The organism is Pseudonocardia sp. EC080619-01 (assembly GCF_001420995.1).
Taxonomy (GTDB): Bacteria; Actinomycetota; Actinomycetes; order Mycobacteriales; family Pseudonocardiaceae; genus Pseudonocardia.
Genome location: NZ_CP012184.1, coordinates 2,864,701 through 2,978,590, shown reverse-complemented (window position 1 = coordinate 2,978,590; position 113,890 = coordinate 2,864,701). Strand labels below are relative to the sequence as shown.

Genomic DNA, 113,890 nt, shown 5'->3' with positions numbered 1-113,890 from the left:
GTCCGCACATCGAGGCTGCGTTCGAGCGCCCGCACGTGCGCATCGACTTCGCCGGGTTCTCCGGCGAGACCCTGGCCAACACCCTGTCCGAGGTCCTGGACAAGGTCCGCGCCGGACGCCTGAGCCCGGAGTCCATCGCCGTACGGATCATGCTGTCCGACCCCGGCGTGCCCCTCGCGCTCCCGTGTCGAGCCGACACCGCCGCCGACGACCCTGCTGTCCGCAAGCGCGCCGACCGGATCACCCGCCGCGCGGTGGACAGCATCACCGACGGCATCGGGGAGCTTGCCGACCTCGGGTTGGTGAAGTCCGCGACCGCGGAGGTCCGGGCGCACAGCGCCTCGCCGCTGTTCAAGCTCTACCTGATCAACGATGAGGAAGCGTTCTTCGGCTTCTACCCGGTCCTGGAACACACCGTCACCATCGACAAGGCGCCCGTGCCGATCTTCGACCCGATGGGCAAGGACGCCACCCTGTTTCACTTCTCCACCGGCGACGACGCCGAGACCAGCAACGGCCCCCAGTACGTCACCCAGGCTCGCACCTGGTTCGACTCCGTGTGGACGACCATCACCCGGGAGTACCCGCAGTGACCCTCCCGACCGGCACCCGCACCCAGCTCGCCGACCTGCTCCGCGGCGCCCGGGTCATGCTCCTGGACTTCGACGGGCCCGTCGCGCACCTGTTCGCCGGCCACCCTGCACCCGAGGTCGCGGCCGCCGTACGCCAGTTCGCCACCGTGCATGGCATCGACCTCAGCGAGGTTCGCACCGATGACCCGCTGGTTCTGCTCCGAGCCGCTTACCGGCATTCGCCCGAGTCCGGTCGTGACGTCGAGGCCCACGTGATCGAGCACGAGACCCGCGCCGCGACCGTCGCCGAACCGACCCCCGGAGCCCACGAGCTCATCCGCACCGCCGTCGCCACCGGCCACACCGTGCTGATCGTCAGCAACAACTCCGAACGAGCCATCCGGGTCTACCTGGCCCGCCACGACCTCACTGAACACGTCGCGCAGATCATCGGCCGGCCCTTCGGGCACCCCGAGCAGATGAAGCCCGACCCCCACCTACTGCGAGCAGCGCTTGAAATCAGTCGAGCGGCACCCAGCGATGCAGTGTTCGTCGGAGACTCGATCACCGACGTGCTCGCCGGGGCAGCAGCAGGAGTGCCGTGCATCGGCTACGCCAAGCAGCCCGAGCGCGCCGAGGGCCTGGCCGACGCGGACGCCCTGGTCGTCGTCGACGACATGCACACCCTCACCACCGCAGTACGCCCGTGACACCACTGCACCCCGACATCGCCCGCGCTGCACACTCACGATGGCCCGACCGCGCATCCGCCTGGATCAAGGCGCTCCCCGTCGAGCTGGCCGAGGTCTGCGCAGCACTCTCGGTCGCCCCAACCGGCCGGAGGTTCTCCGCGAGATCGGCCCACGTCGTCGAGGCCACGACCAGTACCGGCACTCGAATGATCCTGCGGTCGAGCCCAGACCCCGATGCCGTCCACCAGGCCGCCGTACTGGACCAGCTCGCGCGTGCTGGTCTGGCGCCTGCGGTCCATCTCCTTCGGAACACGCCCACAAGCACATGGACGGCAATGGACGCGGTCGAGCCCGGCGCATCGTTCGCCGAGCAGGAACCGCGGCCGCGGGACCTCGCGGATGTAGCCACGATGCTGCGCACCCTCGCCGATGAAGATGGTGCACCCCCGCTGCCGAGCATCGTTCCGTGGCTGCGAGCGCGGCTCACCAATCCGCCAGCCGACGACCAGCCACCCCACCGCGGCCCTGAATCCGCCGCAGTCCGCGAGGCCGCCAGCGTGGTTCTCGACGACCTTGCTGCCGACATGTTGGCCGGGCTGTGTCACGCCGACCTCTCGCCGCCCAACGTGCTCCACGGCCGCAGTCGGCTGTGGTTCATCGACCCCCGCGGGATGAACGGCGAAGCCGCCTACGACATCGCCGTGCTCGCGCTCAAGCTCAGCGACGACCACCTCGACACCGCCAGAGCCCTGGCCCGCAGCATTGCCCTCTCCAGCGGCACCGACCCCGACCGAGCGGACGCGTGGGTCACCGTCGCCGACGCTGCCACCGTCTAGCTACGGCAGCAGCCGCGAACGTCAAGCATCAGGTGAGACCGGAACGTCAAGCATCAGCCGGGACACGACAACGGCATCAGCGCTCTGTCGGGTCTCACCTGATGCTTGACGTTCCTGTCCCGGGTGATGGTTGACGTTCGGGCTAGGAAACTGTGCGGTCTGTCTGGGCCTTGAGATTACGGATCCCGCCGGTCGTGGTCCGGCTGACAGTGCGTTGAGCGCCGTCGGCGAGGTCGACGGTGATCGTGTGCTCGGCGACGTGGGCGGTGACCACGGTCCGGGCCTGATCACGGCCCAGGGCGATGAGCTGGCGGGCGATCATGATCGTGCCGGTGGCCGAGACCCGGCGGGTGACGGTGACCGGCTCGATGCTGGGTCGTGGTGGTGGTCCGGCGGGTCGGGCGCCACGCAGGTGGCGGGCCTGGTCGTAGGTCAACGGGTTCGGCCTGGTTCGCAGCAGCTCACGGGTTTCGGGGTCGAAGATCAGCAGGACGTGGTCCTCGATGCGGATGGTGACCCGGCGGCCGCCGAGGATCTCCGCGGCCAGTAACCAGGACCCGGCCAGGCAGATCGTGCCGACGCGGGAGACGGTGCGGTCGACCTCGATCGCGGTCCCGTCGGGCTCGACCGGGGGCAGTGGTGGCGGGCCGGCGGGCCGGCCTCCGGTCGCGGCGAGAGTGGCGAGCTGGCCGTCGGTGTAGGGGGAGCGGACGGTCTTGATCCGTGCCCCGCCGGCGGTGAGGTGGATGACCTGGGTGTCGGCCCAGAACGTGACGGTGACCCCGGCACGGAGCGGGCCCAACCAGAACTGCTTGCCCAGCACCGCCAGGTTCCCCGAGGCGGGGACGACCCGCTCGAACTCCACCGGCCCGCCCCGATAGACCTCGATCTCGGTGCTCGTCTCGTCATCCGGGGCCGGGCCGGGGTGCTCGGGGCCCTCGGCCGGGACGGGCGCGGCGGTGAGCCGGGCAGGCAGCCTCAGCGGGAGCAGGTCCTCGTCGCCGCGCTGGTCCTGGCTGGGAGCGAAGCGGTCGACCGGGCAGGCCATCTCGATGGCCTGGTGCGGGCGGACGCAGTTGTAGGTGGTGATCCACGAATCCAACGCCGCCTGCGCTGCGAGTGGGGTGTCGAACGGCTCGGCGTGGTCGAGCAGCTCCCGGCGCAGGGTTTGGTGGAACCGCTCGACCTTCCCGGTGGTGGTCGGGGTCGCGGGCTGGGTCAGCCGGTGGATGATGGCGTTGTCGCGGCAGATCCGGTCGAACAGGACCTCGCCGCCGCGGCCGAAGCGGGCGGTGAACTGCTTGCCGTTATCGGTCAGGACCTCATCGGGGACGCCGTAGCGGCGCAGCGCCTCGGCGAAGGCCAGACACACCGCCCGCCCGGTGGCCCGGATCATGACGGTGGCGATCACGGCGAAGCGGGAATGGTCATCGACCCCGGTCACGATCTTCGCCTCGGCCACGGTGCCGTCGGGCTGGCGGAGGCCGATGCCACCGACGATGTCGAGCTGCCAGAGCTGCATCGGGGCCGGGCGCTCCCACCGGCGGTAATCGCTTCGGAGCTTGCGTCGGCGGCGGGGTTCGACCAGGCCGTTGCGGTGCAGGATCCGCGCCACCGTGCTGCGCGAGGGCGCCTGGGCGCCGAAGCCGGGGCCGAGTTCGTGGGCGATGCGCCGGGGTCCCCAGCGGGGGTTGCCGCGGCGCATCTCGCAGACCGCCACCTCCACCGTCTCGGATGCCTGGTGGGGGCAGGAGTCCGGGCGATGTGAGCGCGACGCCAGCCCGGCCAGGCCCTCGGCGCGGTAGCGGGTGATCCAGCTGTGCAGCGTCTGGCGGGAGACGCCGAACTGGGCTGCGACCTGATAGCGCGGTTCGCCTTGCTCGACGGCCAGTACGGCGCGGTAGCGCTGCTCGACCACGGTCATGTCCACCAGGGCCAATCCCGGCCTCCCCACCACCCGCTGACCAGCACGGACAGCGGACAGGAAAGCCGATCAGGCCCGAACGTCAAGCATCAGGTGAGACCGGAACGTCAAGCATCAGCCGGGACACGACAACGGCATCAGCGCTCGCCGTGTCTAGACCTTCCATTCGGTATCAAGCGGCGCCTACGGCGCCGGCTGGGGGTGCGCTGCGGCCTCCGGCCGGTCGCACCCCCAGCCATGCGTGGGCCGCTTATCCCTTGAACGCTTCCAGCAATCGTTGGATGCCAGAGTCACTACCAAGTTTGTCAGGCGTGGCCGAGAACTCGCGGATCGCCTCGAGCAGGTCTCGAGATCGACGACTTGTCAACTTAGGCTCAAGTAGGTCCAGAAGCTCGTTCCACTGCGCTTCTCCAGTAGACGAACGAAGGGCACTCGAGACCTCAGGGGATCTGAACGCACGGAGTGAGATACTGGCCTGAGTTGAGGAGAATGTTTCGATCATCTCGCGGTAGTATCCGACTGCACCCCGCGAGACGCCGTAACCATTTCCTATAAAAGTTCTAGTGACCGCCTTGGCGTACTTCGCTGCAACGCCCTTTGGGACATCGCCGCCGTCACCAACCAGTTCACGTAATGTCCTTGCCGCACTTGGCTCAATATGGAAGTTATCGAACCCCTGATGTGCCACCATCAGACCGTCAACCGCTTTATCAATCTCAATCTGCCGTACTTGCTCCGGCAGGTAGGATTGACCGTCAACGAGGTCTATCAGTTCACGACTGTACCCCGCTTGCTCCTGGTCAGCGTTCGCAGCGAATCTTCCGTACCGATTCCCAAAGCCGTATCGGGTCTCATCGTCCAAGAGGGGCCAGATCTCAGGCCACAGAACACGAACATTGTCGGCGACAATAGGAGACCGGTCAGCATCAACATAGAGGCCGAAAAGGCCAGCCGCGAGAGACTGGGCCCGACGATCGTCGAGATCGTCAAAGAACGCAGTAATCTCGTCGACCCGGGCGTGATCGATCCGGTCACTGCGGACATTCGCCAGCAGTCGACCAGTCTCAGCAGTGATTTGGTCGTAAGATAGCGTCAGAACGTATCGAGCGCAGGTCTCCAGCCATGTAGCAAGCTGCAGTCCGGTAATCGATGCCTGGTTAGGATGGGCAGCCGACGCGTGATTACGCATAAATCGAATATGATTCAGCTCAGTGGCCGCGACCCGATCGAGCAAACCAATCTCATTACACGCGCGTATAAGATCGATGTCATTGACCTCGACCAGGTCCTCCACAGAGGACAAGCGCTTTCTTCTGTCAGGCGATGTGACTGCGATATCAAAGAAATACTTGAGATCAAACCCGGCGACACGTCGCCGGAGTTCCGAGACAGTTTCGTCCCAGAGATAGTTCAGGGCAGCATCAAAGAGCCCAACCGCAGCCGCTGCAATCATCTTACTGACATAGACCGCCCGCGCGCGGTCGTCAGCAGACAACTCAGATAACGCGTCATCGACATTCTTGAGAGCCCTCTGGCGTTCGATTGGGCTAACCAAGACGCCCTCCGCGGGCAATCCAAGATGCTGGATCTGCCCCAGGAGTAGATCTTGAAACTGGAGCAGACCGTCGCCAACCGCGGCCGGCGCCAAGGCTTGGGTCGGCTGCGAATGGATCCGTTCGAGGTCGCTCATCTCTTCTCGCAGACGCTAGTAGTGACGCCTTCTAAACGCGAACCTTCAACTGCTTCACTTGAGACTAGAGTCAGACTCCGACCGTCGCGGTTGCTTCGCGATCCGACTGCACCACTAGCCATCGACTCACCCGAAATCACAGTAGGAACTAGTCCAAAAATATGCCGACTAAACTCCGCCGGCGAAAGACACAAGTCGTCGATCAGGCGTCTCACGCCACCGCCTCCCGGAGACCGAAGATGGCTAAGCACCTTATCGAGGACTTGCGATGTTTCTGCAACGAGCTTACTGCCAGGCTCCGACGATCGGTATCCAGCTTTAGATAGCTCAACGCAACAAGATCGGTATCCCCATTCCGTAAGCAGTCCAATCTCGCGAAGCCGATGAGTTAGCGCCATCGCCGAGACTTTCCACCGCTTCCTCCCAGCTAGAATACGCTCTACCGAGGCGTTCCTCATATGTTGCCCTAGGACATCTTCGCGTGGCATGAGGAACGCCGCAGCGAACCGGTCCGCCTGCCTTTCGGCGTCGCGCCCGTGCACCCGCTCACTACCTTGATGCAATACGAGATGACCAAGCTCATGAGCAAGGTCGAAGCGCTGCCTTTCGGCAGTCTTTCCCGTATCGACAAGAATATAGGGAACGCCTCGCCTGAAGAACGAAAACGCATCGACGTCTCTCACCTCTTGCACTAGAGAGAAGATACGAACTCCACGGGACTCGAGCAAATGGAGAACGTTTGGCACTGGCTTTGAACCCAGCTCCCAATAGTTTCGAACCCTAAGAGCAACCTCCTCAACGGATGCCAAACCTGCGCCATCTGGCAGGGCGACTGAGAGAAGATCCGGATTAGGAGTCCTATAACGCGAAGAGATCCATTCGGCAATCTCAACGGCTATCTCCCCGCCCGCCAATGCCTGGTCACGACGAAACGCTGGTGTCTTCGACAGCGCCCTAAAGCTGACGGCCTCCAACGGAATTCCGTCAACTTCAGGAAGAGAAAAGAACTCCTCCCTAACGGACAAGGCGTCTGAAAGGCGAGACAAGCTGTCCGCTGAAGGTTCTTGCCGACCGTTCTCATACCGGCTGAGCGTTTGGGGATTCAGTTCCGCTATTCTACTCACGTCAGCGAGTGTCAGCCCGCGCAACTTCCGCGCCAGCAACAGGCGTGACGGTGAGACGGTCACCAAATCTTCCTTTCCTTCAAGCTATTCGAGCGGCTCGACGTCCACCACAGTATCCGTCTCGTTCTCGGGGGTCTCAACCGGCGGGATCTCGACATCCTCGCGAGAGTCGAACGGAATCGGCGGTAGCGGGATCCTATGCTTGTACTCAACCACTTCGTCGCCAGCGCGAGCAGAAGGACACGAAAGTTCGGAGTAAATCATCCCGTCGTGGTAGTCCGTCATGAACAGCCACGGTTCAGGCTCGTCGTACTCATCAACGTCTACCGGGTTCCCCCGGCGGTCCATCATTGGAATTGTTCGCGGGCAGCCGTCGATCATGCACCGAATGATGGATCCAAGACCGTTCTTAGGGGTGGGACAAGTACCGAATTGTCCCACCCCACCCCGCCCTGTCGTAACGATTACCTGGAACTCTCCCGAGGGGTGGAGAGTCTTCGGAAGCCCGTCAGCGTCGTCGACCTCCCACCCCGTCCTCTCGCGAAGCACAACGACTGTCTCGCTCCATCGATCCTGGCCTGGGGTCGACTTCGGCGCGAGGGGGCTCACAGCCAGCTGACGGCGCCGTCCAGCTTCGGCGGCAGCATGCAGGAGGTCCACAGTGAGACCTTTCGAGGCCAGCTCGTCGTTAGCCCAGGTCAACCACCGATCGCCGTCCTCCTGGGGGGACAGGAACTCTTGTGCTGCCAACGGTCCTCCTGGTCTCGGTCGCCTACAAATCCTACCTCATCTGAGGGCTAGAAAGTTGATAGACGCATAGGGCTGGTCGAACCCTCGACGCGGAGACGGCGTCGCATGCAGGACAGCTCCGCAGTCCAGACCGTCTCGCGGGATCGTCTTGCCAAGCCTGCGAGGTAGATCGGCTGCCTACTCATGCCCTCGCCGGGCGGGCTGATCTCCGGGATGGTGAGCGTGCCATCCCGCCGCCCTCCCTCCGGGCTACCACACGGACAACCGTGGGCGGAGCTTGACGACGTCGGCCGGCGGTTGAGTCGAGGGCCGCCCACGGCCGCCCGCGCGGTCGGCTTGCAGCAGGTCGACGGGATGGCACTGGCAGAGCAGCAGGGCTGCGGCTGCGTGCGACGAACGTGCGATACGGCAGAGTCCAGAGGGGGCAACAGCGGTCACTCGCGACCACCTCGACCCGCAGGTCAGGGCCCGGATCCGGCGACGTGCATCGGATTCCCAAGCTGAATACGCGAGTTCGATTCCCGTCATCCGCTCAGAACACGAAGGCCCAGGTCAGCGAGAAGTTCCTCGCCGATTCTGGGCCTTCGTCGTTCCTCGTCATGATCGCCGTGCGAACGTGCGTACCCCCAGGAGCACCACGATCCCGAGCAGCCCCTGAAGCGCGAGCGCGACGAGGGTGCCGGCGACGCCTGCCGCGGTCGTCGCCGCGGTGGAGAACGGCGCAGCGGCGCCGGGCGGTTCCGGAGCGGCGACCGGGACGACGACGAGCACCCACCAGGCGCAGGCGAGGAGCGTCGCCACGTCGAGCGCGCGACAGGCCCGGCGCGCGGAGCTCACAAGGGCCGCCGCAGCGCAGTACCCGCACCCGGCCAGCACCAGCACGGCGTTGCCGAGTGCGGGGGCGCCTGCCGTCGGCGAGCTCCCTGCCACGAGCCCCCGGACCCCGAGGCCGAAGGCCGCGGCCGCCAGGGCACCGCACAGCACGGCAGCCGCCGTCCGGCGTCCCCGGCTGCCCCCTCGCGGAGCGGCCCCGTCCGGTGCGTCCGCGTCGACCATGACGATCTCCTCTTCGTCCGGGGAGGACGACGATGCCGGTCGGTGCCCGGGAGCCCTCCCGGGGACGGTCGACCGGGACCGCGGGAGGGATCAGGGGCCGGTCTCCGGTCCGCCGGCGGCCGCTCCCGCCCGCACCAGCACGACCCGGCGCCCTCGCGCGTGGCCGGTGCGGCTGTCGACGTGCGCCGTGGCCACGTCGTCGAGCGCGTAGGACCGCTCGACGGGAATGCTCAGGACGCCCCGCTCGATGAGCCCGACGGCCTCGGCGAGCGCGTCCGGGACGCTCCCGCCCTCTCCGGAGAACCGGGCCCCGAACTCCGGCGCGCCGAGATCTGCGATGGAGACGACCCGCTGCGGATCACCCGTCAGCTCGACGAGCTCGCCGATCACGCCCGAGCCGGCCAGATCGAGGGCGGCGTCGACCGGCCCGAGCCCGCGCACCCGCCCGACCCAGCCGTCTCCGTACGTCGTCGCGACTGCCCCCAGGCTCCGGAGGTACTCCTGGTTGGCGGTGCCGGCGGTGCCGATCACCGTGATGCCGCGGTCCCGGGCGATCTGCAGCACCGCCGAGCCGACGCCGCCGGACGCGCCGCTGACCAGCAGCGTCTGTCCCGGCTGGACACCGACCTCGCGCAGGATGCGCAGCGCCGTCTCCACGACCGACGGGTAGCCCGCCGCCTCCGCGAAGGTCAGCCCCTCGGGGATGCGGGTCCAGGCCGTCAGCACCGCGAACTCGGCGTAGGTGTCCACACCCTCGCCGAACACGTGGTCGCCGATCTCCACCCCGTCGACGCCGTCGCCGATCTCGTCGACCACGCCGGAGGCGTCCAGCCCCAGCCCGGAGGGCAGCTCGACCGGTCGGAACGCCTGGAACTGTCCTTCGCGGACCCGCCAGTCGTGCGGGTTCACCCCTGCCGCGCGGACGGCGACGCGCACCTCGCCGGGACCCGCGTGGGGCTCCTCGACGTCGACGACCTGCAGGACCTCGGGACCGCCGAACTCGGCGAAGCTCACTCTCCTCATGCGGTCGAGACTAAGGCTAACGGTTAGTATTTTGCAACGGGTATGATTTCAGACCTGGTAGCCTCTCCTCGTGACCGCTCCGACCGGACGCCGTGAGCGCAAGAAGGCCGCGACCCGTCAGAAGATCGCCGACACTGCGATACGGCTCTTCCTGGAGCGCGGGTACGACACGGTGGGCATCCGCGACGTGGCCGCCGAGGCCGACGTCGCCGTCACCACGCTCTTCTCGCACTTCGCCTCCAAGGAGGCCCTGGTCTTCGAACAGGACGACGACGTCGAGCTCCGACTCGCGCACGCGGTCCGCGACCGGGCACCGGGCGAGCCACTCGTGCCCGCCCTGTGCCGGGAGATGCAGGCCATGGTCCGTCACTGCGCGTCGGGCGCCGCCGCCCCGATCTGGCGCATGATCGACGGGACGCCCGCACTGAAGGAGTACGAGAAGGCGATGCGCCTGCGACATGCCGCGTCGCTGACGACGGCGGTCGCCGCCGATGTCGGCGTGCCGCCGGACACGACGGCCTGCCGCACGCTCGCGACCTTCGTGATCGACTCCCACGCGCTGGCCCGCGAGGCACCCGATCCGGAGGCCGCGGTGGAGGAGATCTTCCGGATGATCGAGGGAGCCTGGGAGGTCGCCGGCCTCGCCCGGTGACGTGATTGCCGCCCGGCACGCGCGCGGGCACCATCGTCGCGATGGTGCGCCACGTGCTGTTCGACCCGACGGCGCCGGACCACACGGCGTCGTACTCGCGTTATGACCACCAGCTGCTGATGAACTCGTTCGTCCACCGGGTGGACGACCCCGAGGTCCTCGACGCGGCCGCCCGCCGGCTGTCCGAGCTCGGCTGGGTCGTACTGCGCCTGGACGCGGGGCGCTGGACCCGCGAGGCGGATCTCTACGACGGCTTCGCCGGGATCTTCGGCCTACCGGACGGCTACGGCCGCTCCGGGCTCGACGCCCTCGCGGACGCGCTCAGCGACGTCGCCGAGTTCACCTTCGGCGGCGCCGACCCGGCCTCCACGGGGACGGCCGTCCTGATCCGGCACCACGACGTACTGGACACGTTCCGGCCGGGGCTCGCCCACGCGGTGCTCGACGCGTTCGCCCGGGAGGCGCGGCTCGCCGCGCTGTACGGCCACCCGATGCTGTGCCTGGTCGAGTCGCCCGGACCGTTCGCGGACGTCGGTGCGGCCCCCGTCCTGGAGGCCCACACACCGCACTAGACGACGGGGCCTGCGTCACCCCGGACGACCCACCAACCGACGACGGCGAACGCGGTGACCAGCGGGATCACCACCAGGACGACCGGTCCGGCCAGCACCGCGAGCACCCCGAGCACGACGACCGCGATCCCGGAACCGAGGCCGGCGCTCAGCGCGAGCACGGTCGCGGCCTGGCCACCGGGCTCACCGGCCACCCAGGACAGTGTCCTGGCGACGAGACCGACGAACACCGCCAGAACCACACAGACGACGATCGCGGGACCCGGCAGCGCGGCCCCCGCCGCGAGCGCGATCGGGATCGCGAGTGCGGTGAGGACGGCGGACAGCAGGGCGCGCACGGATCGCCGGACCGGCGGGACGGGGGTGTTCACGTGGGCCCATTATTCACACCCTGACCAGCGGTTTCGATGTAATCTGCGTGACCCTCCGGGTACGGATCAGTAGAGCCGCTCCGCGTAGGACGGTCCGTAGTACTCCTCGATCTTCTCCAGCGGCTCGTCGGGCCGGGCCAGCTGCTGGGCGATCGCGGCGACCGACGGCAGCCGGTCCTTCTCCGGCCAGGTCGCCGCCTTCCACAGCTCGGAGCGCAGAAACGCCTTCGGGCAGTGCGTGAAGACCTGGTCCACGGCGACCTCGCAGGCCAGCAGGGGCCGGCGGCCCTTGACCGCGAGCTCGTCGAAGTAGGGCGCGTCCCGGACGAGCCGGGCCCGGCCGTTGATCCGCATGGTGTCGTTGCGGCCGGGCACCAGGAGGATCAGCCCGACGTGCGGGTTCTCCAAGACGTTGCGCCAGCCGTCCACCCGGCCGTTGCCGGGCCGCTCCGGGATCGCGACGGTGCGGTCGTCGACGACGTGCACGAAGCCCGCCGGATCGCCCTTCGGCGACACGTCGCACGTGCCGTCCGCACCGGAGGTCGCGAGCAGCAGGAACCGGGACACCGCGATCCACTCGCGGTGCACGTCGAGCAGATGGTCGCGCTCCTTGGCGATCGCCGGCGCAGTGGCCTCACCGGTGAGCTCCTGCAGTTCGGCGACGGTACGGATCTCCTGAGCAGCCGACATGCCCCGACAGTAGGCCGTCCCCCGGGACTGTTCACGGCGTTTCCGCGGTGATCACGGGTCGGGCAGGGGCGCGGCCACATCCGACCGGATCCCTGCCGGATCCGTGATCACCGGGTTCAGCCGAGGACCGGGGGCAGGCCCGGCTCGCGGCCCGTCGCAGCGAGGGCGAGGGCGCGGTCGTCCCAGCCGTCCAGCGCGACGGGATCGTCGACGAGCCGCGTCACCGTGTCCCGGACGACCTCGAGGCCGGACGCGGGCGGCTCCGGCGCGCCCGCCAGGTCGACGATCATGTCGAGATGGTGGACGACGACCTCCACCGCCCAGGTCCCGACGAAGTCGGACACCTCCAGGACGACGCCCTGGAACTCCAGGCGGTACTCCCGGTCCAGGTCAGCCACCAGCCGGCGCAGTCCGCGCACCGTGGTCCGGACGTGCGGGAGCTGTCCTGTCGGCCGGGCGTAGGCGGCGGCCAGCGCGCGGGCGAACCGGACGTGCGCCCACTCCGGCTGCCTCGCGCCCGGTGACGGCGCGGTCCAGTACGTGGCGAGATCGGCGTCGGCCGGCCGTTCGGTGCGGGCCGGGAAACCGGCGAGCATCTCGACCAGCCCGAGATGAAGGTGGGCGAGTACGTCCGTGACCAGCCAGCCGCGGCACCGGCTGCGGGCGGGCAACGCATCGTCGTCGAGCTGGTCGAGCAGCGCCGACAGCCCGTCGAGCGACGCGAGGAACGCGGCACGGGCCGTCGCGAGCGGGTACGTCATGCCAACACGGTGAGGAGGGTGGCACCACGCCGCGAGGCGGGGGCTTCGCCGGACGCGGCCATCTCCTCCGCCACGCGGAGCAGCTCGGCGTTCACCGGGGTCGGGACGCCGTGGGCCGCGCCGAGGGCGACGATCTCGCCGTTGAGGTACCGGGCCTCGATCGACCCGCTGCCCCGGCTCAGGCTCTGCCAGGACGACGAGCCCCGCCGGGACCGCCCGCCGACCGCCTGCTCGGTGAGGATGCCCTCGCGGCGGACGCGGTCGTCGTCGCCGGTGCGGGCGGTGATGCCGGCGGCCGCGAGGCACGCCTCGCCCTCGGCGGTGGCGGCCGCGGTCACCCGGGCCGCGTCCGGGTCGGCGGTCCCGCAGATCGCGTCGACCGCGTTGCCGAGGTTGGTCAGGAGCTTGCCGTACTTCGCGTCCATGACCGCCGGGTCGGGGCGGGAGGCGAACCCGGCGGCGCGCAGGTCGGCGGAGAGCGCGGCGCTCGCGTCGTCGGTGCCGGCCGGGTAGGTACCGACGTCGAGCACGCCGGGGACCGGCGACGACGACGCGATCACCACGCCCGGCTCGTAGTGCTCGACCGGGAGGATGACGAGCACCGCCTGGACCCGGTCGAAGCGCTCGGCGGCGGCGCGCTCGTTCGCGACGCCGTTCTGTGCGCAGGCGATCGTGACGTCCGGCGCGACCGCGGCCAGCGACGTCAGCACCGGGCCGGTGTCCTGCGACTTCACCGCGAGCACCGCGACGTCGCCGTCCGCCCAGTCCACCTCGGTGACCGACGCGACCGCGGGGATCCGGTGGGTCCGGGACCCGTCGGGGGAGTCGAGGCGCAGGCCGCGTTCCCGGATCGCGTCGAGGTGCGCCCCGCGTGCGACGAGGACGACGTCGCGCCCGGCGCCGTCGAGCCGCGCCCCGATCGTCCCGCCGACGGCCCCTGCCCCGATCACCACGTAGCGCACGGGGTGATCCTTGCTCAGCCGTCGTGGTGCCGCACCACGGTCGCCGGGGCCTTGCGCCGCCACGCCTCCTCGACCAGCTCGGCGAGCTGCTGCGGGTCCACCCGGTCGAGGTCGACGAGGATCGCGCCGTAGCCGTCATAGTGCGGGGTGGTGAAGAACGCCGGGTCGCCGGAGGCGAGCAACGCCTCCTTCTCCTCGAGCGAGCACATCAGGACCAGGCCGGTGTCCGGGGCGGAGTCCTCGGTGCGCAGCCGCGCGAAACCCTTGCCCCGGACCTTCAGCGACGGCGTCCGGTACCAGGTCGACTCCTCGACCTCCGGCAGCCCGGACCCGATCCGCACGACGTCGTCCCAGTTCGGCATGCGGTTCATCGTGCCGTGCCGGGGCGGCCCGGTCGTGGACGAATCAGAGCAGGTGCTTCGCGAGGAAGGTGTCGACGGCCGCCTTGCCGGCAGGGACGTGTTCCACGGCCTTCCAGCGTTCCACCAGCTCGGCGCCGGGAGCGAGCTCGACCAGCCGGCGGGAGACCTGCTCGGGGTGGAACGGGTCGCCGCCCATCAGGACCAGCCACGGCGTCGTGAACCGGGCGAGGGCCTCGTCCGGGACGGAGTAGAGCATCCCGCCGCCCGCGTACATGTTCGAGCGGAACGCGGCCCAGTCGTCGTCGGACGCCTCGGGGTGGTCGGCCTCGATCCCGGCCCGCCACTCGTCGAACTTCTCCTCGAACATCTGCTGGTTGTCGTCGCGGCCGATCGGCTGGAGCGTGACGGCGGCGCGCACACGCTCCGGTGCGGTGGCCAGCAGGCTCGCGATGTAGGAGCCGCCGATGCACATGCCGAGCACCGCGAACTCGTCGACGCCGAGGTGGTCGAGCAGCGCGAGCTGGTCGGCGGTGTAGGTGGACCAGCCGTCGGTGCCGTGCACCTCACCGGCCGAGCCACCGGCGTTTCGCTGGTCCATCGCGATCACGCGGTAGCGGTCGGAGAGGTGCTCGACCGGGTCCCAGGGGGCATTCCCCCAGGCGTCGATGGTCGAGCGCATCCCGCCCGGCGCGATCAGCAGGATCGGGAAGCCGGAGCCGCGCTCCTCGTGGTGCAGGGTCAGACCCGGACGCTCGAAGGTCGCCATGCCGGCCGACGTTAGGCCACCCGCGGGGGCGTCCGCTTCTCCGGACGGCGGCGCGCCAGGATCGAGGTCCCGTAGACGACCAGGACCAGCCCGAGCAGCAGCAGCCACATGAAACCGGGGCGCACGGTGTCGTCCAGGAGCGTGATCCCGACCAGTCCCGGGACAACGACCTGCACGACCATGTAGAGCGCGGTGACGGTCGCGATGTCGCCGAGCTGCAGGGCGCGGGCGTAGTTGTAGAGCCCGGTCGCAGCCATCCCGAGCAGCAGGTACACCAGCGGTTCCGCGAGCAGTCCGGAGACGCTGACGCCCTCCGAGACGTGCATCGCGCGGATGCACACCGAGCCGCCGCCGAGCCCGAGCCCGGCGAGCACCGCGGGCGGCCACGGCCTCGTCGTCCGGTTGGTCGCCAGCGTCGCCACCATGACGGCGACGAGTGCGGCCACCAGCACGGCCACCGTCGTCCCGTACCCGGTGACCGCTTCCTTCCGCTCGGTCCCGGCGCTGCCCGCGACCAGGGCGAGGCCGACGATGCTGCAGCCGATCGCGAGCCGGTGCACCGGGCGGAGCCACTCACCGCGGAACCAGCGGGCGTACAGGGCCGTCATCGCGATCGCCCCGGCCAGCGTGGCCTGGACGGCGAAGATCGGGATGAACTGCAGCGCGACGACCATGCAGAGCCAGGTCACGACGTCCATCCCGATCCCACCGATGAAGCGGGGACGGGTCAGCACCGCGCTGGTGCGGCCGCCCCGGCGGGCGGCGTCGGCCTGGAGGATCGCCGCGACCGTGCTGCAGAGCATGGCCAGGACGGCGAACGTCATCCCGATCAGCACGGCCGCCCCCGGAGGGTCCGGGTACGGGCGGTGCCGAAGATCGTCACCGCCCGATTCTCACCTATCGCTACCGGGCGCCCGCCGGGCGGGCACCGGGAGCCGGTGCGGGACGCTGCTCGGGAAGCGCACCCGGCTGCGGGCCGGCTTCGAAGAAGCCGCTCATCAGGCCGCTGCCCGCACGCTCGCCGCGGTCCACCGCGCTCTTCCACGGGGAGTCGCCGGTGTGCGCCGCGCGGCGCTCGCGCAGCGCGGCCCGGGGACGCTCGGTGAGCACGAGCGCGAGCACCGTGATCGCGACGCCGGCGAACAGCGGTCCGCCGACCAGGAGCACCGGCCATCCGAAAGCCAGATACGCCACGACGAGTGCCACCGCCGCCATGCCGATGACCGCCCCTGCCAACCGCGTCACCACGCGCTCCCCTCGTACCGTGTCCGACCAGTGACCACCCGTGGTTCTACCACCTCGGGAGGGGTGTCCCCGGCTCACACGACGCGGCGCGGGACACACTTCGGGCCTTCGGGTGACACGAGGCCCGGGATGGGGCCGAGCCGGCGTGGGGGCTCCCGTTTCCACGCCGGCCCGGCGGTCCGAATCATCCCGTCCCGGCCGGATGCCGGGCGGGGTGGGGGTCACTCGCCGCTGTCACCGCAGCGCAGTGGGTGATCGGGGGTCACGCGGGAGTACCCGCGGTCGTCGGTGCCGGAGGCACCGGGGTGGTGGTGCCGGTCGCCGGTGGCGGGGTGGTCGGGCCCGGGTCCACCGGCTCGCCCTCCGTCGGGGAAGGCGTTGTCACCGGCGGGGTGCTGGGCAGAGGGTTCACGGTGGGTCCGGGCGACACAGGTGCCTGCTTCACCGGCGGTGCCGGCACGGCGGCGGGAGGCGGCGGCGGGACGACCGGAGCCGGCGTTCCCGGACGGGCCGGTGCTGCCGCGGCCGGAGCGTTGGCCGCAGCGCCCCGGGAGGCGTTCGCCGTGGGCTTCCCGGCCTGCGCCGCGACCGTCGCGCCCGCGGTCCCCGGGGACGCGGTCCCCGGTGCCGCTGCGGGCCCCGCGGCGGCCGGTGCCCCCGGGACGACGGGCGCCGGGGCGGCGGCGGAGGTGGTGTCCGGCAGCGTCGGGGCCGCACTGAGCTCCCCGAACGACGGCTGGGTCGGCCAGAACAGGATCGCGCCGGCCACCGCGGCGATCCCGGCCAGCCCACCGGCCCCGATCAGGATCCGCTGCCGGAGCTGCGACCGGGCGGCCACGGCACGGTCGGCGTCCCGGGTGACCAGGGTGTCCGGCGCGGGCCGCTCCGGCGCCGCGAGCCGGTCGAGGGCCGGCGCGACCCCCGTGACCGGCGCGGCCGCGGTGCGCAGCGACGGGCGGACCGGGGCCGCCGGGAGGGTGGCCCGCCCGTCCGGCAGCGCGGCGCCGCGGCGGGCGGGGACCGCGGGCAGCGGCCCGGTCGCGGCGTCCAGGAGACCGACGGCCGTTCCCCCGTCCCGCTCGGCCACCGTCTCCGTACGGACGCCGGGCGGGGCCCACGGCGAGGCGGTCGCCGCCTCGCGCGGCGCGGGGACGCCACCCGCACCGACCGGTACGGCGCGCTCGGGCCCCCGCGGCGCCGGGATCCGGGACGTCGCCGGACCGGCCGCCGGGACGGGCGCGATCCGGACACCCGGCCACGACGTCCCCGCACCCGGTGCCACGGCGAGAGCGGCACCCCGCGCGGCCCCGTGCACCGGGTCCGCGGCGACCGCCAGCGGGCGGCCGAGCGCGGCCGACAGCACCTGGACGGCCGCCGGCATCCGGGCGGCACCACCGGCGAGCAGCACCTCGGCGTCCGGGGCGGCGGCGAGCGCCTCCTCCACGGGCCAGGCGAGCGGCTCGACCAGCGGCCGGGCGAGCTCGTCGAGGTCGGAGCGGTGGATCCGGACCGAGGTCCGCACCCCCGGCAGGTCCACGCCGACGGTCGCGACGGTGTCGCGGGAGAGCAGTTCCTTGGCGGCCCGGCAGTCGTCGCGGAGCGCGGTGAGGGCGGCCAGCACCCGCGGGTCGTCGGTGTCGAGGGCGTCGAACGCGGCCGCGAGGTCCGGGGTGGCGCCCCGGACGAAGGCGAACACGGCGTCGTCGACGTCGGCGCCACCGGTCCGGCACGCCTCGGTCCGCCCGGAGACGGCGGGGAGCACGCCGGGCCCGGCGGGGGCGAGCACGGTCGCGGTCGACCCGTTCCCGCCCAGGTCGACGACGGCGAGCGGCCGGTCGCCCGGCGCGCCGTCACGGTGGGCGAGCGCCACCGCCTGCGGTGCGGCGACCAGGGACACGGTGAGGCCGTGCCGGTCGAGCGCGGCGGCGAGCAGGTCGCGCTTGTGCCGGCCCCAGGACACCGGGTGGGTCACCCCGATCCGGGACGGCGCCCCGCCGTGCCGGGCGCCGATCTCGTCGACCAGGAAGCGGACCAGGCGGGCGCAGAGGTCCTCGGCGCGGTACGGGACACCGCCGAGCGACAGGGGGGTCGGGTCGCCGACCCGCTCGAGGAAACCGCGGGCGACCCGGTCCGGGTCGGCGGCGGCGCGGCGGCGTGCGGGCTCGCCGCAGAGGAGGTCACCGGCCGGGGTCGCGACGAGGACGGCGGGCAGCGCACGGGTGTCGCAGGCGCTGCCGTGCAGCACCGCGGCGGTCACCACGGTGGCGCCCAGGTCGATCCCGAGCAGGTAGGACATGTCCCTTCCCCTCGTCGGCGCCGAATCCCCCGACCCGCCGCATCCGGTGGCGCGCGACGCCGCAGGCGTCGGCCCCTTCCCGAGACCCATCGATCGCTGCCGCCCCGGCGTTAGCCCGTGCGGCGCAGCAATTCGCAGAGGGGGAGCGATCCCCTAGGGGCCCCCATCGGGACCCGGAACGATCCCCGATGGCCGTCGCGTCCGGTCTGCCTAGCTTTTTCGTCAACACCGGCCGACGCCCTCGAGCCGGTAACCACCGAAGCCCCGGAGGCGACCATGGCCGACCACGCCCACGACGTGACCCTGATCGAGTTCGTCCGCATGCTCCTGGGCCTCGGCCCGGACAAGGACGAGAACATCCAGCTCCGGGACTGGTTCAAGGACGACCCGCAGGCCGCGCTCGAGCACTACGGCCTGGGCGACCTGACCGCCGAGGACGTCCGCGACGCCGTCCTGATCGCCCAGGACAACGACACCGTCTCCTTCGACCGCAACTACGACACCGGTTTCGACTGGGACGGCGGCAAGGGCGGCTGGAAGTGGGACGGTGGCAAGGAGGGCGGCCACCACCACGCCGCCGGCGAGAAGGTCCACGTCACGGACAACTTCTACGAGTACGACGTGGACGACCGCGACACCATCGTCGACAACTCGGTCAACCAGAACATCGACACCGGCGGCGGCGACTTCCGCCAGTCGATCGAGACCAACTCGGTGACCGCTTCCGGCGACGGCGCGGTGGCCGCCGGCCGCGACATCGACGGCTCCACGATCACGACCGGCAACGGCAACGTGGTGGGCGACGGCAACGACGTGGTCAAGGGCGACGGCAACACCATCGCGTTCGGTTCCGGCGACGCCACCAGCACCGGCGACGTCAAGGCCGACGACGGCTCGGCCGTCTCCATCGGTGGCAACGCCTCCGGCTCGCACGACGCCACGAACTCGTTCAACGAGACCGCCACGACCACGACGAACGAGACCTCGATCGACGGCTCGTACAACCAGGACTTCAGCCAGGACAACGACTCGCGCTTCGAGGACAACAGCGAGACCCACACCCACGTGGGCTCGCACAACTCGATCGACCTCGGCGTCGAGGCCTGATCCGGCCCACCCGCCCGGTGAGCGGGCCGGTTCCCGACACCGGCCCGCTCACCTCCCCCCTTCCGAACCTCCGTCGCGCGCCCGAGCGCGACGACACCTCCCGAGGAGCGCGTGATGTCCGCTGAGAAGTCGCTGATCCAGTTCATCCTGGACCTGCTGAAGGACCCGAAGCTGCTGGCCGAGTTCAAGGACGACCCGCAGGGCCTGCTCGCCCAGTGCGGCCTGTCCGAGGTCTCCGCCGACGACGTGCGGGACGCGATCGTCCTGGCCCAGGACAACGACGACGTGTCGTTCGACCGCAGCTACAACACCGGTGGCTCCGGCCACTCCGGCGGCGGCCACCACACCCCGCCGCCCCCGCCGGTCGAGCACGGCGAGGACCCGGTCAAGTACCTCGACAAGTACGTGACCAACAACCACTACACCTACAACGTCGACGACCGCGACACCATCGTCGACAACTCGATCAACCAGAACATCGACACCGGCGGCGGCGACTTCCGCCAGGACATCGAGACCAACTCGGTCGTCGCGTCCGGTGACGGTTCGGTCGCGGCCGGCCGGGACATCTCCGACTCCACCATCACCACCGGCGACGACAACGTCGTCGGCGACGGCAACAACGTGGTGAAGGGCGACGACAACACGATCGCCTTCGGCGACGGCGACGCCACCACGGTCGGCGACGTCTCCGCCGACGACGGCTCGGCCGTCGCGGTCGGCGGCAACGCCTCCGGCTCGCACGACGCCACCGGCTCGTTCAACGAGACCGAGACGAACACCAGCACCTCGACCGACGTCTCGGACTCCTACAACCAGGACTTCAGCCAGGACAACGACACGTCGGTCGTCGACAACAGCGAGACCCACAACGACCTGCTGTCGCACAACGACGTGAACGCGAACCTGGCGGTCGACATCCTCTGATCCCTTCTTCGGGATAGGATGTCGCACCTGCTCTCCGGAGCAGTGCGCTGGACCGCACGGCCCATCGGCCCTGGTCACCCCCACGTGGGTGACCGGGGCCGATGGCGTTCGTGTATCCATGACAGGAACGTGACGAGCGGTACCCGGACCGCTCCGGAGCACGAGCATGTGGGGGGCGTCGGCACGTGGCGGTACCGGAGGCGGTCGGCCTCGTCGACCTGGCCCTGAAAGCGGTCTCCGCCTACGACCGCCCCGATCTCGCGCCTCGGCTGACCCAGGCCAAGACCCGGCTGACCGACCCCGCGGTGCGGGTGCTCGTCGTCGGCGAGTTCAAGCAGGGCAAGAGCCAGCTGGTGAACGCGCTGGTCAACGCGACCGTCTGCCCGGTCGACGACGACATCGCGACCGCCGTCCCCACGCTGGTCCGGTTCGGTGAGGACACCACCGTCACCCTGGTCCGTGAGGAGGCGGGCGGTGAGCGGGCCGAGCGCACGCCCGTCCCGCTGGAGCAGCTGGCCGACCACGTCTCCGAGGGCGGCAACCCCGGCAACCGGTCCGGTCTCACCCGCGCCGAGGTCACCCTGCCGCGAAAGCTGCTGCAGAGCGGGCTCGTCCTCGTCGACACCCCCGGCGTCGGCGGGCTGGGCTCCGCGCACGGGGCGGCGACGATGTCGGCGCTGCCGACCGCGGACGCCGTCCTGCTCGTCTCCGACGCCAGCCAGGAGTACACCTCGCCGGAGATCGACTTCCTGCAGGCCGCCCGCAAGCTGTGCCCGAACGTCGCGTGCGTGGTCACCAAGACCGACCTCTACCCGCACTGGCGGCGGATCGTGGAGCTCGACGAGGGCCACCTGCGGAACGCCCGGATCGAGGCCGATCTGCTGCCGGTGTCGTCGGCGCTGCGGCTGCACGCGGCCCGTACCCAGGACCTCGACCTGATCGCCGAGTCCGGCTTCCAGGCGCTGGTGAGCTTCCTGCTGCGCAAGGTCGTGTCCCGGGCCGACGACCTGAGCCGCCGCTCGACCAGCCAGGACGTGCTCGTCACCTGCCAGTCGCTCGAGTCGAGCATGCGCGCCGAGCTGATGTCGCAGAACGACCCGGAGAAGGCGGGTGCGCTGGCGAAGGACCTCGAGGCGGCCCGGTCCCGGGTCGACGCGCTGCGGCAGCGGTCGGCGCGCTGGCAGACCACCCTGAACGACGGCGTCGCCGACCTGATCGCCGACATCGAGTACGACCTGCGGGACCGGCTCCGCGCCGTGTCCCGCGACGCCGAGCAGCTGCTGGAGGACGCCGACCCGGCGGACATCTGGGAGCAGTTCGCGGAGTGGTTCCACAAGCAGGTCTCGCACGCCGTCGCGCAGAACTTCGTGTGGACCACCGAGCGGGCCCGCTGGCTGGCCGAGCAGGTCGCCGACCACTTCGCCGAGGACATCGACGTCCAGCTGCCCGATCTCCGGATCGCGGGCGGCGCGGTCGCCGGGAAGGTCGACGCGCTGGAGCTGCCGGCGAGCGAGAACTTCGGCCCCGGCCAGAAGCTGTTCGTCGGGATGCGCGGCGGCTACGGCGGCCTGCTGATGCTCGGCCTGGCGTCGACGTTCGCCGGGTTCGCGCTGCTCAACCCGCTGTCCATCGGCGCCGGGCTGCTCTTCGGCGCCAAGACCGTCCGGGACGAGAAGAAGCGGCTCGTGCAGCGCAGGCAGGCCGACTCCAAGAACGCCGTCCGCCGGCACATCGACGAGGTCACGTTCCAGGTCGGGAAGGACTCCCGGGACAACCTGCGCCAGATCCAGCGCGAGCTCCGCGACCACTTCACGGTGCTCGCCGAGGAGCTCTCGGAGTCCCTCAAGGAGTCGGTCACGGCCGCCCAGACCGCCATGAAGGACGACAAGGAGCGGCAGAAGCGGGTCGCCGACCTGGAGGCCGAGCTGGAGCGGGTCGGCGGGCTCGCCGAGCGGGCCCGCTCGCTCGCCGCGACCGTGGAGGCGTCGTCGTGAGCGCGCTGACCGACCAGACCCGCACGCTGCTGCGGAACACCCTGGACGTCTACGGCGACTCGCCGCAGGCCGCGGGATGGCTGCGGCACCACCTGGAGCGGTTCGACGAGCCGCTGCGCGTCGCGATCGCCGGCAAGGTGAAGGCGGGCAAGTCGACGCTGCTCAACGCGCTGGTCGGGGAGCGGATCGCCACCACCGACGCGGGCGAGTGCACCCGGATCGTCACCTGGTACGCCGACGCGGCCGCCCCCGGCGTCCGGATGCGGCCCCGCGGCGGAGGCCCGGAGCGCCCGCTCACCCTGTCCCGCCGGGACGGCGCGCTGCGGATCGACCTCCAGGGCACACCGGTCGAGAACGTGGACCGGCTGCTCGTCGACTGGCCGTCGCAGCACCTGCGGCGCACCAACCTGATCGACACCCCGGGCATCGCGTCGCTGTCGTCGGACACCTCGGCCCGGGCCGGCGAGTTCCTCACCCCGGAGGACGCGCCGTCCCCGGCCGACGCCGTCGTCTACCTGATGCGCCACCTGCACGCCGGTGACGTGCGGTTCCTGGAGGCGTTCCACGACCGCGGCGTCGCCCGCGCGACGCCGGTCAACACGATCGCCGTGCTGTCCCGGGCCGACGAGATCGGCGTCGGGCGGCTCGACGCGCTCACCTCGGCGCGCCGGATCGCGCGCCGCTACCGCGGCGACGACAAGCTGCGCGGCCTGTGCCAGACCGTCGTCGCCGTCGCCGGGCTGGTCGCCGAGACGGCCCGGACCATGCGGCAGGACGAGTTCGTCGCGCTCTCCGAGCTGGCCGCGCTGCCGCGGGCCGACGTCGAGGCGCTGCTGCTCTCGGCGGACCGGTTCGGGCGCACCGAGCTCGACCGGCCCGACTCCGCCACCCGGGTCCGGCTGCTCGAACGGTTCGGCCTGTTCGGGGTGCGGCTGGCGAGCACGCTGATCCGCCAGGGGGTGAAGGACCCCTCCGCGCTGGCCGACGACCTCGTCCGCCGCTCCGGCCTGGACGAGCTGCGCCGGGTGCTGGACACCCAGTTCTCCGAGCGACGGGACCTGCTCAAGTCCCGGTCGGCGCTGCTGGCCGTGGATCTCGTGCTGACCCGCGAGCCGCGACCCGCCACGGCCGCGCTGCGCGCCGAGGTGGAGCGGATCCTCGCGGGGGCGCACGAGTTCGTCGAGCTGCGGGCGTTGTCCGACCTGCGCGCCGGGAAGATCGTCTTTCCGGCGGAGGCACTCGCCGACGCCGAGCGTCTGCTCGGTGGCGACGGCGGGTCCGCGGTCGCCCGGCTCGGTCTCGACGACGGCGCGGGCCCGCGCGACGTGCACGACGCCGCCGCCGACGCGCTGCGCCGCTGGCGCCGGCGCGCCGAGAGCCCGCTGACCGGGCGGGCCTCGGCGGAGGCGGCCCGGATCGTGGTGCGCAGCTGCGAGGGCCTGCTCGCGGCCCCGGTGCACCACTAGCCTCGGCGGTCCTCGAGGATCCGGCGGAGTCCGTCCAGCAGCTCGCTGCGGCTGCCGGCGCCGAGCCGCTGCCGGATCCGCGCGACGTGGTGCTCGACGGTCTTCGCCGAGATGAAGAGCGCCTCGCCGATCTCCTTCTGGGTCCGGCCCTGGACGACGAGCTCCGCGACCTCCAGCTCACGCTCGGACAGCAGCGACGGCGGCTCCGCGCTCCCGTTGCCGCCCGGTTCCCCGGTGCCGCCCGTCCCGTTCCCCGGTACGGCGGGGGAGGGCGCGGCGGGCTCGCTCCCCCGTGGCACGGACGGCGCCGCGGTGCCGCCCGGCCCGGCGGGGACGGGTTCCGCGCGACCGGCGTCCTCGGCGGGGGCGGCCCGCACGTCCGCTCCGGCCGCCTGCAGCGCCCGTGCACAGGCCAGCAGCGCGGACACGGCACGCCGGTCGTCGGTGCGCAGCGCTGCCTGCCCGGCGAGCCTGCCGCCGTCGAACGACAGGCCGACCGCGTGCAGCCCGCGGGCCGCCTCCTCGACGGCCGCCGCGTCGATCCGGTTCTCCAGCACCCCGACCCAGTGCGGCGCCGCGGCGGCCATGGCGTGGGCGAACCGGCTTCCACCCGCTTCCCGCTCGAGGGCCTCGGTGTGGGCACGGGCGGTGTCGACGTCGTCGACCATGACGGCCGCCTGCAGCTGCGCCCAGTGCAGCGGTGCCCCCCACAGCGCGGGACGCCCGAGCCGGTCCAGCAGCGCGGTCGCCTCGTCGAGGTGCGGGCGGACCCAGCTCTCCTCGCGCAGCCGGGTCGCCGCGGTGACCAGCTCGCCGAGCGGCTGCAGGACGAACAGGTCCACCGGGTGCCGCACGATCGCCTGCCTGGCCCGGGTCCAGGACCGCATGAGCGCGCCGACGTCGGAGTTGCGGCGGGCGATCGCGACCTGCAGCGACGCGGCCAGGAACTCGTCGCGCGGCTCCAGCGGGCGATCACCGCTCGCGGTGTCGACGGCCGCGAGCCGCTCGGCCGCCGGCCCCGTCGCCCCGCGCAGCAACGCGATCCAGCCCAGCAGCAGCCGGTGCCGCGGCCGGGCCGGGGCGCCGCCGAGGCCGGTGCGCAGGGCACGGTCCAGCACCGAGGACGCGACGTCGAACTCACCGGTGTGCACCGCGACCAGCGCGGCGAGCGCGGCCGGGGTGTCGGGCAGCAGCGCCGCACCGTGCGCGCTCTCCAGCAACCCTGCGGCACGCGCCAGACCGGACAGCGCCGCCGTCGGCGAACCCTGGACCGAGTCGAGCATGCCGCGGGCGGTGAGGTCGTCGGCCCCGTCGACGAGGGTCGGAGCCCGGCCCGGGACGAACCCGCCCGCGCCGTCGACGACCTCGCGGGCCTCGGCCAGCGCGCCGGTCCCGATCAGGACCGGGACGGCCGCGGCGGGCATGCCCTCACCGGCCACCGCCGCCGTCCACCGGTAGAGCTCCGCGCTGCGGGCGAGCAGGCCGCGGCGCGCGAGCACCGCGGCGGCCACCGACCCGGCACGGACGGCGTCGTCGGGCTCGACGGCGTCGGTCGCGGAGAGCACGGCGTCGGCGTGACCGAGCGCCCCGTCGAGGTCCCCGGCGACCAGGTGCGACGCCGCCCGGTGGGCGGCCACGGCCAGCGGCGGGGTCCCGGCGGCGACGGCCTCGGCGTAGAACCGGACGGCGTCGGGGTGCTCGGAGCGGGCGGCCTCGGCCGCCGCGGCGGCGAACACCGCGGCCGCCCGGTCACCGGTCGCACCCGAGCCGCGCAGCATCCGGGCGACGGCGAGCACGCTCCCCCCGCGATCGAGCTCGATCTCGGCCAGCGAGCGCCGCAGCTCGGTGCGCCGGGCGGGCGCGACCCGTCCCCGCACCACCTCGCCGACCAGCGGGACCACCCGGCCGTCGGGGGTGCACAGGCCGGCCGCGGCGGCGCGCGGCACCAGCTCGTCGAGCTCGTCGATGCCCGACCCGGCGGCGTCGGCGAGGCCCAGCAACGGCACCAGCACCTCGCTGTCGGACGGCGCGCCGAGCGCGGTCGCGGTCACGAGGTCGACGACGCGCGGGTCCTCGGCGTCGACGACGTAGCCGATCTGCTCGGCGAGCCCGGCCGGCACCGCACCGGTCGTCGCGCCGGAGGCCAGCAGCCGGTCCACCAGCATCGGGGAGCCCGCGGTGCGCTCCAGGACGGCGCGGACCGCGTCGTCGGCGATCCGGTCCCCGGTGACCCGCACCGCGCGCGGCGACCCCGGCGGCGTCGAGGGAGCCCAGCACCAGCGGCGGGGCGCCGGCGGCGAGGACGGCGCCGAGCCGGGCCAGCGCCCGCCCGCGCGGCCAGGGCCGGAACGCGACCAGCATCCGTGCCCCGGGGCGCCCCGCCAGCTCACGCAGCGCGCCCAGCTCGTCGTCGCCGAGCTCGTGCGCATCGTCGACGACGACCACCGCCGACGGGTCCGGTGCACCGCCGGGCACCCCCTCGACGACGTCCGCACCGGCGTCGGCCCAGGCCCGGGCGAGCGCGCGGAGCACGGTGGACTTGCCCGACCCGGCCGGCCCGCCGACGGCGACGGTGCGCGGGGCGGACGGGTCATCGGCCACCGCGCGGACGAGCGCGATCGACACCGGGCCACCGGCGAGCGGGCCGGTTCCCGGTGCGGTCCCGGTCGGTGCCGCTGTGCTCACGCAACCTCCTCGCCCGTCCCCCGATCGGGGAGTGGCCGAGGTTATCGGGTGCGGCCGCGGGAGACCTGTGGGGTCCGGGCAGGATCACCCCTGTGGTCGACGAGGTGTGGGCGATCGTGCTGGCCGGTGGCAGCGGGACCCGCTACGGGCGGCTGAAACAGCTCGAGGAGCTGGCCGGGCTCCGGCTGGTCGACCACACGGTCGCCGCCGCGCGGCGCACCTGCGACCGGGTCGCGCTCGTGCTGCCGCCCGGGGTCGTGTGGGACGGCGAGCCCGTCGACCTGCTCGCCGTCGGCGGGGACCACCAGTCGGCATCGCTGCGCAACGCGCTGGCCGTGGTGCCGGACTCGGCGTCGGTGCTGGTGCTGGCCGACCCGGCGCACCCGCTCGCCGCGGACCGGCTGTTCACCGACGCCGTCGCCGAGGTGCGGGCCGGTGCCGACGGTGCGGTGCCGGTGATCCCGATGCTGGAGGTCGTGCAGCGGGTGGAGGACGGCGTGGTGGTGGAGACGCTGCCCAAGAAGGACACCTGGCTGGCGCAGTCGCCCCAGGCGTTCCGGGCGGACGTGCTGCGGGCCGCGCACGCCGACGCGCCCCGCCCGGTGGAGAACTCGGGCATGCTCGCCGCGCTCGGGCACCGGGTGGTGACGGTCGCGGGGGACCCGGGGAACCTGCACGTCGCGACGGAGGAGGACCTGGCCGTCGTGCGCCGGCTGGCGGCGCCGTGAGGCCGGTGTCCTAGAAGACCGTGCCGGCGTCGGCGGCCACCAGCTCGTCGGTGGCGCGCTCGACGACGGCGGCGATCGTCATCGACGGGTTGCAGGCCGCGGTCGTCCCGGGCATCAGCGATCCGTCGAGGACGTAGAGACCGCGCTGCCCGTACACCCTGCCGGCGGCGTCGCACACCGTGCCGATGCACGCACCGCCCAGCGGGTGCCAGGTGGTGGGGACGACGTAGGTGGTGTCGAGGAGGACCCCGCCGGGACCGATGATCCGGTTCATCCGCTCGTGGATGCGGCGGGTCAGTGCCGCGTCGCCGTCCGGGGGCCAGTGCAGGACGGCCTCCCCGCGGACCGGGTCCCACCGGTAGCGGCCGCGGCCCTCGCTGACCCCGTAGCCCACGGTCATCGTGGTGCGCAGGTCCGGCAACGGCGGCAGGGATGCCTGGATGACGGTGTTCGCCGTCGCCGGGTCGGACCAGTCCTTGCTGCCGTAGACGACCGGTCCGCCCTGCGGCGATCCGAAGTCGTCGGTGAGCGAGGTCCAGGTACAGATCCGGTCGCCGTTGGTGCCCCAGTTCTCACCGAGGGCGTCCGGGAGATCCGGGATCGTCCCCTGCTCGCGGGCCCGCAGCAACAGCCGGTTGGTGTTGGCGGTGCCCGCGGCGAGCACGAGCGCGGTCGTGGTGAGGATCTTCCTCTCCAGGACGGTGCCGTCGGTCGCGATCCGGTCGACGTGGACCTCGTAGCGGCCGTCCGCGGTCCGGGCCACGTCGGTGACCTGGTGCTGCGGGGCGACGGTGACGAGACCGGTCGCCTCGGCCGCAGCCAGGTAGGTGACGTCGACCGAGTGCTTGCCGCCGTTGTTGACACCGAACGCGCAGTCGCCGTTGGTGTACGACGGCGCCATCTCGCCGCGCAGCTCGCGCAACGCGAAGTCCCAGTCGATGGGCATCGGGATCTTCTCGACGTCGTACCCGGCAGCCTCGGCGTTGTGGCGGAAGGCGCGGGCGGCGGCGTAGGTGGGGCTCTCGACCAGCTCGTCCGGTGCGGTGGCCAGCCGGAGCATCCGCGCGACCCGCGGGTAGTGCTCGCGCGCGAGCAGGCCGTAGTCCAGATCGGACGGCATCGTCGTCTCGAACAGCTCCCGGGTCGGCTGCAGCGACATGCCCTGGTAGAGCAGCGACCCGCCGCCGACCCCGGCGGCGCAGAACGTGTCCATGCCGACGCCGGAGACCCGTTCCAGGACACCGACGTAGCGGCCCAGCGCCCCCAGCGGGGTGCCCCGGCCGAGGCCGCCGAGCAGCAGCGACAGCGGTGTCGTCTGCTCGTCGAGCGGGTCGGTGACCGACCCCATCCAGATCATCCGCTCGTCGGGGGTGCGGGTCGGGCGGGGGAACGTGTCGGCGTCGGGGCCGGTCGGCCAGCGACGGCCGCGCTCGAGCACCGTCACCGGGATGCCCGCCTCGGCGAACCGCAGGGCGGTCACCCCGCCGCCGAACCCGGAGCCGACCACGACGACCCGGTGCTCTTCGCGACGGACGGGCACACGACCGGGAGCGGCGGCCGCGGCGCCGGCCCCCAGCAGGCCGAGCCCGGTGGCGGCGGCCCCGGCAAGTACCGACCGGCGGCTGATCGCCTGCATCCGGCTCTCCCCTCGTCGGGATCGGACAGCTGAATGGACACCTGTCCACTCAGCGGCGCACGTTAACCCATCAGGGTGCTACCCCAGGTAACGGGGTCGCCTCTCGGTCGACCGTCTACCCTCGCCCCGTGGAGATCTCCCGGCGCAGCGAGGTCACCCCGGCCACCCGGGACGGCCTGCTGGCGGCCGGCGCCGCCGAGCTGGCGGAGAACGGGTCGGGGACCCTCACCGTCCGCCGCGTCGCCCGACGGGCCGGAGTCTCCCCGGCGACGGCCTACAAGGTCTTCGCATCGAAGGAGCACCTGCTGTCCGCGGTGTTCCTGACCCACCTCCGGGCAGCACCGGACGAGGACCCCACCGGCCCCGGCGCGCCGGTGGAGGAGCGGCTGGCCCGGTTCGTCGACGACCTGGTCGCCGGGCTCGCCGGTGGGACGGCCCTGGACACCGCACTTCGCGCCGTCTTCCTGGGCCGGGACCCGGACGTGCGCCGGGTCAGGAACTCGGTGGTGGAGGACTTCGAGCTGCGCTTCGACCGGGTCTGCGGCGACGACCTGACCGGCGACGCACGCCGCGCGGCCCGGCTGCTGTTCTCGGGAGCGATGGTGCTGGCCGGGACGGGGATCGAGCCGGCGGACCGCATGCGGGAAGACCTGGTCCGTGCAGTCCGTGTCCTGCGGGCGGAGGCCCGCCGGGACGGCTGACGGCGCACCGGGTCAGACCGCCAGCAGCTCCGTCGATCCCAGGCCCAGCTCGTCCAGGGTGGACCGCACCTCTCCGATGTAGACCGGGTTCATCAGCAGCACCGACCGCGGCGGTGCGTCGAGGAGGTCCTTCGGCGCGCGGATCGGCAGCCCGAGACCGCCCATGTAGTGCCCCTGGAGCCCCGGGTTGATGTCGACGACCGCCTGCACCGCCCCCGGCGCCGGGCCGTCCACACCGGACAGGCCGCTGTCGCCCTCGACGACGTTGAGGAAGGTCAGGCCCTTCGCCCCGCCACCCCACACGACGACCTCGTCCCCGGCCGCGGCGCGCTCGCCCAGCCAGACCCGCCACCGCCCGACCTGTTCGCGGACCCGGGTGGCGAAGGCGTGGCAGGCGTCGTGCAGCGCCTCGCGCAGGTGCGGCTCCAGCTCCGGTGTGCCCGGCGTGCCGTCGGGCCCTGCCTCGGCGACGACGTACTGGTCGGCGTAGGTCAGCCGGACGGCCGGGTCGGAGAATCCCGCCCCGGTCAGGAAGGTGCGCATGGTCGCCGGGGTGAAGTAGGAGCAGTGCTCGTACTGCAGGTCCCAGAACGCGCCCTCGTCGAGGATCCGGCCGAGATCCGGGACCTCGGCCAGCAGCGCCCGCCCGCCGCCCCGGACGAGACCCGCGCGCAGTTCGGCACCGAACGCGGCCAGCGCCGGGATGTGCTCGAGCGTGTGCCGGCAGACCAGTGCGGCCGTACCCGGCTCCACCTGGTCCCTGGCGAACTCGGCGGGGAGCGCGGTCAGCCGCCCCGCCAGCTCCGCACGCACCCGTGCCGGGGCGAAGTGCGGGTCGATCCCCGTCACCCGGCCGACGCCCGCGCCGAGCAGCTCGGCGGCGAAGTCGCCGGATCCGCACCCGACCTCGACGACGTGCTCGCCCGCCAGCCCGAACCGGGACACCCAGTCCGCGGTGATCTCGGCGGCGTACGCGGCGAACCGGGGGGAGTGGTGCTGGGACTCCTCGTGGTCGCCGGTGTAGTCGAGCAGGCCGGCGTCGAAGTCGCGGTTGAAGACCGTGCCGCAGCGCTCGCACAGCACCAGGACCTGGTCTCCGACGCTCACCGACCGGGCCGACGCCGGATCGGGGAGCACCGCCGTGCCGTGCACCGGCAGGCCGGTCACCGAGAAGAACGGGTCGGCGGCGGGGGCGTCGCAGGCGGGACAGCGGTTCAGCACCCGGGGAGACTAGCGAGCCCGCGTCACCCGTCCGAGCGGGTGGGCGGCTCCCGCCCGGTCAGCGGTCGGCGACGCCCGACGGGTCCTGCGCCACCGGGACGGGTGCCCCGCCGGTGCCGAGCAGCTTCTGCCAGACCGGGTGGTCGACGACGTCCGGCACGCTCTCCACCTTCCGGTGCCGGGCCAGCAGCTCGACCGCACGGGCCGCGTCACCCTCCGAGCCCGCCCGCACGGTGCGCGCCAGCTCCGGCCAGGACTCGCCGCCGAGCAGCCCGTTGGCGTCCTCGGCGCGGTGCAGGACCTGGAACTCGGTGACGGCACCGAGCGTGCGGTCGTCGTAGCGGCCGTCCGGATCGCCGCGCAGCGTCCCGGCGTCGCGGAGCAGCAGCTGTGCCGCCTCGACCAGCGGCCCGGAGTCGCCCTCGCGCAGCAACGGCCAGGTCGCCTTGGTCGCCTCGGTGCGCGACAGCCGTCGTCCGAGCAGCCCGGCGACCTCGTTCCGCAGCCGCGGCAGCATCCCGTAGAGGCGGTCGCCGGGGCAGATCGTGTTGCGGTAGTCGCGGTGCCCGTAGAGCTCGCTGGGGGCGATGCCGTATCGCGAGCAGATGTAGGCACACGTCGCGCGCAGCGAGTTCCACAGCGGCGCGGGCGGATCGACGCCGATGTAGGTGCCCTCGTTCTCGATCCCGATCGCGATGATGTTCTGCCCCGGCGAGTGCGCGCCCTCGACGACCCGGCGGCCACCGTTGAGCTCGCCGAGGCTGTAGAGCCTGCCCTCGAGGACGTGCCCGCCCCGGGAGATCGTGAAGTGCTGGCCCGAGTCCAGCCAGCCGTTGCGGTCCATGTGGAAGGCCTGGATCCCGCGCGCCATCCGGTGCGCCGCCGGGACGCTGAAGTCCGGCGTGTTCGCGCCGGCCGTGTGGTGCACCAGGATCCGGATCGGGCGCCGGTCCCAGATCTTCGGCGGCGACGACGGCCGCCGGGCACCCCACTCCGAGCAGCGGGCGATGTAGGGCGCGCGGACCGCCTCGGCGAGCGCACCGGCGCCGGCTGCGGGCCCCGGCATCCCGGCCGGGCCCGGCACCCGGGTCGACGACGGCGGGGGGACCGGCGACGGCGGCTCGGCCGCGTGCGCACGGCCCCCGAACGCGGGCACGACGAGCCCGGCACCCGCGGCCGCGCCGGCGACCAGCAGCCCGCGCCGGCTCGTCCGCCGGCGGCCCGTGGCGGCGTCCGCGGCGCCGGGACCGTCCGGCCCGGCAGGCACCGGACCGGGGCCGGCGTGCTCGTCGGGTTCGCCCATCGCCGTCCGCCCTTCCGGCGGCACCGCACGATCCGGTGCCGGTTCGAGTCCCACGTGCCACGCACACCTCGTGCGTCTCACGGGTGATTGTCGACCAGTAGTCCGAAATTCTGCGGCGGACGCGCCGGTCGTCCTGTCACCCGGCCGTGTCGCGTCGCCGTGCGGAGAGCCCGGCCTTGCCTCGGTTACCGGTGAGTAATACTGTGGAGTCGGTTACTGGCCGGTAAGGGAATCGGCCCTGGCAGGAACGGCGGTGAAGGACAGATGGGCCACTACAAGAGCAACGTGCGCGACCTGGAGTTCAACCTCTTCGAGGTCTTCCGGATCCAGGACCACCTGGGGACCGGGCCGTTCTCCGACGTCGACGTCGACACCGCCAAGGGCGTGCTGTCCGAGCTGTCCACCGTCTGCACCGGCCCGCTCGCCGAGCACTACGCCACCATCGACCGCAACCCGCCGGTCTACGACCCGAAGACCTTCTCGGTCACCACCCCGCAGGAGCTCAAGGACGCCTACAAGGTCCTCTGGGACGGCGAGTGGTGGCGTCTCGGCGTGCCGAACGAGCTGGGCGGCATGGGCATCCCGCCCTCCGTGCAGTGGGCCGCGGCCGAGATGATGCTCGGCGCCAACCCGGCCGTCTTCATGTACATGGCCGGCCCGAACTTCGCCGGGATCCTGCACAAGAACGGCAACGACGAGCAGCGCCGCTGGGCCGAGATCATGGTCGAGCGCGGCTGGGGCGCCACGATGGTGCTCACCGAGCCGGACGCGGGCTCCGACGTCGGTGCCGGCCGCACGAAGGCCGTCCAGCAGGACGACGGCACCTGGCACATCGAGGGCGTGAAGCGCTTCATCACCTCGGCCGAGCAGGACTTCACCGAGAACATCATGCACCTGGTGCTGGCCCGCCCCGAGGGCGCGAAGCAGGGCACCAAGGGTCTGTCGCTGTTCCTGGTCCCGAAGTTCCACTTCGACACGCAGACCGGCGAGTCGGGCGAGCGCAACGGCGCCTTCGTCACGAACGTCGAGCACAAGATGGGCCTCAAGGCCTCCACGACCTGCGAGCTGACCTTCGGCGCGCACGGCACCCCGGCGGTCGGCTGGCTGCTCGGCGACGTGCACGACGGCATCGCCCAGATGTTCCAGGTCATCGAGTACGCCCGGATGATGGTCGGCACCAAGGCGATCGGCACGCTGTCCGCCGGCTACCTCACCGCGCTGGAGTTCGCCAAGGAGCGGGTCCAGGGCGCCGACCTGACGCAGATGACGGACAAGACCGCGCCGCGCGTCACGATCACCCACCACCCGGACGTGCGCCGCAGCCTCATGCTGCAGAAGGCCTACGCCGAGGGGATGCGCGCGGTGTACACCTACACCGCCACCTTCCAGGACCGGATCCGCCTCGGCGACGAGGGCGGTGGCGTCAGCACCGAGCTCGCCGAGAAGGTCAACGACCTGCTGCTGCCGATCGTCAAGGGTGTCGGCTCGGAGCGGGCCACCGAGCAGCTCGTGCAGTCGCTGCAGACCCTCGGCGGCTCCGGCTTCCTGCAGGACTACGCGATCGAGCAGTACATCCGCGACGCGAAGATCGACTCGCTGTACGAGGGCACGACCGCGATCCAGTCCCAGGACTTCCTGTTCCGCAAGATCGTCCGGGACAACGGCCAGGCACTCGCGCACGTCGCAGGCGAGGTGCAGGCGTTCATCGACTCCGACGCGGGCAACGGCCGGCTGAAGGAGGAGCGTGAGCTGCTGCGGACCGCCCTCACCGACGTGCAGGGGATGCTCGGCTCACTGACCGGGTACCTGTACGCCTCCGCGGAGGACGTGAAGAACCTCTACAAGGTCGGGCAGCACACCGTCCGGCTGCTGATGGCGGTCGGCGACCTGCTCGTCGGCTGGCTGCTGCTGCGCCAGGCGTCGGTCGCGCTCGAGGCGCTCGGGACCGACGGCGTCTCCGCCAAGGACCGCGCGTTCTACGAGGGCAAGGCCGGGGTCGCGTCGTTCTTCGCGAAGACCGTCCTGCCGCGGCTTACCTCGGACAAGGCGATCGTCGAGGGCGCCGACCACGCGCTGATGGAGCTGGACGAGGCGGCGTTCTAGTCGCACGGGAGACGGAAGGGCCCCGGACGCGGACTCCCCGCCCGGGGCCCTTTCTTCTGCCCGGTACCTACTGGGCGATGTAGCTCTCGAGCTGCTCTCGCTCCTGCTCCAGCATGTCGATCCGGGCCTTGACCAGGTCACCGATGGACACGATCCCGGACAGCACACCGTCCACGACGACCGGCAGGTGCCGGACCCGCCGCTCCGTCATGATCTTCGCGAGATCACCGACGCCGTCGTCCGGCGAGCAGGTGACGACCTCCGCCGTCATGATCTCGGAGACCCGGGCGTTCAGCATCGCCCCGCCCTGCTGGTGCAGGCGGCGGACCACGTCCCGCTCCGAGACGATGCCGACGATCCGTTCACCGTCGACGACCGGCAGCGCGCCGAGATTCCCCTCGGTGATGAAGCGCAGCACCTCGGTGACCGCCTCGTCCGGTGACACCGTCGTCACCGCACTGCCCTTGCCCTTCAGAACGTCCGCGATCCGCATGGCGTACCCCGATCCCTCGCGTCGCTGCGTCGGAGAGATCAGGGTACGAACGTGACGTGGGTCTCGTCAGCCTCTGGCGGAGATCGTCACCGGATCAGCCGCCGCACTGCACGATCGGCTGAGGGTTGTACTTGACCGTCCTGGTCTCGCTCTGGGTCTCCCCGCTCTGGACGTTGCGCAGCGTCCGGGTGTCCGTCGCGGTGAAGCCCGGGGAGCCCTTGCTGGCGCTGCACGGCTGCCCCGGCGGGATGGTGACGAGCTGCGGCTCCGTGGGGTTGGTCCGGGGACCGGTCTCGGAGGTCACGTCGTACATCTTCTGGCCGAGGAACGTCACGGTGACGTTGCTGGGCGTCCAGGCCGTCTTGATCAGCACGGCCGTCGGGCCCTCGTTGCGGAACTTGACGTCGATCAGGTTGTCGAAGACCGTCGCCTCGCGGGCCACCGGGTAGCGGCTGATGTAGTAGCTGTGCTCCTTGTGCTCGACGTCGGTCATGCCGGCGAAGTACGACGCGTTGTACAGCGTCGTCGCGAGCTGGGAGACACCGCCGCCGACGCCGCGCGCCGGATGGCCGTCCTCGATGATCCCGGCCTCGACGTAGCCGTTGGACGCGTTCCGCGGGTTGGTCACCCCGTTCAGGCTGAACGTCTCGCCGGGCTGGACGATCTGGCCGTCGATCATCTCGGCGGCCCGCCGGATGTTCTGGCCCGAGTCCGCGGCGAACCCGCCGGTGGTGAAGGTGCTGATCTCACCGGCGTTGCCGAGCGACTCCAGGTCGGCGGTGGTGATCTCGGCAGGCTTCTGGGCGTAGACCGCCGCGACCTGGCGCGGGCCCTCCCCGGTCAGGATCGGGAGGACGCTGGTGAACGTCGCGTCGTAGTCGATCCCGCGGCCGTCCTGCGAAGGGATGACCCGCGGCGGGTTCGCGGCGAAGTCCAGCTGGGCGTCGACACCGGGCTTCTCGGTGCTCGCGAGCTGCGGCTTGGCCGAGTCCTCGAGCGTCTTGTTCGCGATGACCGGCTTCAGCTTCGCGGCGCCCTCCGGGTCCGCGGTGAAGCTCAGCGCCTTGGCGATGTCCTCCGGCGGGACCGTCGCGTTCGCACCCTCGCCGGTGATCGTCAGCGGGCCGGACACCGCGGGCCTCGCGACCTCGTCGATGGCCTGCTGCACGTCGGCCGGGGTGGTCTCCGGCTGCTCGATGATCAGCGGGAGCTGCACCGGCTGCCCGGACGCCCACTGCTGCTCGACGACCCCGACGGCCGCGTCCACGTCCAGCTGCTGGCCGGGCTCCGGCGCGACCGGGGTGGGCTCCACGCCCTGCCACTCGATCGAGCCCTCCTTCGGCTCCTTGAGCGCCAGCGGCGCCATCTGCTCGAGCGCGGTGCGCACGGCGCGGTCGTCGGCGGAGTTGACGATCTCGACGTCGCGCGTCGTGAAGAACGACGAGATCCGGGTGATCGGGTTCAGCGGCTGCTGGCCGGCCTCGTCCAGGGTGCGCGCGTAGTCGACCTGCAGGCCGGCGGCCTTCGGGTCGATCTCGCTCCGGATCTCACCGGCCTGCACCGGGACCGGCGCCGACGAACGCGGCTCGATCGCGGCCTGCAGCTTCTCGGTGGCGGCCGAACGGGACAGCCCGCCGATGTCCTGACCGGCGACGACGACGCCGCGCGGCACGCTCCCGGAGGAGAACACGAGGTCACCGACGTAGCCGAGGGCCAGCACACCGAGCACCGCCGCGGCGACGATCAGCCCGGTCGGGCGCGTGCGGCCGGAGCCGCCGTCGCCGTCACCGGAACCGCCGTCACCCTGGCCACCGCCCGCACCGGGGTCGTCGGGGCCGCCCGGGCCGCCCGGGCCACCGGGGCCGGGGGCGCCCGCGGCACCGCCGAAGACGGCCGTCCCGGCCGTCTGGATCCGCTCGGTCCGCTCGCCGGGGTCGCCCGCTCCGGCCTGCGCGGCCGCGACGCGGGGCATGACCTGGGTGTTCTGTTCGCTCAGCGGGGCGACGCGGACCGTGTCCTCGGCCGAACCGTTCGTCGCCGCGCCGGGGGCCTGCGGAGGGGCGCCGGCCACGGTGGGCTGCTCCGCGCCCGGTCCGGCGGGCGTGCGGGTCGTGTCCGCGCCGGCCGCGGCCGCGGCGGCGCCCGCTCCTGCGGCAGCACCTGCTCCCGCGACTCCCGCTCCGGTGGCTCCTGCTCCCGCGGCGCCGGGCGCCGCGGCCGGTGCGGTCGGTGCGGTCGGTGCGGTCGGTGCAGCCGGTGTGACCGGTGTGGTCGGTGCGACCGGGCCGGGGGACGGGCGGGACGTCGGCGTGGGACGGGTGGCGCCGTCGCCCTGGGGAGCGCCCTCGGCGCCGCCGGGCCGGCCCGCACCCGGCTGCGAGGCCGTGGGGGTGACGGCATCCGCGACCGGCGCCGCTCCTCCGGCGCGTGCGGCCGGATCGGCCTCCGGGTCGACCGCCTGACCGGCGACCGAGCGGGCGGCGGGCGAGGCGGGCGGGGCACCGTCGGCGGCCGCGGCGGGGTCCGCCGGACGCGGCGACGGGGACGGGCGCGCGGCACCGGCGTCGTTCGTGGCCTGCGGGCCGGGCGAGGGGCGACGGTCGGGCATCACCGGGCGGACCGGCTCTCCCGTGGCGGCGGGGGCCTCACCGGCCGTGCCGCGGTCTCCCGTTCCCGCTTCCGGTGCGGGGGTCACCGGCTGGTCGGCGGCCTCTCCGGGCGGGGACTGACGCTCGGGCATGACGTGGGACTTCCTCTCCGCACTGCCGTCGTACCTGGCCACGCCGCACCCTCGGGAGGGCGACGTGCAGGAGTCAGAGGTAGAGACCGGTTCCGTGCTCGGCGGACGCCTCGGAGGCGACCGCGTGCAGGTCCCGCTCGCGCATCACCAGGTGTCCGACTCCGCCGACCTCGACCTCGTACTGGTCCTCGGGCGCGAGGAGGACACGATCACCCGGCTTCACCGTGCGCACGTGCTGACCCACCCCCACGACCTCTCCCCAGACAAGACGCTTGGCGACCTGTGCGGTTGCCGGGATGACGATTCCGGCCGAGCTCCGTCGCTCACCGGCGCCCTCGATCTTCTTGATCATGACCCGGTCGTGGAGCATCTGGATCTCGAGTTTGGGCTCGACCACCCGGCCGATGCTACGGCCCGGCGCCGACGCGCCCGGCAGCGCCCGGGGGTCGTGACGACCGGTCCCGAACGTGGAACGCCCCGCGGCGCGACCGAGTCGGGGGTCCGGTGGCGCCGCGGGGCTCATCAGGGATTTCGCGACCACACGCCGTCCTGTTACACCGCAACTTGTTTTCACTCGTCCGGAGTAGTCGGGGGGTCAGGCGTTGGCGAGCAGGTAGCGCCCGAAGTGCGGCACGGTGAAGGCGATCTGCCCGCGCTGGGCGGAGAAGACGAGGCCCTTCTTCAGGAGGCTGTCCCGCGACGGCGAGAGCGACGACGCCCGCCGGTCGAGGTGCTTCGCCACGCCGGCCGTGTCGACGGGCAGGTCCTCGCCGTCGGTCAGCTCCGCCATCGCGCGCAGGTACTCGCGCTCGGCGGGGGTGGCGCGCTCGAAACGGGACCCGAAGAACCCGACGGCGAGCTCGGCCTCCGCCTCCGGCGCCGCCATCGCGATGTCGCGGGGACCGATCGGGCTCGTCGGGGCCGCGTCCCAGGCCGCCTTGCCGTAGGCCTGCACGAAGTAGGGGTAGCCGCCCGACCGCTGGTAGAGATCGTCGAGGGCGTCCTGGTCGAACGTCGCGTCCTCCCGCTCGGCGGGTGCGAGCAGCGCGAAGTCGGCGTCCTTGCGATCCAGCCGGTCGATCCGCGAGTACTTGAACAGCCGCTCGGAGTACGACTTCGACGCCGACAGCACCGCGGGCAGGTGCGGGAGCCCGGCGCCGACGACCACCAGCGGGACCCGCGACTGGGACAGCTCGTGGCAGGCGGCGCAGAGCGCGGAGACGTCGTCCGGCCGCAGGTCCTGCATCTCGTCGATGAGCAGGGCGATGCCGGAACCGACGTCCTGCGCCAGCTCGGCGACCTCGGTGAACAGCTCGACGAGATCGATCTCGATGTCCCCGGAGTCGGCCCGCCCGTTACGCACCGGGACGTCGATGCCCGGCTGCCAGCGGTCGCGCAGCTTCGTGCCCTCGGGCGACGACCGCAGCGCGAACGCCTTGAGCACGCCGAGCACCTCGTCGATCCGCTCCGGGGCGCGGTGCCGGACCGCGAGGTCGCGGATCGCGCGGTGCAGGGCGGCGGAGAGCGGACGGCGCAGGTCGGCGTCCGGCCGGGCCTCGATCTTCCCGGCGCCCCACCCGGCGTGCATCGCCATCGAGCGGAGCTCGCCGAGCAGCACCGTCTTCCCGACGCCGCGCAGGCCGGTGAGCACCAGGCTCCGCTCCGGACGGCCCCGCGCGACCCGCTCGAGGACGATCTCGAAGGCGTCCACCTCGCGGTCCCGTCCGGCCAGCTCGGGCGGGCGCTGCCCGGCCCCGGGGGCGAACGGGTTGCGCACCGGATCCATGGACCGACGGTATCCGGCGGTCTTCCGGATTCCGTAGACGGCGACGACGGGCGCACGGCGTGTCGCCGCGATCCACCCGGCCGGCCCAGTGCCGGACGGGACCGCGCCGCCTTTCGACGGTGCCTCTTCTGCGAATTCGCTTCCCCAGGCAGCGATTCCACGGAAAGGGTCACCACCCGGCCCGGCCGCCACCATCCGCATTGTTCACGGAACGTGACTGCTCACCGCGCCGGTCCCGGTTCCGGGGACCCCGGCCCGGCGATCCGGGAACGGTCGGTGCGTACCCGCGGGGTGAATCACATCGCTGTCGTCACGATCCGGTGGCCTCGGCCGGTGAGCCTTCCGTGACCTGCGACGACCGGCGACACTTCACATCGGGACGATCCGGTCGCCCCGCCCCGCCCCGGAAGGAAGTGCCGTGAACCGACGTCGTGGACGGCACCGCGCCACCGAGACGCACCACTCCACACTGCGGATGCGCCCGATCACTCAGCGTTCGACGACCCAGCGTCGCCGACCGTTGGACGGGCTGCGCAGTCTCCTCGCCGGAGCCCGGCCCGGCTGGTGATCGTCGGCGGGGGTGGCCCCGACCGCCCCCGCCGTACTCCCGGCTCCGTGCCGCCCCGTGCCGCCCCGTGCCGCCCCGTGCCGCCCCGTGCCGCCCCGTGCCGCCCCGTGCCGCCCCGTGCCGCCCCGTGCCGCTCAGCGGTCCCGGCGGTCCCCACCGTCGACGATCTCGCCCTCGACGACCTCGCCGTCGACGACCGGCCCGGTGATCCTCGGCGGAACGGCGCCCGGCCGGCGGCGCTCCTCCGTGACGGTGTCGCCGTCCACCACGGTCTCGCCGTCGACGACGGTCGCGCCGTACCGGATCCGCGCGGTGCGCAGGCCCGGGGCGGCACGCTCCGCCGCGGCCACCATGCGGCGCCGGGCGAGTGCGCGGGTCGGCGGGAACACCAGCGCCAGGCCGAGCACGTCGGTGATCAGGCCCGGTACGAAGAGCAGGACACCGCCGATCGCGATGAGCAGGCCGTCGGTCGCCTCCTCGTGCGCCAGCTTCCCGCGCTGCACCGCGGTGGCCAGCGCGCGGGCGGCGCGGGCACCCTCACTGCGGGCGAGCAGCAGACCGAGCACCGAACCGGCGAGCAGGACGAGCAACGTCCAGCCCAGCCCGATCCAGGCGATCAGCCCGGCGATCGCCACCACCTCGAGCACGACGTAGAGCAGCACGAACGGCATGCCCGTAGAACGCACGAGCACGCCGTTCTGCTCCCGGATCACCCGAATTCTCCGGAACGATCACAGATCGATCACCAGGTGAAGGCGATACCGGGATCCTCGAGCAGCGACCCGACGTCGGCCAGGAACCGGGATCCCTCGGCCCCGTCGACGAGCCGGTGGTCGAACGACAGCGCCAGCCGGCACACCGTGCGGACGGCCAGCTCGCCGTCGACCACCCACGGTGCCGGCTTGATCGAGCCGACGGCCAGGATCGCGGCCTCGCCGGGGTTCAGGATCGGCGTACCGGTGTCGACCCCGAAGACCCCCACGTTCGTGATCGTGAAGGTGCCGCCGACCAGGTCCGCCGGGGCCGTCTTCCCGGCCCGGGCGGTCTCGGTCAGCGTGCCCAGCGCCTCGGCCGTCCCGCGGAGGTCGAGCAGGTCGGCGTCGCGGATCTTGGGCACGACCAGGCCGCGCGGGGTCGCCGCGGCGATCCCGAGCTGCACGCGCTCGTAGTAGACGATCTCACCGGCGCGCTCGGCCCAGCTGGCGTTCACCGCGGGGGTGCGGCCCGCCGCGAGGCAGGCCGCCTTCGCGACGAACGCGAGCGGGGTCAGCCGGACCCCGGCGAACTCCCGGGAGGACCTCAGGCGCTCGCGCAGCGCCATGGTCGCGGTGACGTCGACGTCGAGGAACTCGGTCACGTGCGGGGCGGTGAACGCGCTGGACACCATCGCGGCGGCGGTCGCCTTGCGGACGCCGCGGATCGGCTCGCGCCGGTCCCCGGCCCCGGCGGGGCGGGCCGCCGCGGCCGGCGACGGTGCAGCCGGCGGCACGGCGGCGGATGCGGCTGCGGCGGGCGACGCGGCCGTCGACGACCCACCGGTGGGTACCGCGGTCGGCACGGCGGTGGATGCCGCCGCGGCGCGGACGTCGTCCCGGGAGATCCGGCCGTGCGCCCCGGTCCCCGCGACCGTCCGCAGGTCGACGCCGAGTTCGCGGGCCAGCAGCCGGACCGGCGGCGGGGCGAGTGGAACGAGCCCGGCCGTCGGCCCGGTCGCAGTTCCGGTCGCGGTTCCGGTCGCGGTTCCGGTCGCGGTTCCGGTCGCGGTTCCGGTCGCGGTTCCGGTCGCGGTTCCGGTCGCGGTTCCGGTCGCCTCGGCACGGACCTCGGCCGCCTCGTCGGGCCCCACCGCGGCGGCCGGCGCGGCCCCGGCCGGCGCCTCCGCCGGGGCAGGTGCGGTCCCGGCGTCGCCGCCGCCCGCGCCCCGCCGCGGCCGGCGCTTCACCGCACCCTGCCGCGGCCCGTAGCCGACGAGCGTCGCGATCCGGCCGTCCTTCCCGGCCTCGCCGATCTTCGCGCCACCCTCATCCGGCGGCCCGGCCCCGCCGGCCGGCGCACCGGATCCCGCGGTGTCGATCGCGATGATGGGCGTACCCACCTCGACGGTCGCCCCCGGCTCGGCCAGCAGCTCGCCGACCGTCCCGGCCCACGGTGACGGCAGCTCGACCGCGGCCTTCGCCGTCTCGATCTCCACGACCACGTCGTTCACCGCGACGGTGTCGCCGGGCGACACCCGCCACGCGACGATCTCGGCCTCGGTCAGTCCCTCGCCCACGTCGGGCAGGTTGAACAGCTCACGCATCCTCAGGTCCTCACCAGGCCAGCGAACGGTCGACGGCGTCGAGCACCCGGTCCAGGTCGGGCAGGAACTCGTCCTCCAGCCGCGACGGCGGGTACGGGGTGTCGAACCCCGTCACCCGCAGCACCGGGGCCTCCAGCGAGAAGAAGCACTCCTGCTGGATCCGGGCGGCGACCTCGGAGGTGATCGACGACTCGGACGGTGCCTCGGACACCACGACCAGCCGTCCGGTCCGGCGCACCGACTCGGCGACCGGCCCGAGGTCCAGCGGCGACAGCGTCCGCAGGTCGATCACCTCGAGGTCCTGGCCGTCCTCGGCGGCCGCGGTGGCGGCGTCGAGGCAGGTCTTCACCATCGGGCCGTAGGTGGCGAGGGTCAGCGCCGAACCGGGCCGGACGACCCGCGCGGAGTGCAGCGGCGGTGCCGCGCCGAGGTCGGTGTCGATCTCGCCCTTCTCCCAGTACCGGCGCTTCGGCTCGAAGAAGATCACCGGGTCGTCGGAGAGGATCGCCTGCTGGATCATCCAGTGCGCGTCGGCCGGGTTCGAGCATGCCACCACCTTCAGCCCCGCGACGTGCGCGAACAGCGACTCCGGGGACTCCGAGTGGTGCTCGACCGCGCCGATCCCGCCGCCGAACGGGATCCGGACGACGACGGGGACCGGGACCGCGCCCTGCGTCCGGTACCGGAGCTTCGCGAGCTGGGAGACGATCTGGTCGTAGCCGGGGAAGACGAAGCCGTCGAACTGGATCTCGCAGACCGGCCGGAACCCGCGCACCGCGAGCCCGACGGCAGCGCCGATGATCCCGGACTCGGACAGCGGGGTGTCGAGCACGCGCTGCTCGCCGAAGTCCTTCTGGAGCCCGTCGGTGATCCGGAAGACGCCGCCGAGCCGGCCGACGTCCTCACCCATGACCAGGACCTTCGGGTCACGCTCCATCGCGGCGCGCAGTCCGTCGTTGAGCGCCTTGGCCAGCGTGGTCGCCATCAGGACGCCTCCTCGCCGGTGAAGGACGCGTGGTACTCCAGGTACTCGTCGCGCTGGCCGTCGACCTGCGGCGACGCCTGCGCGTAGACCTCGGAGAACATGCGCTCCGGGCCGGGCTGCGGCATCGACCGGCAGAACGCGCGCAGGCGCTCGCCGAGCGCGTCCGCCTCGCCGTCGACGCCGTCGAAGAACCCCGGCTCGACGCCGTGCCGGCGCGTCAGGTGCACCCGGACCCGCTCGATCGGGTCCTTGAGCTTCCACAGCTCGACCTCGTCGGCGAGCCGGTAGCGGGTGGCGTCGTCGGAGGTGGTGTGCGAGTCCATCCGGTAGGTGAAGGCCTCGATCAGGACCGGGCCGTTGCCCGTGCGGCACTCCTCGAGCGCCCAGCGGGTGACGGCCAGGCAGGCGAGCACGTCGTTGCCGTCGACCCGGACGCCGGGGAAGCCGTAGCCGCGGGCGCGCTGGTAGAGCGGCACCCGGGTCTGCCGGTCCAGCGGCACCGAGATCGCCCACTGGTTGTTCTGGCAGAAGAAGACCAGCGGGGCGTCGTACGCGGCGGCCCAGACGAAGCCCTCGTGGACGTCGCCCTGGCTGGTCGCGCCGTCGCCGAAGTAGCAGATGGTGGCCTCACCCGTCTCCGGGTCGCCCACCTTCGACTCGAAGCGCTGGCCCATGGCGTACCCGGCGGCGTTCAGGCACTGGTTGCCGATGACGATCGTGTACGGGTGGAAGCGCTTCCCCGTGAAGTCCCAGCCGCCGTGGTCGGTGCCGCGGAAGATCCCGAGCAGCTCGGTCGGGTCGACGCCCCGGGTCCAGGCGACGCCGTGCTCGCGGTAGCTGGGGAAGCACATGTCGGTCGGGCGCAGCGCGCGCCCGGAGCCGACCTGGGCGGCCTCCTGCCCGAGCAGCGGCACCCAGATCCCCAGCTCGCCCTGGCGCTGCAGCGAGTTGCCCTCGCGGTCGGCCCGGCGGACCAGGACCAGGTCCCGGTAGAGCGACTTCAGGTCGTCGACGGTGATGTCGTCGGCGTAGCGGTCGAACCGCTCGTCCGGCACCCGCTCACCCTCCGGGGTCAGCAGCTGGACGAGCTCGGCGCCGCCCTCGTCGACCCCCTTCAGACCGGCGACGACCTGGTTCGGGCTGGGGCGTGACCGCGGATCGGTCGGTACCCACGCCTGCGGTTCCTGCACGGCGTACCTCCTCGGGGGTCACCCGGGCCGGGGTACCGGCCGGATGGTTCTTCCGCCGTGACCCGCACGGGTGGGCGGGCCAGGGACGCGCCGTCGCGTCACCGCCGATCCTGGCACGGGAGCGGGCGCCGGGGACAGGAGAGCCGCCCGTGGTGTCCACACACGACGGCCCCGGCACCGCGCGCGGTGCCGGGGCCGGACGCCGGGGGTCTCAGGAGCCCTGCTGCCCCGGCGACGGCGGCGGGAACGCCGGCGGCTGCTGCGGGTTCGGCGTGGTCGGCTGCCCGTTGCCCTGGACCGGCGGGTTGCCCGGGCGGCCCGGGGCCGGCGGCGTGGTGCCGGGGGCGCCGTAGCCGAAGCCCGGCTGCGGGATGCCGGCCGCGTCCTTGGCCTTGCGCGCGGCGCCCGAGATCTGGTTCGTGTACTTGCCCTTGGTCTGCTTGTCCACGAACTGGGCGGCGGAGTCCAGGGCCTTGCCGGCCTTGTCCGGGTTGGACCGGGCGTAGCGGCGGGCGGCCTCCACGGCACCGGCGAGGACGGTGAGTCGTCGGATCAGGGACATCGTGTCTGGACCTCCGTGACGGGGCGCGGCTCCTCGAGGGGCCGCGGGCTCGCGTGTCTCGTCGAACCCACGGTAGGGGAACGCGTGCCCGGCGGCAGGAAGTTCCCCGCCCGGACGGCCCGACCGACGGTGGTGGGACCGGGCGGTGGCACGATCGTGCCGTTCCGAGCACGTCCGGTTCGACCGTCTGGACCACACGATGACCCGTCTGCGACGCCGTCGCGCACGCCCGTTCGCCGGGCTCGCCGTCGCCGCCGTGCTGGCGCTGGCCGGTTGCGGGGTCGGCGGTGACGGCAGCGGCGGGCGCGACCCGGCCGCGGGCGCCGGCGTCGCCCCGGGGTCGGACACGCCGCTGCCCGCGGTGGCCCGCGACGACGCCCTCGCCGCACGCGTCCCGGCGGCGGTCCGCGCCGACGGCGTGCTCACCGTCGGAGTCGAACCGACGTACCCGCCGAACGAGTTCACCGCGCCGGACGGCGCGACCGTCGTCGGGATGAGCGTGGACCTCGGCACCGCGGTCGCCGCGAAGCTCGGCCTCGGTGTCCGGTACGAGACCGGCCAGTTCTCCGGGATCATCCCCGGCGTGCAGGGCGGCCGGTACGAGGCCGGGATGTCGTCGTTCACGATCAACCCGGAGCGGTCCGGGGTGGTCGACATGGTGTCGTACTTCTCGGCCGGGACGAGCCTGGTCGTCGCGGCCGGGAACCCGGAGGGCATCACCCCGGACGACCTGTGCGGGCGCCCGGTCGGGGTGCAGGCCGGGACGACCCAGACCGAGGAGGTCGTGGGCCGGGACGAGGCGTGCGTCGCCGCCGGGCGGGAGCCGATCCGGGTGACGGAGCTGCTGGCCCAGACCGACGTGACGCTGGCGCTCGTCGCGAACCGGGTGGACGCGATGCTGGCGGACTCGCCGGTCGCGTCCTACGCGGTGACGCAGTCGCGCGGCACCACCGAGATCGTCGGACGGCCCTACGACACCGCGCCGTACGGGATCGTCCTCCCGAAGGACGGGGAGCTGAGCGACCCGCTGCGCGCGGCACTGCAGGAGCTGATCGACGACGGCACCTACCGGCGGATCCTCGACCGCTGGAACGTCGGCGACGGCGCGATCACGACCTCGGAGGTCGGCCGATGACATCGCCCGGGGCCCGTCCGGAGCCACGCGACGCCGTTCCCGTCCGGCACCCGCTGCGCTGGGTCGCGGTCGCGGTGCTGGCCGTGCTGGCGTCGATGCTGGTCAACACGCTGCTCACGAACGAGAACTTCCGCTGGGGCACGGTCGGCGAGTACCTGTTCTCCGAGCCCGTGCTCAACGGCCTGCGCAACACCCTGGTGCTGACGGCGCTGTCGATGGCGATCGGCATCGCGGGCGGGATCGGGCTGGCCGTGATGCGGCTGTCGCCGAACCCGGTGCTCAGCTCGGTCGCCGCCGTCTACCTCTGGGTGTTCCGCGGGACGCCGCTGATCGCGCAGCTCCTGTTCTGGTACTTCCTCTCGGCGCTCTACCCGCGACTGTCGCTGGGGATCCCGTTCGGGCCGGAGTTCGTCGTCGTCGACACGAACACGCTGATCAGCCCGTTCGCCGCGGCCCTGCTGGGGCTCGGGCTGAACGAGGCCGCGTACATGGCCGAGATCGTGCGGTCCGGGATCCAGTCGGTCGACGGCGGCCAGTCCGAGGCGGCCGGGGCGCTCGGCATGACCCGCGCCCAGACGCTGCGCCGGGTGGTGTTGCCGCAGGCGATGCGGGTGATCGTCCCGCCGACCGGCAACGAGACGATCGGCATGCTGAAGACGACGTCGCTGGTGGTCGTCATCGGGTACCTGGAGCTGCTCACCTCGGTACAGCGGATCTACTCGGCGAACTTCGAGGTCATCCCGCTGCTGATCGTGGCGGCCGCCTGGTACCTGGTGCTCACGTCGCTGCTGACGGTCGGGCAGCGCGCCGTCGAGCGCCGGTTCGGGCGCGGTGTCGCCGCGGGTGCCCCGGGCCCGTCGCTGCTGCGGAAGCTGGCCGGGACGAGCGGAGGTGCGTCGTGAGCGACACCGTGGGCACGCCGATGGTGCAGATCGAGGACGTCGGCAAGAGCTTCGGCGACGTCGAGGTGCTGCGCGGCGTCGACCTGGTGGTCGAGCCGGGCCAGGTGTGCTGCGTGATCGGGCCGTCCGGCTCGGGCAAGTCGACGCTGCTGCGCTGCATCAACCACCTGGAGCGCATCGACACCGGACGACTGCGGGTGAACGGCGCGCTGATGGGCCTGGAGGAGCGGGGCGGACGGCTGCACCGGCTCTCCGAGGCCGCGCTGGGCCGGCAGCGCCGGGACATCGGGATGGTGTTCCAGCGCTTCCACCTGTTCCCGCACCGCACGGCGGTGGAGAACGTCATGGAGGCACCGGTCGTCGTCCGCGGCCGGAAGCGGGCCGACGCCCGCCGGGACGCCCGGGAGCTCCTGGAACGCGTCGGCCTCACCGACCGCGCCGACGCCTATCCCGCCCAGCTCTCCGGCGGGCAGCAGCAACGGGTCGCGATCGCCCGCGCGCTGGCCATGCGGCCGTCGCTGATGCTGTTCGACGAACCGACCTCGGCGCTGGACCCGGAGCTCGTCGGGGAGGTGCTCGACGTGATGCGCGAGCTCGCGCGCGACGGCATGACGATGGTCGTCGTGACGCACGAGATGGGGTTCGCCCGCGAGGTCGGCGACACACTGGTGTTCATGGACGAGGGCCGGATCGTCGAGGCCGGGGACCCGCGCGCGGTGCTCTCCGACCCGCAGGAGGAGCGCACCCGCGCGTTCCTGTCGAAGGTGCTCTAGCGGGGCTGCCTGCCCATCAGGAAGAACTCCGGGTTCGGGCGCAGCGCGGTGAGGTGCGCGAGCCGGTTCGACATCGCGAACAGTGCCGTGATCGCGCCGACGTCCCAGATCTCGTCGTCGGTCAGGCCTGCGGCGCGGGCGTCGTCGAGGTCGGCCTCGGTGAGTGCCTCGGACTGCCGGGCGATCAGCAGCGCAAGGTCGACGATCCCGCGCTCGCGCTCGGAGAGCTCCACCGCGTACGGGTTCGTCGCGACCCGGTCCGCGATCTCCGGGTCCTTGTAGCGGATCCGCAGGATCGCGCCGTGGGCGACGACGCAGTAGGTGCAGTGGTTCGCCCCCGAGGTCGCGACGACGACCAGCTCCCGCTCGGCCCGGGACAGTCCGTCGTCCGAGTCCATCAGCGCGTCGTGGTAGTCCAGGAACGCCCGCAGCTCCCGCGGACGGCGGCCCAGCGCGCGGAAGACGTTCGGGACGAAACCCGACCTCTCCGCGATCGCGCCGATCCGTTCCGCCAGGTCCGGCGGGAGACCGTCGAGGTCGACGTGCCCGAACCGGCTCACCTCGTGCTCTGCCATACCGCGGACGGTAGTGCCTCGACCGGCCGCGACGCGGCGCCCGGCCGTCCGGTGGGACGGGACGGTCCCCCGGGGTTGGCGCGCCCACCCCGATCCGGGACCATGCGCGCCATGGGAGTTCCGGAGCAGGTACGCGAGCAACTCGCGGCGTGGTGCGCGGAGCTGGTGCCCGCAGGGGAACGTGACCGGCGGCGGATCGGCTACACGACCGCCGGCGACGTCGTCACCATCCTCGACCGGCGGCCGCCCGCCTTCCCCGAGCTGGGAGCGGCGTGGGCGTCGACGGCGTTGGCGCAGCTGCGCGCCGACGACCCGGAGGCGGGCAGCTGGACCCTCTACATCCCGGCCGCACCCGGCTCCCGCGGACGCTGGGAACGGGTGCGGCCACCGGCCGCGGACCCGTTCGAGCTGCTGGACCGGATCGCCGACAGCATCCGCGCGGTCGGCTCGGGCTGAGCCCGGCCGGGCCCGGGGTCAGCTCCGCTCGGTACCGCGCCGGGCCGGGGCCATCGCCGACGGCGCCGACGGGCGGCTCTCGCCACCGGCGGCCGGGGGACCGGTCCGCGGGGCCGGCACCGCCGGGGCGGACACGATGTCGGCGACGCCGGCCCGGTCCGGGACCGACGACTCCGGGGGGACGGCCGGGACCGGCACGTCGGCGACCGGCACCTCCGCGCCGGTGCCGGACGACTCGCCGGCCGGTGTGCCGGTGCCGCGCAGGAACCGCGCCGACGCCTGGTTGAGCACCTCGAGCAGGGTCGTCCCGGACGACTCGGCACGCGGCTCGTCCCCGACGACGGCGAGCATCCGCGGCGCGGCCGCGGTCAGCAGCAGGCCGTCGGCCTGCAGCGCCCCGGCCCCCAGCACGACGACCAGGTCGGCCGAGTCCGCCGACGGCAGGTTCCGGAGCAGGTCGTCGCTGCCCGCCACGTGCAGCAGCCCGAAGCCGGGCACCTCCGCCGCGCCGTCGGCCGCCCAGGCCCGCGCCAGGTCCGGGTGCGACGCCGACAGCTCACCCAGCAGCCGCTGCAGCTCGTCGCGGTCCAGCATCTCCCGGCGGGCGCGACCCAGTTCCTCCAGCGCCGCCGCGTAGGCCTCCGCGTCGTGCCGGCGCAGCGCCGCGACGACCGCGGTGTGCTCGGGGGCGGTCGCGTCGAACGGCACCGCGGCCTCGCACCGGAGCGCGAGGCGCTCGAGCTCGTCCGCGGCCTCGGCCGGGTCACCGTGCTCGTCGTAGTCGACGATGGCCCGAGCCACCCGCTCGGCGGCGGCCAGGTCGGGGACCGAGACCGGCGAGTCCTGCTGCAGGAACAGCACGTCGTGCCGCAGCGCCCCGACGGACCGGGCGGCGGCTGCGATCTTGTCCAGCGCGTCGACGAGACCGGGCAGGTCCTGCGGCGAGCGGGGGACGGGGAGGCCGAGCACCGAGCACAGCCGGGCGATCTCGTCGTCGCGCCGGGCGAGGTGCAGGTGCTGGGAGACGGTGGCGATCTGGTCGTAGGTCTGCGGGGCCGCGCCGTCGAGGCGGAAGCCGCGCAGCAACGGCTCGGCCTCCTTCTGCTCCTGCGGCTTGAAGTACGAGCGGCTGCGCCCGCCGCTGTCGAGGAAGTCGAGGTAGCGGCGGATCGTGACGTCGCCGCCCTCGGGCAGCGGCTCCACCACCTCGACGCGCGCACCGCTCGCGAGGCGGGCCCGGTCGTCGCGCTGGCGGGCGGCGAGGCCCTGCAGCGACTCGAACTCGGCCCGCAGCCCGCTGTGCACCAGCCGACCGGCGACGCCCTGCAGCCGGTCGGCGTCGGGGGCCCCGGTCAGGGTCTCCAGCGACGCGAGCGCGCACCGCGCGACCTGGGTGACCGCGGCCCGCCGGTCGATCTCGAGATCGCGCAGCAGCCCGGGCACGATGCGGGCCTCACCGGAGGCGCCGGTGTCGGTGCCGTCGACCACCCGGTTCGCCCGGTCGCAACAGCCCGCGACGTCGGCCGGGCCGGGCAGCGCGTCCTCCGGCGGGAGCTGCTGGCCGGCGCGGCCGTACCGGTCGACGCCGGCGGTCGCGAGCAGCCTGCGGAGCCGCCGCAGCTCGGTCGAGGGGAGTGCCGGCAGCCGGTCGACGACCCGGCCGGCGACGTCCGCGGGCAGCGCGGCGCGCACCGCGCCGAGCCGCTCGGCCTGCGCACCGGTCAGGAGGACCCGCATGCCGTAGCCGGTCAGGTCGGCGAGCGCGCGGGCCAGCTCGGCCGGACCGGCCTCGGACAGGACGACCAGCGGCTCCTCGGAGACCGCACCGAGCAGAGTCTCCTCGTCCTCGTCGCCACGCCGCTGACGCGGCGGGACGGGGGACTCCAGCGCACCGGCCAGGGTGCGGATACCTGCGGGGACCCGGCCGTCGTGCACCTCGTCGACGATCCGCGACCGAGCCGCCCCGGTCGCCGGTCCACCCCGGCCGCTGCCCGCCAGTCGTTCCACGAACGCGACGAGAGCCTCCGGGTCCGTGCCCTCGGACACCCGGACATCCAGCATCGCGCCTCACACCTCCGCCGTAACCAGCATTCCCGCACCGAGGACGGCGCTCACGGTGTGTATCGCCGTGGAGCGCGCGGCGTTCCGTCCCGCCGCGTGCTCCGTTCCGGGCCGAACCGGATCTCGTCACGATCAGCGACGAGGCCTCGACCCGAACGGGACACCGCGGGATCGGTCCGGTCCCCTCCAGAGGCTACCTGTCACATCGTCACGCTGCGCCGATCTCTCACGACATCACGCAACGACGCCACACGCGCAGCCTCCGCGCACCACCCTGAGTGACAGCTGTACAGGGCACACTGCTCCGAGAGAGTGAAATCCCCCGTCAGCAACACCGGGCGGACGGAACCCGGTCCTGGCGGTCGGTCCGTTCCCGCCAGAAGGCACGCTCGGACAGCACCGGCGCGCCCGGATGGTGACGTGCCCGGTGCTCCAGGTAGCGCTCGTAGTCCCGCTCCCCGGCCAGCTCGCGCACGAACCGCCAGAGCGACCGCAGCCGGCTCATCCGCCCGTCCCGCTCTCGCTGAGCTCGCGCTCCCGCGCCCGCTCCTCCCGGGTCGGTACCAGACCCGACGGTGCCCAGATCCGCGACTCGACGTACGGGTCCTCGGTACCGCTGCGCAGCGGGCGCCCGCGCAGGGCCGCGATCCACACCCGGACCGAGTCGGCCAGCACGACGACGATGAGGACCGCGAACAGCGCGGTGAGAGCGGTGTCGAGGGTCGTGTTGAACACGACCTGCTGCATGTCCTCCACCGACTTCGCGGTGCCCATGCTGGTCTTCCCGGCGTCGAGCGCGTCCTGGTACTGCGTCCGCTGCGCCCAGAAGCCGAGCTTCGGGTTGTCCGAGAAGATCTTCTGGTAGCTCGCGGTCAGTGTCACCGCCGCGTCGAACACCAGCGGGACCAGCGTGATCCAGGCGTACCGGGCGCGTCCCGTCTTGATCAGCAGGGTCGTGCAGACCGCCAGCGCGACGGCGGCGAGCAGCTGGTTCGCGATGCCGAACAGCGGGAAGAGCTGGTGGATGCCGCCCAGCGGGTCGTTCACCCCGGCGTAGAGCAGGTAGCCCCAGGCACCGACGATCACCGCACTGGACAGCCATGCGGCCGGCTTCCAGCTCGTGTCGGCGAACCGCGGCCAGACGTTGCCGACGGTGTCCTGCAGCATGAAGCGCCCGACCCGGGTGCCGGCGTCCACCGTGGTGAGGATGAACAGCGCCTCGAACATGATCGCGAAGTGGTACCAGAAGGCCCGCAGCGCGTCGCCGCCGAAGACCTCGGAGAACACGGTCGACAGGCCGACCGCCAGGGTCGGGGCGCCGCCGGAGCGGCCGACCAGCGTCTGTTCCTCGACAGCCGACGCCGCCGCGGCGAGGTCCGCGGGCGAGATCGTGAACCCGATCTGCTGCACCGCCGCCGACGCCGACTCCACCGTCGGCCCGAGCACGGTGGCCGGCATGTTCATCGCGAAGTACAGGCCGGGGTCGAGGATGCAGGCCGCGGCGAGCGCCATGATCGCGACGAACGACTCCGTGAGCATCGCCCCGTAGCCGATCACCCGGACCTGGGACTCCTTCTGGATCAGCTTGGGCGTCGTGCCGGACGCGACGAGCGCGTGGAAGCCGGACAGCGCACCGCAGGCGATCGTGATGAACACGAACGGGAACAGCGAGCCCGCCGAGACCGGGCCGAGCCCGTCCGAGGCGAACCGGGTCAGCGGCGCCATCTGCAGCGTCGGCCAGGCCAGCACGATCGACGCGGCCAGCAGCACGACGACGCCGACCTTCATGAACGACGACAGGTAGTCCCGTGGCGCCAGCAGCATCCACACCGGCAGCACCGACGCGGCGAAGCCGTAGACGACCAGTGCGAGGGTCAGCTGGTTCGCCGAGAGGTGGAAGACCTCGCCCCACGACGAGTCCTGCACCCAGCCGCCGCCGACGATCGCGAGCAGCAGCAGCGCGACCCCGAGGACCGACGCCTCGATGATCTTCCCGGGGCGCAGGTACCTCAGGTAGAGGCCCATGAACAGGGCGATCGGGATCGTCATCGCCAGCGAGAACGTGCCCCACGGGGAGTCGGCCAGCGCCTGGACGACGACCAGCGCGAGCACCGCCAGCAGGATGACCATGATCGCGAGGACGGCGACGATGGCGGCGATCCCGCCGACCGGCCCGATCTCCTCGCGGGCCATCTGGCCCAGGCTGCGGCCGCCACGGCGGGTCGAGAAGAACAGCGTGACCATGTCCTGGACCGCGCCGGCGAACACGACGCCGACGATGATCCAGACCGTGCCGGGCAGGTATCCCATCTGCGCGGCCAGCACCGGCCCGACCAGCGGGCCCGCACCGGCGATCGCGGCGAAGTGGTGTCCGAACAGGACGCGCCGGTCGGTGGGCTGGTAGTCCTGCCCGTCGTCGAGGCGCTCGGCCGGGGTCGCCCGGGTGTCGTCGACCCGCAGCGCCCGGTGCGCGATCCAGCGGGAGTAGAAGCGGTAGGCGATCGCGTAGGACGCGACGGCGGCGAAGACCAGCCAGGCCGCCGAGATCTGCTCGCCCCGGACGAACGCGACGATCGCCCAGGCGACGGCACCGACGACGGCGACCGCCGTCCAGATCGCGATCTGCCTCGGGTCACGGCGCCGGGGACCGGCCGTTCCCGTGCCGGGTCCCTCGGGTTCCCGCGGCCGCTCCGTCGTGACCATGACGCCCCCTCCGTGCACCGTGCGCGACCGGTGCCCCGCCGGCGCCGGCCCGGTCGGGGACGTTACGTCGCGCAATCACGGCTGTCACCGTTGCGCGGTGTGACGTTATGGAGTCGCCGCGGAGGACCGCCCGCGGAGGGTGCGGACACACGGGAGCCCCCGGCGGCCAGTGGCCGCCGGGGGCTCCGGTGGGCTCCCGGTCAGGCGCCGAGGCGCTGCTTCAGGGCCTCGAACTCGTCGCGGATCGACGACGGCAGGTTGTCGTCACCGATCTTCTCGAACCACTCCTCGATGAGCGGGATCTCGGCCTTCCACTCCTCGACGTCGACGGCCAGCGAGGCCTCGACGTCGGCGCGCTCGGCGTCGACGCCCTCGAGGTCGATCTGGTCGGCGGTCGGCACGAAGCCGATGGGGGTCTCGACGGCAGCCGCCGAGCCCTCCAGCCGCTCGATGACCCACTTCAGGACGCGGCTGTTCTCGCCGAACCCGGGCCACAGGAAGCGGCCGTCCTCGCCACGGCGGAACCAGTTGACGTAGAAGATCTTCGGCAGCTTGCCCTCGTCGGCGCTCTTGCCGACGTTCACCCAGTGCGCGAAGTAGTCGCCGACGTTGTAGCCGAGGAACGGCAGCATGGCCATCGGGTCGCGGCGGACCTCGCCGACCTTGCCGGCCGCGGCCGCGGTCTTCTCCGACGACATGGTGGCGCCCATGAAGGTGCCGTGCTGCCAGCTGCGGGCCTCGGTGACCAGCGGGACGGTGGTCTTGCGGCGGCCGCCGAACAGGATCGCCGAGATCGGCACGCCCTTCGGGTCGTTCCACTCCGGGGCGACGACCGGGCACTGGTCGATCGGCACGGTGTAGCGGGAGTTCGGGTGCGCGGCCTTGACGCCGGAGTCGGGCGTCCAGTCGTTGCCCTTCCAGTCGGTCAGGTGCTGCGGGTCACCCTCCAGGTCCTCCCACCAGACGTCGCCGTCGTCGGTCAGCGCGACGTTGGTGAACAGCGCGTTCCCGGCCTCGATGGTGCGCATCGCGTTCGGGTTGGTCTTCCAGTTGGTGCCCGGCGCGACGCCGAAGAAGCCGAACTCGGGGTTGGTGGCGTAGAGCCTGCCGTCCTCGCCGAAGCGCATCCAGGCGATGTCGTCGCCGACGGTCTCGGCACGCCAGCCCGGGATGGTCGGCTGCAGCATCGCGAGGTTGGTCTTGCCGCAGGCGCTCGGGAACGCGGCCGCGACGTAGTACGCCTTCTCCTCCGGGCTGATCAGCTTGAGGATCAGCATGTGCTCGGCGAGCCAGCCCTCGTCGTGCGCCATGGCCGAGGCGATGCGCAGCGCGTAACACTTCTTGCCGAGCAGGGCGTTGCCGCCGTAGCCGGAGCCGTAGCTCCAGATCTCCCGGGTCTCCGGGAAGTGGCTGATGTACTTGTCCTCGTTGTGCGGCCACGGCACGTCGGCCTGGCCGTCGGCGAGCGGGGCGCCGATCGAGTGCAGCGCCTTGACCCAGCGGTCACCGGCCGCGTCGAGCAGCGGCAGGATGTCCGCGCCCATCCGGGTCATGATCCGCATGGAGATGACGACGTACTCGGAGTCGGTGATCTCGACGCCGAGCTTCGGGTCGTCCGCGTTCGTCGGGCCCATGCAGAAGGGGACGACGTAGAGGGTCCGGCCCTTCATGCTGCCGCGGTACAGCTCGGTCATCGTCCGCTTCATCTCGGCGGGGGCGACCCAGTTGTTCGTCGGCCCGGCGCCGCGCTCGGTCTCGGTGCAGATGTAGGTCCGCTCCTCGACGCGCGCGACGTCGCCCGGGTCGGACGCCGCGTAGAACGAGTTGGGCTTCTTCTCGGGGTCCAGCCGCACGATCGTGCCCTGGTCGACCAGCTGGTCGGTGAACCGCGTCCACTCCGCCTCGGACCCGTCGCACCACACGACGCGGTCCGGGGTGGCCAGCTCGGCGATCTCCTGAACCCAGGCCACGACGCCCTGGTTGGTGGTCGGTGCGCGGTCGGTACCCGGAACGGTCGCTGCAGTCATGTCGTCCTGTTCTCCTCGCCGGCCCCGGCCCGTCCTCCGGGGGAACTACTGCGAGCCCGCTACCGGAGTCGGTACGGGCCCTGACGGGAAAAGGTGTACGGCGAGGCTACCCGCGGAATCGGGACGCACCCATGGGCCTCTTTGAGAGGTCAGGCACAGCACCGATCATGTAGATCGATCCAGAACAGAATCGCGTACGCCGTCGTCGTCCCTGGTGACGGGGTTGTCACACGAACGCAACCCGGCGCGGGTGACGTATTCGCCGACGCCGCGCGACGATACGGCGGAAATGCGCGGACTCGCGTCAGGGAAAGACACTCGTCGATCGGAACCCTGCGATTCAACGCATTCCTTGTTCCGACTTAGGCATTCGCAGTGCGTAAGGGGGTGCGGGCGGGGACGGCCGGCACCGCGGTCGGCCGGGCGAGCTCCGGCAGCATGATCGGGAGCCGGTGCGCGGTGACCTGCCAGTAGCGGGCGTCCGGGTCGGCCGCGCGCCAGGCGTCCGCGAGCCGGACGACGGCGTCCGGGTCGATGCTGCGACGCGGCCGCGGCCGCATGCCGCACCGCTCCCGGACGCCGGTGTCGAGCGCGCGCCAGGCGTCGGTGGCGGTGGAGTGCACGGACACCTCGGGCCGGCCGTCGGCGGTGCCGTCCACCGCCGCCTCCCCCAGGACCAGGGTGTAGGCGCTGACCACCTCGTACGGCACGGATCGCTCCCGGATGACGTCGGCTCCGGCGGCACGACGCGGCCGCCGCGGTCGGCCGTAGTGAACCAGCCGGGGGCACGTGTGAGCCCCGATCGGGCTACCGGACGGGCGGCGCGTCGCCGGAACCACCCGTCCGGGCCGCCGGACGGTCACCCGGCATCGTCACAGCTGGTTGCCGCTCGCTCACCGCGTGCGATCAGCGGTGGGCCCCGGAGCGCCGTGCCGCGTCCCCGTCCAGACCGGTCGCACCCGCTGCCAGCACCGTCCGGTGCGCCCGGCGCAGCCCGAGCCCGGCCGTCACCAGCACCACCGCCACGACGACGGCGGCCACCCCGGCCGCGACGTCGGCCCCGGCGACGAAGGCCTCCTGCGCCGACGCCGTGAGCGCGTCGGCGACCCCGGCCGGCAGGTCCGCCGCGGCACCGACGGCGGCCCCCAGGGTCTCCCCGGCCGCCGCCGGTGCGCCGTCGGGCAGCACGACGCCCGCCCGGTAGACCGCCGACAGCACGCCCCCGACCAGGGCCGTACCGAGCACCGCACCGATCTCGTAGGCCGTCTCCGACACCGCCGACGCGGCACCCGCCTTCTCCGGCGGCGCCGCGGCGAGGATGGCGTCGTTGGTGACGGTCTCGGAGAGCCCGATGCCCGCACCGATCAGCACCGCCGCCGACATCAGGAGCGCGACGGCGGAGTCGGCCCGCAGGAACAGGCAGGCGACGAAGCCGGCGAGCACCAGGGCCAGCCCGGTCGTGACGAGCCCGTGCAGCGGGTACCGCCGGGCGAGGCGGGCCGCGAGCAACCCGGCCAGGGTCGTGACCAGGAAGCCCGGGAGCAGGAGCAGCCCGGCCTGCAGCGGCGAGGCGCCGAGGACCAGCTGCAGGTACTGCGCGGAGAAGAACAATAGCCCGGTCAGGCCGAACATCGTCGTCGCGTTGGCCAGCGCGCTGTAGCGCAGCACCGGCCGGGCGAACAGCTCCAGGTCGATCAGCGGGTCCAGTCCGTTGCGGACCCGGCGCCGGGAGTGCAGCACGAACGCGACCGCCGATCCGGCACCCACCAGCACGGCGAGGCCGGCCGCAGGCGTGAGCCCGCCGGAGCCGACGAGCTTGATCGCCAGTACGAGCGGCCCCATCGCCAGCAGCGACAGCAGCACGCCGACCGGGTCCGGCCTGCCCGGTGCCTCCGCACGCGACTCCGGCAGGAGCAGCGGCGCGACCACCAGGAGCACGGCCATCGGCGGCACGCTCATCACGAAGATCGAGCCCCACCAGAAGTGCTCGAGCAGCAGGCCCCCGGCGATCGGGCCGAGCGCCGCCCCCGCGGCGAACCCGGTCGCCCAGATCGCGAGCGCCAGCCGCCGGTGGACGCGGTCGACGAAGACGGTCCGGAGCAGGGCGAGCGTGGCGGGCATCAGCATCGCGCCGAAGACACCGAGCAGCGCACGGGCGGCGACGAGCTGCTCCGCCGACGTCGCGAAGGCGGCCGCGAGGGAGACCGCGCCGAACCCGCCGACACCGATCATGAGGAGCCGGCGGCGGCCGATGCGGTCGCCGAGCGTCCCCATCGTGACGAGCAGCCCGGCCAGCACCAGCGGATAGACGTCGACGACCCAGAGCAGGGTCGTGGCGTCCGGGCGCAGCGCCGCGGTGAGCTCGGGCAGCGCCACGCCGAGGACCGTGTTGTCGATCGAGACCAGCAGGGTCGGGATCGCCAGCACCGCCAGCGCGAGCCAGGCACGCGGACCGGGCCGGGCCGTCGGTGCCGCCCGGTCGGTGAGCTCGGGCCGTGACATCTCTCGTCTCCTCGTCACTTCGCAGACCTGCTGGACTGTACCGTCCAGACGGTACGGTCATATACCGTCCGGACGGTACAGTCCAGCGCTGCGGCCGGGGCTGTGAGGCGGGGCACCGCCGGTAGGGTGCGCGCATGGCGGAGCGGCGGAACGCAGCAGGACCGGCCCGCGACCGCGTGCTCGACGCGTACGAGACCCTCCTGATCGAGCAGGGGCCCGGCGGGGCCACGCTGGACGCCGTCGCCGCGTCCGCCGAGGTCTCCAAGGGCGGGCTGCTCTACCACTTCAACTCGAAGGAGTCGCTGGCCTCCGGCCTGCTGGACCGGCTGCGGCAGCGCAGCGCCACCGACGCCGAGTTCATGCGCGGCGACGACGAGGGCGCGGTGGCCTACTACCTCCGCACCTCGGTGCCCGGCGGCGGCTCGCCGGCCGGCCTGACCCGCACCTACCTCGCGACGCTGCGGATCGCCGACGGCACCACCTCCGGCGAGCTCGCCCGGGAGGCCCTGGCCGCCGTCGACGCCGACGGCCTCGCCGCGCTCCGCGAGGAGATCACCGACCCGGTCCTCGCGTGGCTGGTCCAGCTCGTCGGCGACGGCCTCTACCTCCGCACGCTCACCGGCGCACCGCTGACCGGCGGCGTCTCCCCGGAGGAGCTGCTCGACACCCTCAGGGCGCTGCTCGCCGCACGCCCCTGAACCGGATGAACCCCGGACGCGCGGAGCGCGTCGGAGCGGTCGCTCAGGGTAGGCTCGCACCCTGGTCGGACACGGGGAGGGGCCCACTGTGGAGGGAACCGGCGGCTACCTGACGCTGGTCGTCATCGGCGTGCTGATCACGGTCGGTGTCGGCCAGATCCTGCTCCGCTCCGGGAAGCCGTTCCTCGAGGACGTCTTCCAGAGCAAGGAGACCGCCGACTCGATCAACCGTCTGCTCGTCGTGCTGTTCCACCTGCTCACCCTGGGTGTGCTCGCGATGATCTCGATCGCGGACTTCCCCCAGGACGCGGGCCCGGCGCAGACGATCGTCTTCAAGATCGGCGTGGTGCTGCTGCTCGTCGGGATCGCCTACGGCATCTGCATGCTGGTGCTGCTGCGGATCCGGGAGCGTCGCCGGCAGATGAAGATGTCCGCGGACATCGACCAGAAGATCGCCGAGCAGCGGCGCGGAGCGGGCCGGTTCCGGCGCGGCGGTGCGGCGGAGCCCGAGCCGCGGTCGCCGTCGGAGCAGCCGGAGGACTGAGCCCCGGCTCCTACCTCCCCGCCTCCAGGGTGCGGGCGACCAGGTCGTCGAACGGTCCGACGTGCCGGACGTGGTCGGCGAGGCCGTCGCCGTCGAGGTCCGACCAGATCGACGTACCACCCGGGACGTCGACGACGAGCGCGTCCGGCGCACCGTCGCCGTCGGTGTCGCGGGCGGCCGGGCCGCTCACCGGAACCCGCGGGCCCCCGGCCGGGAGGTTCCCGGAACCCCTCGGCACCGGCACCGCGAGCCACCAGGGGGCCGCCCCGGCCGCCGCCGCGGCGGCCGTCGTCCCCCAGGGCCACCGCACGGCCGGCACCGGACCGCTCGTGTGCCGGGCCGCGGCGCGCCCGTCAGGCCGCACGACCGGCCCCGCCTGCCGACCCCGTGCCGCGCCCGGCGCCGGTCACGACACCGCGCAGCGCCGCCCGCACCCCGGCGGCCGGCCGTGCCGGCGCCCCCGCCGCGCGCTCGACGTCCAGTGAGCGGCGCACGAGCTCCCGTTCCGCCGCGGCGAGCACCGCCGTCCGCACCCGCGCCGCGACCTCGCGGGCCCGCGTCTCCCGGACCGCCCGCACCCGCAGGCCGGCACCCGCCCCCGCCAGCAGCAGCACCCCGGACAGCACGAGCAGCGCTCCCGGCCAGGCCGCGGGCAGCGCGCGGCCGGCGCCGGCCAGGCCGGAGACCGCGGATCCCGACAGCACCGTCCCGGAGAGCACCGCACCCGACAGGCCGGCACCCGGCGCGCCGCGCCGCGCCGGCCGCGCGGGGGACGACCGACGCCGGGGGCGCGGCAGCGCCCCGGTGGCCGCGGAGATCAGCGGCGGCGCGGCCGGTCGTGACGCACCGTGAGTGATCCGTGTCACTTCCAACCTCCGATGCCGCAACGCCCCCGCGGCTGCGGCGCGGCGGGACGCGGGGCCCGCGGCGCGGGCCCAGGCGTCGTCGAACGCCCGCGCCGGCCCGCCGAGCTCCGCCGCCCACCAGGCCGGGTCCACGGCCCGGCGCGGCTGCCGGGCCGCGCGCTCCACCAGACCGTCGACCTGCGACGACAGTGCTGCGACACAGTCCATCCTGGCCAGTGCGAGCACCGGGCGGAGCTCGGCCGCGAGGAGGGCGGGACGGCGGTTCGGCGACATGTGGACAGGGTGGTGCGTCCCGTGCGGCGGGGGATGCGTAGGACTGCGCAACCACCCCCGCCGGTCCGGCGGACCGGGACATGGACCACGCTGAACCGCGCGCTGGATGCGGACGGATCAACCTACCGGGGCAACCCCTTCGGTGGCCCGCACGTCTGCACAGTCGGGGCCGAGGAAGCCGCCCGACACGAGAACCGCAACCAGACCGTGACTTCGTCGTTGGACGAGTAGAGCGGACCTGTATGGAGGAAGTGTGAGCGCCGTTACGCCCGCCCGCCCGGCCGTCACGCCCGAGTCGAGCGCGCCCGCGCGCCCGGGGCACCAGACCGGCACCGGAGTGGGACAGACGCCCCTCCCGGCGACCCCTGCCCGGCCCCACGGCGGTTCCCGGCCCCCGCAGCCGGAGGGCCCCGAGGGCTTCCGGCGCCCGCGGCCCCGTCCGGCCCCGCGCCGCAGCGCGAACCCGGCCGTCTCGGTGATCGTGCCGACCCGCAACGAGGCGCGGAACCTGGAGATCGTGCTGCCGGCCATCGCCGCGGTGCGCCCGGCCGTGCACGAGGTCATCGTGGTCGACGGCAACTCGACCGACAACACGGTCGCCGTCGCCCGGCGCACGCTGCCCTGGTCCCGCGTGATCACCCAGACCCGCAAGGGCAAGGGCAACGCGATGGCCTGCGGATTCACCGCCGCGACCGGTGACGTCATCGTCATGTTCGACGCCGACGGCTCGGCCGACCCGAACGAGATCCCGGCCTTCGTCGACGCGCTGGTGAACGGCGCCGACTTCGCCAAGGGCAGCCGGTTCTGCAAGGGCGGCGGCTCGGACGACATCACGCTGCTGCGCAAGTCCGGCAACGCCGGGCTGAACACCGTCGCGAACCGGCTGTTCGGCACCCGCTACTCCGACCTCTGCTACGGCTACAACGCCTTCTGGGCCGACCTGATCCCGCAGCTGGAGCTGCCGGACCCGGCCGCCCCGCAGCCGGAGGACGGCTCGATGCTCTGGGGCGACGGCTTCGAGATCGAGACCGTCCTGAACTGCCGGGTCGCCGCGGCCGAGCTGAAGATCACCGAGGTGCCGTCCGTCGAGCGTGAGCGCATGTTCGGCGAGACCAACCTGCGGACCTTCGCCGACGGCACCCGGGTGCTGCGTACCCTGATGGCCGAGCACCGTCGCATGGAGCAGCGCCGCAAGTCCTCGGGCTACGCCCGCTGACGCTGCTCGACGACACCCACCCACCGGTCGCGCGACCCGCGACCGTGGTGTGCGCCGACCCGAGGAGCGAGAACGCCGTGAGCGCCCTGCCGACCGCCAGTGTCGTCGTCTGCGTCTACACCGAGAAGCGCTGGTTCGACATCAAGGCCGCCGTCGAGTCGGTCGAGGCCCAGGAGGTCCGGCCGGTCGAGACGATCGTGGTTGTCGACCACAACGACCGGCTGCTCGAGCGCGCCGAGCAGGAGTTCGGGCCGCGCGGCGTCGTCGTCGTGGCGAACGAACGCACCCAGGGCCTGTCCGGCGCGCGGAACACCGCGGTCGAACTGGCCTCCGGCGAGGTCGTCGTCTTCCTCGACGACGACGCGTCGGCCCGCCCGGGCTGGCTGGCCGCGCTGCTCGCGCCCTACGCCGACCCGGACGTCGTCGGGGTCGGCGGGATCGCGCACCCGAAGTGGCCCGACGGGCGTCCGCGCACGCTCCCCGGCGCCACGCCGGGCGACCGCGACGCGACCGGCGAGCTGGACTGGGTCGTCGGCTGCACCTACACCGGCCAGCCCACCGAGCGCGCCGAGATGCGCAACCTCATGGGCTGCAACATGTCGCTGCGCTCCGAGGTGTTCAAGCGGGTCGGCGGCTTCGCCGAGGACATGGGCCGGATCGGGAAGAACCCGCTGGGCTGCGAGGAGACCGAGCTCTGCATCCGGGCCCGGCAGGCCTACACCGCCGACGGCCGGAACCCCCGGATCCTGTTCGAGCCGAGGGCCGCGGTCGACCACCGCGTGTCCGACGACCGGGTCTCCTGGAAGTACCTGCTGCGCCGCGGCTGGGCCGAGGGCATCTCGAAGGCGGCCGTCTCCAAGGTCGTCGGCACCGGTGACTCGCTGTCCACCGAGAGCAGCTACACCATGAAGGTGCTGCCCAAGGGCGTGGTCCGCGAGGCACGTGACCGCAACCCCGCCTCGGCGGCCGCGATCGTCGCCTGCTTCGGCGTGACCGCCGCGGGCTACGTGCGCGGCCGGCTGCCCGGCGCGACCGCGCACGTGCGGCTGCCCGCCGCCGGCCGGAACGACCCCGGTGCCTGAGCAGGCCACCGACCCCCGCGACACCCGGATCCGCTCCTACGTCCACCAGCGCGTCCGGCTCTCCGACGGCCAGGAGTCGGCCTGGCGCCGGCTGTGGCCGGTGTGGGGCGGGGAGATCGGCGAGATCGTCGGCTCCGGCACCTGGGACCCGCACGCCGCCTTCGGCCGCACCGCGCCGGTGCTGCTGGAGATCGGCTCCGGGATGGGGGAGACGACGGCGCTGCTGGCCGCGGCCGAGCCCGGGATCGACCACGTCGCGGTCGAGGTCTACGAGCCGGGGCTGGCCCAGCTGCTCATGCGCGTCGAGCAGGGCGGACTGGCCAACCAGCGGCTGCTGCGTGGCGACGCCGTCGAACTCCTGCAGCACGCGGTGGCGCCCCGGTCGCTGGACGGACTGCGGATCTTCTTCCCGGACCCGTGGCCGAAGCGGCGCCACCACAAGCGGCGGCTGATCCAGCCGGAGTTCGTCCAGCTGGCCGTGTCGCGGCTGGTCCCCGGTGGGCTGCTGCACCTGGCCACCGACTGGCCGCACTACGCCGAGCAGATGCGCCGGGTGGTCGCAGCGGAGCCGGACCTGCGTCCGGACGACGCCTTCCCGGTGGGCCCGGACGGCTGGCAGGCCAGGCCCGGCTGGCGTCCGGTCACGAAGTTCGAGGACCGGGCACAGGAGGAGGGGCGCCCCGTCCGTGACCTCCTCTACGTCGCTGATCACGGAAACGCCCCCGATGACATACCCAGAGTGACCGACTACGGTCGTGACATCCCCCGAGATGTATCCCCGCTCGAGTGACCCCCGAAGGACGCCCGTGACGACGGTGGAGCACGCCACGAGCCAGCAGCAGCCTGCGCCCGCGCAGCCGACCCAGCCGGTGCGGCGCCCGTCCGGCTTCCGCCCGAGCCCGACGCCGCGCACCCCGGACGGCCCGCGGACGGCGCCGTCGGAGGGCGCCCCGGCGCCCGGAACCGACACCTCCGGGGGTCCCGCGGAGCAGCGGACCCGGGTGGTCGCCGTCGTACCGCTGGCGGGGGCCGTCGAGGCCACGACCGCAGTACCGGTCGCGCCGGACGCGGGCGCCGAGGCGACCGCGGTCGTCACCCGCGAGCACGTCGACCAGGCCACCGTCGCGACGCCGGCGCCCGAACGGGCGACCGTCGCCGTCCCGGCGCGGGAGGCCGAGCAGGCGACCGTCCTCAACCGGGTCGACGGCCCCGGCGCCGCGACGACGGCCGTCCCGGCCACGCAGCGCGGCTGCCCCGTCACCGGGCACGGCCGGTCCGGCGGGCACCCGCCGCCCTCCGGGGTCGCCGACGAGCGGAACCCGCGCCCGGTCGACCCGGCCGTCGCCGAGGATTTCCTGCGTCAGGTGTACGTCGAGACGCAGCCGGAGACGCCGCTCGCGGAGCGGCTCCGCCAGGTCCGCGGCGAGATCGACCGGAGCGGCACGTACACCCACACCACGCACGAGCTCGTGTTCGGCGCCCGGGTCGCGTGGCGGAACTCGGCGCGCTGCATCGGCCGGCTCTACTGGCAGTCGCTGCAGGTCCGCGACCTGCGGAACCTGCACGACCCGGCGGACGTCGCACAGGAGAGCGTCGGGCACCTGCGGGCGGCCACCCGCGGCGGGAAGATCCGCTCGACGATGACGGTGTTCGCACCCGACGCCCCCGGCCGCCCCGGTCCGCGGATCCGCAACGACCAGCTCGTCCGGTACGCGGGCCACCGCAACCCGGACGGCTCCGTGACCGGTGACCCGGCGCAGACCGGCTTCACCGACCACGTCGTCGCGATGGGCTGGCCGCGTCCGCAGCCGCGGGGCCGGTTCGACGTGCTGCCGCTGCTGATCACCGGTCCGGACGGCCGGTCCCGGCTGTTCGACGTCCCGCCGGACGCCGTGCACGAGGTCCCGCTGCGCCACCCCGAGCACCCGTGGTTCGCGCGGCTGGGCCTGCGCTGGCACTCGGTGCCCGCGATCAGCAACATGCCGCTGGAGATCGGCGGGATCACCTATCCGGCGGCCCCGTTCAACGGCTGGTACCTCGACACCGAGATCGGCGCCCGCAACCTGGCCGACCCGGACCGCTACGACCTCCTGCCGGAGATCGCCACCCGGCTCGGCCTGGACACCCGGTCCGTCCGCACCATGTGGAAGGACCGGGCGATGGTGGAGCTGGTCCGCGCCGTCACCTACTCGTTCGACGCCGACGGCGTGACCATGGCCGACCACCACTCGGAGTCCGAGCGGTTCCTCCGCCACCTGGAGAAGGAGGAGGCCGCCGGACGCAGCTGCCCGGCGGACTGGAGCTGGATCGTCCCGCCGATGTCCGGCTCGCAGACCCCGGTCTTCCACCGGTACTACGACGAGCCGGACGCCTCGCTGCGCCCCGCCTTCCTGGAGCCGCACGGCCTGAGCTGAGCCCTCGTGAGTGGGTTGATTCGGTCAGGACCGACTCAACCACTCACGGGCGGCGGAGCCGCCAACCCCGGCACGAGCCGCGTCCGTCCGCGGAACTCCGCGACGACGGTGCCGTCCCCGGTCCGGACGGTGACGTCGTAGAGCCCGGACCGTCCCGCGAGCGACCGCTCGACCGCCTCGGCGGTGAGCACCTCGCCGGTAGCTGCCGGCCGCAGGAACGCGATGTCCGCTCCGGTCGCGAGCGCGGACACCCCGTAGGCGTTGCAGGCGTACGCCATCGCCGAGTCGGCCAGCAGGAAGAGGTAGCCGCCGTGGCAGACGCCGTGGCCGTTCGCGTGCTCGCCGGAGACCGTCATCGTGGCGACCGCCCGGCCCGGCCCGACGTCGACGATCTCGACGCCCGCCGCCCGTGCGGCGTGGTCCGCGGCGCGCATGGCCGCGGCCGACTCCTCGGCGGTCCGCTGCGGATCCGTGGTTCCCGTCTCGCTCACCGGTGCAGTCTCTCCCGGCGGCCCACGACCGCCGGTACCGGCGCCTCGATCGCTCCGCCCCGCGGAGACTAGGCTCGCCGTCATGAGCAGCGGCGCGGGGCAAGACGGACGGGGCGTGCCGACGGGGCCGCTGGAGCGGGTCCTGCTGGTCTGGGACGCCCCGAACATGGACATGAGCCTCGGCTCGCTGCTCGGCGCCCGTCCGACCTCGGCCTACCGCCCGCGGTTCGACGCCGTCGGCCGCTGGCTGCTCGATCTCGCGGGCACCGAGGCCGAGGCCGAGGCGTGCGTGTTCACCAACGTCGCCCCGGGCAGCATCGAGATCGTCCGCCCGTGGGTGGAGGCGCTGCGGAACGTCGGGTTCGCGGTCTTCGCCAAGCCGAAGACCAGCGACGACTCCGACGTCGACGACGACATGCTCGCCCACATCGACCTCCGGTCGGGCGAGGGGCGGCTGCGCCACGTCGTCGTCGCCTCCGGGGACGGACGTGCGTTCAAGGACCCCCTCGAGAAGCTCGTCGAGGGCGGCACCGACGTCACGGTGATCGGCTTCCGGGAGTACGCCGGGTTCGCCCAGGCGTCCGAGGTCATCTCGTTCCTCGACCTCGAGGACATGGACGGGGTGTTCCGCGAGCCGCTGCCGCGGGTCTCCCTGGACACGCTGCCCGACGAGGGCGCCTGGCTGCCGCCGTTCCGCTCGCTGCGCTCGCTGCTCGAGCGGCGCTGATGGCGGTCCTGCAGCGGCTGACCGCGCCGGTGGCGCTCAGCTGCGCGCCCGGCTTCCCGATCGTCCGGGACGCGGTGCTGGACGTCGACGACACCGGCCGGATCGCCTGGTTCGGCCCGGCGGCGTCGGCCCCGGCGACCGACGCCGTCGTCCGGCCTGCTCATGCCCGGGCTGGTCAACACGCACTGCCACACTCCGATGTCGCTGCTGCGCGGGATGGGCGGCGACCTGCCGCTGATGCCGTGGCTGACCGACGTCATGTGGCCCGCGGAGGGCCTGCTCACCGAGTCCGACGTGCACGCCGGGATGCTCGCCGGCTGTCTGGACCTGCTGCGGACCGGCTGCACCACCAGCGTGGAGATGTACTTCTACACCGACGCGCTGGTCGACGCCGTCCGCACCGCAGGGTCCCGCGCGGTGCTGACGCCCGGGATCATCGCCGCGCCCGGCTGGGACCGGCTGGGGACCTGGGAGCAGATGCGCGACGACGTCTCCGCCCGGATCGACGCCCACGGCGTGATCCCGGACGCCGACGGCCGGATCGAGCTCGGCTACGGCCCGCACTCGGCGTACACGCTGCCGCCCGGGGCGCTGGAGTCGGTGTCCGAGGCCGCCCGGGAGCGGGGCGCGCTGGTGCACACCCACGTCGCGGAGTCCCGTGGCGAGGACTCGGCAGTGCGGGACTCGCACGGCTCGGTCCCGGCCATGCTCGACGCCGGCGGCGCGCTCGGCGGGCGGATGCTGGCCGCGCACTCGGTGCACCTGTCCGACGACGACATCGACACCTACGCCCGGCACGGCGTCGCGGTCGCGCACTGCCCCGGCTCCAACGCCAAGCTCGCCGCCGGCACCGCCCGGCTGCTGGACCTGCGGCGGGCCGGGGTCCCGGTCGGCCTCGGTACGGATGGCCCGGCGTCGTGCGACGACCTGGACCTCTGGCACCAGGCCCGGCTGGCCGGGCTGCTGGCCCGGGTCGGGTCCGACGACGCGGCCGCGCTCACCGCCGCCGACGTGCTGCTGATGGGCACCGCGGACGCCGCGCACGCGATCGGCCGCGACGACCTCGGGGTGCTCGAGGCCGGCCGCCGGGCCGACGTCGTGCACGTCGACACCGACGACTCGGCCTTCGTCGCGCCGGAGGACGACGCCCAGCTGGTGTCCAACCTGGTCTGGGCGGGCGGGTCCCGCCTGGTACGCGACGTGTGGGTGGGCGGCGAGCAGGTCGTCGCCGGCGGGGAGCCGACGATGGCCGACCGCCGGGAGTCCCTCACGGCCGTCCGCGCGATCTCGGCCCGGCTGCGCGAGACGCTCGCGCGCTGACCCGGCTCAGGACCCGAGTACCGCGGCGAGGTACGGGTCGGTGAACCGGCGGTCCGGGTCGAACCGGTCGCGGACCTCGGCGAACGCCCCCCAGCCCGGGTAGGCGACGGCGAGCTCGTCGGGTCCCCACTCGTGGCGGGTCGTCCAGCACGGGCGACCGGCGGCGTCCTCCAGCACCGCGCAGGCGAGGCGCCGCACGGGTTCCTCCGCGGGTCCGCGCGTCCGGATCCGCAGGTAGGCGGTGTCCCGGCCGGACGCCGGGTGCAGCAGGCCGGTATCGGCGCGCCCGGTCCGCACCCGGACCGGGCGCAGTTCCTGCCCGCGGGCGGCAACGGCGGCGCCGAGCTCGCGCAGCACGGTCCCGAGCGCGGCCCGCGGGACCGCCCACTCGGCCAGGTCCGGGTCCCACGGCTGCGGGTCGGGCAGCACCTCGTGCGGGGGCCCGGCGGTGCCCGGGGCCCAGCGCTGCGGCGGCGGCCACGCCGAGCGCGACTGCCACCACGACGACGCCAGCCGTGACACGGCCTGCCCCCAGCCGCCCCGGCCGGCGGGCTCGCCATCGGGGTCCTCGTCGGGCTCCGGTTCGGCCCACCGCAGCACGGCCTGTCCGGTGTGGACGGCGACGTCGCACTCGGTCCAGGCGTGCCCGATGAGCCCCCCGTCGGCGAGGACGTCGGCGAGCGCGGTCGCCTCCTCGTGCACCCGCAGCCGGCGCAGCGGGACGGTGCGCAGCTCCAGCGCGGTGACCACCCCGAGCGCGCCGAGCCCGCAGCGCGCGGCGTCGAGGTCCGGTCCGGTTACCTCGCGGACGGTGCCGCGACCGTCGACCAGCCGGACAGCGACGACCTGGTCGGAGAGCGAGCCCCGGTCCGGCGCGCCGCCGGCCATCCCGAGCCCGGTGGCGCCGGCGACCGTCGCGCGGGGGGCGTCGGGGACGGTGGCGAGCGCACGCCCGGAGGCGGCCAGCTCGGTGCAGAGCGCCGCGACGGTCTCGCCGCCGCGGACCCGGACGGTGTCCGCGCCGATCCCGACGACGCCGGTCAGCGCGGAGGCGTCGAGCAGCACGTCGTCGGTGCGGACCAGCGGGCCGGGTACCCGGCCACCGGCGCCGGTGGGGCGCACCGCGGTGCCGCGCTCGGCGGCGCGCCGCACCGCCGTCACCACGCCCGCCTCGTCGAGCGGGCGGTCGGTGCGACGGGGGCCGGTCGCCGCGGCGTCGGTGCTCATCGGATGAAGGGTAGAACGCGCGGGGTCACCGTGCGCATCGATTCGTGTGCGACACGGACACCTCCGCGGGACGGCCGGTGGGGCACCGGTGAACCGGGTGACTGCTGTGCCACACGGGACGGGAGAACGGACCTGCTCACACCCCTTGTGACCCGGACGGCCGACCGATACGGTCACACTCCGTGGCGATCTTGTCGCCACCCGAGACCGGGCCGACGACGTCCCGCTCTCGACGGACCGCCCTGTCCGGAACCGCGCTCCCCACGGCTCCGGGCACGGGGTCACCGCACCCGGCGCCGCACGACCGCGCCGGACGGGTGCGCACAGGCGCGAGGGCCGGGTCCGGTGTCGGCTCCCTCCGACTCCGGGCCCGGCGCTCGCCTTGCGTGCTGACGACCCAGCTCCCCAGCCGGTCGTCATCCACCCCGCGGCCCAAGGTTCCGCGGGACGTCTCGTGCGGCCTGCCCGATCCCCGTCGGGCGGGCCGCGGTCTCCGGCCGGTCCCCACCGGCCAGGGTGTTGCGGGTACTCCCCGTCGGGCGCGTCGCCGTGCCCTCGTCATCCGGGACGTGCCGGACGCCGTTCGGTTGCCTGCGCCGCGCCCGGCGGTGCGATCCGCTCCGGCAGGGCCCGACGCCCACCCCGGAGCCGGTGCGACCGGGACGCAGGACGCGGTCAGGCGCTGCGCGCCGTCCGGTGCCGGCCCGCCCCGCCGAGCAGGTCCACGACCGCGGCGCGGTCGGCGGCCCGGCGGGCGTCGCGACGGCGGCGCAGCATCGCCATGGCAGCGTCGCCCGGTGCGTTCGCCGCCTGCCGGTCCGGCGCCTCCGCCTGCGCGGGGACCGGCGCGGCGAGCGGGTCGGCGTGGAACGCCGCCATGGTGTCGGCGGTCCGGGACGCGTCCCGCCGGGTGGTGCGCACGGTCGCCCGGTGCACCCGGCGGACCGCGTTGCCGGTGGGGCCGCGGTCCCGCCAGCCACCGACCGTGAGTGCGTGGAAGATCGGGGTCTCATCGTGGATCTCGGCGTGCGACTCGTGCCGGCCCGGGAACGGCCAGCCGTCCCGGTCGGCGCGCCGCGCCCGGATCGAGGCCTCGAGACCACCGCAGCCGGGAACGTCTTCGAACTCGTACACCCGCCGTACCTCCTGCTCCCCTGACGTCCGTCGCAGGCCCTGCCGGATTCCGCCGGAAACCGCACCCGGCGTACCGCCGTTCGGCCCACTCACCCCGTCAACGGGTGACACACGAGCGGGGAAACGGTGGTTACAGCTCCTCTCCGAGGTCCCCTCGTACGGGTGGCGTAGCCAGAGGGTCACACTCGGTTGTGTACATGGAGAGTGTGCATCCAGGGTCCTTGTGGAGCAGTACGTAGTCGTGGTCCGGTCGGAGAGGCCGGCCGCGACGCGGCACACCTCTCGCCACGCGTGCAGATCGCCACGTAGAAACCGTTGTGCCGCATTGCGTGACCAGCACGCCACCCGTCGGTGTCCATGACGGACCTCAGAGTGTCCACTACACGTGTGTAGTTCGACGTTCGGTGATCACAGGACGCGACGACTGCTCCGTCCTCCCGCGCACTGGGCCGACCGAGCGGCGCTCGGGCTCACCGGATCGCGCACCGCGCCCAGCGGGCGGCACGGGTCTAGCGTCAGGCGCATGACGGAGCGGAGCGGGGCGGCGGACACCCCGCGGGAGCCCGACGGGGCACCTCCCGGGGACGGTCCGCGTGCTGCTCCGGAGACGGTGTCCGGTTCTCCCGCGCCCGCCTCACCCGCTCCCGCCTCTCCGGCGCCGGGCCCGGGAACAGCCCCGGAGACGGCAGCGGAGCCGCACGGTGCCGAGGTGGACGGGCACGCGGCGAGCGGTCCCGACGGTGCCGTGCCCACCGGCCGGACGGCCGCCGAACCGCCCCGCGACGAGGACGTCCCGCAGCGCTTCCGCAGGCCCCCGCCCCGCTCCGAGGTCCCCTCCCCGCTCCGGATCGCCTCCGAGGTGTGCGCCCGGATGCTGGTGATCGCCGCCGGCCTGGCACTGCTGATCTTCGTGGCGGTCCAGCTCCGGGTGGTCGTCATCTCGGTCGCGATCGCGGTGCTGCTGGCGGCGCTGCTCGCCCCACTGGTGCAGTGGCTGCACGACCACCGCGTGCCGCGTTCCCTCGCGACCGGGCTGGTGATGGTCGGCGGGCTCGCCGCGCTCGGCGGGCTGCTCACGGCCGTCGTCAACACGCTGGTCGACGGGACGTCCGACCTGATCGGGCAGCTGACCATCAGCGTCGCGTCGCTGCAGGGCCTGGTCGACGCGACCCCGTTCGACGTGAACGTCGAGCAGCTCGGCACCCAGCTGCTGCAGACCCTGCAGGACAACCAGCAGACCCTCACCTCCGGCGCGGTGAGCACCGCGGCGACGGTCGGGGAGGTACTCGCCGGGTTCGCCCTCTGCCTGTTCGCGCTGATCTTCATGCTGTACGACGGCTCGCGCCTCTGGTCGTTCCTCCGGCTCCTGGCCCCCGCCCGGCGCCGCGAGCGGGTCGACGTCGCCGGCCGCCGCGCCTTCGCCTCGCTGGTCGGGTACGTCCGCGCGACCGTCCTGGTCGCGATCGTGGACGCGATCGGGATCGGGCTCGGGCTGTGGATCACCGGCGTACCGCTGGCCCTGCCGTTGACGGCGCTGGTGTTCGTCGGCGCGTTCGTCCCGATCGTCGGCGCGGTGCTGACCGGGGGGATCGCCGTGCTCATCGCGCTGGTCGCGAACGGGATCGGCACCGCACTCGTCGTGCTCGGGGTGGTGCTGGCCGTGCAGCAACTGGAGAGCCACGTGCTGCAACCGGTGCTGATGGGCCGGGCCGTGCGGTTGCACCCGCTCGCGATCGCCCTCGCGGTGGCGGCCGGTGTCGTCATCGCCGGGATCACCGGCGCGCTGCTCGCCGTCCCGCTGATGGCGGTGCTCACCGCGGCGGTCCGGTCCCTGGCCGCGCCGCACGAGGTCGCACCGGAGCAGGTGGACCCGCTGCTGCCACGCGACGCCAATCCGGCGACCGCCCCCACCCGTGACGCGTGACCCTGCCGTCCGGGCGCACCGGTGGCACGATCGCCGTCGTGCGTTATCTCGTCACGGGAGCGACCGGTTACATCGGCGGGCGCCTCGCGCCCCGGCTGCTCGGGCACGGTCCCGAGGACGACCTGACCCCGGATCCGGCGTCCGGTCCGGTGCAGGTGCGGTGCCTGGTCCGGAACCCGGACAAGCTGGCCGACGTGCCCTGGGCGGCCGACGCCGAGATCGTCCGGGGGGACCTGCTCGATCCGGCGAGCGTGCGTGCCGCGTGCACCGACGTCGACGTCGTCTACTTCCTCGTGCACTCGCTGTCCGACACCGACTTCGCCGCCACCGACCGGCGGGCGGCGCTGATCCTCGGCGAGGCCGCACGCGAGGCCGGGGTGAAGCGGATCGTCTACCTGGGCGGCCTGCACCCCGACGACGATCCGGACGAGCTGTCGGCGCACCTGGCGTCCCGGGTGGAGGTGGGGGAGACCCTGCTGCGGTCCGGGGTGCCGACGGTCGTCCTGCAGGCCGCGGTGATCCTCGGGTCCGGCTCGGCGAGCTTCGAGATGCTGCGCCACCTGACCGAGCGGCTGCCGGTGATGGTCACCCCCCGCTGGGTCCACAACCGCATCCAGCCGATCGCGGTGCGGGACGTGCTGCGCTACCTGATCCGGGTCGCGGAGATCCCGGAGGAGCTGAACCGGACCTTCGACATCGGCGGTCCGGACGTCCTGTCCTACATCGAGATGATGCGCCGTTACGCCGCCGTCGCCGACCTGGGCAGGCGCCGGGTGCTGCCGGTGCCGGTGCTGTCGCCCGCGCTGTCGGCCCACTGGGTGAACGTCGTGACCCCGGTGCCGAAGTCCATCGCGAAGCCGCTCATCGAGTCACTGGTGCACGAGGTCGTCTGCACCGAGAACGACATCGCCGACCACGTGCCGGATCCGCCCGGTGGGCTGATCGGCTACGAGCGGGCCGTCGGGCTCGCCCTCGCCCGGATCACCGGCGGCGAGGTGGAGACCCGCTGGTCCGGCGCGACGGTGGAGAACGTGCCGTCCGATCCGCTTCCGAGCGACCCGGACTGGGCCGGGGGCAGCGTCTACCTCGACGAGCGCGAGCAGCCGACGTCCGCGTCACCGGAGCGCTTGTGGACGGTCATCGAGGGCATCGGGGGTGAGCGGGGCTGGTACTCGTTCCCGCTGGCCTGGTCGGTGCGTGGCTGGATGGACCGGGCCGTCGGAGGGGTCGGGCTGTCCCGCGGCCGGCGCGACCCGGACGACCTGCACACCGGCGACGCCCTGGACTGGTGGCGGGTCGAGCGGCTGGTCGAGCCGGGTGGGAGCCGCTCGCCCGGCAGCGACCTCGGACCACAGGAGGGGCTCCTGCGGCTGCGCGCCGAGATGAAGGTGCCCGGACAGGCGTGGCTGGACATGTCGGTGACCCCGCGCGACGGCGGCTCCACCTACCACCAGCGGGCCGTCTTCATCCCGCACGGGCTCCCCGGCTACCTGTACTGGTGGTCGGTGGCCCCGTTCCACGGGATCGTGTTCGGCGGGATGGTCCGCAACATCACCCGGACCGCCGAACGTTCCGGTGACGACGGCGACGTCCCCGCGAGCAGGCGGCCGGCCTGGCTGCGCTCCCGGGCCCGGCGCGCGGACCGCGCCGCCTGAGGGCCGCCGCCCGGATCAGCCCCGGTCCGGGCCGGCCAGGGCGTCGCGCAGGACGGCGGACTCCCGTTCGGAGACCGAGCGCGCGAAGTGCATCAGGACGGCCTCGGTGTCACCGCCGGTGTCGAGCAGGTCCCGCAGTGCCCGCGCGGTCTCCTCCTCGCGGCTGGCCGCGGGGCGGTAGAGGTAGGCACGGCCGTCGAGCTCGCGGCGCACCCAGCCCTTGCGGTGCAGGTTGTCGAGCACGGTCATCACCGTGGTGTACGCGAGCGGACGCTCCGGGGCCAGACGCAGCCGGACGTCACGGACGCGGAGCGGCTCGTCGCCGGACCACAGCACGTCCATCACGACGGCCTCGAGCTCACCCAGTCGACCCCGCATCCCGCCTCCCGGACACAGGGTAGCCGCAACCCCCCATGCTCCCCCGGTCGGGATCAGCCGGCGAACACCCCCGGAACGGGCTTGACCAGCCGCGGGACCGGATCGAGGACGACCCAGCGACCGCCGGCCGCCTCGATCTCCGGCAGCGCCGCACGCACCTCGTCGGCGAGCTCGGCCAGGAAGAGCACGACCCGGTCCGGGCGTAGGGCGGCCAGCTCCGCGGGGGACACGATCGGGATGTCGGTGCCGGGCATCCGGCGGCCCTGCTTGGTGGGCGATGCGTCGCCGACGGCGGCCAGCAGGCCGGCGTCCAGCCCCGCGTGACACATCACCGGCACCGCCCTCGACGCGGCGCCGTACGCGGCCACGGTGCGCCCGGCCCGCCGCTCCGCGTCCAGCCACCCCCACAGGTCGTGGGCCCGGTCGGCGGACCGCTGCAGCCCGGCGAGCCCGCCCGGGGTGGTGACGCCCTGCTCGTCCTCCTCGCGGAGCAGGCGCCGGGTCCCGGTGTCCGGCGTCGCACCGGCCCGGGCTGTCACCAGGAGCGTCCCGCCGGACAGCGGGTACCGCCAGGCCCGGTGCACGGCCAGGCCGTACCGGCGCAGCGCGGTGTCCAGCGCGGGCAGCGACCAGTACGCGTAGTGGCCGTGCCGCAGGTCGTACCACTGGCCGTCACGCAGGACGGTGCCCAGCGACAGCAGCTGCAGGGCGAGCGTCCCACCCGGCGCGAGCACCCCGGCCCGGCGGCGCAACGCGGCGTCCTGGTCGGGCTCGTGCAGCAGTCCGTAGAAGTCGACGACGAGGTCGGCGGTACCCGGCGGGGCGGCGTGCCCGGCGTCCGTCATCCCGCGCCCCGTCAGGCGCGGCAGCCACGACTCGCCGTGCGGGCTGCCGTACTCGACGACCCGATCGCCCGGCCGGACCAGTCCCTCCCGGACCAGCCGCTCCACGGCGCGGTCGCTCTGCTCGGCGACCGCCCGCGGTTCGACGCCGAGAATCTCCTCGCCCACGTCCGCACCGGCCTCGAGCTGAGCCAGTCCGCAGGAACGGCACAGCCACATCCGCAACGGCGATACGGGATCGGGCAGCGGCGTGGCGGCCGGCGGCATGCTGTCCCACGGGGGCTGTTCGCCCAGGTCCAGGACGATCCCACCCTGCTCACCGCGGCAGGAGCGACAGCGCATCCGGTCCGGCACACACCCTCCCGACCACGGTCACGACCGCCGGCCCGGCGATCAACTATCCGGGATAGTAGTAGTCGGCACTGAGCGGGCTCTGCGCACCCGTTCGGAGTAGTGAAGTCTCGCGGAGCGTCACCGAGGACCCGATCACTCGTTGTCGTCACCGGTACGCGAGATCGATCGCACCGCGCCCGGCGCGCGGCGGGCGGCCACGACGACGGGAGCAACAGGTGCAGGTGGTGACGACCGTGGTGCCGGGTGCGCTGCTGCTCGACGCCACGGCACCCGGTGGCGGCCCGGGTGCGGCCGTCGACCCGGGAGCGTTCACCGTCCGTCGTCGGCGGCGTCCCGCCGACGGCGCCGTGCACGGGCTGCACGGCCACCCCGACGGCGCCGTCCTCCTCGGCGTCCCGCGCGGGTCCGGCTACGCCGTCGTGATCGACACCCGGCCGGCGGCCGAGACCTTCGGACGGCTCGCCGTCGCGTTGCTCGACGGCCCGCGCACCCTGCTGGTCCCGCCGGGCTGCCTCTACGGCGTGCAGGCGGTCACCGGCAACACACTGGTCGAGATCCGGACGGCCACCCGGCCGTCCCGCCGGGACCGGCTCGAGGTCGACCCCGACGACCCCGACCTGAAGATCCGCTGGCTGCGTCCGCGCCCGGTGCGGACCCCGGCCGACGACCGTTCCTGGGCCGGGCTCTGCACCCGGCTCGGCGCCCCGGCCGGCCCCCGTCACGACCGCGTCTCGCTCTGGTGAGCCGGCCGCGGGTGAGCCGCGGCACGTGTGACGCCGCCGCCCCCGCGCCGAAGATCACGATTCGGTCACGTACTGTCGCATCAGCCCGGATCGACGACGCCCCTGGCGTTCCGCCGGCACGTGGTGTGCCGTCCGAGACCCTAAGAGGGGTGTTGCAGTGCTCAGCGACCGTGAGCGCCGTCGGCTGCACGAGATCGAGGTGCAGCTGCGACTGACCGACCCGCGCCTGGTGCGGCGTTTCGCCGCACTGGCGGCAGCAGGCCGCGTACCGATCGGGCCGGGTGGGCTGCTGAGCGGTCTCTCCGGCAACGGCGGCGGCCGCTCCGTGCACCGCTCGGGCCCGCTCCCCTCGACCCTGCTGGGTCTCTCCCTGCTGGTGCTGCTGGTGGGCGCCGTCGCGGTCAGCGTGCCGGTCGTGATCGCCGGCATCGTGCTGGCAGCCCTGTCCCTGGGTGTCGCCGCGACGACGGGCCCGCGGGCCCAGCCCGGTACGGCCTGACCGTCCCCGCCGAGCCCGCCGGGCCCCGCCTCTCGCGGGCGGGACCGCCGCCCGGCGCGGCTCAGCCGTGCGCCAGGTCGGAGAACCGGCTGTAGTGCAGCTGGTGGGCCACCGTGATCGTCGTGGTCGGGCCGTTACGGTGCTTGGCCAGGATCAGGTCCGCCTCGCCGGCGCGCGGATCGTCCTGTTCGAACGCGTCGGGCCGGTGCAGCAGGACCACCATGTCGGCGTCCTGCTCGATCGAACCGGACTCACGCAGGTCCGACAGCATCGGCCGCTTGTCCGTGCGCTGCTCGGGACCACGGTTCAGCTGGCTCATCGCGACCACCGGCACCTCGAGCTCCTTCGCGATCAGCTTGATCTGACGCGAGAACTCGGACACCTCCTGCTGACGCGACTCGACCTTGCGGCCCGAGGTCATCAGCTGCAGGTAGTCCAGGATGATCAGCTTGAGGTCGTTGCGCTGCTTCATCCGGCGCGCCTTGGCCCGGATCTCCATCAGCGTCAGGTTCGGTGAGTCGTCGATGTAGAGGGGCGCCTCGGAGATCTCCGACATCCGCCGCGCCATCCGCGTCCAGTCCTCGTCGGACATCCGGCCCGCGCGCATGTCGGCCAGCCGGATCCGCGCCTCCGCCGAGAGCAGACGCATCACGATCTCGGACTTGCTCATCTCCAGCGAGAAGAACGCACTGGTCATGCCGTTCTTGATGGAGCACGACCGGGCGAAGTCCAGGCCGAGGGTCGACTTGCCCAGACCCGGACGGGCCGCGACGACGACCATCTGCCCCGGGTGCAGGCCGTTGGTCACGGCGTCGAGATCGGCGAACCCGGTCGGCACGCCCGCGGCCATCCCGCCCTGGGAGGCGATCGCGTCGATCTCGTCCATCGTGGGCTGGAGGAGCTCCTCCAGCACCGTGTAGTCCTCGGTGGTGGTGCGCTCGGTGACCTCGTAGACCGCGGCCTGTGCCCGGTCGACGACCTCCTCGACCTCACCGCCCTCGTTGCCGTGGTAGCCGAGCTGCACGATCCGGGTGCCGGCCTCGACCAGTCGCCGCAGGATCGCCTTCTCCCCGACGATCTCGGCGTAGTACGCCGCGTTCGCCGCGGTCGGCACGGTCGCGATCAGGGTGTGCAGGTACGGCGCCCCTCCCAGCCGCACGAGCTCGCCGCGCCGCTGCAGCTCCGCCGACACGGTCACCGCGTCGGCCGGCTCACCACGGCCGTAGAGGTCCAGGATCGTCTCGTAGACGGTCTGGTGCGCGGGCCGGTAGAAGTCCTCCGGGCGCAGCACCTCGACCACGTCGGCGATCGCGTCCTTGCTCAGCAGCATGCCGCCGAGCACGGACTGTTCCGCGGTGAGGTCCTGTGGGGGCTGACGGTCGAAGGCGCCGTTGCCGCCTTCACCGGAGCCACCGGCCTCGCCGTCACGGACGGCCCGAGGCCGCCCGGCAGGACGGTCGTCGGTCAGAGCCATACGCAGCGTCACCCCCGGTGAACAGCTTAACGAACACACGTTCGATGCGCGAGCGACGGATGGGTGCCGCCCGCGCTGATCTCCCGCGATCTCCGGCTCTCACGGCGACGCCCGTGCGCGGATCGCGCACGGCCTCTCACCGGGCCGGTACGACCGAGGCTAGGTCGGTGCGGGCACCGCGCGCGAACCGGTCTGGTGATCGACTTGGGGATGAACTGTGCACCAACACCGCCCATCCCGGGACCGTGCTGTGGACATGTTGGGGACAACAGCCGGATTCGTGCCGGAACAGCAGGTCAGAGGCATGGGGACGGGTGTGGACAACTTTGCTCTGGCGTGTCGGCGCAGACCTCTCGTGGGCGTGTCGGACTCCCCGGGGCACCGCTCACCGTCCGTCGCGTCCACAACCCCCTCCGACGACCGGGGCGTCACCCTGCGGCGTGTCGCCTGCGTGACAACGGATCCCGCCCCATTCACTCGACAGGGTGTCGCAGTCCACGTAGGACTCCGGAGGGCGAGACCGCGATCGGCAGCTCGGTGGTGACCTCCGGGTGCAGGCGGACCTGCACCTGGTGCTTGCCCAGGGTCTTGATGTGACCCGGGACGTCGACCGTCCGCTTGTCCAGCGCCGGGCCGCCCGCGGTCTTCACCGCGTCGACGACGGCAGCCGGCGTGACCGAACCGAACAGACGACCGCTGGCGCCAGCCTTGGCCGGCACGGTGACGTTCAGGTTCTTCAGCTGCGAGTCGACCTGCTGGGCGTGGCCCAGGTCGCGGATCTCGCGGGTCTTCTGGGCCCGGCGGATCTGCTCGACCTGCTTCTCGGCGCCACGGGTGGCGACGACCGCGAGCTTGCGCGGCAGCAGGTAGTTACGGCCGTAGCCGTCCTTGACCTCGACGATGTCACCCGGGGCGCCCAGGTTCGGGACGTCGGCGTTGAGGATGAGCTTCACGTGTCTCCCCTTCCTCAGCGAGCGGTCGAGGTGTAGGGCAGCAGGGCCACCTCGCGGGAGTTCTTGACCGCGACGGCGACGTCACGCTGGTGCTGCCGGCAGTTGCCGGTCACACGGCGGGCGCGGATCTTGCCCCGGTCGGAGATGAACTTCCGCAGCAGACCGGTGTCCTTGTAGTCGATCGGCTGGGCCTTGTCCTTGCAGAAAGCGCAGACCTTCTTCTTCGGCTTGCGCACGATGACCTTGGCCATGGTGGTGCTCCTGGAGTAGTCCACCGCCCGTGACGGGCGGGATGCGAACGTGGATCAGAAGGGGGGCTCGTCGTCGGACGCCGCTCCGCTGCCCGCGGGCGGGGCCGAACCCCAGGGGTCGTCATAGCCGCCGGAGTTGCCTCCACCGGACCCGCCGCCGCCTTGCTGGCCGCCGCCGAATCCGCCACCGCCGCCGCCGTCGTAGCCGCCACCACCGCCGCCGCCACCGAAGCCACCGGAGCCTCCGCCCCGGCTGACCTTGTTGACCTTGTTGACCTTGGCGGTCGCGTAGCGGAGCGAGGGACCGACCTCGTCGACCTCCATCTCCACGACGGTGCGCTTCTCACCCTCGCGGGTCTCGAAGGACCGCTGGCGGAGACGCCCCTGCACCACGACCCGCGCACCGCGGGTCAGCGACTCGGCGACGTTCTCCGCCGCCTGCCGCCAGATGTTGCAGCGCAGGAACAGCGCCTCCCCGTCCTTCCACTCGCCGGACTGGCGGTCGAAGGTGCGCGGTGTGGACGCGACGGTGAAGTTGGCGACCGCGGCGCCGGAGGGGGTGAACCGCAGCTCGGGATCCGCCGTCAGGTTGCCCACGACGGTGATCACGGTCTCGCCGGCCATGACTGCCCCTCTCTCAGCCGGCGGCGGGCGCCGGCGTGCGGGTGACGTCCTTGCGCAGCACCTTGGTGCGCAGCACGGACTCGTTCAGGCCCAGCTGGCGGTCCAGCTCGGCGACGGTGGCCGGCTCCGCGGCGATCTCGACGACCGCGTAGATGGCCTCGCCCTGCTTCTTGATCTCGTAGGCCAGCCGGCGCTTGCCCCAGACCTCGATCTTCTCGATCGATCCGCCGTCGCTCTTCACGACGGTGAGGAACTGCTCCAGGGACGGCTGCACAGTGCGCTCGTCCAGGCTGCCGTCGAGGATGACCATGACCTCGTAATGACGCATGAGAACCACTCACCTCCTATGGACTCGTGACGGTCACGACCCCGACGGCCGTGACAGGAGGTTCTCAGTGCCCCCCGACAGTTCTCGATCCGCGACGACGTCGCGGCGACGACACTGCAGGAGAGCCGGGAAAGGTTACCAACGCCCGTCCGGGCCCCGACCTGCGGGTACACCGCTCCCGGGTCCCCGGGGCGGCGGGCGCCCGCTGTCGGGGGGCCTCGCTACCGTTGCCCGCATGCAGATCGGAGCACACGTCCGGGACGCCGAGGACCCGCTGGCCGAGGCCGGCGAGGTGGGCGCCGAGGTGATCCAGCTCTTCCTGTCCGACCCTCAGGGCTGGAAGAAACCGCCACCGCACCCGCGCGCGGCGGAGCTGGCGGCCTCCGAGGTCGCGGTGGTCGTGCACGCGCCCTACACCGCGAACGTCGCGTCGACGAACAACCGGATCCGCATCCCCTCCCGCAAGATCGTCCAGCAGCACCTGGCGGGTGCGGCCGAGGTCGGCGCGTTCGGCCTGGTCGTGCACGGCGGTCACGTCACGAAGGACGACGACCCGGCCACCGGTGTCGACAACTGGCGCAAGTTCGTGGAGCGCCAGGCCGGTGAGCACGGGTTCGACGTACCCGTCCTGATCGAGAACACCGCCGGCGGGGACAACGCGATGGCCCGCCGGTTCGACGCGCTCGGCCGGCTGTGGGACGCGGTCGGCGAGTTCGGCGTCGGGTTCTGTCTCGACACCTGTCACGCCTTCGCCGGCGGGGAGGAGCTGGCCGGTCTCGTGGAGCGCGCCCGGGCGATCACGGGGCGGATCGACCTGATCCACCTGAACTCTTCGCGCGACCCGTTCGACTCGGCCCGCGACCGGCACGCCAACATCGACTCCGGGACCATCCCGCCGGACGAGCTGGCCGCCGTCGTCGCCGAGGCCGGTGCCCCGGTCGTGGTGGAGACCCCGGCCGAGGGGCAGGCCCGCGACATCGCCTGGCTCCGCGAGCACGCCACGGCCTGAGCCTCACCGGGCCACCGGGCCACCGGGCTCACCGGGCTCACCGGGCTCACCGGGCTCACCGGGCTCACCGCCAGGCGAACACCGGCTGTTCCAGGTGCGCCACCCGGGTCGCGCGGCCGTGCAGCACGACCTCCCGGAACTGGTGCAGCACCGCGCCAGTGGGGGCGTGCACGAAGCGGTCGAACAGCGGCACCTGGATCACCGGGGCGTCCGACTCCGGGATGGTGAGGAACCGGGGCTCGTGGTCGATCTCCGCCAGCGGCGGGCGGTGCAGCTCGCCGACCTCGTCGGGGTTCGGCACGGGCTCCCCGGCGCCGCCGGCCCACAGCACGACCGGCGTGATCACGTAGCCGGAACGGGTGGGGTAGTCGTCCAGCAGGCCCAGCACACGATCGGGACCGAGCTCCAGACCGATCTCCTCGGACACCTCGCGCCGGCCCGCCTGCTCGGCGGTCTCGCCGTCGTCGAGGCGGCCGCCGGGCAGCGCCCACTGTCCCGAGTGCGCGCGCAGCGACCGGGCCCGCCGGGTCAGGACGAAGGCGATCTCGTCGGCCAGCGGCCCGTCCCCGGTGGCGCCAGGGACCGGGAGCAGCGTCATGGTCACGGCCGCGGCGCGCTTCCCGGCACGGTCGGCGTCCGACACGGTGTGGCGCGCGTGCGGCGGGAGGACGGTGAGTGCCTCCCCGATCCGCTCGCACAGCCGCTGCTGCACCCGGTCCGGGACCACCGCGTCGTCGCCCATGGCCCGATCCTGCCGCACCGCCCCGCACCGGCGTGGGAAGCGAGACCCCGGTCACCCCGGGCTCACCGCTGCCGCACAGGCTGCGCAGAACCGCACGGGTTCTCCGCTCCCCGCACAAGATGGAGACCGTGCGGGGAGCCCTAGACGTGTGCGGTTGAGGGCAGAGTGTGCGAGGCGGCGCCGGCCTGTGCTTCGCCGGGGCCGTGCGGGGCCGGCGCCCCCGCACGGCGACCGGGCGACCCTGCGACGCCCGGCCGAGCTGCGCGGCGATCCAGCAGAACGGCAGAACGGCAGAACGGCAGAGCGGCAGAGCGCTCAGGATCGCGTGGGCGGATCGCGCCGTTCGGACCGGTTCGGCCACGGCTCCCGGACGGCCGCGTCCCGCTCCGGAGCGCCCCGCACACGGCGCCGCTGCGGCGGTTCCGGACGATCGGTCCCCGTCGCTCCGGCGGTAAGGCCGATCTCGTCCGCTGCCACCGGTCCCGCGCTCTGTCCCGCGCCCAGCAGCGAGCTCGACGGCCCCGCGCCCGGCCCCGGCGGCACCGGGGCCGCGGCGACGGGCCCGGTCGCCCGCGGCCACACGGGGTCCGGGCCCCGTCCGGGCTCCGGCTCCCGGCGCAGGATCTGCCGCACCACGAGCACGCACAGCCAGACCACGACCGCGTCGCGGACGAGCACCGTGACCAGGAACGGCTCGACCGGCAGACCCTTGGCCTCGACCCCGAGGTACTGGTACATCCGCGGCACCCAGACGAGTGCGTCGACCGTCATCCAGGCCAGCAGCAGCCTCCACCGAGGCAGCGCCAGCACGGCGAGGGGCACCAGCCACAGCGAGTACTGCGGGCTCCACACCTTGTTCAGCAGCAGGAACGCCGCGACGACGAGGAAACCCAGCTCCGCCACCGCAGGCGGGCGCGGGGCGCGCCACGCCAGCCAGGCGATCGCGGCGAACGCGAGCACCATCAGCGCGGCGGTGACGGCGTTGAGGACGGAGGGCGCTGCACCGTCGGCGAGCCGGCCGTCGAACCCGGCCCAGCCGGTGAACCAGTACAGCGAGTACCAGATCGAGTCCGGGTCGGCCGGACGCGTGCGGTTGAGCAGGAAGAACTCCGCCCAGCCGCGTGGCCAGGCCAGCGCGACGGGCAGGTTCACCGCCAGCCAGGACCCGATCGCCGCACCGATGACCCACGCCGCACGCGGCAGGCCACCGGAGGACCGTCGTCGCCACCCGACGAGCAGGATCGGCAGCAGCAGCAACGCCGGATAGAGCTTCGCGGCGGCGCCGAGCCCGATCAGCACGCCCGCCCAGCCGGGCCGGTCCCGGCGCAGCGCGAGCAACGCGCCGGTCGCGAGCGCGACGGTGACGGTGTCGAAGTTGGTGAAGGCGTGCACCAGCGCCAGCGGGGAGAGCGCGACCAGCGCGGCGTCCCACGGGCGTTCGGGGCGGAGCATCAGCACCGCCCACACCACCGCGAGCCATCCGGCGGCGAGCCAGAACGCCGTGATGTCGAAGTAGACGACGACGTCGAGCGCGCTCGGCAGCGGCAGCCGCTCGGACAGCCACATCCACCCGTCGGTGAGCTGGGCGTTCAGGTACTGGAAGAACCCGGTGAGGACCGGGTACTCCATGTAGCGCTCGACCCGGGACCCGTCGGCCGCGGACTCGAACCAGGCGTCGCGGTAGGGGACGCCGTCGTCGGCGAGACCTTCGAGCCCGTAGAGCGGAACGGTGTCGGAGTAGCACATCGCGACGTACTGGCGGTCGTTGCGCCAGTCCAGCGCGAGCACCCCGTCCGCGGTGCGGTACTCCTGCAGGCAGGCCGCCTTGCCGAGCCAGCTCACGGCCAGCACGACGACCGCGAACAGCAGCACGGTGCGCAGCGGCGTCCAGTACCGGGCCCGGCCGACGAGCGCGTGCCTGCCGAGCGGGCCCCCGGCGATCCGGCTGGCCGAGCGCGCCAGCGGCTCGGTCCACGTCGGGACGACCCGGCCGGTCGGGCCGTCCCCGGTCCGCCGCTCCTCGGGCGGGGCGGGGCCGGGACGGCCGGCTCCGGTCAGTTGTTCTCCCCGGTCGGTTCGCCGCCGCCGTCCGGGTCCTCGTCGTCGGCGAACGGGTTGTCCCGGCCGGGGCGGTCGTTGCCCGTGGACTCGCGGGTCCGGTCGCCGCCGTCGCCGCGGCCGGAGTCGCCGTTCCCGGAGTCACCGTTGCCGGACTCGTCCCGTCCCGGTTCCCCGCTCGGCTCCGCGGTCGGCTCGGCGCTCCCGGTGGGCTGCTCGCCGGTGTCGGTGGAGGCCTCCCGTGCGGGGGGCGCCTGGCCGATCGGCTCGAAGCCGGAGAACCGTTCGACGGGGGTGCCGTCCAGCACGTCGTCCATGAACGACTGCCAGATCGACCCCGGCAGCATCCGGCCGTAGATCGGGTTCCCGGAGGAGTTCCTGATCGGGCTGTTGTCGTCGGTGCCGACCCAGACCGCGGTGGACACCGACGGCGTGTAGCCGACCGTCCAGGCGTCGTTGTTCTGGCCCTCGGTGCCGCTCTGCACGGTGCCGGTCTTGGCGGCGACCGGCCGGCCGCCGCTCAGGCCGATCCGCGAGGAGTCCGCGACGTCGGTCATCGACTCGGTGACGTTGCGCGCCACCTCGGGGTCCATCACCTGCTCGCCGGTGTCGGTCGAGCCGCGGTCGAAGATGACCCGGCCGTCGCTCGCGGTGACCTTGGCGACGAGGTACGGCTCGCGTTTCACACCGTCCGCGGCGAAGGTGCCGTAGGCCGACGCCATGTCCTCCGGGTGGACCTCGCGGTCACCCAGCGAGATGCCGCCGGTGGGGTTCGGCAGGAGGTCGCCGGGGATGCCGGCCTGGTGCGCGGCCTCGGCGACCTTCTGCGGGCCGACGTCGAGACCCATCCGGTAGAAGACCGTGTTGATCGACTTCGTCATGGCCTCCTTGACCGAGCAGCTCGCACAGCTGACGCCCTCGGAGTTGGTGACCTTCGCGCCCGCCAGGGTCTGCGGGGAGGAGCCGTCGTAGGTGGCTCCCAACCCGATCGGGTCCGGGGCCTGCAGGGCAGCGGCCAGCACGAACGGCTTGAACGACGACCCCGGCTGCTTGAGCACGCTCGCGTAGTCGAGCCCGACGCCGTTCTCGCCGCCGTAGTAGGCGAGGACCGCGCCGGTCTTCGGGTCCACCGACACCAGCGACGAGCGCAGGTTCTCCGGCTGGCCCTCCATGATGTCCTTGACCGCCCGGGTGGCGTCCTCCTGGGCCTTCGGGTCGACCGTGGTGGTGACCGTCAGTCCCTGGGTGTTGATCTCCGCCTCGGAGATGCCGAGCCTCTCCAGCTCGGCGCGGGCGGCGTTGTAGATGTGGCCGCGGTCGTCGCCGGGGATGCCGCCGCCCTGGTTTCCCGCGGACTCCCGCCACTGCGGGAACTGCTGCTGCGAGCGCTCCGCCGGGGACAGCCAGTTCTGCTGGACCATGCCGTCGAGGACGAACGCCCAGCGCTGCTGGGACATCTCGAGGTTCTTCGCCGGGTCCCAGCGCGAGGGCGACTGGATGAGGCCGGCGAGCATCGCGCCCTCGGAGGGGCCGAGGTCCTGGACGTTCTTCCCGAAGTACGCCTGGGACGCGGCCTGCACGCCGTAGGCACCGCGACCGAGGTAGATCGCGTTCAGGTAGTTCTCCAGGATCTGTTCCTTGGTCATCTCCTTGGAGATCTTCGCCGCGAGCACGACCTCGCGGAACTTCCGGAACAGCGAGTACTGGTCGTTGCCGGTGGTCACCTTCACGTACTGCTGGGTGATCGTCGACCCACCACCGATCCCGCCGGTGAGCTGGTTGATCACCGCCCGGCCGATGCCGGAGATGTCGAAGCCGGGGTTGGAGTAGAACGAGCGGTCCTCGGCGGACAGCACGGCCTGCTGCACCGGCAGCGGGACCTGGTCGAGGCCGACACTGGTCCGGTTGACGTTGTCCGGCCGGACGGTCGCGAACGGCGCTCCGTCGGCGTAGGAGAACGTGGCGACCTGGCTGACGGCGATGTCGTCGGCGTTCGGCACCGGGAACACCAGCCAGCCGATCGCGAACGCGACGAGCGGGCCGATGACCGCCAGTGCGGCCGCCCCGAGCACCCAGTTCCGGATCCGGCGCCGGCGCGACCTGCCGCCCTTCGGGGGCTCGCCGCCGTCGCCGGGACGGCGGCCGTCGCCACGTCCGGGCGGGCCGGGCGGACCGCCACCGGCGCGGCCGGGTGGCGGCTGCTGTGCCGGGTACGGGCGGTCGACCGGGTCGAAGTTGCCGACGCCGGAGTCCTCGTGGGTCAGCAGCGGCGGCGGCGACTGGGCGTACGGCGCCTGCGGCGGCGGCCGCTGACCGGGGGGCGGCCCGGGCGGGGGCCCCGGGGGCGGTCCCGGACGACCGTTCGGCCCCGGACGGCCGGGAGGCGGTCCGGGTGGCGGAGGCGGAGGCCCGTTCCGGCGGGGTCCCTGACCCGGACGGGGAGCCGGTGGGGGGAGGGGACGGCCGGGGGGCGGCGGGGGTCCGGGCGGCGGGGTGCGCCGGGGGTCACGCTCGTCGTTCACCGGGCGGCTCCGTGGGGTGCGGTCTCGCTGGTCCGCCGTCCGGGCCGGGGGAGCCCGGGGCGGTGGTCCGTTCGCGGTCCGGTGCCGTGCACGCGGTCCGGGTCGTCGCGGCGCTCGGTGTGCGGGTCATCCGCCCGCGGTCCTGGGTCCGCGGCGCTGCCGCCGGCCGGTGCCGAGGACGAACGACCGGACCAGATGGTTCCAGCCACACGCCCGGCACACCTCGACGACGTGCACCGTGAACTCGGGATGGTGCGCGGCCAGCTGCTCCAGGTCGGCCCCCGAGCGGGCCGAACCGGAGACGTGCCGGAGGCTCTCGCCGAACACCCAGGACACCTGGGCGAGCGGCTCCTTGCGGCACACCGGGCAGGTCTCGTCGACCGTGGTGCCGTGGAACCGGGCGGCGCGGTGCAGGTAGGCACCCGCATCGCACACCTCCTCCGGACCGACCCGACCGGCGCGGACGTCGCCCAGCAGCGCGCGGCGCTGCAGGGCGTAGTCCACCACCTGTCGCGGATTGAGCACCCTTCCAGGGTACGCGCGGCCGTCCGTCGTACCCACCGCCCGCCCCGTCGGAGTAGCGGTCCCGGCCCAGGTGACGGCCGTCCACCCGGGTCACGACGGTCTGTGATGACGATCATGCATGAGGCGCGCCGATGTATCGGACCGATATAGTCGTACGGGTCGACCCCGGGCGGGGCCCGGGGGTGACGAGGAGGTGTGCCGTGCTGGAGTTCGCCGTGCTCGGCCTGCTCCAGGACGGCCCGCTGCACGGGTACGAGCTGCGCAAGCAGCTCGGTCGCCGGCTGGGCGGCCCGCGGGCATTCTCCTACGGGTCGCTGTACCCGGCGCTGCGCAGGCTCGTCCGGGCCGGGCTCATCGCCGACACCGGCGATCCCGCGGACAGTGTCGCGGGTGGCCGGCTGCGGCGCGGCCGCCGGGTCTACCGGATCACCGGCGACGGGAAGGACCGTTTCGCCGAGATCCTCGACGAGGCCGGGCCACAGGCGTGGGAGGACGGAAGTTTCGGCGTGCACCTGGCGTTCTTCTCGCGGACGCCGGTGGCGACGAGGATCCGCATCCTGGAGGGTCGCCGCCGGACGGTGGAGGAACGCCGGGACGGACTGCGCGTCACGCTGGGACGCACCGGTGAGCAGATCGACCGCTACACCCGCGAGCTGCACCGCCTCGGGCTGGAGAGCTCCGAGCGCGAGGTGCGCTGGCTGAACGAGCTGCTCGCGACCGAACGGGCGGAGCAGCTCGACGAGACCATCCCCGGCACGGGAGCCGGTACGGACGCCGGACCCGGATCCGGCGGGCAACGACAGGACGAGACAACAGGAGGAGCCTGACATGAGCCAGGTTCGGGTCGCGGTCGTCGGCGTGGGCAACTGCGCGGCGTCGCTGGTGCAGGGTGTCCGCTACTACGCGGGCGCCGACCCGTCGACCAAGGTCCCCGGCCTGATGCACGTGGACTTCGGCGGCTACCACGTCGGGGACGTGACGTTCGTGGCCGCGTTCGACGTCGACGCGAAGAAGGTCGGGCACGACCTCGCCGACGCCATCTCGGCCAGCGAGAACAACACGATCAAGATCGCGGACGTGCCGCCGCTGGGCGTGACCGTCCAGCGCGGGCCGACCCTCGACGGCCTCGGGCGCTTCTACCGGGACACGATCACCGAGTCCGACGACGAGCCGGTCGACGTCGCGCAGGCGCTGCGCGACTCGGGCGCCGACGTCCTCGTGTCCTACCTGCCGGTGGGCAGCGAGGACGCCGACCGGTTCTACGCCCAGGCCGCCATCGACGCCGGGGTCGGCTTCGTGAACGCGCTGCCGGTGTTCATCGCGTCCGACCCGGAGTGGGCCGAGAAGTTCCGTGCGGCCGGGGTGCCGATCGTCGGTGACGACATCAAGTCCCAGGTCGGCGCCACCATCACCCACCGGGTGCTGGCGAAGCTGTTCGAGGACCGCGGCGTGCAGCTCGACCGCACGATGCAGCTCAACGTGGGCGGGAACATGGACTTCCTGAACATGAAGGAGCTGGAGCGGCTCGAGTCGAAGAAGGTCTCGAAGACCCAGTCCGTGACGTCCCAGGTGGACCGGGACATGGGCAAGGACAACGTGCACATCGGCCCGTCGGACTACGTGGCCTGGCTGGACGACCGCAAGTGGGCCTACGTGCGGCTGGAGGGCCGGGCGTTCGGTGACGTCCCGCTGAGCCTGGAGTACAAGCTCGAGGTCTGGGACTCGCCGAACTCGGCCGGGATCATCATCGACGCCGTGCGCGCGGCGAAGATCGCGATGGACCGCGGGATCGGCGGACCGATCCTCTCGGCGTCGAGCTACTTCATGAAGTCCCCGCCGGAGCAGTCCCGCGACTCCGAGGCGCGGGACAAGGTGGAGGAGTTCATCCGGGGCGAGGGCGACGCCTGATCACTTTCCGTTCCGGTGCCGGCCCGGACGGTGACCACGCAGGTCACCGCCGGGCCGTCGCCGTTTCCGGAGCAGGAAGTTCCCGATCCGGAATCTTCTCGGAATTGTTCGTGAGCGCAGTCATGCATTGATTGTGTGCTGCGTCATTTATTCGAACGATATGTGTTCGTAATGTGCGCGTCGGCCTTGCGCGACCGACGCCCACCCGGGGCGGAGGGGCGCGGGGTCACCGCCGGGCGACGACGCGGGCGGGAAGCCGGTCCCGGCACGTCGCTCCCTCGGCACGCCGGTCACTCCCCTGAAGAACCGGCGTTTCCGCCTCCACCGCACGCCCGGGGTGCTACTCCCGAGGATTTTCCCGTGCCCCAGCGCACCACCGCTCCGGCGCTCCGCGTCGCCGTCGTGGCCACCGCCGCCGCGGCGGCCGCCCTGTCCGTGCTCCCCGCGGCCGCGGCGGCCCCCGCCGACGCCGCCCCGGCCCCCGCCGCGTCCGTGACCCGTGACGTCGCGCCGGCCGCCACCGTCCTGCCCGCCGCCCCCGCACCCGCGGTCAACCCCGCCGCGCAGAACGTGGCCGAGGCCGCCAAGGCCGCCGCGCCCGCCGCCCGTGCCGCGGCCGCCCGCAGCAGCGCGCTGTCCACCGCGATGGCTCAGCTCGGCAAGCCCTACAGCTGGGGTGCCACCGGGCCCAGCGCGTTCGACTGCTCCGGCCTGGTCAGCTACGCCTACAAGAAGGCGGGCAAGGACGTCCCGCGTACCAGCAAGGCCCAGGCGTCGGCGGGCACGAAGGTGTCGAAGTCGAACCTGCAGGCCGGTGACCTGGTCTTCTTCTACAGCCCGGTCAGCCACGTGGGCATCTACATGGGCGACGGCAAGATCGTCCACGCCTCCACCAGCGGCGAGCCGGTCAAGGTGTCCGACATGGACGCGATGCCGTTCAACTCCGCGCGCCGGATCTGATCCGGCCCCGGACGACCGGACCGGCGGCCCCGGGACCGTGCCACGCGCACGGTCCCGGGGCCGTCGTCGTCGCGTACCGGTGTCCGGCGTCGACAATCACCGCATGAACGTCGACGGGGACGGCCCCGCCCACCCGCCCGGTGACCGCGTGACGGCCGACGGGCCCGACGCGCTCGCCCGCCGTGCCGTCCGCCTCCTCGGCGACCGGCCGCGAGTCCTGATCGGACTGGCCGGCAGCCCGGGGAGCGGCAAGACGACCCTGGCCGCCGCCCTGGCCGAGCGGCTCGGCCCGGCCGCGGTCGCCCTGCCGATGGACGGGTTCCACCTCGCCAACGTCACGCTCGACCGGCTCGGGCGCCGGGACCGGAAGGGTGCGGTGGACACGTTCGACGGGGCCGGGTTCGCCGCGCTTCTCGACCGGGTCACGTCGACGACCGGCGAGACCGTCTACGCGCCCGGCTTCGACCGGGCAGTCGACGAGCCCGTCGCCGGCTCGATCGCGATCGAGCCCGGGCACCGGATCGTGCTGGTCGAGGGCAACTACCTCCTGGTGCCCGACGAGCCGTGGGCCCGGATCCGGCCGCTGCTCGCGGCGGCCTGGTTCGTCGGGACGCCGGAGGACGAACGGTTGCGTCGCCTGGTCGAGCGGCACACCCGGCACGGCCGCACCGCGGAGGCGGCCCGGGCGTGGGCCCGTGACGTCGACGGCGCGAACGCCGACCTGATCGAGTCGACCCGTCGGCGCGCGGATCTGGTGGTGCCCGGCACCGCCGGTGCCGGATCCGTAGGTTCAGGTCCATGACCTCGCCCCGCCGCCCCCTCGCCCTGATCACCGGTGCCTCCCAGGGCATCGGCGCCGCCGTCGCGAAGCTCATCGCCCCGCGGTACGACCTGATCCTGGGCGGGCGCGACGAGCGGCGGCTGGCCGCGCTGACCGACGAGCTGACGACGGCGGGCCCCGTCACCGTGACGACCCTTCCGGTGGAGCTCACCGACGACGACGCGCTGGCCGGGGCGCTGTCCGGCATCGACCGCCTCGACGCGCTGGTGCACTCCGCCGGGATCGGCGAGCTCGGCACGGTCGCGGACACCCCGGCCGCGACCTGGCGGACCCAGTTCGACGTCAACGTGGTCGCGGTCGCGGAGGCCACCCGGCTGCTGCTGCCCGCGCTCCGGGCGGCCGGTGCCGACGGCGGCGCGGACGTCGTGCTGGTCAACTCCGGTTCCGGCATCGCCGCGCGGGCGGGCTGGGGCTCCTACGCCGCGAGCAAGTTCGCGCTGCGCGCCTTCGGCGACGCGCTGCGGGCCGAGGAGTCCGGCAACGGCATCCGGGTCACCTCGGTGCACCCGGGCCGGGTGGACACCGCGATGCAGGAGCGGGTCGTGGCGCACGAGGGCGGCGAGTACGACGGGTCGCGGTTCCTGCGGCCCGAGTCCGTCGCCTCCGCGGTGCTCGCCGCGCTGACCGCGACCCGCGACGCACACCTCACCGAGATCGTGGTGCGCCCGCAGGGATAGCAGCGACCGCACGCAGCTCGTCCAGCGCGGCGAGCACCGGCGGGGTGTGGGCGGCCGCGTCCCGCACGACGGCCAGGATCGAGCGCACCGGCACCGGCCGGACGACCGGCACCGCACACGTCCCGGCCGGGATCCGGACCGCACCGAGCTCGGGCAGCACGGTGATCCCGATCCCGGCCGCGACGAACGCGAGCGCGGTCGGGTAGTCGTGCGCCTCCACGTGGAACGGCGGGCGGAACCCGGCGGCGGTGCACGCCTCGACCAGGTTGCGCCGGCACCATCCGCGGGCGAAGTCGTTGTCCACCCAGCGCTCACCGGACAGCTCGGCCAGCTCGATCTCGGCGCGGTCCGCCAGCGGATGCGTCTCCGGCAGCACGGCGACGTACGGGTCGTCGAGCAGGTGGTGCGCGGTGAACCCGGGCCACGCCTCGAAGTCCGGCCGCTCGACGGCGATCTGCAGGTCGGAGCGGTCGGCCGGGTCGTCGGGCAGCCACTCCCGCAGGGCGAGGTCCAGCCGGACGCCCGGGAACTCGGTCCCGAGCCTGCGCACGACCCGGGGAAGCCAGGCGCCACCGACGGAGGCGACGTACGACAGCGACAGCGCGCCCGTCCGCCCCGCCCGGAGGTCCGCCACGACGACCTCGGCCTCGCCGAGCCGGGAGAGGATCGCGTCGGCCTGGTCGGCCAGCACCAGCCCGGCGGCCGTGGCCCGCAGCCCGCGGCCGGCCCGCTCGAACAGCGCCAGGCCGGTCTCGCGCTGGAGTGCGGTCACGTGCTGGCTCACCGCCGACGGCGTGTAGCCCAGGTTGGCGGCGGCGCCCTGCACCGAGCCGCTCGCGACGACGGACCGGAAGACGCGCAGACGATGGGTGTCGAGCACCCCCGGACTGTACAGCCGTACTGAATCCAGCGGTAGGAACAATCGCTGGTGCTGAAGTGTGCCGGACGGCAGTCTCGGATCCATGACGCTCTCCCGGCAGGTGCTCCCCCTCGCGGCCGCGGCGACCACGGTCGTCCTCTGGGCGTCCGCCTTCGTCGGGATCCGGGCGGTCGGGCACGACCTCTCGCCCGGCGCGCTGGCGCTGGGGCGGATGCTCGTCGGGTCACTGACCCTGACCGTGATCGTGCTGGTCGTGCGGGGCCGCCGGGGCGGCCCGCCGCTGCTGGGACGGCGTCCGCCCACCCGGGGCCTGCTCGGCGCGGTCGCGCTGTGGGGCGCCGCCTGGTTCGGCCTCTACAACCTCGCGCTCAACGCGGCCGAGCGGCACCTCGACGCGGGCACCACCGCGCTGCTGGTCAACGTCGCGCCGGTCGTCGTCGCCGTCCTCGCCGGGCTGCTGCTCGGCGAGGGGTTCCCGGCCCGGCTGCTGGCCGGGATGGCGATCGCGTTCGCCGGTGTGGTGCTGATCGCGACGACGACCTCGGCGGGTGGCACCGACGTCGCCGGGGTGCTGCTCGGGCTGGTGGCCGCGCTCGTCTACGCCGGTGCCGCCGTCGCGCAGAAGCGCCTGCTCGCCCGGCTCGACGCCCTGACGGTGACCTGGCTCGGCGCCGTCGCCGGGACGGTCGCGCTGATGCCCTACCTGCCCACGCTGCTCACCGAGCTGGGGTCCGTGCCGGCCACGGCGATCGCGGGCACCGTGTACCTCGGCGTCTTCCCGACCGCGATCGCGTTCCTGACCTGGGGATACGCCCTGTCCCGGACGACGGCGGGCCGGCTCGCCGCCGCCACGTACGCCGTCCCGCCGATCGTCGTCCTGCTGTCCTGGGGTCTGCTCGGGGAGATCCCGGCGCCCCTCGCTCTGGCCGGCGGGGTGCTGTGCCTGGCCGGCGTCGTCGTCGCCACCCGGCCCCGGCGCCGGCGCACGACCGCCGGGCCCGCCCCGGAGTCGGTCGGAGGACGGATCCCCTCCGGCCGCTGACTGGCTACCCTCGGATCCATGGGGGAGCAGCAGGGGGACGACGGCAAGGCGCTGATCCGGGTGTCGGACGCCGACCGTCAGGAGACCGCCGAACGGCTGAAGCTCGCGCACGACGAGGGGCGGCTGTCGCTGAGCGAGTACGACCAGCGCCTGCAGAGCGCCTACGCGGCGACCGTCCGGGCCGATCTGGACGTGCTCGTCGCGGACCTGCCGGTGGTGAAGCGCAAGCACCTGCCGGCGGTCCGTGCGGAGAAGGCGGAGGCCGAGAAGGCCGAGGCCACACGGGAGTACGTCAAGGAGTGGCGGTCGTGGGCCGGGGTCGCGGTGCTGCTCACCGGGATCTGGGCGGTGACCTCGCTGGCCGCGGGCGACGCCGTCTTCTTCTGGCCGGTCTTCCCGATCGGGATCTGGGGTGCCGTGCTCGTCGCACAGCTCTTCTGGGGCGGCGACGACGACTGAGGCGGGCTCCCCGGCCCGATTCCCCCTGCGGCGGCGGGCATCGGCCTAGAGTCGGTCCATGCTCGATCCCGGCCGCGTCGACCTGGCCGCGCTGGCGGACGCGCTCGACGACCGGTCACCGGACACCCGCTGGTACCTCGACCCGTCGGGCGGCGGGATCGCGGCGTACGGCCCCGGCGAGACCGGCCCGCCGCCGGGCGGCTGGGTGGAGATCGACCGGGTCACCAGCCGGGAGTCCTACCGGGACATGTCGGACTTCACCGCGGGCGTGCAGCACCGCAGGGCGGCGGCACTGCTCGACCGGGCGATCGACGGCCGCGGGGCGTTCCGCCGGTTCAAGAACACGCTGTTCGAGTTCCCCGAGGTCCGCGACCAGTGGTACCGGTTCCGCGACGCCCGTTCCCGGCGCCGCGCGGTCGACTGGCTGGCCGGGGCGGGGCTGATCACCGAGCCGGACGCGGAGCGCCTGCGCGCCCGGTACCCCGATCCGGACCCGTCGAACGACGACGTCCCCGCCGCCGTCGCCGACGACCTGGCCGTGCTCTACGGCCCGCGACTGCGCCAGGTGCTGCTGTTCGGTTCCTGGGCCAGCGGCGAGGGCTCGGTCGAGTCGGCGATCGACCTCCTGGTCGTCCTCGACGACGACCGCGCCTCGATCCTGGCGTGGGAGGAGCTGCGGGCGATGGACGACGTCCTCTGGCAGCACACCGAGCGGACCGGCCTGACGATCAGCGCCCTCCCGGTGGGGCAGCACGAGCTCACCCGGCCCGGGGACCCGACGGTGATCCGTGCGCGTGCCGAGGCGGTGCGGGTGCGGTGATCCCGATCCCGCCGCACGAGGAGCACGACGAGCCGGGGGAGGACGGGGAGCGCCGCACCCGGTCCGGGATGGCACGGGCCCGCACGGAGCTGGGCGGCGCCCGGGTGCTCGCCGAGCACGGGTTCACCGACGCGGCCGTCTCCCGGTCGTTCCACGCCGCGTTCCGGGCGGCCGAGACCGCGCTGCTGGTCCTGGGGGAGACCCGGGCGGAGCACTCCGACGTCGTCAGCGCGTTCGTCCGGCGGGTCGTGCGCGAGCGGTCGCTGGACCCCCGGGCCGGACGCCTGCTGCGGTCGCTGTTCAACCGGCGCGGGCTGGCCGACCACTCCGACGTCGGCGCACCGGAACGGGAGGCGAAGTCGGCGCTGGACGACGCCGCGTTCGTGATCGACGCCGTCGAGTCCTGGCTGGCGGAGCCGTCGTTGAGCCGGCCGCCGGACGCGGTGGAGGGCGCCACCCGGCGTCCGGCCAGGCCCCCGCGCCGGACGGCCCGCTGACCGGGGCCCGGGTCAGAAGAAGTCGCCGCCGAAGTCCCCGAAGTCGCCGAAGTCCCCGTCGCCGCCGTCGAACGCGCCCGGGTCCTCGAGGCCCCCGTCCATGCCGTCCGCACCGGCCCCGTCGGCGAACCCGTCGGCGTAGGCGGCCTGCTCGGCACCCGCCATGCCGCTGAACATCGACGAGAACAGCAGCGCCGACCCGACGCCCCAGGCCCCGGCGACCAGCGCCGGCTTCCACCAGGGCTCGGAGTACCAGCCGCGCGGGACCGGGCGGCCCGCGACCGTGCCACCGGGGTAGTAGTGGTTGTTGCGCTCGGTCGGGTTCGGCGAGGCGCCCAGCGTGCGGCCCTCGACCTCGACCTCACGGTCCTCGGTGACCTGACCGGCGCGGGCCTGCCCGGGCAGCGGCGGGAGCTCGGGTCCGGGGTCCATGCCCATCGCGCTGCGGGCGGCGTGCACGTAGTAGAGGCCCTCGTACGCCGTCTCGGTGACCTGGCGGCACTGCGCGGCGGTGCGGGCCTGCTCCATCTGGGAGCCGGCCGCGGTGTAGCGCTCGGCCGCGTCGGCCAGTGCCTGACGGCTGGGCTCGTCGGTGCCGTGCAGCGACAGGACCTGGCCGCCGAGGCGCTCCACCCAGCGTCGGGCGTCGGCCTTCGCGTCGTCGAGGGCGGCGGCCTTGTCCGCGTTGTGCCGGCGGACTAGCCACACCACACCGGCGACGACGGCCAGCGCGACGATCAGGGTCAGCAGTGCTCCGGTCATGTCGGACCTCCCACCCGGACAACGGGCGGGAGGTCCGGGGCGTTCCCGCTACCGGACGATGTTGACCAGACGCCCGGGCACGACGATGACCTTCTTCGGCTCCGCGCCGTCCAGCGCCGCGGCGATCTTCTCGTCCGCCAGTGCTGCCCCGCGGATCTCGTCCTGGCCGGCGTCGGCCGGGACGGTGACCCGGGACCGGACCTTGCCGTTGACCTGGATCGGGTACTCGACGGTCTCCGCCACCAGGTACCGCTCGTCGGCCTGCGGGAACGGTGCGTAGGCCAGCGACCCGTCGTGGCCCAGCTTCTGCCACAGCTCCTCGGCCAGGTGCGGCGTCAGCGGCGCCATCATCAGCACCAGCGGCTCCGCGACCTCGCGCTCCACCGGCGCAGCACGCTTGGTCAGCAGGTTGTTCAGCTCGATCAGCTTCGCCGCGGCGGTGTTGTAGTGCAGGGCGGACAGGTCCTCCCGCACACCCGCGACGGCCTTGTGCAGGGCACGGCGGACGTCGTCGGAGGGCTCGGCGTCGACGACCGTCGACTCGCCGGTGCCCTCGTCGACCAGGTTGCGCCAGACCCGCTGCAGGAACCGCTGCGGCCCGACGACGTCACGCGTCGACCACGGGCGCGAGGCGTCCATGGGGCCGGTGTACATCTCGTACAGCCGGAAGGTGTCGGCGCCGTAGCGCTCGCACATCTCGTCGGGCGTCACCACGTTCTTCAGCGACTTGCCCATCTTCCCGTACTCCTGGGTGACGGGCTCGCCGTTCCACGTGAAACCACCATCAGGTGACTCCACCACCTCTTCGGCGGGCACGTACATGCCGCGGGCGTCGGTGTAGGCGAAGGCCTGGATGTAGCCCTGGTTGAACAGCCTCCGGAACGGCTCCTCGCTGCTCACGTGGCCCAGGTCGAACAGGACCTTGTGCCAGAACCGCGAGTACAGCAGGTGCAGCACCGCGTGCTCGACACCGCCGACGTACAGGTCGACACCGCCCGGGTCGTCCGCGGCGCGCTCCGGGTCCTTGCCCACCCAGTACCGCTCGGCCTCCGGGGACACGAAGCGCTCGGAGTTCTCCGGGTCCAGGTAGCGCAGGTAGTACCAGCAGGAACCGGCCCACTGCGGCATCGTGTTCGTCTCGCGCCGGTACGTCCTCGGCCCGTCGCCCAGGTCCAGCTCGACGGTCACCCACTCGTCCGCCCGGGACAGCGGGGGCTCGGGCTCGCTGCCGGCGTCGTCCGCGTCGTAGGTCTTCGGTGCGTAGTCGTCGACGTCGGGCAGTTCGACGGGCAGCCGGTCCGCGGGCAGCGAGACCGGGCCGTGCTCGTCCCAGACGATCGGGAACGGCTCGCCCCAGTAGCGCTGCCGGGAGAACAGCCAGTCCCGCAGCTTGTACTGGACGACGCCCTCGCCGGCGCCGCGTGCCGCCAGCCAGTCGGTGATCGTCCGCTTCGCGTCGTCGACGTCCAGCCCGTCCAGGCTGATCTCGTCGTTCGCCGAGTTGATCGCCGGTCCGTCACCGGTGAAGGCCTCGCCGTCCCAGCCCTCGCCCGGGTCGACGGTGCGCACGACCGGCAGGCCGAACGCGGTCGCGAAGTCCCAGTCCCGCTGGTCCTGGCCCGGCACCGCCATGATCGCGCCGGTGCCGTAGCCCATCAGCACGTAGTCGGCCACGAACACCGGGACGGAGGCGCCGTTCACCGGGTTCACCGCGTACGCGCCGGTGAAGACGCCGGTCTTGTCCTTGTTCTCCTGGCGGTCCAGCTCGGACTTGCGCCCGGCCTCCGCGCGGTACGACGACACGGCGTCGGCCGGGGTCGCGGCGCCGCCGGTCCAGCGGGCGTCGACCTCCGACGGCCAGGCCGCCGGGACGATCGTGTCCACCAGCGGGTGCTCCGGGGCCAGCACCATGTAGGTGGCGCCGAACAGCGTGTCCGGCCGGGTGGTGAAGACCTCGATCGCGTCGGCCCCGTCCTGGACGGGGAACCGGACCCTGGCGCCCTCGGACCGGCCGATCCAGTTGCGCTGCATCGCCTTGACCGACTCCGGCCAGTCGACCCGGTCCAGGTCGTCGGCCAGCCGGTCGGCGTAGGCGGTGATCCGCATCATCCACTGCTTGAGGTTGCGGCGGAAGACGGGGTAGTTGCCGCGCTCGGAGCGCCCCTCGGGGGTGACCTCCTCGTTCGCCAGCACGGTGCCCAGGCCGGGGCACCAGTTCACCGGCGCCTCGGAGATGTAGGCCAGCCGGTGCGCGTCGACCAGCGCGCGGCGCTCGCCCTCGGACAGCGCGCTGTACGGACGTCCGTCCGGGGTGGCGCGCTCGCCGGACTCGTAGGCGGCCCGCAGCTCGGCGATCGGGCGGGCGCGGCCTGCCTCGGCGTCGTACCAGGACTCGAAGATCTCCCGGAAGATCCACTGGGTCCAGCGGTAGAACGGGATGTCGGTGGTCGACACGGAGCGGCGCGGGTCGTGGCCCAGGCCCAGGCGGCGCAGCTGCTCGCGGTACCGGGCGATGTTGGCCTCGGTCGTGGTGCGCGGGTGGGTCCCGGTCTGGACGGCGTACTGCTCGGCGGGCAGCCCGAAGGCGTCGAAGCCCATCGGGTGCAGCACGTTGTGCCCGGTCATGCGCAGGTAGCGGCCCAGCACGTCGGTGCCGATGAAGCCCAGCGGGTGCCCGACGTGCAGCCCCGCCCCGGACGGGTACGGGAACATGTCCATCAGGTAGAACTTCGGCTTCTCCGAACCCGGCTCGCCGGGGTTCGGGGCGTGGAAGGTCTGCTCGGCCTCCCAGAAGTCCTGCCACTTGCGCTCGATCCGGCCCGCCATCGCGGCGTCGTAGCGGTACGCGGGGCGGTCGGGGCGCTCACCGCCGGCGGCGGGGGCGGTGCTGGTCTCGGTGCTCATGTCCGTCTCACCTCGGGAAACCTGTCGCGACGGCCCGTCGGGGCCCGGAACACGCTGCGACCCCTCGCACCGCGTGGGCATGAGGGGTCGTCGCCGCGCCGATCGGTCCGCTCCTGCGGACCTCCTACGACGCGGCGCCGGGAAGCCGGCGAGCCGCGCACATGTGACCAGGGTAGCCGGGGCGGGCGACCCGGTTCAGCCGGGTTCTACCCTGGTCACGTGCCCACCACAGTGCGCCTGATCGTCGCTGCCCTGCTCCTGCTGGCCGGGGCGGTGCTCGTCGTGCTCGCCGCGCTCGGCGCAAGCGGCCGGCTGCCGCGCAACCGCGTCGCCGGCGTGCGGACGCCGAACAGCCTGCGGACCGCCGACGCGTTCCTGCTGGCCAACCGGGTCGCCGCCGGTCCGATGGGTGCCGCGGGCGTGGTCGGGCTGGCCGGGGGTGCCGCGCTGCTGTTCACCCGCGCCGGGGCGACGCCGTGGGTGCTGGGCGCCATCTCCGTGGTCGGCCTCGTCGTGATGGCCGGGATCGGCGGGGCGCTCGGGGCCCGGGCCGCGGACGCCGCGATCGCCGCGCAGGCGCCCGCCGCCGGCTGTGGTGGCGTGTGCAGCGGCTGCGACCTGATCGCGGGCTGCCGGGACGCGACCGGCACCACCCCGGGCACCGCGTCGACGGACGCCACGACGGGCTGACCCGGGGGGCAGCGGCCCGATCAGTTGTGTGCCGGGTCCAGCGGGAAGGTCGCGAGCAGCGCGAGCGGGATGCCCTGCCGGCGCAGCACCCGCTCCCAGAGCCGGTCGTGCGCGACGGTGAGGAGGTCGTCGGGCAGCCCGGGGACGACGAACCAGTCCCCGCGGGCGATCTCCCCGCCGAGCTGCCCCGCGTCCCACCCCGAGTACCCCGCGAAGATCCGCAGGCCGCGCAGCCGGGGCGCGAGACGCGCCGGATCCGAGTCGAGGTCGACCAGCTGCACCGGCGGGCGCACCGGCATCAGGCCGGACAGCCCGCGGCCCGACTCGCCCGTCCGCAGTGCCGCGAGGCACAGCGCGGTCTGCGCCTCCACCGGTCCGCCGACGAACATCGAACCGGGATCACTGGTGACCCCGGCCCAGCGCGGCAGCACGTCGCGGACGGCGGCCGGGCCCGGCCGGTTCAGCACGACACCGAGGCTCCCGTGCGGCCGGTGCTCGATCATGTAGACGACCGAGCGGGCGAAGTTCGGGTCGCCGAGTCCGGGGGCGGCGACGAGCAGACTCCCCGGTGTGACCGGGGGAAGAGCGGCGCCTCGCGTGGCGCGGTGTTCCCGCACGACCCCATGTTCGCACCCGCGCCACGGACGTAGGCTCGGCACCCGTGCGCAGTACTCCCACCCGTCCGGACGACGCCACCGGCGGGCCGGGGGAGAGTGCCGGGCTCCTGGCGGCGCTCGCCCTCCTGCGCCGGGGACCGTTCGCCCGGCTGTTCGCCGTACGGCTCTCGGCCCAGTGGGCGGACGGGCTGTTCCAGGCCGCGCTGGGCGGCGCGGTGCTGTTCAATCCGGAACGTGAGGCGGATGCGCTGGTCGTCGCCTCCGGACTGGCGGTGCTGCTGCTGCCGTACTCGTTGCTGGGCCCGTTCGCCGGGTCGCTGCTCGACCGCTGGGACCGGCGACGCGTGCTGGCCGGCGCGAGTGCGGTGCGGGCGGTGCTGGTCGTCGCCGTTGCCGCGGCGGTCGCGGCGGGCTGGGCCGGGACACCGCTCTACGTCCTCGCGCTCGCGGTGACGGGGGTGAACCGCTTCGTGCTGACCGGATTGTCGGCGGCGCTGCCGCACGTCGTGCCCGGCACGGCGCGGCTGGTGCCCGCGAACACCCTCTCGGTGACCGTCGGGGCCGGGATCTCGGCGACCGGCGCCGGGTGCGCCGTCGCGCTGCGGGCGGTGTTCGGCGACGGCGACGCCGGTTCGGCCGCCACCGTCCTGGCCGCCGCGCTGGGGTCGCTGGTCGCCGCCGGGCTGGCCGCCGGGTTCACGCGCCGTGCGCTCGGGCCCGGCCGGACCGTCGGCGACGCGCCCGGCCCGGCCGTCGCGGGGACCGGCCGGACGGTCGTGCCCGGGCCCTGCGGTGGCGACGGCAGCGTGCGGAGCACGGCGCCCGGCCCGGGCGGCTCCCGCCCGTCGGTCCTGCGTGACGTGCTCGGTGGCTTCACGGCGGGCGCCCGCGCGACCGTCACCACCCCGGCGGTCTGCGCGCCGTTCCTCGGCCTGGTCGCGCACCGGCTGGCCTTCGGCATCAACACGCTGCTCCTGCTCATGCTGTTCCGGCACGTGTTCACCCCGGAGAACGTCCCGGGCGCCGGTGGACTGCTCGGGGTGGGGGTCGTCGCCGGACTGACGGCGGCCGGGCTCGCGGTCGCCGCACTCGTCACCCCGGCGCTCGTGCGGACGGTCGGAACGGTCCGGGCGGTGCGGGTGGCGCTCGCCGGCGCGGTTCTCTCCCAGGGCGCGGTCGCGGTCTGGCTGACGCTGCCGACGGTGCTCGTGAGCGCGTTCCTGCTGGGCGTGTTCGGGCAGGTCGTGAAGCTGTGCGCCGACGCGGGTGTCCAGTCGGGCGCCGGGGACTCCGTCCGCGGGCGGGTGTTCGCGCTGTTCGACGCGGTGTTCAGCGTCTGCTACGTCGCGGCCGTCACGCTCGCCGCGGTCGCGGGACCGCCCGACGGCCGGTCACCGGCGCTGCTGGGGCTCGCCGCCGGGCTGTACGCGGCCGGGCTCGTGGCGCACGTCGTCTACCTGGACGGACGTCGTGTACGGACGTCCGACAGCACCGTCACCTGAACAGGGAGACGAGTCGTACGTCCGTGTCATACATACGTGTAATACGTACGTACACACACCGTCAGAGGTTCTCCGCAGCCCACGCCCGCAGTGCGGCCTCGGCACGCTCCGGGCCGAGGGGGCCCTCCTCCATCCGCAGCGCGAGCAGGTGCTTGTACGCCTTGCCCACCGCCGGTCCGGGGGCGATCCCGAGCAGCTCCATGATCTGGTTGCCGTCGAGGTCCGGCCGGATCGCGTCGAGCTCCTCCTTCTCGCGCAGCGCGGCGATCCGGTCCTCCAGACCGTCGTAGTTGCGCTGCAGCGCGGCGGCCCGGCGCCGGTTCCGCGTGGTGCAGTCCGACCGGACGAGATCGTGCAACCGGTCCAGCAGGGGACCCGCGTCCGTCACGTAGCGCCGCACGGCGGAGTCGGTCCACTCGCCCTTGCCGTAGCCGTGGAACCGCAGGTGCAGGTAGACGAGCTGGGAGACGTCGTCGATCAGCGCCTTCGGGTACTTCAGCGCCCGCATCCGCTTGCGGGTCATCTTCGCGCCGACCACCTCGTGGTGGTGGAACGAGACCCGGCCGTCCGGCTCCTTGCGGCGGGTCGCCGGCTTGCCGATGTCGTGCAGCAGCGCCGCCAGCCGCAGGGTGAGGTCCGGGCCGTCGGTCTCGCGCTCGATCGCCTGCTCCATGACGACGAGGGAGTGCGTGTAGACGTCCTTGTGCTGCATGTGCTCGTCGGTCTCGAGCTGCATGTCCGGGACCTCCGGGACGACGTGCCGGGCGAGCCCGGTGTCACAGAGCAGCTCCACGCCACGGCGCGGGTGGGCGCCGAGGATCAGCTTCGAGAACTCGGCCTGGACGCGCTCGGCGGTGATCCGGGCGAGCTCGCCGGCCATCTCGGTCATCGCGGCCGTCACCCGCTCGGCGGGGGTGAACCCCAGCTGGGAGACGAACCGGGCGGCGCGCAGCATCCGGAGCGGGTCGTCGGCGAACGACCGCTCCGGCAGGTCGGGGGTGTCGAGGATGCCCTGGGCGAGCGCGGCGAACCCGCCGTGCGGGTCCACGAACCGGCGCTCGGGACCGGTCAGCTCGACCGCCATCGCGTTCACCGTGAAGTCCCGCCGGACGAGATCACCCTCGACCGTGTCGCCGAAGCGGACCTCGGGGTTGCGGGAGGCGCCGTCGTAGGAGTCCGCGCGGAACGTCGTCACCTCGAGGATGTCGTCGCCGCGGCGCAGCCCGACGGTGCCGAAGGCGATGCCGGTGTCCCAGATCGCATCGGCCCAGCCCTCGACGATCTCCAGGATCGTCTCCGGCCGGGCGTCGGTGGTGAAGTCGAGATCACCCGGGTCACGGTCGGCGGCGCCGGTGCCGCGGAGCAGCGCGTCGCGGACGCTGCCACCGACGAGGTAGAGCCGGTGACCGCGCTCGGCGAAGCGGGCCGCCAGCCGGTCGGCGACGTCGGGGACGTCGAGCATCTGGACCACGGCGTTCTCCTGGGAGCGCTGCAGCTCGTCCGGCTCCGCACCGGCGCCGGACGGACGGGACGCGGGTCGGGTCGGTCGGGAGGTCACGGACGACGAGGACACGACCGGCCAGTGTAGGCAACGCGCCCGGCGGCGCCCGCGGGTACAGGGGCACGGGCCCGTCACCGCCCGCAGATCAGGGCCCCGCCGGCCGGGTGACGCACCGCCGGGCACCCGTCGCCACCGCCCCGAGCGGCCACCTCCTCGTTACCATCGCCACATGTCCACCTCCCGCGGCCGCTCCGGGGGGCGCCGCGCGGGACGTTCCGCAGACCGGCGCCGCCGTCTGCGCACGGTGGACGAGACCTCCGCCGGCGGTCTCGTCGTGCACCCGCGCACCGGCGAGGCGGCGCTCATCGGCCGTCTCGACCGGCGGGGGCGACTGCTGTGGTCGCTGCCCAAGGGGCACATCGAGGCCGGTGAGACGGCCGAGCAGGCGGCGGTGCGCGAGGTCCAGGAGGAGACCGGCATCATCGGAGAGGTGCTGGCACCCCTGGGCACCATCGACTTCTGGTTCGTCGCCGAGGACCGCCGCGTCCACAAGACCGTGCACCACTACCTCATGCGCGCACTCGGCGGCGAACTCTCCGACGAGGACGTCGAGGTGTCCGAGGTCGCCTGGGTGCCGCTCGGCGAACTCGAGGGCCGGCTCGCCTACGCCGACGAGCGCCGACTGATCCGGCACGCGGCCGACCTGCTGGAGGAGACGGCGTGAGCCGGGTCGCGGCCCTGGTCGCGATCGTGCTCGTCGCCCTGGTGGGCACGTTCGTACCCGCCGCGCCGGCCCCGGCGCAGGAGGCACCGGCGGCACCGGTCCGGCTCGACGTCGAGGCGATGTCCCCCCGCGTCGTCACCGCCTCGGGGCCGCCCGAGCTCGTCGTCACCGGGACGATCACCAACACCGGGGACGACCCGGTCGACGAGCTCGCGCTCCGCGTGCAGCGCGGTTCCGCCGTGGGCGGCGAGTCGGCGCTGCGCGCGGCGTTCGACGGCGAGGCGGCCGTCGACGACGCCGTGCCGCCCTTCACCGAGATCGGGCCGCTGGCCCCCGGCGCGTCGGTGCCGTTCCGGTACGCGGTGCCCCTCACCGGCCCGGCGAACGCGTCGCTGGCACTGCCCGGACCGGGCACCTACCCGCTGCTCGTGAACCTCAACGGCACCGTCGACGGCACCCCGTCCCGGCTGGCCGGGATCCGCACGGTGCTCCCGGTGTCGTCGCTGCCCGGCACGCCACCGCCGGCGCCGCCGCCCGCCGCGACGCCGGTGACGATGCTCTACCCGGTCACCGACGCCCCGCGACGCCTGCCGCCCGTGCCCGGCCAGACCCCCGTCCTGGCCGACGACGAGCTCGCCGCGTCGTTCGCACCGGGCGGGCGGCTCCGCGGGCTGGTCGACGCGGTGGGGTCCGGTGCCCCGCCGGGATCACCCGCGCGGACCGCGCTGTGCCTGGCGGTCGACCCGGAGCTCGTCGCGACCGCGGCCGCGATGCGCGGCGGCTACGAGGTCACGACCGGACCCGACGGCGCGACCACCCCGGGCCGCGGGGCGGAGGCGGCGGCCCAGTGGCTGACCGCCCTGCAGGGCGCGGCGCGCGGCACGTGCGTGGTGGCGCTGCCGCCGTCGGACGCCGACCTGGTCGGCCTGGTCCGCGGCGGCCAGGCGGAGCTCGCCCGCACCGCACTCGCCCAGGGCCGCGAGGAGCTGTCCGCCGATCTCGGCGCGCCGGTCGTCGACGACGTCGTCTGGCCGGTCGACGGCGTGCTCGACGAGCCGACCCTGGAGGCGCTCGGCGGCGGCCGCAGGCTGGTCCTGTCCGCGGACGGCGTCACGACGCCGGAGAGCTCGGGGGTCGTCACGCTGGACGGCGCCGAGGGCCCGGCCAGGGGCCTGCTGGCCGACCCGCTGCTGACCGAGGCCGCGTCCGGGCCGTCCGGGATCGAGCTGCAGACCGGCGACGCCGGCGGGCTGGCCGGGCAGGACCTGGCCGGGGCGCTGGCGTTCCGCACCGGGGAGGACGACGCCGGACCGGGCCCGCTGCTCGTCGCACCGCCGCACCGCTGGTCGGCGGACGGGCCCGCGGCGAGCGGCGTGCTGTCCGCGCTGTCGGCCCTGATCGGCGACGGCAGGCTCGTCCCGGCCGGGCTGCCCGGCGCCGGAGCGGCACCCACCGGGGGGACGGCGCGGCTCTTCTACCCGCCCGAGGCCGGAGCCTCGGAGGTCCCCGCGCAGGTGGTCGCCTCGATCGCCGACCAGGTCCGTTCGATCGACGGGCTGCGTGGTGCCGCCGAGGCCCGCACCGGCGTCGGCGCGACCCCCGCCGAGGTGTTCGATCCGCTGGTCCGCGGGACGCTGCGGACCGCGTCGTCGTGGTGGCGCGGGGACCCGGCGCGGGCCGGGCGGGAGTCCCGGACGGTCGGCGAGCGGATCGAGCAGATCCGCGGATCGGTGCGGGTCGTCCAACCGCCCAGCCCGTACTCGCTGGGCACCAGCGACGCGCCGATCCTGGTCACGGTCGCGAACGGGCTGCCGGTGACGATGAACGTCCGGGTGGTGCTGTCCAGCACGCCCGGGCTGCGGGTGGCGCCGATCCCCGTGCAGGCGGTGCCCCCGCTGGGCCGGGTGCAGGTCCGGGTGAGCGCGCAGGTGACCCGGTCCGGCCAGTTCAGCGTCGACGCCGGGCTGCGCACGCCGGACGGCGTGGCGCTCGGTCCCGACACCCGGCTCCGGGTCCGCTCGACGGTCTACGGGACGGTCACCGGCTGGCTCACCGCGGCGGCGGGAGCGGTGCTCGTCGTCCTGGTGGTGCGCCGGGTGGTCCGGCGGATCCGGTCGTCCGGTCCGCCGGGGTCGTCGGGTCCCCCGGGCCGGGGCCGCGGTCCGGGTGGCGGCGGTCCGGGTCCGGGCCCCGGCGGCGGTCCCGGCGGCGGTGGTGACGGCGGTCCCGATGGCAGTGGTGACGGCCGTGGCGACGGCCTCCGGGACACGCCCGCGGGCGGCCGGCGCACCCACCCGTCCGACGGTGTCACGGCCCGTCATCCGGGCCCGCCGCCCGCCGGATGATCTTCATGGGGATCCGGGAGCCGTCACAGCTTTGACCGCACTCGGCGGCCAATATCGACCGCTCATCGCACGAGAAGGACACTTCGGCGCACTGATGGGTCGTCTAGGCAAACCGAACGGGGCTGTCCACCGAAGACAGTACGTACGGGTCACGAGCGCGTCTCGTGTCTCGTCCGGACGCCGTGGAGTGACGTAGGCTTGGCGGCCGCAGGGGACGCAAGCCAGGGGAGGGTGGGGCCGTTGAACGGGCAGACCGACCAGGGCGTTGCCCGGACCGGTGCCCGCACCGACACGGATCTACCGACGGTCGAGGGCCATCCCTCCCTCGACCCGGCGGAGACGCCCGCGGCCACCGAGACCACCGGGACCACCGCCGCCTCGTCGCCGTCCCCCCGGCCGTCCCCCCAGCCGTCACCGCACCCGCGGGCGCGTCCGGCGGACGACCAGCCGACCGCCCGCGTCCCGGCCCAGGCACGGCCGACCGAGCGGATCCCGGCCGCGAAGGACGCGCTCGGCACCGCGGCGGGCTCGAACCTCACCGACCGCTACGTGCTGCGCCAGCGGATCGGCACCGACGCCGCGGCGGGTGCCGAGTTCTGGCGCGCGGAGGACACCGTCCTCCGCCGTCCGGTCGGGGTCACCCTGCTCCGCAGGCTCCCGGCCGACGACCGGTCGGACGACCCCGAGGGCACCGCCCGGGCCGGCGAGATGATCGTCCGCGCGCTCCGCTCCGGATGCTTCGAGCACCCCGGCAGCGCCCGCCTGCTCGACGTCCTGGCCCCCGGCACGCACGGCCTCCCGGCCGACGTGCTCGGTGCGTCCGTCGCCGAGTGGGTGCCGGGCCGGTCGCTCGCCGAGACCGTCGCCGAGGGCCCGGTACGCGCCCAGCGGGCCGCGAAGGCCGTCGAGGCGCTCGCGTCCGCGGCCACCGAGGCCCACCAGCAGGGCCTGGTGCTCGGTTGCGACCACCCGCAGCGCGTGCGGATCACGCCGGACGGGCGCGCGATGCTCGCGTTCCTGCTGCCCCGGCCGTCGGTGTCCGCCGCGGACGACGTCCGCGGGCTCGGCGGGCTGCTCTACTGCCTGCTCACCCGCCGCTGGCCGCTCTCGGTCGCCGACTCCGCCCGCGCCGGGCTGGTCGCCGCCGACCGCACCCCGGCCGGCCGGTTGCGCTCTCCGGCCCAGCTGCGCCCCGGCGTCCCGCTGGAGCTCGACACGCTGTGCATGGGCGCGCTGGGACAGGCCGGCGACGGGCTCGGCCGCGTGCACACCGCGGCGGCGATGCACCGGATGCTCACCGACGTCGTCGCCGAGGACGCCGACCAGGCGTTCTTCCCGCCCGTGCACGACGGTGCCCCGGCCGACCCGGACGACGTCTGGCAGGACTCCGACCGGCTCCCGGACACCCGCAACGACCCGCAGCGCCGTCGCAACCTGCGCATCGGGCTGACGGTGCTCGCCGTCGGTGTGCTGATCGTGCTCGGTTACCTCTCGGTCCAGGTGGGCGCGCTGTTCGGCGGGTCGGGCGCCCCGCCCGTCGTCATCCCACCGGCGGCGACGGCCCCGGCCGCGCCACAGGGCACCGCGCCGCAGGGGGCGGCGCCGGCGGCGGCCGTCGTGCCGGTCGGGGACGTGTCGGTGCAGGTGTTCGACCCGACCGGCGACGGAGACAACGCCGGCACCGTCGACCGCGTCCTCGACGGCGACCCGGCCACGACGTGGACGACGAGCCGCTACTTCCAGCCGTTCCCGGCACTCAAGCCGGGCATCGGCGTGATGGCGTCGTTCGACGCACCGCAGCCGGTCTCTCGGCTCACGATCGACTCCGCCAGCCCGGGCACCGTCGTCGAGGTCCGCTCGGCCCCGTCGGCGGAGGCGAGCCTCGACGAGACCACCCCGATCACCACCGTGACCCTGCGCGACGGCGAGACGGTGGTCCCGCTCGACGCGGCCCGGCCGACCGGACACGTGCTCCTGTGGATCACGACGCTGAGCTCCGGGAACCAGAGCGCGATCGGCGAGATCGCGTTCGCCCGCGCCGCCGGCTGACGCCCTTCGCGATCGCGACCCGTCCCGGCCGGACGCCCGTGCCCGCCGGCCAGGGCTCCCTACCGTGCCCGGGTGACCACCGTCGACCGGCCTCCGCGGCCCGCCGCGCCCGATCTGGACGAGGTGTTCCGGCGGTACGCGGACCGTCTCTGGTCGGTCGCGCTGCGGATGCTCGGGGATCCGGGGGAGGCCGAGGACGCGGTCCAGGAGGCGTTCCTGGCAGCTCTGCGGTCACCCGGCTTCCGGGGTGACGCGGCCGCCGGGACGTGGCTGCACCGGATCCTCGTCAACGGGTGCGTGGACCGGATCCGGGCCGCCGGGCGCCGGCGCGGCCACACCCGTTCCACGACCCCGGCGGTGGCGTCGGACCCGGCCGGGAGGCTCGTGACGCGGCTCGCCGTCGACGAGGCCCTCGCCCGGCTCCCCGCCGACCAGCGCGCCGCGGTGGTGCTGGTGGACGGTCTCGGCTACTCGGTCGCGGAGACCGCGGCGATCGTCGGCGTACCACCCGGGACGATCAAGAGCCGGTGCGCCCGGGGCCGCCGGCGCCTCGCCGGGTTCTTGGGCCACCTGCGGGAGGACGACCGATGACCGATTCTCGTCATGACGAAATAAGCGAGCGGCGCGATTCTTGTCCGATCGACGACAACAGACCGTCCTCTGACGAACCCACGCTGGTGAACGCTGGTACTCGTCATGCCCACAATAATGTGGACGCGGAGTGCGCCCGGGTCCGGACCGCGATCGCGGCAGTGGCGCACCCCGTGAGGATGCCCGCCGATGTCGCGGAGCGGATCCGTTCCCGGCTCGCCGACGAGAACGACGTGGCGGGTCGGACCGGGGAGCCGCAGCGTCGGCCGCACCCCTGCCACCGGACCCGGCGGGCGGCGGTCCTGCTCGCCGCCGCGGCCGTCGTCGGGACGCTCGTCGGGGTCCCGGTGGTCCTCGGGCCCGCGCCCGGACCGGTCGGCGTCGCCGAGCACACCCCGGAGGCGCTGCGCCGGGCCGCGGACGCGCCGGGGCGGGCCACCGACCCCGCTTGGGTGCGGGCGTGCCTGACCGCCGCCGGCGTCGCCGATCCCGCCGCACCGCTGCTCGGCTCGCGGCCGTACGCCGTCGCGGGGGAGCCGGGGGTGCTGCTCGTCCTCGGGACCGGACGGGCGGGACGGCACCGGCTCGTCGTCGTCCCGGCCGGCTGCGGGCCGGGCACCGCCCGCGTACTGGCGGAGACCCGCACCGGATGAACGGGCCGGAGTGACCGGGGGCGCGTCCGGCGGGACCCGCACCGGGGAATGCCCCTGTCTAGGATCGCGTTCCAGCCACACGGCAGCAATCGAGGCGGACCGGCCGGACCGGCCGGACCGCACGCCCCGTCATCGCGCGCCCGGCAGCGGGCGGCGCCAGGAGGGATCGGTACCGGTGACCACCGACGACACGGTGCACGACCTGATCATCATCGGGTCCGGGCCGGCCGGCTACACCGCTGCGGTGTACGCCGCGCGGGCACAGCTCGCGCCGCTCGTGTTCGAGGGCAGCCAGTTCGGCGGCGCCCTGATGACCACGACCGACGTGGAGAACTACCCCGGCTTCACCGACGGCATCATGGGCCCCGAGCTCATGGAGCAGATGCGCGGACAGGCGAAGCGCTTCGGCGCCGACCTGCGCCCGCAGGACGTCGACGAGGTGAAGCTCGACGGGGAGATCAAGGAGGTCCGGGTCGGGAAGGAGACCTTCCGTACCCGCTCCGTGATCCTCGCGATGGGCGCCGCGCCGCGCTACCTGCACGTCCCCGGCGAGCAGGAGCTGCTCGGCCGGGGCGTCAGCTCGTGCGCCACCTGCGACGGGTTCTTCTTCCGCGACCAGAACATCGCGGTGATCGGCGGCGGCGACTCGGCGATGGAGGAGGCCACGTTCCTCACCCGTTTCGCCGAGACCGTCACGGTCATCCACCGGCGCGACGAGTTCCGCGCGTCGAAGATCATGCTGGAGCGCGCGCAGAACGACCCGAAGATGCGCTGGCGGACGAACTCCGAGGTCACCGAGGTGACCGGGGAGGGCTCGGTCAAGCAGCTCCAGCTCCGGGACACCGTGACCGGCGAGACCGACACGCTCGACGTCACCGGCATGTTCGTCGCGATCGGCCACGACCCGCGCAGCGCGCTGGTGACGGGCCAGGTCGAGACCGACGACGAGGGCTACGTGACGGTGGACGAACGTTCCACCTACACGAACGTCCCCGGGGTGTTCGCCTGCGGCGACCTCGTCGACCACACCTACCGGCAGGCGATCACCGCCGCCGGCTCCGGCTGCTCCGCCGCGATCGACGCGGAGCGCTGGCTCGCCGGGCACCCGGTGTCGCCCGAGCTGGCCGGTGGCGGGTACGGCGACGCCCCCGTGGCCGCGGTCGCCGACGCCGCGCACTGAGTCGCCCGCAGACCGTCCGACCCTTCCAACCGAGGAGAACCCCATGGCCAACACCATCGACGTCACCACCGGTTCGTTCGACCAGGACGTCCTGAAGAGCGACAAGGCCGTCCTGGTCGACTTCTGGGCGACCTGGTGCGGTCCGTGCAAGATGGTCGCCCCCGTGCTCGACGAGATCGCCGGCGAGAACACCGAGAAGCTGACCGTCGCGAAGCTCGACATCGACGCGAACCCGGAGGTCGCCCGCGACTACCAGGTCATGTCGGTGCCGACCATGATCCTCTTCAGCGGCGGCAAGCCGGTGAAGCAGATCGTGGGCGCGAAGCCGAAGGCCGCCCTGCTCGCCGATCTCGCGGACCACATCTGAGCCGCATCCCGGTATCTCTCGTGCGCGTTCTAGCGCACCGAGGTCACGCTGCGTGTCCCGGTTGATCACAACCGGGACACGCGGGTGCCCGCCCCGCTGCGCTCCTCCGGTGGCGCCGCAGGGCACAATGGGCCTCGGCCACCCGCCCGGCTCACCGTGCGGATCCGAACGATCACGGCGTCACGACGACGCCTGACGACTTCGAGCGAGGGGTGCATGCAGCTGCTCCGGCGCGGGGACTCCGGTCCTGCCGTACGCGAGATCCGAGCGACGCTGCGGGAACTCGGCCTGCTCCCGGCCCTGTCGCCGGGCACTTCGGACCGGGACGTCTTCGACGACGAGGTGGACCACGCCGTCCGCGTCTTCCAGCAGGGGCGGGGCCTGATCACCGACGGCATCGTCGGTCCGGACACCGCACGGGCCCTCCGGGAGGCGGGCTGGTCGCTCGGCGACCGGATGCTCTCCTTCACCCTGTCCACCCCGACCAACGGGGACGACGTCGCCACGCTCCAGGAGCGGCTGCTCGAGCTCGGGTACAACCCGGGCCGTCCCAGCGGGCTCTTCGACCAGCAGACCGAGCAGGCGCTGATGCGGTTCCAGCGCGACTACGGCATGGTCCCCGACGGCATGTGCGGGCCCGAGACGCTGCGTGCGCTGCGCCAGCTCGGACGCAAGGTCACCGGTGGGCGACCGCACCTCCTCCGTGAGCAGGAGCTGCTGCGCCGCGCCGGACCGCGGATGCGCGGCAAGCGGATCGTCATCGACCCCGGGCACGGCGGCCCGGACCGCGGTGTCGAGGTCGCCGGGGTCACCGAGGCCGATCTCATGTGGGATCTCGCCCGCCGCCTGGTCGGCCGGATGTCCGCCACCGGGATGGAGGCGCTGCTCTCCCGTCCGGAGAACGGCAACCCGCCCGACACCGAGCGCGCCCAGTTCGCGAACGACGTCGGCGCGGACCTCGTCGTCTCGCTGCACACCGACGCCAGCTTCAGCCCGCACGCGCAGGGCCTGGCGACCTACTTCTTCGGCAACGGTTCGGGCACCACGTCCAACGTGGGCGAGGCGCTCGCCGGGCTGGTCCAGCGTGAACTGCTGACCCGCACGTCCATGCTCGACTGCCGCAGCCAGACGTGCACCTGGGAACTCGTGCGACGGACCCGGATGCCGGCGGTGCGGATCGAGACCGGGTACCTGACCCATCTCGGGGACCGCCGCAAGCTGCTCGACCCCGGCTTCCGGGACGTCGTCGCCGAGGGCATCCTCGTCGCCGTCAAGCGGCTCTACCTGCTCGGTCAGGACGACCAGCCGACCGGCACGTTCACGTTCAACGACGTGCTGGCCCGCGAGTACGGCCGCGACCAGATCCGGGCCGTCTGAGGCCGTTCCCGCTTCCCGGCCCCGTCACCCGGGGCCGGGCCGGACGACCGCTCAGCGAGGCTCTCCGCGGCCCCTGAGATCGTCCGTGCGGTCGTCGCTGCTGCCGTCCGTCGGCAGGAACGACACCTGGCACCGGCCCGCACGCGCGGGCGTCGCCACCGGGACGGGCGCCGGGGTCTGCATCGGGATCGTCACCGTGTTGAACAGCTGCTCCAGCGCGGCCTCGACATCGGACTTCCACTCCAGACCGGACCGCAGCTCCATCCGCAGCCGGGGCCACCGGTGGTGCGGCCGGACGGTCTTGAACCCGACCGAGCGCAGGAAGTCGGCGGGCATCACGCAGTCGGCCTCGGTGCCGGGACGGGCGTCACCGAACGCCTCGACGGCCTTCACCCCGCGTCGCGTCAGCTCCTTCACGACGGCCTGGGCGAGAGCCCGGCCCAGCCCCTCTCCGGCGAACTCGGGCAGCACCTGCATCGTCGTCAGCAGGACGGCGTCCGCGCTGACCGGGCCGGTCGGCATCTCGGTCGCACGGGGGACCGAGGCCGGCGGGGCGAACAGCACGTAGCCGGCAGGCGCGCCACCGACGTAGACGACCCGGCCGCAGGAGCCCCACTCGAGGAGCACCTCCGACAGCCAGGCCTCCTTCTCCAGGTCGGTCGTGCCGTAGCCCTCGGCCTGGTCCGCCAGCGCGGGGGACAGCTCCCAGTAGACGCAGTTCCGGCACCGTTTGGGCAGATCACCCAGATTGTCCAGATTGAGCGCGGCCACATGCCAGGACACGAGGAGGACCTCCGGCTGTCGTAGTCGTGCGGGTGACGCGCCGTGCGCGGGACGGCCGGACGTCGGCCGGATGACCCGGCCCGGCGCAGTGGTGCCTGCGCCCGATCCGATGCCCCGCCTACCGCGAGGGTAAGCGGATCCCCGCACGTACGTCACCCCGGAACGGCTCACCGGTACGTACGTCACGACGAAGGGCAGGCCGGTCACCCGACGCGGTTACACTCTGGCCACCATTCATCTCGTCGAAGGGGAGCACGCCGATGGCCTCGCCCGACCGCCCGCAGCAGCCCGACGCCCGCCGCACCGCGGCAGCGGCGGCGGCCGCAGCGGCAGGGGAGGGCAGCGAGGTCGTGCCCACCTCGCAGGACTCGTCGGCGTCCCCGGCGCTGTTGCCCCCGACCGAGCGCTTCGCGGCCCGTACCGCGGGGATGACGGCCTCGGAGATCCGGGCGCTGTTCGCCGTCGCGAGCCGCCCCGAGGTCGTCTCGCTGGCCGGCGGGATGCCGAACCTCGCCGCGCTCCCGCTGCAGTCCCTGGCGACCGAGGTCGCCGAGCTGGTCGACACCGACGGTCTGACCGCGCTGCAGTACGGCTCCGCCCAGGGTGTCCCGCAACTGCGCGAGCAGATCTGCGAGGTCATGCGGGAGGAGGGGATCGAGGGCGACCCGAACGACGTCGTCGTGACCGTCGGGTCGCAGATGGCGCTCGACCTCCTGACGCGGATCTTCGTCGACCCCGGTGACGTCGTGCTGGCCGAGGGGCCGTCCTATGTGGGCGCGCTCGGCAGCTTCGCCGCGTACCAGGCGCGGGTCGTGCACGTCGCGATGGACGAGCACGGGCTCGTCCCCGAGCTGCTGCACGAGGCACTCGACTCGCTCGCCCGGCAGGGGACCACCCCGAAGTTCCTGTACACGAT

Annotated in this window: 103 protein-coding genes and 3 pseudogenes (2 of these 106 running past the window's edge); 49 read left to right on the top strand and 57 right to left on the bottom strand. The window is 73.4% G+C overall.

What is annotated here, in order from left to right; genetic code table 11:
- The 3 genes in view from AD017_RS13955 to AD017_RS13945 are tightly spaced (each overlapping or abutting the next) and all read left to right on the top strand, a layout consistent with a single transcriptional unit that may run on beyond the window.
- A protein-coding gene (locus AD017_RS13955) for a winged helix-turn-helix domain-containing protein (RefSeq protein ID WP_060574479.1) crosses the window boundary here: on the top strand, positions 1 to 593 show its 3' portion. 277 nt of this gene lie to the left of the window's left edge; 593 of the gene's 870 nt are visible here — the last part of the coding sequence; the start codon falls outside the window, past its left edge; the stop codon is at positions 591 to 593.
- A complete protein-coding gene (locus tag AD017_RS13950) occupies positions 590 to 1,282 on the top strand; it encodes an HAD family hydrolase (protein ID WP_082399238.1) in 693 nt (230 codons plus the stop codon). Before AD017_RS13955 ends, AD017_RS13950 begins: the two co-directional genes overlap by 4 nt.
- Positions 1,174 to 2,100 (top strand): phosphotransferase, encoded by a 927-nt coding sequence (locus AD017_RS13945; RefSeq protein WP_082399237.1) that lies wholly within the window; start codon positions 1,174 to 1,176, stop codon positions 2,098 to 2,100. The genes AD017_RS13950 and AD017_RS13945 overlap by 109 nt, the downstream gene beginning before the upstream one ends.
- Before the next feature lie 142 nt (positions 2,101 to 2,242).
- On the opposite strand, the gene AD017_RS13940 is transcribed toward AD017_RS13945, so the two are convergent.
- The 6 genes from AD017_RS13940 to AD017_RS13920 all read right to left on the bottom strand — a co-directional run bounded on the left by AD017_RS13940 (position 2,243) and on the right by AD017_RS13920 (position 9,667).
- Positions 2,243 to 4,024 (bottom strand): IS481 family transposase, encoded by a 1,782-nt coding sequence (locus tag AD017_RS13940; RefSeq protein ID WP_369821688.1) that lies wholly within the window; start codon positions 4,022 to 4,024, stop codon positions 2,243 to 2,245.
- Between the two features lie 250 nt (positions 4,025 to 4,274).
- Positions 4,275 to 5,714 (bottom strand): hypothetical protein, encoded by a 1,440-nt coding sequence (locus AD017_RS33425; RefSeq protein ID WP_082538253.1) that lies wholly within the window; start codon positions 5,712 to 5,714, stop codon positions 4,275 to 4,277.
- Positions 5,711 to 6,838, bottom strand: a complete 1,128-nt coding sequence (locus tag AD017_RS37415) for a helix-turn-helix domain-containing protein (protein WP_369821687.1) — start codon at positions 6,836 to 6,838, stop codon at positions 5,711 to 5,713. Before AD017_RS37415 ends, AD017_RS33425 begins: the two co-directional genes overlap by 4 nt.
- An 84-nt stretch (positions 6,839 to 6,922) precedes the next feature.
- The gene (locus tag AD017_RS13930; RefSeq protein WP_145982754.1) at positions 6,923 to 7,219 is read right to left on the bottom strand and encodes a hypothetical protein; all 297 of its coding nucleotides are present in this window, start codon (positions 7,217 to 7,219) and stop codon (positions 6,923 to 6,925) included.
- Between the two features lie 966 nt (positions 7,220 to 8,185).
- A complete protein-coding gene (locus AD017_RS13925) occupies positions 8,186 to 8,644 on the bottom strand; it encodes a hypothetical protein (protein WP_060574474.1) in 459 nt (152 codons plus the stop codon).
- 90 nt (positions 8,645 to 8,734) lie between these two features.
- Positions 8,735 to 9,667 (bottom strand): NADP-dependent oxidoreductase, encoded by a 933-nt coding sequence (locus tag AD017_RS13920; protein WP_060574473.1) that lies wholly within the window; start codon positions 9,665 to 9,667, stop codon positions 8,735 to 8,737.
- A 70-nt stretch (positions 9,668 to 9,737) separates the two neighbouring features.
- On the opposite strand from AD017_RS13920, the gene AD017_RS13915 reads away from it, so the two are divergent.
- Together AD017_RS13915 and AD017_RS13910 are read left to right on the top strand one after the other, a co-directional pair.
- Positions 9,738 to 10,319 (top strand): TetR/AcrR family transcriptional regulator, encoded by a 582-nt coding sequence (locus tag AD017_RS13915; RefSeq protein WP_010226078.1) that lies wholly within the window; start codon positions 9,738 to 9,740, stop codon positions 10,317 to 10,319.
- A gap of 41 nt (positions 10,320 to 10,360) precedes the next feature.
- On the top strand, positions 10,361 to 10,891 hold the full coding sequence (locus AD017_RS13910) for a barstar family protein (RefSeq protein ID WP_145982753.1): 531 nt from the start codon (positions 10,361 to 10,363) through the stop codon (positions 10,889 to 10,891).
- On the opposite strand, the gene AD017_RS13905 is transcribed toward AD017_RS13910, so the two are convergent.
- The 9 genes from AD017_RS13905 to AD017_RS13865 form a co-directional block, all read right to left on the bottom strand.
- Entirely contained in the window at positions 10,888 to 11,262 is a 375-nt protein-coding gene (locus tag AD017_RS13905; RefSeq protein WP_010226082.1) for a hypothetical protein, read from the bottom strand. The genes AD017_RS13910 and AD017_RS13905 overlap by 4 nt on opposite strands.
- A gap of 66 nt (positions 11,263 to 11,328) precedes the next feature.
- Positions 11,329 to 11,952: a pyridoxamine 5'-phosphate oxidase family protein gene (locus AD017_RS13900; protein ID WP_010226084.1), complete on the bottom strand. Its 624-nt coding sequence runs from the start codon at positions 11,950 to 11,952 to the stop codon at positions 11,329 to 11,331.
- Between the two features lie 116 nt (positions 11,953 to 12,068).
- Positions 12,069 to 12,713, bottom strand: a complete 645-nt coding sequence (locus AD017_RS13895) for a maleylpyruvate isomerase N-terminal domain-containing protein (protein WP_060574471.1) — start codon at positions 12,711 to 12,713, stop codon at positions 12,069 to 12,071.
- Positions 12,710 to 13,675, bottom strand: coding sequence for a ketopantoate reductase family protein (locus AD017_RS13890; RefSeq protein WP_010226086.1), 966 nt, complete (start codon positions 13,673 to 13,675; stop codon positions 12,710 to 12,712). The genes AD017_RS13895 and AD017_RS13890 overlap by 4 nt, the downstream gene beginning before the upstream one ends.
- 14 nt (positions 13,676 to 13,689) lie before the next feature.
- On the bottom strand, positions 13,690 to 14,037 hold the full coding sequence (locus AD017_RS13885; RefSeq protein WP_060574470.1) for an MmcQ/YjbR family DNA-binding protein: 348 nt from the start codon (positions 14,035 to 14,037) through the stop codon (positions 13,690 to 13,692).
- Positions 14,038 to 14,080: 43 nt separating this feature from the next.
- The gene (locus AD017_RS13880; protein WP_060574469.1) at positions 14,081 to 14,803 is read right to left on the bottom strand and encodes an alpha/beta fold hydrolase; all 723 of its coding nucleotides are present in this window, start codon (positions 14,801 to 14,803) and stop codon (positions 14,081 to 14,083) included.
- A gap of 11 nt (positions 14,804 to 14,814) precedes the next feature.
- Positions 14,815 to 15,627 (bottom strand): hypothetical protein, encoded by an 813-nt coding sequence (locus AD017_RS13875; protein ID WP_139316941.1) that lies wholly within the window; start codon positions 15,625 to 15,627, stop codon positions 14,815 to 14,817.
- Positions 15,628 to 15,706: 79 nt separating this feature from the next.
- Positions 15,707 to 16,048 carry a hypothetical protein gene (locus AD017_RS13870; RefSeq protein ID WP_139316942.1) on the bottom strand — a complete coding sequence of 114 codons (342 nt, stop codon included), beginning with the start codon at positions 16,046 to 16,048 and terminating at the stop codon, positions 15,707 to 15,709.
- Positions 16,049 to 16,310: 262 nt separating this feature from the next.
- A complete protein-coding gene (locus AD017_RS13865) occupies positions 16,311 to 18,344 on the bottom strand; it encodes an Hsp70 family protein (protein ID WP_060574468.1) in 2,034 nt (677 codons plus the stop codon).
- Between the two features lie 276 nt (positions 18,345 to 18,620).
- Between AD017_RS13865 and AD017_RS13860 the strand changes: the two genes are divergently transcribed.
- The 4 genes from AD017_RS13860 to AD017_RS13845 all read left to right on the top strand — a co-directional run bounded on the left by AD017_RS13860 (position 18,621) and on the right by AD017_RS13845 (position 23,838).
- Positions 18,621 to 19,451, top strand: a complete 831-nt coding sequence (locus AD017_RS13860; RefSeq protein ID WP_060574467.1) for a hypothetical protein — start codon at positions 18,621 to 18,623, stop codon at positions 19,449 to 19,451.
- A gap of 114 nt (positions 19,452 to 19,565) precedes the next feature.
- The gene (locus tag AD017_RS13855; protein WP_010223740.1) at positions 19,566 to 20,378 is read left to right on the top strand and encodes an IniB N-terminal domain-containing protein; all 813 of its coding nucleotides are present in this window, start codon (positions 19,566 to 19,568) and stop codon (positions 20,376 to 20,378) included.
- Between the two features lie 185 nt (positions 20,379 to 20,563).
- A complete protein-coding gene (locus AD017_RS13850; protein WP_010223742.1) occupies positions 20,564 to 22,372 on the top strand; it encodes a dynamin family protein in 1,809 nt (602 codons plus the stop codon).
- Positions 22,369 to 23,838: a dynamin family protein gene (locus tag AD017_RS13845; protein ID WP_060574466.1), complete on the top strand. Its 1,470-nt coding sequence runs from the start codon at positions 22,369 to 22,371 to the stop codon at positions 23,836 to 23,838. The genes AD017_RS13850 and AD017_RS13845 overlap by 4 nt, the downstream gene beginning before the upstream one ends.
- On the opposite strand, the gene AD017_RS36280 is transcribed toward AD017_RS13845, so the two are convergent.
- Positions 23,835 to 26,075, bottom strand: coding sequence for a helix-turn-helix transcriptional regulator (locus AD017_RS36280; RefSeq protein ID WP_060574465.1), 2,241 nt, complete (start codon positions 26,073 to 26,075; stop codon positions 23,835 to 23,837). The two genes, AD017_RS13845 and AD017_RS36280, sit on opposite strands and share 4 nt — an antisense overlap.
- Positions 26,076 to 26,615: 540 nt before the next feature.
- Here AD017_RS36280 and AD017_RS13835 point away from each other — a divergent pair.
- Entirely contained in the window at positions 26,616 to 27,251 is a 636-nt protein-coding gene (locus AD017_RS13835; protein WP_010235791.1) for a 2-C-methyl-D-erythritol 4-phosphate cytidylyltransferase, read from the top strand.
- A gap of 10 nt (positions 27,252 to 27,261) precedes the next feature.
- Here the strand turns inward: AD017_RS13835 and AD017_RS13830 are convergent, their stop codons facing one another.
- Positions 27,262 to 28,887, bottom strand: coding sequence for a GMC oxidoreductase (locus AD017_RS13830; protein ID WP_060574464.1), 1,626 nt, complete (start codon positions 28,885 to 28,887; stop codon positions 27,262 to 27,264).
- A 128-nt stretch (positions 28,888 to 29,015) separates the two neighbouring features.
- Between AD017_RS13830 and AD017_RS13825 the strand changes: the two genes are divergently transcribed.
- Complete coding sequence (locus AD017_RS13825; RefSeq protein ID WP_010235800.1) at positions 29,016 to 29,588, top strand: TetR/AcrR family transcriptional regulator; 573 nt, start codon at positions 29,016 to 29,018, stop codon at positions 29,586 to 29,588.
- A 12-nt stretch (positions 29,589 to 29,600) separates the two neighbouring features.
- Here the strand turns inward: AD017_RS13825 and AD017_RS13820 are convergent, their stop codons facing one another.
- Entirely contained in the window at positions 29,601 to 30,809 is a 1,209-nt protein-coding gene (locus tag AD017_RS13820; RefSeq protein WP_060574463.1) for a class I SAM-dependent methyltransferase, read from the bottom strand.
- Between the two features lie 58 nt (positions 30,810 to 30,867).
- Positions 30,868 to 32,112, bottom strand: a complete 1,245-nt coding sequence (locus tag AD017_RS35325) for an N-acetylmuramoyl-L-alanine amidase (protein WP_060574462.1) — start codon at positions 32,110 to 32,112, stop codon at positions 30,868 to 30,870.
- A gap of 264 nt (positions 32,113 to 32,376) precedes the next feature.
- Here AD017_RS35325 and AD017_RS13810 point away from each other — a divergent pair, with 264 nt between their 5' ends.
- Positions 32,377 to 34,215 carry an acyl-CoA dehydrogenase gene (locus tag AD017_RS13810; RefSeq protein WP_060574461.1) on the top strand — a complete coding sequence of 613 codons (1,839 nt, stop codon included), beginning with the start codon at positions 32,377 to 32,379 and terminating at the stop codon, positions 34,213 to 34,215.
- Between the two features lie 67 nt (positions 34,216 to 34,282).
- On the opposite strand, the gene AD017_RS13805 is transcribed toward AD017_RS13810, so the two are convergent.
- From AD017_RS13805 to AD017_RS37410, 9 genes are all read right to left on the bottom strand, one after another.
- The gene (locus AD017_RS13805; RefSeq protein WP_010229623.1) at positions 34,283 to 34,708 is read right to left on the bottom strand and encodes a CBS domain-containing protein; all 426 of its coding nucleotides are present in this window, start codon (positions 34,706 to 34,708) and stop codon (positions 34,283 to 34,285) included.
- A 94-nt stretch (positions 34,709 to 34,802) separates the two neighbouring features.
- The gene (locus AD017_RS34515) at positions 34,803 to 37,448 is read right to left on the bottom strand and encodes a VanW family protein (protein WP_145984051.1); all 2,646 of its coding nucleotides are present in this window, start codon (positions 37,446 to 37,448) and stop codon (positions 34,803 to 34,805) included.
- A 73-nt stretch (positions 37,449 to 37,521) separates the two neighbouring features.
- Positions 37,522 to 37,845 (bottom strand): co-chaperone GroES, encoded by a 324-nt coding sequence (locus AD017_RS13795; protein WP_010236182.1) that lies wholly within the window; start codon positions 37,843 to 37,845, stop codon positions 37,522 to 37,524.
- Positions 37,846 to 38,043: 198 nt separating this feature from the next.
- Positions 38,044 to 39,234, bottom strand: a complete 1,191-nt coding sequence (locus tag AD017_RS13790; RefSeq protein WP_010236184.1) for an ATP-binding protein — start codon at positions 39,232 to 39,234, stop codon at positions 38,044 to 38,046.
- Positions 39,235 to 39,936: 702 nt separating this feature from the next.
- The gene (locus tag AD017_RS13785; RefSeq protein WP_010236187.1) at positions 39,937 to 40,515 is read right to left on the bottom strand and encodes an FxsA family protein; all 579 of its coding nucleotides are present in this window, start codon (positions 40,513 to 40,515) and stop codon (positions 39,937 to 39,939) included.
- A 29-nt stretch (positions 40,516 to 40,544) separates the two neighbouring features.
- Positions 40,545 to 42,101, bottom strand: a complete 1,557-nt coding sequence (locus AD017_RS13780) for a dihydrolipoamide acetyltransferase family protein (protein WP_060574460.1) — start codon at positions 42,099 to 42,101, stop codon at positions 40,545 to 40,547.
- Positions 42,102 to 42,111: 10 nt separating this feature from the next.
- Complete coding sequence (locus tag AD017_RS13775) at positions 42,112 to 43,086, bottom strand: alpha-ketoacid dehydrogenase subunit beta (protein WP_010224216.1); 975 nt, start codon at positions 43,084 to 43,086, stop codon at positions 42,112 to 42,114.
- Positions 43,086 to 44,276 carry a thiamine pyrophosphate-dependent dehydrogenase E1 component subunit alpha gene (locus AD017_RS13770; protein WP_060574459.1) on the bottom strand — a complete coding sequence of 397 codons (1,191 nt, stop codon included), beginning with the start codon at positions 44,274 to 44,276 and terminating at the stop codon, positions 43,086 to 43,088. Before AD017_RS13770 ends, AD017_RS13775 begins: the two co-directional genes overlap by 1 nt.
- Before the next feature lie 211 nt (positions 44,277 to 44,487).
- Positions 44,488 to 44,838, bottom strand: a complete 351-nt coding sequence (locus tag AD017_RS37410) for an antitoxin (RefSeq protein ID WP_060574458.1) — start codon at positions 44,836 to 44,838, stop codon at positions 44,488 to 44,490.
- 199 nt (positions 44,839 to 45,037) lie between these two features.
- On the opposite strand from AD017_RS37410, the gene AD017_RS13760 reads away from it, so the two are divergent.
- From AD017_RS13760 to AD017_RS13750, 3 genes are read left to right on the top strand one after another with little or no spacing between them, the layout of a single operon-like run.
- On the top strand, positions 45,038 to 45,973 hold the full coding sequence (locus tag AD017_RS13760; RefSeq protein ID WP_082399611.1) for an ABC transporter substrate-binding protein: 936 nt from the start codon (positions 45,038 to 45,040) through the stop codon (positions 45,971 to 45,973).
- The gene (locus AD017_RS13755; RefSeq protein ID WP_010232047.1) at positions 45,970 to 46,875 is read left to right on the top strand and encodes an amino acid ABC transporter permease; all 906 of its coding nucleotides are present in this window, start codon (positions 45,970 to 45,972) and stop codon (positions 46,873 to 46,875) included. The genes AD017_RS13760 and AD017_RS13755 overlap by 4 nt, the downstream gene beginning before the upstream one ends.
- A gap of 20 nt (positions 46,876 to 46,895) precedes the next feature.
- Entirely contained in the window at positions 46,896 to 47,648 is a 753-nt protein-coding gene (locus AD017_RS13750; protein ID WP_145982845.1) for an amino acid ABC transporter ATP-binding protein, read from the top strand.
- On the opposite strand, the gene AD017_RS13745 is transcribed toward AD017_RS13750, so the two are convergent.
- A complete protein-coding gene (locus AD017_RS13745; RefSeq protein WP_060574456.1) occupies positions 47,645 to 48,223 on the bottom strand; it encodes a peroxidase-related enzyme in 579 nt (192 codons plus the stop codon). The genes AD017_RS13750 and AD017_RS13745 overlap by 4 nt on opposite strands.
- 111 nt (positions 48,224 to 48,334) lie before the next feature.
- Here AD017_RS13745 and AD017_RS13740 point away from each other — a divergent pair, with 111 nt between their 5' ends.
- Complete coding sequence (locus tag AD017_RS13740; RefSeq protein ID WP_010232052.1) at positions 48,335 to 48,679, top strand: hypothetical protein; 345 nt, start codon at positions 48,335 to 48,337, stop codon at positions 48,677 to 48,679.
- An 18-nt stretch (positions 48,680 to 48,697) separates the two neighbouring features.
- On the opposite strand, the gene AD017_RS13735 is transcribed toward AD017_RS13740, so the two are convergent.
- The 6 genes from AD017_RS13735 to AD017_RS13710 all read right to left on the bottom strand — a co-directional run bounded on the left by AD017_RS13735 (position 48,698) and on the right by AD017_RS13710 (position 57,972).
- The gene (locus AD017_RS13735) at positions 48,698 to 50,740 is read right to left on the bottom strand and encodes a hypothetical protein (RefSeq protein WP_060574454.1); all 2,043 of its coding nucleotides are present in this window, start codon (positions 50,738 to 50,740) and stop codon (positions 48,698 to 48,700) included.
- Positions 50,741 to 51,065: 325 nt separating this feature from the next.
- A complete protein-coding gene (locus AD017_RS13730) occupies positions 51,066 to 51,245 on the bottom strand; it encodes a YbdD/YjiX family protein (RefSeq protein ID WP_010241913.1) in 180 nt (59 codons plus the stop codon).
- Entirely contained in the window at positions 51,242 to 53,443 is a 2,202-nt protein-coding gene (locus AD017_RS13725; protein ID WP_227012743.1) for a carbon starvation CstA family protein, read from the bottom strand. The genes AD017_RS13730 and AD017_RS13725 overlap by 4 nt, the downstream gene beginning before the upstream one ends.
- A gap of 200 nt (positions 53,444 to 53,643) precedes the next feature.
- On the bottom strand, positions 53,644 to 55,470 hold the full coding sequence (locus AD017_RS13720) for a phosphoenolpyruvate carboxykinase (GTP) (RefSeq protein WP_060574453.1): 1,827 nt from the start codon (positions 55,468 to 55,470) through the stop codon (positions 53,644 to 53,646).
- A gap of 362 nt (positions 55,471 to 55,832) precedes the next feature.
- A complete protein-coding gene (locus AD017_RS13715; RefSeq protein ID WP_010241909.1) occupies positions 55,833 to 56,180 on the bottom strand; it encodes a hypothetical protein in 348 nt (115 codons plus the stop codon).
- Positions 56,181 to 56,376: 196 nt separating this feature from the next.
- Entirely contained in the window at positions 56,377 to 57,972 is a 1,596-nt protein-coding gene (locus AD017_RS13710; RefSeq protein WP_082399233.1) for an MFS transporter, read from the bottom strand.
- Positions 57,973 to 58,106: 134 nt separating this feature from the next.
- Here AD017_RS13710 and AD017_RS37215 point away from each other — a divergent pair, with 134 nt between their 5' ends.
- Both AD017_RS37215 and AD017_RS13700 read left to right on the top strand, forming a co-directional pair.
- The gene (locus AD017_RS37215) at positions 58,107 to 58,670 is read left to right on the top strand and encodes a TetR/AcrR family transcriptional regulator (RefSeq protein ID WP_033200591.1); all 564 of its coding nucleotides are present in this window, start codon (positions 58,107 to 58,109) and stop codon (positions 58,668 to 58,670) included.
- Between the two features lie 88 nt (positions 58,671 to 58,758).
- Positions 58,759 to 59,214, top strand: a complete 456-nt coding sequence (locus tag AD017_RS13700; RefSeq protein WP_010241904.1) for a hypothetical protein — start codon at positions 58,759 to 58,761, stop codon at positions 59,212 to 59,214.
- Positions 59,215 to 59,224: 10 nt separating this feature from the next.
- Here AD017_RS13700 and AD017_RS13695 read toward each other — a convergent pair whose 3' ends face one another.
- Together AD017_RS13695 and AD017_RS13690 are read right to left on the bottom strand one after the other, a co-directional pair.
- The gene (locus tag AD017_RS13695; protein WP_060574452.1) at positions 59,225 to 59,533 is read right to left on the bottom strand and encodes a DUF6802 family protein; all 309 of its coding nucleotides are present in this window, start codon (positions 59,531 to 59,533) and stop codon (positions 59,225 to 59,227) included.
- A gap of 34 nt (positions 59,534 to 59,567) precedes the next feature.
- Positions 59,568 to 60,353: a hypothetical protein gene (locus AD017_RS13690; RefSeq protein WP_060574451.1), complete on the bottom strand. Its 786-nt coding sequence runs from the start codon at positions 60,351 to 60,353 to the stop codon at positions 59,568 to 59,570.
- Positions 60,354 to 60,606: 253 nt separating this feature from the next.
- Between AD017_RS13690 and AD017_RS13685 the strand changes: the two genes are divergently transcribed.
- The 4 genes and pseudogenes from AD017_RS13685 to AD017_RS36265 form a co-directional block, all read left to right on the top strand.
- Positions 60,607 to 61,569: a glycosyltransferase family 2 protein gene (locus tag AD017_RS13685; protein WP_227012742.1), complete on the top strand. Its 963-nt coding sequence runs from the start codon at positions 60,607 to 60,609 to the stop codon at positions 61,567 to 61,569.
- Between the two features lie 77 nt (positions 61,570 to 61,646).
- Positions 61,647 to 62,651: a glycosyltransferase family 2 protein gene (locus AD017_RS13680; RefSeq protein WP_050802242.1), complete on the top strand. Its 1,005-nt coding sequence runs from the start codon at positions 61,647 to 61,649 to the stop codon at positions 62,649 to 62,651.
- Positions 62,644 to 63,441, top strand: a complete 798-nt coding sequence (gene trmB / locus AD017_RS13675; RefSeq protein WP_060574450.1) for a tRNA (guanosine(46)-N7)-methyltransferase TrmB — start codon at positions 62,644 to 62,646, stop codon at positions 63,439 to 63,441. Before AD017_RS13680 ends, trmB begins: the two co-directional genes overlap by 8 nt.
- 523 nt (positions 63,442 to 63,964) lie before the next feature.
- A pseudogene (locus AD017_RS36265) lies at positions 63,965 to 65,065 on the top strand (nitric oxide synthase oxygenase); the annotation flags it as partial.
- A gap of 35 nt (positions 65,066 to 65,100) precedes the next feature.
- Here the strand turns inward: AD017_RS36265 and paaI are convergent.
- Positions 65,101 to 65,556, bottom strand: coding sequence for a hydroxyphenylacetyl-CoA thioesterase PaaI (paaI, locus tag AD017_RS13665; RefSeq protein WP_060574449.1), 456 nt, complete (start codon positions 65,554 to 65,556; stop codon positions 65,101 to 65,103).
- An 82-nt stretch (positions 65,557 to 65,638) separates the two neighbouring features.
- On the opposite strand from paaI, the gene AD017_RS13660 reads away from it, so the two are divergent.
- Both AD017_RS13660 and AD017_RS13655 read left to right on the top strand, forming a co-directional pair.
- Entirely contained in the window at positions 65,639 to 66,283 is a 645-nt protein-coding gene (locus AD017_RS13660; RefSeq protein WP_029239764.1) for an NYN domain-containing protein, read from the top strand.
- Positions 66,283 to 67,603: pseudogene (locus AD017_RS13655) on the top strand (amidohydrolase family protein). The gene AD017_RS13660 and the pseudogene AD017_RS13655 overlap by 1 nt, the downstream one beginning before the upstream one ends.
- A 6-nt stretch (positions 67,604 to 67,609) precedes the next feature.
- On the opposite strand, the gene AD017_RS13650 reads toward AD017_RS13655, so the two are convergent.
- Positions 67,610 to 68,830: a D-arabinono-1,4-lactone oxidase gene (locus AD017_RS13650; RefSeq protein ID WP_060574448.1), complete on the bottom strand. Its 1,221-nt coding sequence runs from the start codon at positions 68,828 to 68,830 to the stop codon at positions 67,610 to 67,612.
- Between the two features lie 675 nt (positions 68,831 to 69,505).
- On the bottom strand, positions 69,506 to 69,964 hold the full coding sequence (locus AD017_RS13645; RefSeq protein ID WP_060574447.1) for a hypothetical protein: 459 nt from the start codon (positions 69,962 to 69,964) through the stop codon (positions 69,506 to 69,508).
- 709 nt (positions 69,965 to 70,673) lie between these two features.
- Here AD017_RS13645 and AD017_RS13640 point away from each other — a divergent pair.
- Positions 70,674 to 71,888 carry an AI-2E family transporter gene (locus AD017_RS13640; protein WP_010226895.1) on the top strand — a complete coding sequence of 405 codons (1,215 nt, stop codon included), beginning with the start codon at positions 70,674 to 70,676 and terminating at the stop codon, positions 71,886 to 71,888.
- Positions 71,885 to 73,543 carry an SDR family oxidoreductase gene (locus AD017_RS13635; protein ID WP_060574446.1) on the top strand — a complete coding sequence of 553 codons (1,659 nt, stop codon included), beginning with the start codon at positions 71,885 to 71,887 and terminating at the stop codon, positions 73,541 to 73,543. Before AD017_RS13640 ends, AD017_RS13635 begins: the two co-directional genes overlap by 4 nt.
- 15 nt (positions 73,544 to 73,558) lie before the next feature.
- On the opposite strand, the gene AD017_RS13630 is transcribed toward AD017_RS13635, so the two are convergent.
- Together AD017_RS13630 and AD017_RS13625 are read right to left on the bottom strand one after the other, a co-directional pair.
- Positions 73,559 to 73,921 (bottom strand): BlaI/MecI/CopY family transcriptional regulator, encoded by a 363-nt coding sequence (locus AD017_RS13630; RefSeq protein ID WP_010226892.1) that lies wholly within the window; start codon positions 73,919 to 73,921, stop codon positions 73,559 to 73,561.
- 53 nt (positions 73,922 to 73,974) lie between these two features.
- Positions 73,975 to 75,105: a class I SAM-dependent methyltransferase gene (locus AD017_RS13625; RefSeq protein WP_060576385.1), complete on the bottom strand. Its 1,131-nt coding sequence runs from the start codon at positions 75,103 to 75,105 to the stop codon at positions 73,975 to 73,977.
- Between the two features lie 236 nt (positions 75,106 to 75,341).
- Between AD017_RS13625 and AD017_RS13620 the strand changes: the two genes are divergently transcribed.
- Together AD017_RS13620 and AD017_RS13615 are read left to right on the top strand one after the other, a co-directional pair.
- Positions 75,342 to 75,860 carry a dTDP-4-dehydrorhamnose 3,5-epimerase family protein gene (locus AD017_RS13620; RefSeq protein ID WP_157178939.1) on the top strand — a complete coding sequence of 173 codons (519 nt, stop codon included), beginning with the start codon at positions 75,342 to 75,344 and terminating at the stop codon, positions 75,858 to 75,860.
- 157 nt (positions 75,861 to 76,017) lie between these two features.
- Positions 76,018 to 76,359, top strand: a complete 342-nt coding sequence (locus AD017_RS13615) for a DUF3040 domain-containing protein (protein WP_010226889.1) — start codon at positions 76,018 to 76,020, stop codon at positions 76,357 to 76,359.
- 61 nt (positions 76,360 to 76,420) lie between these two features.
- Here AD017_RS13615 and dnaB read toward each other — a convergent pair whose 3' ends face one another.
- From dnaB to rpsF, 5 genes are all read right to left on the bottom strand, one after another.
- Positions 76,421 to 77,833 carry a replicative DNA helicase gene (gene dnaB / locus AD017_RS13610; RefSeq protein WP_060574445.1) on the bottom strand — a complete coding sequence of 471 codons (1,413 nt, stop codon included), beginning with the start codon at positions 77,831 to 77,833 and terminating at the stop codon, positions 76,421 to 76,423.
- A 473-nt stretch (positions 77,834 to 78,306) separates the two neighbouring features.
- Positions 78,307 to 78,786 (bottom strand): 50S ribosomal protein L9, encoded by a 480-nt coding sequence (gene rplI, locus AD017_RS13605; RefSeq protein WP_060574444.1) that lies wholly within the window; start codon positions 78,784 to 78,786, stop codon positions 78,307 to 78,309.
- A 14-nt stretch (positions 78,787 to 78,800) separates the two neighbouring features.
- Entirely contained in the window at positions 78,801 to 79,037 is a 237-nt protein-coding gene (rpsR, locus tag AD017_RS13600) for a 30S ribosomal protein S18 (RefSeq protein WP_060574443.1), read from the bottom strand.
- Positions 79,038 to 79,091: 54 nt separating this feature from the next.
- Complete coding sequence (locus tag AD017_RS13595) at positions 79,092 to 79,661, bottom strand: single-stranded DNA-binding protein (protein WP_060574442.1); 570 nt, start codon at positions 79,659 to 79,661, stop codon at positions 79,092 to 79,094.
- Between the two features lie 13 nt (positions 79,662 to 79,674).
- Positions 79,675 to 79,989, bottom strand: coding sequence for a 30S ribosomal protein S6 (rpsF, locus tag AD017_RS13590; protein ID WP_029239343.1), 315 nt, complete (start codon positions 79,987 to 79,989; stop codon positions 79,675 to 79,677).
- 235 nt (positions 79,990 to 80,224) lie between these two features.
- Between rpsF and AD017_RS13585 the strand changes: the two genes are divergently transcribed.
- Positions 80,225 to 80,998, top strand: coding sequence for a deoxyribonuclease IV (locus AD017_RS13585; RefSeq protein WP_010226883.1), 774 nt, complete (start codon positions 80,225 to 80,227; stop codon positions 80,996 to 80,998).
- Between the two features lie 64 nt (positions 80,999 to 81,062).
- Here the strand turns inward: AD017_RS13585 and AD017_RS13580 are convergent, their stop codons facing one another.
- The 4 genes from AD017_RS13580 to AD017_RS13565 form a co-directional block, all read right to left on the bottom strand.
- On the bottom strand, positions 81,063 to 81,740 hold the full coding sequence (locus tag AD017_RS13580; protein ID WP_010226881.1) for a CoA pyrophosphatase: 678 nt from the start codon (positions 81,738 to 81,740) through the stop codon (positions 81,063 to 81,065).
- A gap of 315 nt (positions 81,741 to 82,055) precedes the next feature.
- Positions 82,056 to 83,612 (bottom strand): glycosyltransferase family 87 protein, encoded by a 1,557-nt coding sequence (locus AD017_RS13575; RefSeq protein WP_060574441.1) that lies wholly within the window; start codon positions 83,610 to 83,612, stop codon positions 82,056 to 82,058.
- Between the two features lie 182 nt (positions 83,613 to 83,794).
- The gene (locus tag AD017_RS13570) at positions 83,795 to 85,870 is read right to left on the bottom strand and encodes a transglycosylase domain-containing protein (protein ID WP_060574440.1); all 2,076 of its coding nucleotides are present in this window, start codon (positions 85,868 to 85,870) and stop codon (positions 83,795 to 83,797) included.
- A gap of 576 nt (positions 85,871 to 86,446) precedes the next feature.
- Entirely contained in the window at positions 86,447 to 86,845 is a 399-nt protein-coding gene (locus AD017_RS13565) for a DUF5318 family protein (RefSeq protein ID WP_010228790.1), read from the bottom strand.
- Positions 86,846 to 87,045: 200 nt separating this feature from the next.
- Between AD017_RS13565 and AD017_RS13560 the strand changes: the two genes are divergently transcribed.
- The 5 genes from AD017_RS13560 to AD017_RS13540 all read left to right on the top strand — a co-directional run bounded on the left by AD017_RS13560 (position 87,046) and on the right by AD017_RS13540 (position 91,231).
- Positions 87,046 to 87,672, top strand: a complete 627-nt coding sequence (locus AD017_RS13560) for a PadR family transcriptional regulator (protein ID WP_010228793.1) — start codon at positions 87,046 to 87,048, stop codon at positions 87,670 to 87,672.
- 1 nt (position 87,673) lies between these two features.
- On the top strand, positions 87,674 to 88,753 hold the full coding sequence (locus AD017_RS13555) for an inositol-3-phosphate synthase (RefSeq protein WP_060574439.1): 1,080 nt from the start codon (positions 87,674 to 87,676) through the stop codon (positions 88,751 to 88,753).
- Positions 88,754 to 89,113: 360 nt separating this feature from the next.
- The gene (locus tag AD017_RS13550; RefSeq protein WP_060574438.1) at positions 89,114 to 89,713 is read left to right on the top strand and encodes a C40 family peptidase; all 600 of its coding nucleotides are present in this window, start codon (positions 89,114 to 89,116) and stop codon (positions 89,711 to 89,713) included.
- Positions 89,714 to 89,816: 103 nt separating this feature from the next.
- Positions 89,817 to 90,515 (top strand): nucleoside/nucleotide kinase family protein, encoded by a 699-nt coding sequence (locus AD017_RS13545; RefSeq protein WP_082399607.1) that lies wholly within the window; start codon positions 89,817 to 89,819, stop codon positions 90,513 to 90,515.
- Entirely contained in the window at positions 90,512 to 91,231 is a 720-nt protein-coding gene (locus AD017_RS13540; RefSeq protein WP_060574437.1) for an SDR family oxidoreductase, read from the top strand. The genes AD017_RS13545 and AD017_RS13540 overlap by 4 nt, the downstream gene beginning before the upstream one ends.
- On the opposite strand, the gene AD017_RS13535 is transcribed toward AD017_RS13540, so the two are convergent.
- Positions 91,200 to 92,111: a LysR family transcriptional regulator gene (locus tag AD017_RS13535; protein ID WP_060574436.1), complete on the bottom strand. Its 912-nt coding sequence runs from the start codon at positions 92,109 to 92,111 to the stop codon at positions 91,200 to 91,202. The two genes, AD017_RS13540 and AD017_RS13535, sit on opposite strands and share 32 nt — an antisense overlap.
- Positions 92,112 to 92,193: 82 nt before the next feature.
- Here AD017_RS13535 and AD017_RS13530 point away from each other — a divergent pair, with 82 nt between their 5' ends.
- The 4 genes from AD017_RS13530 to AD017_RS13515 are packed head-to-tail and all read left to right on the top strand — an operon-like array spanning position 92,194 to position 94,929.
- Entirely contained in the window at positions 92,194 to 93,153 is a 960-nt protein-coding gene (locus AD017_RS13530; protein WP_082399226.1) for a DMT family transporter, read from the top strand.
- A gap of 18 nt (positions 93,154 to 93,171) precedes the next feature.
- Positions 93,172 to 93,612 (top strand): DUF1707 domain-containing protein, encoded by a 441-nt coding sequence (locus AD017_RS13525; protein ID WP_010227250.1) that lies wholly within the window; start codon positions 93,172 to 93,174, stop codon positions 93,610 to 93,612.
- A 58-nt stretch (positions 93,613 to 93,670) separates the two neighbouring features.
- Complete coding sequence (locus tag AD017_RS13520) at positions 93,671 to 94,432, top strand: UPF0158 family protein (protein WP_060574435.1); 762 nt, start codon at positions 93,671 to 93,673, stop codon at positions 94,430 to 94,432.
- Positions 94,429 to 94,929, top strand: a complete 501-nt coding sequence (locus AD017_RS13515; RefSeq protein ID WP_010227253.1) for a HEPN domain-containing protein — start codon at positions 94,429 to 94,431, stop codon at positions 94,927 to 94,929. The genes AD017_RS13520 and AD017_RS13515 overlap by 4 nt, the downstream gene beginning before the upstream one ends.
- Before the next feature lie 12 nt (positions 94,930 to 94,941).
- On the opposite strand, the gene AD017_RS13510 is transcribed toward AD017_RS13515, so the two are convergent.
- Together AD017_RS13510 and leuS are read right to left on the bottom strand one after the other, a co-directional pair.
- Entirely contained in the window at positions 94,942 to 95,691 is a 750-nt protein-coding gene (locus AD017_RS13510; RefSeq protein ID WP_010227256.1) for a hypothetical protein, read from the bottom strand.
- A 48-nt stretch (positions 95,692 to 95,739) separates the two neighbouring features.
- A complete protein-coding gene (gene leuS, locus AD017_RS13505) occupies positions 95,740 to 98,595 on the bottom strand; it encodes a leucine--tRNA ligase (RefSeq protein WP_060574434.1) in 2,856 nt (951 codons plus the stop codon).
- Positions 98,596 to 98,814: 219 nt separating this feature from the next.
- Between leuS and AD017_RS13500 the strand changes: the two genes are divergently transcribed.
- Positions 98,815 to 99,285: an SdpI family protein gene (locus tag AD017_RS13500; protein ID WP_075298708.1), complete on the top strand. Its 471-nt coding sequence runs from the start codon at positions 98,815 to 98,817 to the stop codon at positions 99,283 to 99,285.
- Between the two features lie 20 nt (positions 99,286 to 99,305).
- Here AD017_RS13500 and AD017_RS13495 read toward each other — a convergent pair whose 3' ends face one another.
- Positions 99,306 to 99,902, bottom strand: a complete 597-nt coding sequence (locus tag AD017_RS13495; RefSeq protein ID WP_010227262.1) for a YqgE/AlgH family protein — start codon at positions 99,900 to 99,902, stop codon at positions 99,306 to 99,308.
- Between the two features lie 44 nt (positions 99,903 to 99,946).
- On the opposite strand from AD017_RS13495, the gene AD017_RS13490 reads away from it, so the two are divergent.
- Positions 99,947 to 101,404 (top strand): MFS transporter, encoded by a 1,458-nt coding sequence (locus tag AD017_RS13490; RefSeq protein ID WP_060574433.1) that lies wholly within the window; start codon positions 99,947 to 99,949, stop codon positions 101,402 to 101,404.
- 61 nt (positions 101,405 to 101,465) lie between these two features.
- Here AD017_RS13490 and AD017_RS13485 read toward each other — a convergent pair whose 3' ends face one another.
- A complete protein-coding gene (locus tag AD017_RS13485) occupies positions 101,466 to 102,866 on the bottom strand; it encodes a CCA tRNA nucleotidyltransferase (protein ID WP_082399603.1) in 1,401 nt (466 codons plus the stop codon).
- Between the two features lie 268 nt (positions 102,867 to 103,134).
- On the opposite strand from AD017_RS13485, the gene AD017_RS13480 reads away from it, so the two are divergent.
- The 8 genes from AD017_RS13480 to AD017_RS13445 all read left to right on the top strand — a co-directional run bounded on the left by AD017_RS13480 (position 103,135) and on the right by AD017_RS13445 (position 112,191).
- Positions 103,135 to 103,629 carry an NUDIX hydrolase gene (locus AD017_RS13480; RefSeq protein ID WP_029239761.1) on the top strand — a complete coding sequence of 165 codons (495 nt, stop codon included), beginning with the start codon at positions 103,135 to 103,137 and terminating at the stop codon, positions 103,627 to 103,629.
- Positions 103,626 to 105,974 carry a DUF6049 family protein gene (locus AD017_RS13475; RefSeq protein ID WP_060574432.1) on the top strand — a complete coding sequence of 783 codons (2,349 nt, stop codon included), beginning with the start codon at positions 103,626 to 103,628 and terminating at the stop codon, positions 105,972 to 105,974. Before AD017_RS13480 ends, AD017_RS13475 begins: the two co-directional genes overlap by 4 nt.
- Before the next feature lie 231 nt (positions 105,975 to 106,205).
- Positions 106,206 to 108,023 carry a protein kinase family protein gene (locus AD017_RS13470; protein WP_060574431.1) on the top strand — a complete coding sequence of 606 codons (1,818 nt, stop codon included), beginning with the start codon at positions 106,206 to 106,208 and terminating at the stop codon, positions 108,021 to 108,023.
- A 72-nt stretch (positions 108,024 to 108,095) separates the two neighbouring features.
- The gene (locus AD017_RS13465) at positions 108,096 to 108,614 is read left to right on the top strand and encodes a sigma-70 family RNA polymerase sigma factor (protein ID WP_060574430.1); all 519 of its coding nucleotides are present in this window, start codon (positions 108,096 to 108,098) and stop codon (positions 108,612 to 108,614) included.
- 179 nt (positions 108,615 to 108,793) lie between these two features.
- The gene (locus tag AD017_RS13460; protein WP_139324006.1) at positions 108,794 to 109,267 is read left to right on the top strand and encodes a hypothetical protein; all 474 of its coding nucleotides are present in this window, start codon (positions 108,794 to 108,796) and stop codon (positions 109,265 to 109,267) included.
- A gap of 175 nt (positions 109,268 to 109,442) precedes the next feature.
- Positions 109,443 to 110,447: a thioredoxin-disulfide reductase gene (trxB, locus tag AD017_RS13455; protein WP_010243080.1), complete on the top strand. Its 1,005-nt coding sequence runs from the start codon at positions 109,443 to 109,445 to the stop codon at positions 110,445 to 110,447.
- A 43-nt stretch (positions 110,448 to 110,490) separates the two neighbouring features.
- Complete coding sequence (gene trxA, locus AD017_RS13450) at positions 110,491 to 110,814, top strand: thioredoxin (protein ID WP_010243082.1); 324 nt, start codon at positions 110,491 to 110,493, stop codon at positions 110,812 to 110,814.
- Between the two features lie 216 nt (positions 110,815 to 111,030).
- Positions 111,031 to 112,191: an N-acetylmuramoyl-L-alanine amidase gene (locus AD017_RS13445; RefSeq protein ID WP_010243084.1), complete on the top strand. Its 1,161-nt coding sequence runs from the start codon at positions 111,031 to 111,033 to the stop codon at positions 112,189 to 112,191.
- Between the two features lie 168 nt (positions 112,192 to 112,359).
- Here the strand turns inward: AD017_RS13445 and AD017_RS13440 are convergent.
- Positions 112,360 to 112,974 (bottom strand): annotated as a pseudogene (locus AD017_RS13440) (GNAT family N-acetyltransferase); the annotation flags it as partial.
- A gap of 260 nt (positions 112,975 to 113,234) precedes the next feature.
- Between AD017_RS13440 and AD017_RS13435 the strand changes: the two are divergent.
- Positions 113,235 to 113,890, top strand: partial view of a PLP-dependent aminotransferase family protein gene (locus AD017_RS13435; protein ID WP_227012741.1) — the 5' end (the start) only. The gene runs 745 nt beyond the window's last position; the window shows 656 of its 1,401 coding nt (coding positions 1-656); its start codon is at positions 113,235 to 113,237; its stop codon lies off the right edge, out of view.

What these genes read in the sequence shown, in the direction of transcription:
- AD017_RS13940 (WP_369821688.1), bottom strand. Translation starts at nt 4,024, where the DNA reads ATGACCGTGGTCGAGCAGCGCTACCGCGCCGTACTGGCCGTCGAGCAA.
- AD017_RS33425 (WP_082538253.1), bottom strand. Translation starts at nt 5,714, where the DNA reads ATGAGCGACCTCGAACGGATCCATTCGCAGCCGACCCAAGCCTTGGCG.
- AD017_RS13930 (WP_145982754.1), bottom strand. Translation starts at nt 7,219, where the DNA reads ATGATCGACGGCTGCCCGCGAACAATTCCAATGATGGACCGCCGGGGG.
- AD017_RS13925 (WP_060574474.1), bottom strand. Translation starts at nt 8,644, where the DNA reads ATGGTCGACGCGGACGCACCGGACGGGGCCGCTCCGCGAGGGGGCAGC.
- AD017_RS13920 (WP_060574473.1), bottom strand. Translation starts at nt 9,667, where the DNA reads ATGAGGAGAGTGAGCTTCGCCGAGTTCGGCGGTCCCGAGGTCCTGCAG.
- AD017_RS13910 (WP_145982753.1), top strand. Translation starts at nt 10,361, where the DNA reads ATGGTGCGCCACGTGCTGTTCGACCCGACGGCGCCGGACCACACGGCG.
- AD017_RS13900 (WP_010226084.1), bottom strand. Translation starts at nt 11,952, where the DNA reads ATGTCGGCTGCTCAGGAGATCCGTACCGTCGCCGAACTGCAGGAGCTC.
- AD017_RS13895 (WP_060574471.1), bottom strand. Translation starts at nt 12,713, where the DNA reads ATGACGTACCCGCTCGCGACGGCCCGTGCCGCGTTCCTCGCGTCGCTC.
- AD017_RS13885 (WP_060574470.1), bottom strand. Translation starts at nt 14,037, where the DNA reads ATGCCGAACTGGGACGACGTCGTGCGGATCGGGTCCGGGCTGCCGGAG.
- AD017_RS13880 (WP_060574469.1), bottom strand. Translation starts at nt 14,803, where the DNA reads ATGGCGACCTTCGAGCGTCCGGGTCTGACCCTGCACCACGAGGAGCGC.
- AD017_RS13875 (WP_139316941.1), bottom strand. Translation starts at nt 15,627, where the DNA reads ATGACGTTCGCCGTCCTGGCCATGCTCTGCAGCACGGTCGCGGCGATC.
- AD017_RS13865 (WP_060574468.1), bottom strand. Translation starts at nt 18,344, where the DNA reads ATGTCCTACCTGCTCGGGATCGACCTGGGCGCCACCGTGGTGACCGCC.
- AD017_RS13860 (WP_060574467.1), top strand. Translation starts at nt 18,621, where the DNA reads ATGGCCGACCACGCCCACGACGTGACCCTGATCGAGTTCGTCCGCATG.
- AD017_RS13855 (WP_010223740.1), top strand. Translation starts at nt 19,566, where the DNA reads ATGTCCGCTGAGAAGTCGCTGATCCAGTTCATCCTGGACCTGCTGAAG.
- AD017_RS13830 (WP_060574464.1), bottom strand. Translation starts at nt 28,887, where the DNA reads ATGCAGGCGATCAGCCGCCGGTCGGTACTTGCCGGGGCCGCCGCCACC.
- AD017_RS35325 (WP_060574462.1), bottom strand. Translation starts at nt 32,112, where the DNA reads ATGGGCGAACCCGACGAGCACGCCGGCCCCGGTCCGGTGCCTGCCGGG.
- AD017_RS13810 (WP_060574461.1), top strand. Translation starts at nt 32,377, where the DNA reads ATGGGCCACTACAAGAGCAACGTGCGCGACCTGGAGTTCAACCTCTTC.
- AD017_RS13805 (WP_010229623.1), bottom strand. Translation starts at nt 34,708, where the DNA reads ATGCGGATCGCGGACGTTCTGAAGGGCAAGGGCAGTGCGGTGACGACG.
- AD017_RS34515 (WP_145984051.1), bottom strand. Translation starts at nt 37,448, where the DNA reads ATGCCCGAGCGTCAGTCCCCGCCCGGAGAGGCCGCCGACCAGCCGGTG.
- AD017_RS13790 (WP_010236184.1), bottom strand. Translation starts at nt 39,234, where the DNA reads ATGGATCCGGTGCGCAACCCGTTCGCCCCCGGGGCCGGGCAGCGCCCG.
- AD017_RS13780 (WP_060574460.1), bottom strand. Translation starts at nt 42,101, where the DNA reads ATGCGTGAGCTGTTCAACCTGCCCGACGTGGGCGAGGGACTGACCGAG.
- AD017_RS13775 (WP_010224216.1), bottom strand. Translation starts at nt 43,086, where the DNA reads ATGGCGACCACGCTGGCCAAGGCGCTCAACGACGGACTGCGCGCCGCG.
- AD017_RS37410 (WP_060574458.1), bottom strand. Translation starts at nt 44,838, where the DNA reads ATGTCCCTGATCCGACGACTCACCGTCCTCGCCGGTGCCGTGGAGGCC.
- AD017_RS13760 (WP_082399611.1), top strand. Translation starts at nt 45,038, where the DNA reads ATGACCCGTCTGCGACGCCGTCGCGCACGCCCGTTCGCCGGGCTCGCC.
- AD017_RS13755 (WP_010232047.1), top strand. Translation starts at nt 45,970, where the DNA reads ATGACATCGCCCGGGGCCCGTCCGGAGCCACGCGACGCCGTTCCCGTC.
- AD017_RS13750 (WP_145982845.1), top strand. Translation starts at nt 46,896, where the DNA reads ATGGTGCAGATCGAGGACGTCGGCAAGAGCTTCGGCGACGTCGAGGTG.
- AD017_RS13745 (WP_060574456.1), bottom strand. Translation starts at nt 48,223, where the DNA reads ATGGCAGAGCACGAGGTGAGCCGGTTCGGGCACGTCGACCTCGACGGT.
- AD017_RS13740 (WP_010232052.1), top strand. Translation starts at nt 48,335, where the DNA reads ATGGGAGTTCCGGAGCAGGTACGCGAGCAACTCGCGGCGTGGTGCGCG.
- AD017_RS13735 (WP_060574454.1), bottom strand. Translation starts at nt 50,740, where the DNA reads ATGCTGGATGTCCGGGTGTCCGAGGGCACGGACCCGGAGGCTCTCGTC.
- AD017_RS13730 (WP_010241913.1), bottom strand. Translation starts at nt 51,245, where the DNA reads ATGAGCCGGCTGCGGTCGCTCTGGCGGTTCGTGCGCGAGCTGGCCGGG.
- AD017_RS13725 (WP_227012743.1), bottom strand. Translation starts at nt 53,443, where the DNA reads ATGGTCACGACGGAGCGGCCGCGGGAACCCGAGGGACCCGGCACGGGA.
- AD017_RS13720 (WP_060574453.1), bottom strand. Translation starts at nt 55,470, where the DNA reads ATGACTGCAGCGACCGTTCCGGGTACCGACCGCGCACCGACCACCAAC.
- AD017_RS13710 (WP_082399233.1), bottom strand. Translation starts at nt 57,972, where the DNA reads ATGTCACGGCCCGAGCTCACCGACCGGGCGGCACCGACGGCCCGGCCC.
- AD017_RS37215 (WP_033200591.1), top strand. Translation starts at nt 58,107, where the DNA reads ATGGCGGAGCGGCGGAACGCAGCAGGACCGGCCCGCGACCGCGTGCTC.
- AD017_RS13690 (WP_060574451.1), bottom strand. Translation starts at nt 60,353, where the DNA reads ATGTCGCCGAACCGCCGTCCCGCCCTCCTCGCGGCCGAGCTCCGCCCG.
- AD017_RS13660 (WP_029239764.1), top strand. Translation starts at nt 65,639, where the DNA reads ATGAGCAGCGGCGCGGGGCAAGACGGACGGGGCGTGCCGACGGGGCCG.
- AD017_RS13650 (WP_060574448.1), bottom strand. Translation starts at nt 68,830, where the DNA reads ATGAGCACCGACGCCGCGGCGACCGGCCCCCGTCGCACCGACCGCCCG.
- AD017_RS13630 (WP_010226892.1), bottom strand. Translation starts at nt 73,921, where the DNA reads ATGCGGGGTCGACTGGGTGAGCTCGAGGCCGTCGTGATGGACGTGCTG.
- AD017_RS13625 (WP_060576385.1), bottom strand. Translation starts at nt 75,105, where the DNA reads ATGCGCTGTCGCTCCTGCCGCGGTGAGCAGGGTGGGATCGTCCTGGAC.
- dnaB (WP_060574445.1), bottom strand. Translation starts at nt 77,833, where the DNA reads ATGGCTCTGACCGACGACCGTCCTGCCGGGCGGCCTCGGGCCGTCCGT.
- rpsR (WP_060574443.1), bottom strand. Translation starts at nt 79,037, where the DNA reads ATGGCCAAGGTCATCGTGCGCAAGCCGAAGAAGAAGGTCTGCGCTTTC.
- AD017_RS13595 (WP_060574442.1), bottom strand. Translation starts at nt 79,661, where the DNA reads ATGGCCGGCGAGACCGTGATCACCGTCGTGGGCAACCTGACGGCGGAT.
- rpsF (WP_029239343.1), bottom strand. Translation starts at nt 79,989, where the DNA reads ATGCGTCATTACGAGGTCATGGTCATCCTCGACGGCAGCCTGGACGAG.
- AD017_RS13585 (WP_010226883.1), top strand. Translation starts at nt 80,225, where the DNA reads ATGCAGATCGGAGCACACGTCCGGGACGCCGAGGACCCGCTGGCCGAG.
- AD017_RS13580 (WP_010226881.1), bottom strand. Translation starts at nt 81,740, where the DNA reads ATGGGCGACGACGCGGTGGTCCCGGACCGGGTGCAGCAGCGGCTGTGC.
- AD017_RS13555 (WP_060574439.1), top strand. Translation starts at nt 87,674, where the DNA reads ATGAGCCAGGTTCGGGTCGCGGTCGTCGGCGTGGGCAACTGCGCGGCG.
- AD017_RS13545 (WP_082399607.1), top strand. Translation starts at nt 89,817, where the DNA reads ATGAACGTCGACGGGGACGGCCCCGCCCACCCGCCCGGTGACCGCGTG.
- AD017_RS13540 (WP_060574437.1), top strand. Translation starts at nt 90,512, where the DNA reads ATGACCTCGCCCCGCCGCCCCCTCGCCCTGATCACCGGTGCCTCCCAG.
- AD017_RS13530 (WP_082399226.1), top strand. Translation starts at nt 92,194, where the DNA reads ATGACGCTCTCCCGGCAGGTGCTCCCCCTCGCGGCCGCGGCGACCACG.
- AD017_RS13525 (WP_010227250.1), top strand. Translation starts at nt 93,172, where the DNA reads ATGGGGGAGCAGCAGGGGGACGACGGCAAGGCGCTGATCCGGGTGTCG.
- AD017_RS13520 (WP_060574435.1), top strand. Translation starts at nt 93,671, where the DNA reads ATGCTCGATCCCGGCCGCGTCGACCTGGCCGCGCTGGCGGACGCGCTC.
- AD017_RS13510 (WP_010227256.1), bottom strand. Translation starts at nt 95,691, where the DNA reads ATGACCGGAGCACTGCTGACCCTGATCGTCGCGCTGGCCGTCGTCGCC.
- leuS (WP_060574434.1), bottom strand. Translation starts at nt 98,595, where the DNA reads ATGAGCACCGAGACCAGCACCGCCCCCGCCGCCGGCGGTGAGCGCCCC.
- AD017_RS13485 (WP_082399603.1), bottom strand. Translation starts at nt 102,866, where the DNA reads ATGCTCGACGTCCCCGACGTCGCCGACCGGCTGGCGGCCCGCTTCGCC.
- AD017_RS13480 (WP_029239761.1), top strand. Translation starts at nt 103,135, where the DNA reads ATGTCCACCTCCCGCGGCCGCTCCGGGGGGCGCCGCGCGGGACGTTCC.
- AD017_RS13460 (WP_139324006.1), top strand. Translation starts at nt 108,794, where the DNA reads ATGCCCGCCGATGTCGCGGAGCGGATCCGTTCCCGGCTCGCCGACGAG.
- trxA (WP_010243082.1), top strand. Translation starts at nt 110,491, where the DNA reads ATGGCCAACACCATCGACGTCACCACCGGTTCGTTCGACCAGGACGTC.
- AD017_RS13445 (WP_010243084.1), top strand. Translation starts at nt 111,031, where the DNA reads ATGCAGCTGCTCCGGCGCGGGGACTCCGGTCCTGCCGTACGCGAGATC.